Origin of the sequence: Pseudoalteromonas sp. 2CM32C (genome assembly GCF_023161925.1) — a bacterium.
Taxonomy (GTDB): domain Bacteria; phylum Pseudomonadota; class Gammaproteobacteria; order Enterobacterales; family Alteromonadaceae; genus Pseudoalteromonas; species Pseudoalteromonas marina.
Genome location: NZ_JALNTI010000011.1, coordinates 1 through 114,161, shown reverse-complemented (window position 1 = coordinate 114,161; position 114,161 = coordinate 1). Strand labels below are relative to the sequence as shown.

The window sequence follows — 114,161 nt, the reverse complement described above, 5'->3', positions numbered from 1 at the left end:
TCAACAAGTGATGTTATACGATAAAATAGTTGTAGTTCAAACCACAGGAAAAATGTTGTGAGACAAAAGAAGCGATTTATTGCTGGTGCATCGTGCCCTGACTGCAAAGCCATGGATACAATGATGCTTTACAGAGAACATGATGTTGAAAAAGTAGAGTGTGTTGAGTGTGGGCATAAAATGTCACAACCAGAGAACGCTGTTCAGGCATCTACTCGCCAATTTGAGCAAGTAATTGGTGTTTTTAAACCGGGCGACTAACCCGGTTTTTATTGCCTAAGTACACACCTTTTAGTAATGCGGAGGCGGTGGCTCTGGCATATTAGACATCATAGAAGGCGAGGTTTGCGCTTCTTTAATTTTTTCTGCCAGCAGTTCTGTTTGGCGTTTCATTTTAGCTAGCATTTGCTGGTGCACTTTGATCTCATCGTTTAAGATTTCAATCGTTTCATCTTGAAAAGCCACTTTGGCTTCAAGTTCCATTACGCGGTGTTCAATTGTGTTCATTAGTGTCTCGTATAATAAATCGCTCTGCGATACCGCTGGAGCTTTCGGTTAACAACGACTTATCGTTATCTATAAATGCCACATCAAGCACAACGGCCGATTTTGGTTTACTGCCTTCTCGCGGCGTAACTTGCCACGTTTGAATTTTTTCACCGCTTGATATTTGCCATAAATCAACTCGCTTATTTGGCGAACCCGTTGCCAGCAATGTGCCTTGCTCGTTAAAGCGCACGGCGGTAAAAATTTTCTGACGCGCAATATACGCCAGTTTACTCACAAGATCACCTGTAGTCAGTTTCCATACATGTGCTTGTGCCATACTGTCGGCGGTAAATGCAAAGCGACCTTGTGGATCAAGGGTTACTTGAGTAACACGAGTTGGGTGGCTAAAGCGATGAATAACTTGGCCTGTATTGGTATCCCAAAAATAGGCAACATAGTCGTTAGATCCGCTTAAGGCGTAGCGCCCATTAGGCGCCAAATCAACGGTGTTAACTTTATCTTGATGGCCTAAAAACTCAATGCGACGTCCGGTTTCAAGGTTTAAAAATACAACCACGCCATCGCTGCGGCCATATAATACACTACGACCTTGGTTACTAATGGCAATATCTCGAATCGTGGCTTTTTGTATTTTGTAATAGCCTTTGTTTTCGCCAGTGCTGATATCCCACACTGCGAAAGTTGTTTTTTCTGCGGTAACCGCCACGCTGTTATCAAAGGCAATGGCAAGGCTGTAAACTAAGTTGTCTTGAGATTGCTGCTGAAACCATTGGTATTTTAAAACGTGCTGTTGATTATCCCACAGCGCGACCCCATGGTTGATAGAAGAGATTAAACTGTACTTTCCATCGTGAGAGAGAGCTGACGAAAATGCACCTTGTGCGGTATGCTCAAAGCTTTCTACCGATTGATTTTTTTTATCGGTACAGGCAATGGCTAAAAAACAGCTAAAAACGATTAAAAAAGTACGAAATATCGACATCTTACAGGTATTTCCTCTTAACTCTTAGTGACTGAGAGGTTAGACTAGGTGCGTTAAATGCCTAGGTTGTTTGTCTAATCACTGGATATATATTTCTAAGTTTAGCTAACAATACAGACTTTAGTTATTAAACAAACAGCCTACCATGTAGGGCGTTAATCTTTAACTAGTAATATTACAATAAATGACAACTGCAAAGTATGTCGGAGATTTAAAATGAAAAAGACGATTAGATTGTCATTGATTGCAGCGTCGGTTTTAGCGCTTACAGCTTGTAATCAAGAAGCAAAAAAAGAGCAAGCTGAAGTAACATTAGACACTGTAGAGCAACAACAAGCATACGGTATTGGTGCTTCTGTAGGTAACTTTTTAAATAAAGACCTAGCAGACAAATCTGAAATTGGCATTGAGCTAGACCAAGCGCTATTAATTCGTGGTTTTGAAGATGCACTTGCTGGCAATGCAAAAATTGACGAAGAAAAAATTCGTGAAGTGTTAACCGCTTTAGATACCTCAGTACGCACTAAGCAAGAAGAAAAAGCGAAAGTTGAGTCTGAAAAAAGCAAAGCGGCAGGTGTTCAATACCTAGCTGATAACGCTAAAAAAGAAGGCGTAACAGTAACTGAGTCTGGTCTACAATACGAAGTATTAAGCGAAGGCGAAGGCGAAAAGCCAGCAGCAACAGACGTTGTTAAAGTACATTACAAAGGTACTTTATTAGACGGCACTGAGTTTGATAGCTCATACGCACGTAACGAACCAACTACATTCCCACTTAATCGCGTAATTGCTGGTTGGACGGAAGGTTTACAACTTATGCCTGTAGGGTCTAAGTACAAGTTTACTATTCCTTCAGAGCTTGCTTACGGCGATCGTGACCTTGGTAAAATTCCAGCTAATTCAACACTTGTTTTTGAAGTTGAATTACTAGAAATTCAAAATGCAGAAGCACCTGCAGAATAAGCCAAGCTTAAAACGTAAAAAGGGACCTTAGGGTCCCTTTTTTAATTCGTGTAACTTAATTAAATCTTAATTTAATCAGTATGATTAGAAAACAGGTTATCAATCAGTTCATCTTCAAGCTCAAAACGAAGCTCTAATGACTCACCAATAACTGAAAGGTCGTTATCAAACCCTTCTAATAAGTCTTCTTTATTTACTTCAGCGTACTTGTCATTGAAATCAAGTGCGACATCGGTGGTGCCTGAAATACGCGGATAAATTGAGTTTGCAAGCTTTTGGCTCTCTAAGCCCTTTTTTTCACAGGCTTTAGCAATATCATCGTACACTTCAAAATGCCCTGCAGAGAGGTAATCCATAAGCAGTTGGCAAAAAGACTGTATTTGTTCAGGCTCTGGTAGCGCGTGATCTTTTTTATCATAAGGCGCAAACCCTGCAATCTTGCAATACAGTACAATAAGTTCTTGGCGTTCATTAAGCCAGTTATCGATTACTGTATGGCTACCACCCCATTTCTGTTGAGCTTTTTCTACACGCGTCAGCATAACTGTTCTCCTAAGCTGGGTTGGTTTTTAGTTACATTCGTTTTTATGTACATCAAGATATATTTAATTTGCGTGTATATCAACAAGTAATGCAGATGTTGTAAAAGTGCAGAAGAATTATTTATTGAAAGGCTAAATATTTTATTGCAGACAAGAAAAAACCACCGGTTAAGGTGGTCTAATTTCTTCAAGTGGCTTGTTATAACAAGCTTTCTTATTTTTATTAAATGATTTTTATTGTTATTATTTAAAACTTTTTATTTTTATTGTTTTAATAATTTATTATTGTTTTTGTTAACGCGGGAAAGACAATACCAAGGTTTTTGTTATGTTGCAAACATATTAACAAAAAGTTTTAAATGTTAGTATTTTTTGCCTAATTTATAATCAAAACGGATTAAAACCGTCAATATTATTGATCTGCTTCTATGTAAGGGCGTTTTCGTCTTTAAGAAATAGAGAGGCGATGAATATGGTGGTACAATCTTGCACAATTTCTATAAGCATTAGGATCATTTACGCCATGAGCGAATTAAAAAACGACCGTTATTTACGTGCACTTGCAAAACAACCCGTTGATGTAACGCCTGTATGGATGATGCGTCAAGCTGGACGTTATTTACCAGAGTACCGTGCTACACGTGCGCAAGCGGGCGATTTTATGAGCCTGTGCCGTAATGCTGAGCTTGCTTGTGAGGTAACACTTCAGCCACTGCGTCGTTACCCATTAGACGCGGCCATTTTGTTCAGCGATATTTTAACGATTCCTGATGCAATGGGTTTAGGTTTGTACTTCGAAACAGGTGAAGGCCCTAAGTTTGAACGTCCTATATCGTCGCTTGCAGATGTTAAAAAAATACCTAAGCTCGATCCAACTGACGAGCTTGGTTATGTAATGAATGCAGTAAGTACTATCCGCCGTGAACTTAAAGGCGAAGTACCACTTATTGGCTTTTCTGGTTCACCATGGACACTTGCTACATACATGGTTGAAGGCGGTAGCAGCAAAGTATTTGGTAAAATTAAAAAAATGGCGTTTGCAGAGCCGCAAACACTTCATTTATTACTAGATAAACTTGCTGATTCAGTAATCGACTACTTAAACGCACAAGTAAAAGCCGGCGCGCAGTCGTTAATGGTATTTGATTCGTGGGGCGGTGTATTAAGCCCGCGCGACTACAACGAGTTTTCACTGCAATACATGCACAAAATTGTTGATGGCCTGATTCGTGAGTACGATGGTCGCAAAGTGCCTGTAACGTTATTTACTAAAAATGGTGGCCAGTGGATAGAAGCCATTGCAGCCACAGGTTGTGATGCAGTAGGCCTAGATTGGACCATTAATATTGGCGATGCTAAACGCCGCGTAGGCGATAAAGTGGCCTTGCAAGGTAACATGGACCCGTCAATGCTACATGGTACGCCAGATCGTATACGCCAAGAAGTAGGCACTATTTTAGAAGACTTTGGTACAGGCAATGGCCATGTGTTTAACTTAGGTCACGGCATCACGCCGGATGTTGACCCAGAAAATGCCGGTGTATTTATTAATGCCGTGCACGAGCTTAGCGGCCAGTACCACAAATAATTAATGTGTTTTATGCATTAATACTAAAAAGCCCGCTTAACAGCGGGCTTTTTGTTTATACGCTTTAAAGTGCTTACTTAAACAAGCGATTTAAACCATTTAATGCTGCAACCCGATAGGCTTCTGCCATGGTTGGGTAGTTAAATGTGGTATTAACGAAGTAGTCGATATTATTGCCACCATTTTTTTGCTCCATAATGGCTTGGCCAATGTGAACAATTTCAGAGGCACGTTCGCCAAAGCAATGTACCCCAAGTACTTCTTTGGTTTCGGTGTGGAACAATATTTTCAAACTACCTACTTCAGTACCTGCAATCTGCGCGCGTGCAAGGTGTTTAAACTGAGCACGGCCTACTTCGTAAGGTACTTTAGCAGCGGTTAGTTCTTGCTCTGTTTTCCCCACTGAGCTCATTTCTGGAATGGTATAAATACCCGCTGGGATATCAATAATTAACTTATCATCACAGTTACCACAGGCTATTGCATCAGCTGCAATACGGCCTTGGTCAAACGCAGCACTAGCTAGGCTTGGGTAGCCAATTACATCGCCTACCGCATAAACGTTTTCAACCTCAGTTTGGTAGGTTTCGTTTACTTTTATTTGCCCACGGCCGTCGGCTTTTAAGCCAATGGCTTCAAGGTTTAGTGTGTCAGTGTTACCTGTGCGGCCATTCGCAAATAAAATACAGTCAGCTTTCACACGCTTGCCCGATTTTAAATGCATAACAACGCAATCGTCGCGCGTTTCTACACGGTCAAACTCTTCGTTATGACGAATAACAATGCCGCTATTCCAAAAGTGGTAGCTAAGTGCATCAGATATTTCAGCATCCATAAAGGCAAGTAAACGGTCGCGAGTATTCACTAAATCAACTTTAGCGCCTAAACCTTTAAAAATAGAAGCATACTCACAGCCAATAACCCCTGCGCCGTATATAAGTACGCGCTGAGGGTCGTGCTCAAGGCCTAAAATAGTATCGCTCTCGTAAATACGAGAATGGCTAAAATCAACTTCAGGTGGGCGGTAAGGGCGAGAGCCCGTAGCAATAACAATTGTTTTTGCAGTAATACGCTCGGTTGAACCGTCAAGACGTTTTACTTCAACCGTGTGTTTATCAACAAAGCTCGCATCACCTTGAAACATATGAATACGATTACGATCGTAAAAGCTGCTACGTAAATTAGACTGCTTAGAAATAACCGAACTTGCGTGACGTAAAATATCAGGAAATGTTAAACGACTCGGGCGTTCACCAATATTAAACAACGGGTTGGCTTTGTATTCAATGTAGCGGCTAACCGAGTGACGCAATGCCTTAGAAGGGATTGTTCCCCAATGTACACAACCGCCGCCGACTGTTTCTTGGCGCTCTATAACCGCTACTTTTTTGTTGTTTTTCGAAAGGTTCATGGCGGTGCCTTCACCGCCAGGGCCCGTACCAATAATTATTGCGTCATATTGGAAACTTACGGGTGCTTTTTTCTGTTCTGGTTGTTTGGCCACAGCCACTCCTAAATTAATTAAAAGAGGCTTTTAATAACCTCGCATTAAGTGCTAGCCATGCCTGTTTTTGATTTTCCCAGGCGGCTTCCAGCTCGTGATATTGTGCCATTAAAGCTGAACGTTCACACTGCTTTGCCATATTATTTTTTTTAACTTCTAAAACTTGTTTTTGAAGTGAACAATAAGTCTGCAGTTTTTTCAGCAATAAATCGTATTCTTGTTGTAATAATGTAAGCCTATCTTGCGCTAAAGGCAATTTTGCAAGGCGTGTTTGCGTTTTGCTCATAAGCGTATCGGCTTTAGCTTTTTCTATGCGCTCAACAGGGGTACGCTTTAATTTACTGGCTAAACCAACAGCAGCTAAAGAGCGAATCATCCATTTAGTGGGGTCATAATGAAACCACTTAATCCCATTACGGTAATCACTTGCAAAAATATGATGAAAGTTATGGTAACCCTCGCCATAAGTAAATAACGCTAAAAAGCCATTATCGCGCGCGGTATTTTTTTCAGTGTATGGGCGCGAACCCCATATGTGAGCCACCGAGTTAATAAAAAAGGTAAAGTGTTGGCTTAATACTAAACGCAGTAAACCCGCTAAAATAAGCATACCCCACACGTCGCCCACCAATAAACCAAGTACCAATGGTAGGCCAACATTCATCGCAATAACTAGTTTTAGGTAGTGCTTGTGTTGCCACATAACGATTTTATTACGCTGTAAATCACGACAATTACTGTAATCACCGTAGCTATCGCCTTGGTAGTCACGTAACATCCAGCCAATGTGGCTGTACCAAAAGCCATTGGTTGCGGCGTAAGGGTCTTTTATTGGGTCGTCAACTTGGCCATGGTGTATACGGTGATCGCTACTCCAGTGCAGAGCGCTGTTTTGCAACGCAAACGCACCGCCAAGGGCAAAAATAAATTCAACAGCAGGATGAGCATTATACGTTTTATGTGCCCATAAACGGTGGTAACCGGCTGTGATAGATAGGCCCGCAAAAAACATACAGGCTACAAAAGCAATCCAATGTGCGCTGGTAAATCCGTAGCTAATGCCATACCAAGGAACAAGTGTGATAGCCGCTAAAAAGGTAAGGCTAAAAAATAGGACGTTTGTCCAAATAATCGGTGGTTTATTCATCATTCTCAATCTCAGCGTACAACTGTAAGCTAAAATAGTATTTCAAACTCTCGCCGTCAAGTATTAGACTGGGGAATTGAGCTATTATCACTAAATATTAATATAAAATTATTCAGGGAGTTGTTGATGTCGGGTGTTAGAGCGCAACAGAAACAAAAAACACGACAAGCCTTAATTCAGGCGGCATTTAATCAGCTAAGTGCAGAACACAGCTTTTCGAATTTAAGTTTACGCGAAGTAGCCCGCGAAGCCGGCATTGCGCCCACCTCGTTTTATCGCCATTTTAAAGACATGAACGAGCTAGGTTTAACCATGGTAGACGAAGCCGGTTTAACCCTTCGCCAGCTAATGCGCCAAGCCCGAAGACGCATAGCAAACGACGGTGGCAGTGTAATCAACACCTCGGTTGTTACGTTTATGGAATTTATAGACAGCTCAAGCAACCAATTTAGGTTATTACTGCGTGAGCGCTCTGGCACATCTAAGGCATTTAGAGCCGCAGTCGCACGCGAAATCAAACACTTTATTTTAGAGCTTGCCCACTATTTAGAAAGCGAAACCAAGTGCGACGCCATGCACGCCTACATTCAATCAGAAGCCATGGTAACACTGGTGTTTAATGCCGGCGCAGAGGCGCTAGATATAGAAGGCCAACAACTTGACGAACTTGTTGAGCGTGTTATTTGGCAGCTGCGTTACATAACGCGTGGTGCAACCCATTATGTAAGAGAAACAAATTAAGTAACTTAGCCTAAAAAATAGTAAAAAGTTAATATAAGCAGAGCAGCTTGTTGAGATTATAAATTTAAGCGTGACTTAGCTTTTTTTTGATTTTAAAATCCCTTTTTCAGTATTTTTTTGAATAATAAAATCTAAAATTGTATGGTGCGAAGTTGTTTTGTGAAATTTTTATGCTTGCTTCGATCTCTCTGTAATGTTAAAAATAGGCCTCACTGAACACACACACAAGAAACAAGATGCAAAATATTCGTTTAATTACACTAAAACTTAACCTCTTACTGCTATGGCAAGTAAGCGGGGATTAGTGTGTTTGCATTGAGTTGAACATTAAAAACCCCGCAATTGCGGGGTTTTTTTTATCTCGCGGCTGGGATAAATTGAAATTTGGGTAACATAGGAATGAGGGGCAGTTATGCAAGACAAAGATAAAGTATGGATTTTTGATACCACTTTACGTGATGGCGAGCAGGCACTTAAGGCAAGCCTTACTGAAGATGATAAAATTCAGTTAGCGCATACTATTAGCCGTTTGAATGTTGATGTGATGGAAGTGGGTTTTCCGGTATCCAGCCCTGCTGACTTTCGCTCGGTGCAACGAATTGCAACTGAAGTAAAAGGTCCAATTATTTGTGGGTTAGCACGTTCAGTAGCAAAAGATATTGAAGCCTGTGGTGAGGCACTTCGCACAGCACAGCAAAGCCGTATTCATACTTTTATTGCCACAAGCCCTTTGCACCTTGAACATAAATTACGTATGAGCCTAGATGACGCTACGGCCATGGCGGTTAAATCAATTAAATTAGCGCGCAACTACACAGACGATGTGGAGTTTTCGTGTGAAGATGCAGGGCGCACGCCGCACTGGGATTTATGTAAAATTGTTGAGCAGGCCATTAACGCAGGTGCCTCTACTATTAATTTACCCGACACCGTTGGCTTTGTAACGCCAGATGAATACGCCGCAATGATCCGCCATTTAATGAATAATGTGCCGAACATAGATAAAGCGCGTTTAAGCGTGCATTGTCATAATGATTTAGGTTTAGCTGTTGCTAACTCGGTCGCTGCGGTACAAGCCGGTGCTCGCCAAATTGAATGTACAATAAATGGTATTGGTGAGCGTGCGGGTAACTGCTCGCTTGAAGAAGTGGCGATGATCATGAAAATGCGCAAAGACCACTTAAAAGTTCACACCGATATTAAAAGCGAAGAAATTTATCGCGCATCTCGCCAAGTGGCAAAAATTTGTAATATGCCAGTGCAGCCAAATAAAGCCATTGTGGGCGAAAACGCCTTTGCACATAGCTCGGGCATTCACCAAGATGGCGTATTAAAAGCACAAAATACGTACGAAATAATGTCGCCAGAAAGCGTAGGCGTACCAAACAACCAATTAAATATGACTTCGCGTTCGGGCCGTCATGTTATTGAGCATCGCTTAGAAGAGTTAGGGTATCAAAAAGCGGACTACGATATGGACAGCCTATACGAAAGCTTTTTAGCGTTAGCTGATCAAAAAGGCACGGTGTACGACTACGACCTTGAAGCCATGATTTACCTAAATCAAATTAACGACAAAGATGAAAAATACCAGTTAGAGTTTGTTAACTCAGCGTCTAACTCGCAATCGGTAGCCAGCTCTACTATTGGTATGGTGATTGATGGCGAAGTTAAACAAGAAGCCGCAACAGGTAATGGCCCAGTAGAGGCGTCGTTTGCAGCTATTGAGCGCTTAACCGGTATGAGCGTTGAAATGATTGAATACAACTTAGAAGCGACAGGCCAAGGCGCAAGCTCGCTAGGCCAAGTAAACATTATTGCTAAATACGATGGTCGCCCTTATCACGGTGCGGGTATTGCTGCGGATGTGGTAGAAGCGTCGGTACGCGCCATGATCCGTGTTTACAACTTAATTTATCGTGCACAAAAAGTGTCTGATTTAAAACAACAAAGGAAAGCAGGATGAGTAAAACAAACTACAGCGTTGCCGTATTAGCAGGCGACGGTATTGGCCCAGAAGTAATGGCAGCAGCAGAGCAAGTACTTGATGCTGTGAGCAATAAGTTTGGTTTTACTCTAAACCGCGAGCATCATGCTATTGGTGGTGCAGCCATTGATGAATTTGGTGAAGCATTACCACCAAAAACACTGAGCGCATGCGAAAACGCTGATGCTATTTTATTTGGCTCAGTAGGTGGCCCTAAGTGGGAAAACCTTCCACCAAATGAGCAGCCTGAGCGTGCATCGCTTTTACCGCTTCGTAAGCACTTTGGTTTGTTTTGTAACTTACGCCCAGCACAGCTTTTACCGGCGCTTAGCGCAGCATCGCCATTACGTGCCGATATTAGCGAAAAAGGCTTTGATATTTTATGTGTACGCGAGCTTACCGGCGGCATTTACTTTGGTGAAAAAGGGCGAGGTGGCGAAGGCGAAGAGGAGTTTGCCTTTGATACGCAAAACTACTCGCGTAAAGAAATCGAACGCATTGCCCGCTTTGCTTTTGAAGCAGCAAAATTACGTAGTAACCATGTTACCTCGGTAGATAAAGCCAACGTACTTGCATCAAGCGTATTATGGCGCGAAGTAGTCACCGAAGTAAGTAAAGACTACCCAGAAGTCAGCCTAGATTATATATACGTAGATAACGCAGCTATGCAGTTAGTTAAACAGCCTAGCCAGTTTGACGTGCTACTTTGCGATAACTTGTTTGGTGATATTTTGTCAGATGAGTGTGCGATGATCACAGGCTCAATGGGCTTATTACCATCGGCAAGCTTAAATCAATCGGGCTTTGGTTTGTACGAACCTGCTGGTGGCTCCGCGCCAGATATTGCAGGTAAAGGCGTTGCAAACCCAATAGCACAAATTTTAAGTGCCGCACTGATGCTACGTTACTCATTAGGGCAAGACGAAGCAGCACGCACCATTGAAAAAGCCGTAGCCGAAGCCGTAGAAGCAGGCGTTGGCACGCCAGATATCTACCCACAAGGTGGATACAGCACAAGCGATGTGGCAGCTGCCATCGTTTCACGTATTTAATATATAAATCGCAGCACCGTTATGCTGCGACTTAACAAAGTAGGGAATTAGCAAGTGGCCCAAACGTTATACGACAAAATTTGGCAAGCACACACCGTTGCCAGCATAAACGAGCAAACTGATTTACTTTATATTGACCGCCATTTAGTACACGAGGTGACATCACCACAGGCTTTTGCAGGCTTACGTGAAAAAAACCGTAAGGTGCGTTGCCCAGAAAAAACCTTTGCAACGATGGATCATAATGTATCGACTAAAAGCCGATCACTTGATGCCGCAAGCGAAGTCTCTAAAAACCAGTTAATGGCGCTAGATGCGAACTGTAAAGAGTTTGGCATTGTACTTTACGATTTAAACTCAATTAACCAAGGTATTGTGCATGTAATGGGCCCAGAGCAAGGTATTACGCTGCCAGGCACTACCATTGTATGTGGTGATAGCCATACTTCTACGCATGGTGCGTTTGGCGCATTAGCACATGGTATTGGTACCTCTGAGGTTGAGCATGTATTAGCAACGCAAACGCTACAGCAAAAAAAGGCAAAATCGTTAAAAATTCAAATTAACGGTGTGCTTCGCCCAACGGTAACTTCTAAAGATTTAATTATGGCGGTTATAGGCAAGTTAGGTACCGCTGGTGGCACAGGTTATGTTGCTGAATTTTGCGGTGAAGGCATTGAAGCACTTTCAATGGAAGCCCGTATGACGCTATGTAACATGAGCATAGAAATGGGTGCTAAAGCGGGTTTAATAGCACCAGATAAAATTACGTATGATTACTTAAAAGGTCGTCCGTTTGCACCAAAAGGCGCTGACTTTGACGCAGCAGTTGAATATTGGGAAACATTAAAAACAGATGAAGGTGCACACTTTGATTTAGTTGTTGAGCTTGAAGCTGACGACATTCAGCCACAAATTACCTGGGGTACAAGCCCAGAGCAAGTAATTGGTGTTGATGAATGCATACCAGATCCAGACCAAGAGCCAGATTTAATTAAAGCCGACGCTATTCGCAGCGCACTTAGATACATGGATTTAAAAGCGGGCGATAAATTATCAAGCGCGAAAGTAGATACAGTCTTTATTGGCTCATGTACAAATAGCCGTATTGAAGATTTACGTGCCGCGGCAAAAATTGTTGAAGGCAAGCAAGTAGTAGCTGGCATAGAGGCATTAATTGTACCGGGCTCTGGTCTTGTTAAAAAGCAAGCCGAAGACGAAGGCTTAGCCGATATTTTTAAAGCGGCAGGTTTTGAGTGGCGCGAGCCGGGCTGTTCAATGTGTTTAGCAATGAACGACGACCGCTTAGAGGCGGGCAAACGCTGTGCATCTACGTCTAACCGTAACTTTGAAGGTCGCCAAGGTCGTGGCGGACGTACACATTTAGTAAGCCCTGCAATGGCGGCAGCCGCTGCAATACATGGTCACTTTGTTGATATAAGAGGAGAAGCCTAATGAGCGTATTTTTTAGTGGCTTAATGGCCCCACTTGATAAAAACAATGTAGATACAGACCAAATTATTCCTAAGCAGTTTTTAACATCAACTAGCCGTGATGGTTTTGATGCAGCACTGTTTTACGATTGGCGTTACCTAGAAAACGGCGAACCAAATCCTGATTTTATTTTAAACCGCCCATGCTACCAAGGTGCGCAAATATTATTAACGCGTGACAACTTTGGTTGTGGCTCATCACGTGAGCATGCACCGTGGGCGCTTAAGCAATATGGTTTTGAAGTAATTTTAGCGGAAAGCTTTGCCGATATTTTCTTTAATAACTGTGGCAACAACCAAATGCTAGCCATTGCGCTTCCGGCTGATACGCTTGAGCAATTGTTTGTACTTAGTGAGCAACACGACGATATAAACATTCAAATCGATCTTGAAAACCAAACACTATCAAGCGATAAGTTTGCGCCAATTAGTTTTGATATTCGTAAAGACGTAAAAGAGCGTTTATTAAGTGGCTTAGATTTTATAGGTGTGACCGAAACGCTAAATCCACAAATTGATGCGTTTGAAAAACAACTTGCTGCTGAGCGCCCTTGGCAGTAACAAAAAGCAATTAATTACATATGAAAACAAAGCGCGGCTGAGTATATAAGCCGCGCTTTTTTATGTTTAAGTTTTCTAATTATTAATGTCTAAAATCTGCCATTAGCGCGGGTATGCCTGGCAGCATACCAACAATAGCCATTACCGTAGTTAAAACTACAAACATAATGAGCGGGATAACCCAGCGGCTCATTTTAGTTAAGTTAGCACTGCGTTCTTTACAGCCAATTAAGCCTAAGTTATCAAGCAGCATAGTCAGTGACCAACCAAAAGCAGGGTTAACCAAGCTAGAGGCAAATACCACAATAGCGGCCGACTGCGTTGTTTTACCTTCGCGTGTCATTTCCATACCCGCCTCTAGCAGCGGAATAAATACACCTACAATAAGCGCAACGCAAAGCACGGGTTGCCAAATTGCTAAATCCATTGGGTAGCCCCATAAACCCGCAACAATACAAAATACGGCTGTTAAAATGGCGCCTGCCGGAATAGGGCGTTTAGCAATAGCGGCAGGGACAATGTAAGTCCCCCACGATGAGGTAAAGTTAGCACCACCGGCTAGCGAGCCAAAGGTTTGTCTAATCGATGCGCTTAGCATGGTGTCGTCTATGTTCATTTGTACTTTTTCAGTACGTTGCGGGTAACTAATTTTTTGAAATACTTGATGCCCTAAAAAATCCGGTGACCACATAGCCACAGCTAATACCGCAAACGGCAGCACAACCACAAAGCTTTCAAGCGTAGGTAAGCCCAGCATCCAACCTGTGTTTTCGCCCCACCAATAAGCTGGGTTCATATTTGGTAAGCCCGGTGCGGTATTAAATTCAAACGGCGCATCGAGTGCAAATGCAACCACACCGCCAATAAGGCAGCTAAGCGGCACAGCTAACCAGCGCTTTTTAAAGTGCTCAAGTAACGCATACAATAAAATGGTCGCCAAAATAACAATAAACGCAATGTGCGCCATATCAATGGCCTCAGCCCATGCAAACAGTTTTTTAACCTGCGAAATTGTGCCAATAAAGCCTAAATATATAAGTAAGCCCCCGCACACGCCTTTACTCGTTAAGCGTGCCAGCAAGCTCCCTCCTTTGGTTATGGCTAAAATAAAGCCAAAGGCACCAATCAGTAAGCCAAACGCCATAGGATGGCCGCCAGCGGCAACCACAATAGGAATAAGTGGAATAAGTGGGCCATGAGTACCCGCTAAGTTAGCGGTAGGTAAAATAAAGCCCGAAAACAAAATAATAAAAATAGAAACAATCAGTAATTCATAGCGTACGTTCTCTAAAACAAACGCATCACTTAAACCTAGTGGCGCTGCAAAAGTAGCGGCAATAGCCCCCACCATAACTACTTTACCAATGGTGCCCGCCATAGCTGGAATCGTGTCTTCAAATTCAAAGCGGTAGTCTCTAAATGGTAAATTAGGCCGCCAGCGCTTAGGCTGCATAATTTGCAGCTCGTGCTCTAAATATTCGTCACGGGTATTAAACTCTGAACTTGGTTTATACTTATTTTGATAGCTGTTGGCATCATCTACGTGCGATGCGCTTGTTTTTTCTGGCTCGTTACCCTTTGGGGTTACTGACATAGTCCCTCCTGTTACTCGTTGCTTATTTATTAATACGGCTTTTGTTAAAGCAAATGAATAGTAAAGGAGCAGGGTAGAACAGCTTTTACTCAGGAATGTATAGGCAAAAGGTCGTGTATGGCTTTATTTAACGCTAAACCTGCGAGTTGGTAGTTTTATTTATAAAATGAATTTAATTTTATTTGATTATAAATCAGATGCTTATGTGTTTTTTTACTTGTTATAAGTAGATAAAACATTATAAAAGCAGAGCTGTTATCCTTTAGTCTAAGTAGTGGTCTGTGTATTTTAATTGAACTGAAATAGTGCATCTGCTAGGTTCAATGGTTACTAAAATAATAAGAAATATAATGCAAATTCAATCCCCTAAATCAATTGGTATTTTACTCGGTACGCTTTACGGCATATTTATGCGGCTGTTTGTAGAGCTATTAGATACTTATAATTTAAGTAGCCTTGTGTCTATTTCCTTTATGTTTTTAGTGCCTGTTGCAATTGGCTATATTCGTATTCACTTTGAATTTAAAAGCTCAAAAACATTAACTAAAAGGCAAATGGTGACAATTGCTTGGCAGCCAATTTTTGTTTTTTTACTTGTAAGCGTTATTACACTGCTGGAAGGCAGTATTTGTGTGGCAATGGCTTTGCCTGCCTTTATGCTCTTTGCAAGTATGGGTGGTTTACTGGCAGGCTTTATTAAACAACGTCAGACAAAAAACGCTAACCGGCCTTTACTTTCAATAGCTTTACTTCCTGTATTGCTCTCACCTATTGAGGTAAATTATTTACACTTATCAAAAACGTACGAAGTCACCAACTCTATAGTTATTGAAGCGCCTATAAACCGTGTGTGGCAGCAGCTTGCAAATGTAAGCACCATAGAGCCACAAGAATTGCCATTTTCGCTTACCCAATTAATAGGTGTACCTAAACCTTTAGAGGCAAATATGAATGCTACGGGTGTTGGGGCTGTTAGAACGAGTAAATGGCAAAAAGGAGTTGCATTTAAAGAAGTGATTACGGATTGGCAGCCAAATAAACAGATGCTTTATAGATTTGAGATAGACCCTGATGCTATTCCCGATGATGCACTCGATAAACATGTAAAACTAGGCGGCGAATACTTTTCACCTCTTTACGGTGGGTATGCGTTAAGTGAAGATAAAAGCGGCAATACGATTTTAACTTTAAAAACGACTGTGCAAGATAATACAAATTTTGGTGTTTATTCGCGAATATGGGGTGAGGTGATTTTTCAAGACTTCCATTATTCACTTTTAACATTAATGAAAAATAGATCAGAAAAGCCACTTGTCGCAGCTATTTCCCATTTTTAGCTTAAACCGCTATGGTATTAAAAAACTATTATAAGAGTACTTTATGAAATTATTAACGGTAGCAACGTTATTACTTGCCTCATCAGCGGCTATCGCGCGCCCAGCGCCCTTGGTATCTATACCAACACATGATGCGTTTTTTAATAATATTGCCGCGCATTGTGGTAAAGCGTTTGAGGGCAAAGTCAGCGTAGATAACGCAAAAGGCCCAAGCTCATTTGATAATAAAAAACTAATCATGCATGTACGCAAATGTACTGATAGCGAGCTGCAAGTGCCATTTCATGTAGGTGATGATGCATCACGTACGTGGATCATTACTAAAACAGGTAGTGGTTTGAGTTTAAAGCACGATCATCGCCATGAAGATGGTAGCGATGATGTCTCAACTATGTATGGCGGTCATACACTTGATGCGGGTTTTGCACAAATGCAGTCGTTTCCAGCTGATCAATATTCTAAAGAATTATTTGTAGCACAAGGTATTGCACAGTCGGCAGGTAATACATGGCAAATGTATATTTATCCTGAGGTATTTACTTATAGGCTAATTCGCCAAGGACGTGAGTTTAAGGTGGATTTTGATTTAACTAAACCAATTACGCCACCCGCTGCACCATGGGGATACGAAGAGTAAGCGTATTATTCAGGCTCTTCGCATTGCAATAAAACCGTTAAAGGTGGTTGATAAGCGCGTGGTTTAGTAGGAAAACGTTCGTACTCTTGCACGCCTTCAAGCACTTTTAACATAAAAGTGTTACCACGGCATAACCTGTCTGCATGGCGCAGTAAAAACATACTTTGATTAGCAAAGTGTTTGTAATCGTCTGATTGTATTTCTATTTTATAATTGCTGTTGTCAATTTTGGTTTGATAATAATGAACTTTGTTATCAAAGTCGTATGATTTTTCTTTTTCGACGGTGTCGGCCAGTGCAGTGCCTGTATTCGAAAGGCCCACCAGTACGCAACTAATGATAAAGCGCGGTGAATATAACCCTTTCATAAAATGTATCCTTTAATTTGCGAACTTAATACCCATTAAATACTCATACAAGTTCGGTTTATGTACGTTAAGTCTAACACCCAAAAGAGATAATGTGATGTTCAAACAAATAAAACAGCTTTTTACAGCATTCGATGATCCAGCGCCAAGTATAGAGCCACACGATTTAAAAACGGCTGTAGCAGCGTTGTTAATTGAAGTAATGCGTGCAGATACCAAGCTTGACCATGATGAACAACACACCCTGACTGTAACCTTAAAAAAATACTTTAATTTAACTGATTCTGAAGTTGAAGAACTCACTACCAATGCAGCAAGTAGTTTAGATGGTGCAATTGATTACTTTCAGTTTTCAAAGCAGATTAATGAGCATTGCAGTGCGGCAGAGCGAATAGAGATAATAGAATTGCTGTGGCGTTTAGCCTACGCAGACGGTGAAATAGACCCACAAGAAGAGTATGTAATACGTAAAATAGCGGGTCTATTATATGTAACGCATGTTGATTTTATCGCCGCAAAAATAGCGGCGACAAAGCAAAAGTAAAGCGTATAAGGTTACTTTAATTTGCTTGCAACACTGACTAATTGATGAGCAAGCGAAGATACTTTATCGGCTACTTCTGGGTCGCTAATTTGGCCATTGTCATCAAAAACAGAAAACGCAGACGGTACAGCAAGTTGGTCGGCAAGCACTAACGAACCAATGCCGCTTAAAATATCACGTACGTGGTTTAAACCGCGTAAACCTCCTAATCCACCTGGTGAAGTAGCAAATAAGGCCACAACTTTATTACGAAACGCCGGTACTGCACCTTGCTCAGTGCGTGACGCCCAATCTATAGCGTTTTTCAATGGCGCAGTGATCGAGCCGTTATACTCTGGGCTTGCCAGTAAAATACCATCTGCAGAGCGAAGTTTGTCTTTTAAACGTTGTGCATCAGCGGGTGTGCCTTGTGCTTCAATATCTTCGTTAAATAGTGGAATATCTAACTCGTTTAACTGAATAACTTCTACTTCAGCACCTGTTTGCAGAGCAAAACGTGCTGCTTCATTAATAAGTTTTTGATTAAAGCTTTCTTTACGTAAGCTGCCCGCAAGCGCGATAATTTTTGGTGCTGACATGAGTTTGGCCTTTTTATGTTTTAAGTTACATACCTAATGTAGCAAACTTTTACTTGTAGAAAACCCAAATAAACGCAACACTTATGTGCATATATGCACACAAGTTAAAGGCAGAGCGCATGGCAATTAAATTTGATGACTGGCAAGACGTAAAAGTGGCCTTTGAAGTGGCGCGGCTTGGCACACTTACAGCTGCAGCAGAGGCACTTAATGTGCACCACAGCACTGTGTTAAGACGAATTAACAGCCTTGAAAAAAACCTAGATACCCGCTTGTTTCATCGCCATGCTCGTGGTTACAAGGTAACTGAAATTGGCGCTAAATTATTTACGACAGCGCAAACTATAGATACCTCGCTTGAACAGCTACATAACGATATTGCCGCTGCCGACAGTACTTTACGCGGAAGTTTATTACTTACTACGGTGAGTGGGTTTATTGATGTTATGGGTGATGTATGTGAGCAATTTCAGGCATTACACCCACAAGTGCAGCTTGAAGTTATTTTGGAGCAAAAACGCTTGCGGCTCGATCACGGGCAAGCACATATTGCGCTTCGTGCAGGCCCTAAACCTGATGAGGGTGACTACATTGCTCAGCACTTAGCAAAGCTTACATCGGGTTTATATGCTAACAAACGCTACATTACAAGGCATGGCATGCCTAAATCACTAGGTGATTTATTGCAGCATAATTTTGTATCAGGAGTGGCGGGATATAATGCACGCGTACCTTATTTTGCTTGGGCAGACGAAAACATTCCTGCATCGCAAATCAAATTACGTGTATCAGAAACTGCCGAGGCCACGCGCGCGATTATTAAAGGCTTAGGCATTGGTGGTTTACAACATGATGTAGCAGCGCAATATAGCGATTTGGTCCCTGTGCTACATAGTGAATTAAATTGGCCCACAGATGTGTGGTTAGTGACCCACCATTTAGTGCATCGCACCGCGAAAGTACAAGCTTTTGCAGGCTTATTAAAGGCGCATTTTAATAAACTTGCTAAGTAAAAAAATTGAAGGGCTCCCGATCGAGTTATTTTTTGGCAATTAGCATTTAAACAGTTTTACAATGAAAAGGCGTACAACAACAAGTTGTACGCCTTTTTAGTTTTTAAATTACTGTGCTTTACAACTTACGTTTTTAAGCTCAATAGTGAGATCTTTTTTAGGGTAATACAGCACGCATTGCTCGCCAATAATTTGCAAAACAAACTTTTCTGACTTGATATTATGCGCGCCCATAATGGGCATACCATTGGGATCTTTACTTGTACTATGGCTTAGTAAAAGCTCACTGCGTTTGGTAAAAACGGTGTCGGCCAGTGTAACAAGCGTACCGCCTTTAGCTTTTATTATCGCCTGTTGCAGCACAGTTATAACGCCTGGGTTAACCTCTGTTAATAGCGCAGGCTTTGCAACGGCATTACTCATACTATTACACCCTCCTATACTTATTAATACAGTGAGTACCGCCAGTAACTTTACCATTATTGCTCCTTAGACAACGTAGGCCATGTAAGGTCCATGTTACCGCGGGTAAGATCATTTGGTGCGTTTAAAGGCTGCAGTTTTTCGCTCGTAGCAGCAAAGTTTGGTACATCTACTTTACTATTAGCGACTGTTGTTGTAATTGGGCATGCGCCGTTATTATCTATATGAAAAAGTGCTGTAGATAGTAACCTTTCGTTGCTATCACCAAGTTGATTATCAAAGTCATCACTAACAACACACCCTTGTACATCGGCATTAAATTGTGGTGTTGGTGTTGGGGTAAAGCCTGCGGCATATTCGCCAAAGCCTTTACTGTTAACGCCACTAAATTGAATGGTGTAGTAGGTTGTTCCACAGTTGTGTGTAGGCGTAAATCCGTATGGTTTACCACAGGTTGTGTCGCCAATAAGTACCACCTCTGCATCTATTCCCTTTAAGCCATTAATAAATGCTTCAGAGGCTGAACAGGTACCTGATGTACTTAGTACATACACTTTAGATAAGTTCAAATCAGGTAATTTATCGCCAGTACTAAAAAACGTTGAGTAATCTATTTCTTCGTCAATAAACGGAAATGGAGAATCGACAGGCTGTTTATCATTTTGTTGTGTTTGATAGTAAAAGCGGTTTTGTACATTGGCACTTCCTGCCACCATATACGCTAGCTGCGCAGACAGCGCTAATAAACCACCGCCGTTGTATCTAAAATCAATAACGAGTTCGTCTACGTTATCGGTTCTAAATTTATTTACTGCATCAATTAGGCCCTCTTGGGCAATACCTATATGACTATTAAACTGCATATAACCAACGCGCGTGTTATTGCTTGTTACAATCGTTTTTACATTTTGAACAGGCGTTTGCTCAATGTTACCCGCTGTGACGTTAAATGTTTTTTCCGTGCCGTCGTTACTGCGAACAACAATTGTATGCGAATCACTGTTGGTTGGGCTAAATAAGCCTTCGTTTAAAGTATCAATCCCGGCTTGGGTATTGGTATTAATACTTACGCCATCCACTTCAAGTACGGTATCGCCTCGTTGAAAGCCAATTTGGCTTGCTGGTGAGTCATCTTCAAGGTAAGCAACACGTAAAATTCTATCGGCTGAATCACCAATAAATGCCCAGTTAATACCATAACCAGAGGTAACGCCCGATTGTGCTTCTTGGAAGTAATCTTCAGAGGGTTCTGAAAAATGAAAGTTATCTTTTTTAGCGCCTGAATCGGTTAGCTCTTCGGTTTTTAGTTGAGCAAAATAGTCAGCGACAGTATCAAACGATTCAGGGTCGTTATCGGCTATTTCGTCATACCACAGGTATGTTTCGTCGCTCCATGAGCGAAGCCATAGTTTTTCGTATAAGGCTGAGCCAGCTTGGTCAGGGTAAGGCTCATTATTATTAAACGGGTCGTTACCTGTACGCGGTGTTTCACAAAAGTTTTTAAGTTCGTCTGAAGGTTCAAATACACCGGCAGTCCATGTCGGTGTGCTACTTGTAGGTGGCGTGACAGGCGCTGGTGTAGTATTGCTACCTCCGCCTCCACCACAACCTGTTAAAGCAAAAACTGAGAGCGCGCTAATAATTGCAAGCGATAGAGTGTTGTTTTTAAACATATTCGGTACTTCCTGTAAATAAGTTGTTTAAAATACTACAACACCTGATTATTTATTCAACGTTTTGCTTTTTCTTTATGTAAATAATTGTGTCATTTTTTATTGGTAAAGCAGTATTTTAAGTTCGCTTATTAGCGGGAATATCATTACATTTTTTGTATAGTGCTTTTTAGTGCTAGGTCTTGCTTTTGCCACGCATTAAAAAGTTTTTGTTGTTGTTTTGAAATTTTTAAACCATAGGTTTTTTGCATGTAAGCATAGGCGTCGGCAATTTTTTTACGGGCATAAAATGGTGGCTCAACAACACGTTGCTTAAAGTTTACTTTTACATCGCATTGGCCGTATTGAGTCGCGGCTCCACCTAGCATGCCAAAACGATAATTAGAGCGGTCAGCATTTATTTCGCCAATTGCGGGGGCTAAGTTATTTATATCAGCTTCCATTTTTCGAAATTTTTCGCTGACTTTACGGCAGTTTTTCCGCCCACCATTTTGCCAACATTGTAGTTGATGCCCAAACTCCCATGCCGATACAATATGCTCCCATTCAATACGTAAAGCGCGCTGGTTTACTTTGCCTGAGCGGGTAAATGTATTACGAGGTACATAGCCACAACCCGTTGGATCTGGCACTAGTTTTTTACCTTGTTTTTTAATATCACAACCGCAATACAGGCTTTTTGCATTGTGCGGTAGCGTTTTTATTAAGTGCTTTTTAGCAGTAGAGAAGCGAGTAAAGTCTTTACTTGATACCGAAAAACAGACACAGCAAGCCAGTAAGGCCAAAATCAATCGGGTCATATCCATCACATACGTGAACTACAGGAGCCCCTAGTTTACTGGTTCAACAGGCAAACATAAACTTATTTAAATCTGCGTTTAATCCTTATGTTTTGCAATAGCAGTAAAAAGCCAGTTAAACAAAAAAGCACACTGGATGCAGCAAAGCTAATTAATAGAGGATTGTTAAAGTTTTCACGTTCATCGTAATCCATAATATGCAGCATCCAAAAAAAGTCGAAAATTCGCCACAGTGTGCTGCGCACAGTAATCACTTTGCCTGTATCTGATGACAAATAGAGGGTGGTATTAAATGTATCGTTAAATTGTACTTTCCATACATCTTTTTTATAACCGCTTTCTCTTGGCCCTAAACCTAACAAAGTTGTACTTACTGGTTGAGCATCAATAAGTAAATGCGCGTGTGCATTAGCAATTATTTGCTGTTTGTTGGGGGCTTTGAATGGTTGCCCAGTCATGCCATTAAAACTTTGAGGGTTGCCTTCACTGGTTACAGTTATAAGTGGGGTAGATAAAAAATGTGCAAAGGTTATTTTAGTCGGATTAGTTACTTGTGAAACAATATTATCAATTGATGCCACGTAATCGCTGCTTTTAAAGGGGTTAACTAGGGTGCGTGTTGCTAGGTGTTTACCATGTACTTTTTCAAGCGGGATGGCGCTCATAACCAAACCGCCAAGCAACCAAGCTAGTATTTGTATTCCTAATAAATAGCCCAACCATTTATGAAGTTTACGTGCTGGTTTAAAAATTTTTTTCATGTGTGTTTATCTTATTATTTTTACAAGACATTTTACGCGATGGTTGAGCAAGGTGAGTGCGACAAAATGTCGCACTAGTGCATTAAAATAGCGTTTCAGCACAATAGCGCCAATTGTAAGCAGCAATAGCACTCTAAAATAAGAGTATTACCATATAAAACGTCTATTTATAGGGTGTTGATTTGGTATAAAGGTAAAACTGCGTTAAAGTTTGCATGGTAACCATTAGAGGATAAATACGAGACAATGTCGGAAATTCAATTTTTAAATGTAGATCTAGAGCTTGAGTCAAAACAAGATATTAGTGTGCTGGTGGCCGACCTAAAAAAAGTCGCAACGATTTTACATTATGACAAAGACGAATACCGTCAATTAGCACGTATTGAGGTAGCTGGCGATGTAAAATCACCAGACAAAGCAATAAACCATATATGTGAGCTTATTGAGTCATGTTCACGCAATGCATTAAAGCAATGGTTAAGCTGCTCACGTAGAACGTTTGATATAGGGTTTGAGTCAGGCACGTCGCCAAAGTGTTTTAATCAAGCTTTACATGCAGATACACTACTGCGTATATCTGCTATTGGCGCGGGTATGGAAATAACAATTTACCCTCTCGAAAAATAACTTACGCCTTTCGCTCAACAACGGCTGCGGTCATTTTTGATACGCAGCACAGCTCGTTGCGGCTGTTTGTGATTTTTATTTCCCAAACAGAGCTTCGTTTTCCAATATGAAATGCGCGTGCTGTTGCCGTTAATGCACCATTGCGAGAAGCCTTTAAATAGCTTGCACTTATTTCTTGCCCAACACAGTAAAACTTTGTGAAATCAACCACAAAATTAGCAGCATAGCTCGCTACGGTTTCGGCGAGTACAACGTTTGCGCCGCCATGAACCATACCAATAGGGTTATGGTGTGCAGGGATTGCAGGCATAGTTGCTACTAAGTAATCGTCGCCTATCTCTGTTATTTCTATCCCCATGGTTTTCATTAGCGTCCCTTGGCCATTAATGCCTTCGTCCAATTGTTTACACAATGCTAATGTAATGGGTTGATGCCAAATACTCATATAGATTTCCTTAAATTTATTGTAGCAAGTTACTATTTTTATAGGCTATTTTAGAAAGCCTCTAAAATGTACACGTAAGGAAGTAATTTAGCTATTTGAACGGATAATTTAAATTTGCGATTTTTATTTAACTGTATATACTCACAGTTAAATGTACTGTATGGAAAACCAGTTGTATGCGCCCATTAACTAAACGCCAAGCTCAAATACTCGAATTAATTAAAGTGTTTATTAAAGACACTGGTATGCCGCCTACACGTGCCGAAATAGCACAAACGTTAGGGTTTAAAAGTGCAAATGCCGCTGAGGAACATTTAAAAGCCCTTGCCAAAAAAGGGGTGATTAAAATGAAACCTGGCGCAAGCCGTGGAATCCAACTTGTTGAAGAAGAGGAGCCAGAACAATTAGGTTTACCGCTTATTGGCCGAGTTGCGGCAGGTTCCCCTATTTTGGCGCAAGAACATGTTGAAAGCCACTGTAAAATTGACCCATTAATGTTTAAACCAGCTGCCGACTTTTTACTGCGCGTAAACGGTATGAGTATGAAAGATATAGGCATTATGGATGGCGATTTACTTGCTGTGCATAAAACACAAGTGGCTGAAAATGGTCAAGTTGTGGTTGCCCGTGTTGATGACGATGTAACCGTAAAACGCATTGAAAAGGCGGGTCGCCAGGTGTTGCTTCATGCTGAAAATGACGAGTTTGCACCAATTAAGGTCGATCTTGAAACTGAGTCGTTCAACATTGAAGGCTTGGCAGTGGGTGTAATTCGTAACGCGGACTGGATGTAGTTTTTCTTATTTTATAAAAAGCGCACTTTTTTGGTGCGCTTTTTTAATTTTTAAAATTTTGTTTGTTTTTTATTCACACTCTTTCATTTCATCCTTAGCCCTTACCACCTCTCGACTTGAGCTATTTCTCTCTACGTTCAACTAAATCAACTCTCTACTTTTTATATATTTATTGTTTGTTTTTAATACAAAAAACTTGCATGGTGGTTAAATATTAACTAATTGTTAATAAGCTGACGCTGGCAATACTCATCGCTTTTAAGTTTTGAGCACACACAATAAACTTTTGCTAGCGCAGTGAATGCCAATTTTTATAAATAAAACGGCATTAATAAAAAAATAAAAATAACGAATTGGCGTTTAAGCCGTATGCCTCTTCGCTTTGCACTAGCAACAGCATCAAAGGAGTCGTCACATGGGTAAACTTAGTTGTACCTTGTGGCTTATATTGTGTGTTTTTCCGCAGTTAGCCTTGGCAAATAGCCAATTTAATATGCGTAAGGGCGTTACAGATATAAGTGAAAATGTTTACGAATTACACATGACCATATTTTTTATATGTTGTGTGATTGGGATAATAGTGTTTGCCATTATGCTTTGGGCACTCATTCATCATCGCAAATCTAAAGGAGCGGTTCCCGCTCAATTCCACGAAAGCACCAAAGTAGAAATTCTTTGGACCGCCATTCCATTTGTTATTTTAATTGCAATGGCAGTGCCAGCTACAAAAACCTTAATCGCTATGGAAGATGCCAGTAAAGCCGACTTAACAATTAAAGTTACAGGTTCACAGTGGAAATGGCATTATGAATATATGGGAGAAGATGTAGAGTTTTACTCAATGCTTGCAACTCCTCAGGATGAAATAACTAATTTAGCTGATAAAAACCCAAATTATTTACTTGAGGTAGACAAACCCCTCGTACTGCCAATTAATCAAAAAATTCGTTTTTTAATGACCTCAGATGATGTTATCCACTCTTGGTGGGTACCAGACTTTGCCGTTAAAAAAGACGCCAACCCAGGCTTTATTAACGAAACATGGACCAACATAAACGAAGAAGGCATTTACCGGGGTCAGTGTGCCGAGCTGTGCGGTAAGGATCACGGGTTTATGCCCGTTGTGGTAGAGGCCAAATCTGAGGCTGACTTTAAAGTATGGTTGGCCGATGCTAAACAAGCTAAGCAACAAGCAGCTTTAGCTGATGCCGCTTTACTTGATCAAACATTACCTAAAGAAGAGCTAATGGAGCTGGGCGCTCAAGTATACATGGCAAGTTGTGCAGCATGTCATCAACCTACAGGGTTAGGGCTACCGGGCGTATTTCCGGCTCTAAAAGGCAGCCCAATTGTACTTGGCGATATCAAAGGTCATATAGACATACTTATCCATGGGAGCCCAGGTACGGCAATGCAATCATTTGCCAAGCAGTTATCTATAAAACAATTGGCTGCGGTTATTACTTACAAGCGAAATGCATGGGGTAACGATACCGGTGATGTTATTCAGCCTAGTGAGATTCAAGCAGCACTTGATGCCGACGTGGAGGCTAACTAATGAGTAGCATAGCAGAACAACCAAACGCCAATGAAGCGCATCATGCTCATCATCCAGCTAAAGGCTTTAAGCGCTGGCTTTATACAACAAATCATAAAGATATTGGCAGTTTATATTTAATATTTTCGTTGACCATGTTTTTAATTGGTGGCGCCATGGCTATGGTGATCAGGGCCGAATTATTTCAGCCAGGGTTGCAGTTGGTCGATCCCCACTTTTTTAATCAAATGACTACAGTTCACGGTTTAATAATGGTGTTTGGCGCCGTTATGCCTGCCTTTACGGGATTAGCCAATTGGATGATACCGTTAATGATAGGTGCGCCAGATATGGCATTACCTAGAATGAATAACTGGAGCTTTTGGATCTTACCTTTCGCATTTTTAATTTTGCTTGCTTCTTTATTTATGCCTGGAGGAGGTCCTGCTTTTGGCTGGACCTTCTATGCTCCGCTTTCAACCACATACAGTAACGACAATACTGCCTTGTTTGTATTTGCGGTGCACATAATGGGTATTAGCTCAATTATGGGTGCTATTAATGTGGTTGTGACTATAGTTAATTTGCGTGCACCTGGGATGACGTGGATGAAACTCCCCTTGTTTGTATGGACATGGCTAATAACGGCATTTTTACTCATTGCTGTTATGCCCGTTTTGGCAGGGGCGGTGACCATGGTTTTAACCGATAAATATTTTGCGACTAGCTTTTTTGATGCTGCCGGCGGTGGCGATCCGGTGATGTTCCAGCATATATTTTGGTTTTTTGGTCACCCCGAAGTTTACATCATGATTTTGCCAGCCTTTGGTATCATTTCAACCATAGTGCCCACTTTCTCGCGTAAAAAGCTATTTGGCTATGCATCTATGGTTTATGCCACGTCATCTATAGCATTGCTAAGCTTTATTGTGTGGGCGCATCACATGTTTACCACCGGTATGCCGGTAGCTGCAGAGCTATTTTTTATGTACTCCACAATGCTGATATCGGTACCTACCGGCGTAAAAGTATTTAATTGGGTAGCTACCATGTGGCGCGGTTCTATTAGCTTTGAAGTCCCTATGATGTTCAGTATTGCTTTTATAGTGCTGTTCACATTAGGTGGTTTTTCAGGGTTGATGCTTGCTATTACTCCCGCTGATTTTCAATACCACGACACTTATTTTGTAGTGGCTCATTTTCATTATGTGTTAGTGACAGGGGCGGTATTTTCAATCATGGCCGGTGCTTATTACTGGCTGCCAAAATGGACTGGCAATATGTTTAATATCACGCTGGCTAAGTGGCATTTTTGGTTGTCGTTAGTCAGTGTAAATGTGCTGTTTTTTCCAATGCATTTTGTGGGTTTGGCTGGTATGCCTCGTCGTATTCCTGATTATGCACTGCAATTTGCAGACTTCAACGCAATTATAAGTATTGGTGGTTTTGCATTTGGTTTATCTCAGCTGTTGTTTGTAGTGGTTGTTTTTAAATGTGCAAGAGGCGGCGAAAAAGTCCCTGCAAAAGTATGGGATGGCGCTGAAGGGTTAGAGTGGGAAGTTGAATCCCCTGCGCCTTACCATACCTTTTCAACACCACCGGAAATTAAATAATGACCCACGCACCGCTCCTTAAACGCTTGATTATTATCAGCATAGGTATGTTTGCGTTTGCGTTTGCCTTAGTGCCGTTATACGACGTGTTTTGTGACTTAACCGGGCTAAATGGTAAGCCATCGTTAGAGCAAGCGCAGCAAAGTAGCGTGATTGAGCAAACAAGGGACGTTAGCGTGAGTTTTACAACTCATGCACAAAGCGGAGCACCTTTTGAGGTGAAATCAAAAGAGTACAGTGTGGTTGTGAAACCCGGAGAAATGCGAGAAGTCGTTTTTAGCGCAAAAAATAGTAGTGAACTCGATAAAGTTATGCAGGCAGTACCGTCTGTTTCACCAGGCAAAGCGGCAAAATATTTACACAAAATGGCCTGCTTTTGCTTTGATCAACAACCCCTAAAAGCGGGGGAAGAGCTCGAATTTAAATTGCTTTTTTATGTTGATACAGCGCTTCCAAGTGATGTTGAAGAGCTAACTTTGTCTTACACCGTATTTGATATTAGTGAGCAACTAGTTGCCAGTAATAACTAGCAACAAACACTAGTGCGAAACTAGGAGCAAGTAAAATGAATCAAGAACATGAGCATTATTACGTACCAGAGCAAAGCCCGTGGCCCATTGTAGGGGCGGTTGCGTTGTTTTTTATCGCCGTAGGCGCAGGCTTAACAGTTATGGAAGTTGGCAAGGAAGGGGGGAGCGGTGTTTATTTACTTTATGCCGGTATAGCCGTTCTTTTATATATGTTATTTGGCTGGTTTAAAAATGTTATTCACGAGTCAGGCCAAGGGTTGTACTCAGCACAAATGGATCGTTCTTTTCGACAAGGCATGAGCTGGTTCATTTTTTCTGAGGTTATGTTTTTTATGGCCTTTTTTGGTGCGTTATTTTATGCACGTATGATTTCGGTGCCTTGGTTGGGGGGCTCGGGTAACAATGCTATGACTAATGAAGTGTTGTGGCCTACTTTTGAAGCTATGTGGCCTTTGGTTGTTACACCTTCCGGTGACACAACCCAAGCTATGGGGTGGCAAGGCCTACCATTGATCAATACGTTAATTTTAATCGCTTCATCGGTCACGTTACATTTTGCCCATGTTGCAATGGAAAACAACAAACGTAAACCACTGAAAGTATTTTTAGGACTTACGGTGTTATTGGGCGTGTGCTTTTTAGCATTGCAGGTAGAGGAATACGTTCATGCATATAATGACTTAAATCTAACATTAGATGCCGGTGTGTACGGTAATACATTCTTTTTGCTTACAGGCTTTCATGGCATGCATGTCACACTCGGAGCCATACTTTTATTTGTCATTTTAATACGAATATTAAAAGGTCATTTTACCAAAGAAAAGCACTTTGCGTTTCAAGCTGCTGCTTGGTATTGGCATTTTGTTGATGTGGTATGGCTGTGTTTATTTGTGTTTGTATATGTGCTGTAACGTTTATGGGCGAGCTATTTGCCTTTATATAACCGAGCTTAACTGCTGCGATTGCAACCACTAATACAACAACCGAAAACAACACTCGGCGCCCTAAAAAGTGAGACATAGGTCGCCCGTTTGTTTTCCCAGACACCATAATAAATAGCGCTCTAAATAAGTTAAAAAGTATAAACATTAACAACAGTACAATAATAATTTTAATAATCACTGAGTTGACCCTTTATGCAAGTAGTTTTAAGGCACAAACAAAAGCTTAGTTCAATAATCACAATTTGTATGGTTGTGGTTGTCGTACTGGTATGTGTGCGCCTAGGTTTTTGGCAATTAGAACGAGGTGAAAAAAAACAGCAACAGCTCACTGCCATCGCTCAAATACAAACTCATGGTGTTATGAGTTGGTCGCAGTTGCTTAATTTACCAAAGCAGTGGAATAAAACCGGTGTACTAGTCGAGCTTAAAGGGACACTTTTAAGCGAGCATTACTGGTTGTTAGATAATCAAGTATATAACGGACAAGTGGGTTACGACCTACTCGCCCTGTTAAAACCAAATAATGATATGCGTGCAGTATTGGTTAATTTAGGTTGGGTGAGAGCCCCGCTATCACGGGATATTTTACCCACAATAGTTATGCCTAAAGGTGAGTTTACGGTCAAAGCACAAATTAAAGAGAATAACCTCAGTAGTTTTACCCTAGAAGACAAAACCTCGAGTGGTGATCTGCCCAAACGCATTCAATCAATCGACTTAAGCTTTATACAATCACACACTAATTCCCCATTGGTTAACTTTATGGCTTACCGCCAAGGTGAGGGTGATGAAATTGCGATACCGCATTACGAAGCGGTTGTAATGAGCCCACAAAAACATAACGCCTATGCGGTGCAGTGGTTTTTAATCGCCTTTGCATGTGTTGTTGTAGCCATTTTTGCGAGTAAAAAAAGGAATAAAAATGAAAAATAAACCCCTTTTATTGTTTGTAACCTGTTGTGCTATCCCTTTGTTTTTAGCCTATAGCGCGCTGAAATTTGATTGGTTACCTAGTGCGGTTACAAATCACGGTGAATTTCTAAATGAAGAGATAAAACTAGAAAACTGGCAACAAAATAATCCTAAACAATGGACTATAGCACTTAATTATTCGAGTGAGTGCAGTGCGTCATGTAACGAGCAACTTGAGGCGCTTAATAATTTGTATATAGCGCTTGGTAAAAATCAAGGAAAGGTAGATATGGCTGTTATGGGGAGTCCTTCACAAGCAGACTTACCATGGAAAAAAATGGCTCAGCAAGCAAGCTTGACCCCCGCAAGTTTGTATTTAATTGATCATATGGGGCTTGTGGTACTTGAGTACCCATATAAAGCAAAGCCTCAAGAAAACCGCTTAGTTCAAAAAGGGCTATTGAAGGATTTAAAAAAACTACTTAATTATTCTCGTTCAAGCTAATCCGTTTAGTGTGAGGTAAAAGATGTACAAAAATTATAAGAATTGGGTTTTATTGACCGGACTTTTTGCTTTAGTTGTTGTTGCACTAGGTGCATACACTCGTTTGAGTGATGCAGGGCTGGGTTGCCCAGATTGGCCCGGATGTTATGGCTTTTTAACGGTTCCTAAACATGAAGCTGATATTGCTTTAGCAACACAAAGCTACCCTGATATGGTGTTTGAAAAAGCAAAAGCCTGGAAAGAAATGATTCATAGGTATTTTGCGGGCACCTTAGGATTGATGATTTTAGCGCTGTTTATTGTTGCTTTTTTAAAGCGTCAATTTCCAACTACACCATTAAAGCTCACATCTTTATTGCTATTACTTGTTGTGTTTCAAGCTGCCTTAGGTATGTGGACTGTCACTATGAATCTGCAACCACTTATAGTGATGGGGCATTTATTGGGTGGTTTTAGTATTTTATCGCTGATTACATTGCTGTATTTAAGGTTAACAGCAAAACCCATTATGGGCGGAGATGCGGGGGCTAAGCGGTATTATGGATTAAGTTTAATTGCGCTTATTGTACTGGTCTTGCAAATAGCGCTGGGTGGTTGGCTTGCGGCTAATTACGCAGCACCACACTGTAATGGTTTACCTTTATGTGATTACGCTCAGCCTTTTTCACTGAGGAGTGTTTTTCAGTTACCGCTTGAACACAGCAACTATGAGTTTGGTGTGCTTTCACAACAAGCAAGAATGTCTATTCACTTATTACACCGTATTTGGGCATTAGTAACCTGCATAGTATTGGCGATTATTATGTGGAAAATTTACAGTCACGCTTACTCTCAAAAAATTAAAAGCTGCGTAATAGCAGTATTGGTTACTTTATTTTGCCAAATTAGCTTAGGACTCATTTTGGTACATTGGCACTTTCCGTTGGGTGTAGCACTGGCGCATAACCTAATGGCTGCCATACTGTTATTAAGTATGGTTAGGTTGTGTTATTACCTAAAATCACGCACATAAAGGAGAAATATAATGGCACTAACAATAAACAAAAAAACAATACAGCCTGCACATACTCAATCACTTAGCTTGCGTGCTTACGATCTATTACAAGATTACTTAGCCATCAGTAAATTTAAAGTGGTGGCGATGTTGGTTTTAACGGCCTGGGTTGGATTAGCATTAGCTCCGGATGTTGGACGTGGGATAGGCGTTCAGATGATTAGTCTATTAGGAATAGGCCTGTTGTCTGCTGCCGCTGCCGTTATTAACCATGTAGTAGATAGCGAAATAGACTCTAAAATGGCAAGAACGCGTCATCGCCCTGTTGCTAAAGGGCGTTTAAGTAAAACACATGCATTAACGTTTGCGGCAAGTATTGGTATTGCTGGTTTCATCATGCTTATGGTGTGGGCTAATACGCTTACAGCAATATTAACGTTATTTGCATTAGTGGGTTATGCCTTCATTTATACGTCATTTTTAAAACGTGCAACACCTCAAAATATTGTAATAGGCGGACTTGCTGGAGCGATGCCGCCATTGCTTGGTTGGGTATCTGAAACAAACCAAATGGCAGCAGCGCCGTGGTTGCTTGTTATGATTATATTTACCTGGACTCCTCCTCATTTTTGGGCTTTAGCCATTGCTCGAAAAAGTGATTACGAGCGTGCAAAAATTCCAATGCTGCCGGTTACCCACGGTATCGACTTTTGTAAAACATGTGTAGTTGCATACTCAGTTTTATTGGCCTTAGTGTGTGTGATGCCATACTTAATTGGTATGTCAGGAGGTATTTATTTAGTGGGTGCTTGTGCGCTAAATAGTGTGTTTATGTACAAAGCCATTAAGTTAAAATTTGCAGCTAATAACGACAAGGCTATGGATTTATTTCGTTTTTCGATAGTGCATTTAATGGTACTCTTCGTGATCTTATTTATAGATAAATGGCTTCCTTTATGAAACGGTTATGGCTTTTAGTAATTGTTGTTTTAAGTTTATTTTTATCAGCGTGCTCAAGTGAAAACGATCCTCAAAATTTAAATGCACTTGTTTATGAAAACGCTAAATCACTTTCGGATTTTACGTTAAAAAATCAGCACGGCGAACCAGTGACAAAAGCGCAATTTAAAGGGCAATGGAATTTAGTGTTTTTAGGATACACAAGTTGTCCCGATATATGCCCGTTAACATTGGCTAAGTTAAACGCAGTTTATAAAGAGCTGGAAGCTGATTACCCATTACAAATATGGTTTGTGTCGGTCGATCCAAACAGAGATACAGCAGAAAAACGAAAACAATATATAGATTACTTTAACCCCAATTTTTTGGCTGTTTCAGGGGAGCATAAAGATCTTTTTCCAGTGGTGAGAGAGCTTGGCCTAATTTACGCAATTAGTGATACAACAAAAGCTGATTATGCGGTTGATCATAGCGCATCAGTTGCGTTGGTTGATGATACAGGAGCGCTAAGAGCTATTTTCAAACCTGAGTTTAAACAAGGCAGTGTGCCGCTTATAAATTCAACTCAATTAGCGCAAGAGTTTAAAGTTATTGCAAACTACTACTAAAAACTGACTTTTTAAATTTTCACGTATTTTAAGGGGGCTTTAGGCTCCCTTTTTTGTTTTTTCATTCCTGTTTATAAATTTATTAAATTTTTTTTTGACCCTTTTATGGCAATTTTAGTAACTAGAGCTAAGCTTTTGTTATGAATTGAAATGAAAGGGATTACACAATTTTAAATGTTAAAACTTCCAAGCGAACTTGTGATTACCCAAGTTGAAACGCTCCACCAAGACTTACTACAAGAACTCAATAGCAACGACGATATAAGTCTTGATATTAGCGATGTAGTGTCTGCAGATACTGCATCTATTCAGCTGTTATGTGCGCTTCAAAAACACTTACTTACCATCCAACACAAAATTATATGGGTCGGCAGTAGTGCAGCATTAGTACATACCATTAATCAGCTTGGCTTAAGTCATTATTTAACAATCGAAAGAAATAGTTAGAGGTTTATATGAAAAAAATCTTAGCAGTTGATGATTCAGCATCAATGCGTCAGATGGTGAGCTTTACCTTAAAAACCGCAGGCTTTGATGTAACAGAGGCCAAAGACGGCAGTGAGGCATTGGCTATTGCTAAGCAGCAAGGTTTTGATGCGGTTATTTCAGATGTAAACATGCCAATTATGGATGGTATTACATTAATTCGAGAGCTACGTACATTACCCGATTATAAATTTACGCCATTACTTATGCTAACAACCGAGTCGGGCTTAGAAAAAAAGGTAGAAGGTAAAGCGGCTGGTGCAACAGGCTGGATAGTAAAGCCATTTAATCCTGAGCAGTTACTAGCGGTGATTAAAAAGGTTATTCGTTAGTCAAGGAGCGCAAAGTGAGTATAGATTTAAGTCAATTTTTTGAAGTTTTCTTTGAAGAGAGTTTTGAAGGCCTCGATACCATGGAAGCTGAGCTTTTAAACTTAGTACCCGGTGAGGAAGACTTAGAAACTATTAACACTATTTTTAGAGCCGCTCATTCAATAAAAGGGGGGAGTGGGACATTTGGTTTTTCATCGGTGTCTGATTTTACTCATGTACTTGAAACCTTACTGGACCAAATTCGTCAAGGCGAGCGGACCCTGACAACCGAGCACGTTAATTTATTACTTAAAGCGGTTGATTGCCTTCGTTCGTTACTGGCTGGATTGCAGGCAGAGCAAGAGCCCGACTTAACTGAAACCGATACACTACGAGCACAATTTGAAGAAGTGCTAGGAATAAATAGCACAACGCAAGAGTCCAACATTCAAACTTCTGATAACCAGTCTGATAGCGATACATACCAAATAGACTTTAAGCCTCATCATCACTTATTTAAAACAGGTAATGAACCACTCATTATGATTAGTGAGCTTGAGCAGTTAGGCGAGTTAGATACCACCGTTTTTTATGATGAAGTCCCTGAAATAACCAATTTGAGTAGTGATGAGTGCTTTTTACATTGGCGTTTTTTCTTAAATACCAGCCAGGGTGAAAGCGCAATTAAAGAGGTGTTCGAATGGGTTGAAGATGACGCTGATATTACCATTGAATTGTGTGGCGGCCTGTTTACTGATGAGTTACCCACTCCTGAAAATGACAGCAGTACAGTAGCTCAAGAGCCATTAATCCAAGAACCAGTGCCGAAGCAGGCGGAACAAGCTAAGCCTATAAAGCCAACTTCTGCTAATACTAATAAAAAATCAACAACACCCGAGTCGACTTCTATTCGCGTTGGGATTGATAAAGTTGACTCATTAATAAACATGGTGGGTGAGCTTGTTATTACCCAAGCTATGCTTAATCAACTTAGCGAGCAAGACATTACGCCAGCAACAATTACAGCATTGCAAGAAGGTTTAGCGCAACTTGCGCACAACACTCGCGATTTACAAGAAAACGTAATGCGTATCCGCATGTTGCCAATTAATTTTGTATTTAGCCGTTTCCCACGTTTGGTGCGCGACATTGCGCAAAAGCTAAATAAACAGGTTGAATTAAAGCTGATAGGCGAGCAAACCGAATTAGACAAAACCGTGATGGAAAAAATTTCTGATCCTATGGTTCATTTGGTTAGAAACTCATTAGATCATGGCCTAGAAACGGTTGAGAAAAGACTGCAAGCCGGAAAAGATCCAGTAGGAACGGTCACTTTAAATGCATTTCACCAAGGCGGAAATATTGTTATTGAAATAATGGATGATGGGCAAGGGCTAAACACTAAAAAAATTCAAGAAAAAGCCATTGCTAATGGACTGATCTCTGCCGACAACCACCTTAGCAATGAGGAAATAAACGAGCTTATATTTATGCCTGGTTTTTCCACTATGGATGAAGTGAGTGACTTATCTGGCCGTGGTGTTGGTATGGATGTAGTTAAGCGTAATATTCAGTCATTAAATGGCTCTGTAGAGGTTACATCCGCGCCAGATGTAGGATCAACGTTTACAATTAGATTACCGCTTACACTGGCTATTTTAGATGGCCAATTAGTTAAAGTGGCCCAGCATACCTATATTATTCCGCTTATTTCTATTGTTGAATCGCTGCAAATTGATATTGCCAAAGTAAGCCGTGTAGGCAAAAACCTAGACGTACTTAGATTGCGTGATGAATACATTCCAATTTTAAGGCTCTACGATATTTTCAATCATGATAACGCCATTGAGTCTCTTGATAAAACCCTGCTTGTTGTTGTAGAAACCGACAACCAAAAAGTGGGGTTATTGGTAGATGACCTCCTATCGCAACAACAGGTTGTTATTAAAAGTTTAGAGGCAAATTACCAAAAAGTAGATGGTATATCCGGTGCGACTATTTTGGGCGATGGACGGGTTTCATTGATAGTTGATATAAGCGGGTTGATAAAGCTTTCAGGATTAAAAAAGCCGGGCAGCCAAGAGTTAAGTATTGAGTCGCAAGTTGCTTTGGAGGCGTTATGATTTCGGAGCTAAATCTGCAGCAGCAAAAGGGCGTGAAACAATTTTTAACATTCATTATGGCTGATGAAGAGTACGGCGTAGATATTTTAACTGTGCAAGAAATTCGTAGCTGGGAGGAAATAACCGTTTTACCCAACGCTCCCGAATTTGTAAAAGGCGTTATAAATTTGCGTGGCACCATAGTGCCGATTATTGATTTAAGGCTGCGATTTGGCTTGCCCAGTATAGAGTATGGGCCGCTTACAGTGGTAATTGTAGTAAAAATAGAGTTTGAGCACGACAGTAAAATTATTGGTATTACCGTTGATGCCGTTTCTGAGGTTTACAGTATTTCAGAGCAAGACGCCAAAGCGGTACCAAGTATTTCAGAGACAAATAACGACGATTATGTGGCAGGGTTAGTTAACGTGGGTGAAAAAATGGTGGCGTTAATCGACTTGCAAAAAACAATGAATATTTAGAGTCAGTATTTGCTAAATAAAGTAAAAATAACTTAAAGGTGGTGATGAGCATGGGATGGTTTAGTAATCCAAAACAGTCTGAATCAAATAATGATTTAATTGTAAGCGCATTAAATAAGTCATTAGCTGTGATTGAGTTTGAGCCAAGCGGTAAAATAATTACCGCTAATGCTAATTTTCTTCGCGTAATGGAATATCAACTAGAAGAGATTCAAGGCCAGCATCACTCTTTATTTGTTGATAACACTGAGGCCCAAGGGAGTGACTACACACATTTTTGGGTACGATTAAACAGCGGCGAGTTTATATCTCAAGAATTTAGGCGTTTTACCAAAAGTGGTAAGGAGGTTTGGATTCAGGCCACTTATAACCCAATTATAAACTCCCAGGGGCAAGTTATTAAGGTTGTAAAATTTGCGACGGATATAACACCACAAAAACTCGCTGCTGCAGAGGCAAGAGGGCAAATTAATGCAATTAGTAAGTCTCAAGCAGTAATCGAGTTTAATTTAGACGGCACTATTATTGATGCAAACGATAACTTTTTAAATACGTTGGGGTACCAGCTTAACGACATTATAGGGCAGCACCACCGATTATTTGTTACACCTGAACACGCAAATAGTGATGAATATAAAGCTTTTTGGGCTAAATTAGGGCGCGGTGAATTTGACTCGGGTGAATATTTAAGAATAGGAAAACAAGGTCAGGAAGTTTGGATTCAGGCCTCTTATAACCCAATCTATGATATGAATGGCAAGCCATTTAAAGTAATTAAATACGCATCAGATATAACAGCTCAAAAAGAGTTAGAAAAATCTTCTCGCAAAACTGCAGACTTAGCCAGCGCCTTAAAAGTATGCCAAGCAAATGTAATGATTGCAGACCAAGACCTCAATATTGTATTCGTAAACGAACGCGTGCAAGACATGTTAAAAGCGCGTGAAAAAGACCTACAAACCGTATTGCCACAATTTTCTGTTGATAATTTAATAGGTACTTGTGTTGATGATTTTCATAAGAAGCCGTCACACCAACGAGATTTATTAAAAAATTTAGATAAACCTTATAAAGCAGAGCTGCGTTTAGCGGGGCTTATTTTTACATTAATAGCGACGCCATGGTACAGCCAAGAAGGAAAGAAACTCGGTACCATTGTTGAGTGGGACGATATTACTGAAAAGGTTGCTAAAGCTGACGCAGAGCGTGCCATAGCACAAGAAAACCTTCGTGTGCGCCAAGCACTTGATACTGTCGCGACTAATACCATGATTGCAGATTCATCAAATGTCATTGTGTACATGAATAAAGCTGTTAGAAATATGATGCGTATTGCTGAAAATGACCTTCGAAAAGACTTACCTAATTTTGATAGCAAAAATCTACTTAATCAAAATATTGATGTATTTCATAAAAACCCAGCGCACCAACAAAACCTATTAGCAACGTTAAAAAATACTTATAGCACGCAAATAAAGGTTGGTGGACGCACATTTGGATTGGTTGCAAACCCAATAATAACCCCAGAGCAAGAGAGAATTGGCACCGTTGTAGAGTGGGAAGATAGAACCGCAGAAGTTGCAATAGAAAGAGAAATAGCGCAATTAGTGAGTGCTGCAGGAGAGGGAGACCTTGATACGCGTGTAATGGAAGAGGGTAAAGAGGGGTTCTTTTTACGCTTGGCACAAGGGTTAAACAGTTTAGTTAAAATTGTTGACGATGCGGTCGCAGATACTGGCAATATGCTAGATGCCTTGGCAACCGGTGACTTATCTAAGCGAATTGAAAAAGAATACAAAGGCTCGTTTGATAAATTAAAACGCGACGCAAACACCACGGCAGATAAATTAACGGAGGTTATTAATCGTATAAGTTCATCAGCAACCTTAGTGGCCAGTGGCGCAGAAGAAATTTCTCAGGGGAACGCAGATTTAAGTCAGCGCACGGAAGAGCAAGCATCATCATTGGAAGAAACCGCCTCAAGTATGGAAGAAATGACGAGTACAGTCCGTCAAAATGCAGACAATGCTAAAGTGGCAAATACACTCGCAGAAGAAACATGCGATAAAGCGATTCAAGGTGGTGAAGTGGTTAATCGTGCTGTGACGAGTATGTCGGCAATTAATGAATCGAGTAAAAAGATTGCTGACATCATTGGTGTGATTGACGAAATTGCATTTCAAACTAACTTGCTTGCACTTAATGCGGCCGTTGAAGCAGCTAGAGCGGGAGAGCAAGGGCGTGGCTTTGCGGTTGTTGCAGGCGAAGTACGTAATTTAGCTCAGCGCTCTGCGGGTGCAGCAAAAGAAATTAAAGAGCTGATAAGAGATAGTGTAGGTAAAGTAGCAGATGGCTCTCAGCTTGTTAATGAATCAGGTGCAACACTTAAAGAAATTGTGGTGTCGGTACAAAAAGTGACGCAAATGATTTCAGATATTACAGAGGCGTCTGAAGAGCAAAGTGCAGGTATAGAGCAAGTAAATAAAGCTATATCTCAAATGGATGAAATGACCCAGCAAAACGCAGCCTTAGTTGAAGAAGCGTCGGCTGCAGGTGAGTCAATGGCTGAACAAGCAAATGAAATGCGCAGACTTCTTAATTTCTTTTCACTGGGTCAGCAAGACATGGCAATTATGTCGCCCACGATGAATACCCCAAGTTTAGCTCACAAATCACAAAATAACGCAGTACAAAGCAAACCAAGAGGCGATAATTTTATTGACTCGGCAGACGAGTGGGAAGAATTTTAATTTTTTGATTACAGGCCTTATTGGAAAAGCGCTCAATAAGGCCACACTCACTACTATGTATGAGAGCTGCTAATGAAAGAGTTTCTGTGTACCGATCGCGACTTTAAAGACATTGCCAATTTAGTTTACAACGCTTGCGGTATTGTATTGGGCGATCATAAACGTGAAATGGTGTACTCACGTTTAGCAAGGCGGATAAGAGCGCTAAAATTAAACGACTTTAAAGCCTACTTAGCCTACTTAGATACGCATAAAGACCAAGAGTTTGATGCGTTTATAAATGCAATTACCACTAATTTAACGTCTTTTTTTCGTGAAGTTCATCATTTTGAATTTATTAAATCTGAGCTTATACCTAACTTAATAAAGGCGAACAAAGACACCAAGCGGGTCAGAATATGGTCTGCAGGCTGCTCAACAGGAGAAGAGCCCTACAGCTTAGCAATGACGCTAAATAATGCATTTCCAAGTAATTGGGATGTAAAGATTTTAGCCACCGATTTAGATTCTAACGTGTTAGAAAAAGCGCAAAAAGGTGTGTATACCGCGGCAAACGTAAATGGCTTAGATGCCACTCATCTAAAGCGTTGGTTTTTAAAAAGTAAAGATGGCGAACACTATAAAGTGAAAGACACGCTGCGTGAGCGTATTTCTTTTAAGCGCTTAAACCTATTGCAAGACTGGCCAATGAAAGGGCCGTTTGATCTTATTTTATGCCGCAACGTGGTTATTTATTTTGATAAAGAAACGAAAGATCATTTATTTAAACGCTATGCAAATATTCTAAGCGATCACGGTTACTTATTTTTAGGTCACTCAGAGAGTATGGGTAAAGAGCACTCAAATTATAAAAATTTAGGAAAAACTATGTATCAATTGAGAGCACATGCAGGCTGAATTTAGAAGTGTTTTACCCAGTTTTGAACACATTAAGCGTTACTGGGATTCAGGAAGAAATCATGTTGTTGCCAAAGTGCTTCCAGGAGAATTTTATGTATCTAAAAATAATGAATTGATTTCAACGGTACTTGGCTCATGTATTGCGGCCTGTGTTTACGATGAAGTGTTAGGTATTGGCGGGATGAATCATTTTATGCTGCCGATACAAAAAGGCGTAGAGCTTAAAAGTGCACACGGCTTAAACTGCCGTTATGGTAATTGGGCTATGGAATACCTAATTAATGAAGTATTAAAAAACGGTGCGTCTCGTCATAATTTAAAAATTAAGCTATTTGGTGGCGGAAAAATAATTAGTGCAATGACAGATATTGGGCTGGGTAATATTAGTTTTGCTACCGCCTATGTCAAAGAAGAAGCCTTAAATTTAGTGGCCCATGATATGGGCGGCCCGTGGCCTAGAAAAATATTTTTTCATCCACAAACGGGTAAAGTGTATATGAAAAAACTTAAAAAATTACATAATGATACCATTGAAAAGCGCGAAGTACGTTACTTGCAAAACCTTAAAAAGCAAGAAGTGGTATCGAATATAGAGTTGTTTTAGGAGTCGCTATGATAAATGTATTAATAATCGATGACTCCCCTTTAATTAGAGGGTTGCTTACAGAAATACTGCAACAAGCTAACGACATTAACGTAGTGGGCTGTGCTGAAGATCCATACCAAGCACGCGAAATGATTAAAAAACTTAATCCCGATGTACTTACCTTAGACGTAGAAATGCCAAAAATGGATGGGATTAGCTTTTTAAAAAACCTAATGCGCCTAAGGCCTATGCCCGTGGTTATGATTTCTACGCTTACGCAGAAGGGGTCGCCCATTACATTAGAGGCGTTAGAGCTAGGTGCTGTGGATTTTATTGCTAAGCCAACAAGTAACGTAAGAGCCCAGCTGAGTCATTATGCGTCACTGGTTCAACAAAAGGTAAGAATAGCCGCCGGTGCACGAATACGCAGCTTTAAAAAAGCGCCACCCGATACAAAACCTATAAGTTCAGAGACTGAATTTTTATTAAATAAAGTGATTGCAATTGGTGCATCTACCGGGGGGACCGAGGCAATAAAAGAAGTACTGATAAAAATGCCCGTTAATTGCCCTCCTATTGTAATTACTCAGCATATTCCTCCCGTGTTTAGTGCCTCGTTTGCTGAGCGTATGGATAGAACATGCTTAATTAGTGTGAAAGAGGCACAACATGGCGAAAAGCTAAGCCCAGGTTGGGCTTATATTGCCCCCGGCGGGCTTCATTTAAGCGTAAAAAAGCGAGGAATTGCTTTGTATTGCCAGCTCGACGATGGTGAGCCTGTAAATCGGCATAAACCAGCCGTTGACGTACTATTTGATTCGCTTGTAAATTGTGGATCAAAAAATATAGTGGCAGCAATACTCACAGGGATGGGCGCTGATGGGGCTAAAGGACTGTTAGCACTGAAGCAAAGCGGTGCATACACGTTAGCGCAAGATGAATACTCATCAGTTGTGTGGGGAATGCCTAAAGCCGCTATTGATTTAAATGCAGCCAATGAAGTGGCTGCACTTGATAAAATGGCTGAGCGATTATTAAGCCAAGCAGTTAAACCTAACTAAATAAATAGAAAGCTCAAAGTTATTGAATAACCCAAGGCTGAGAAAACCAATAATAGCTGTTCGGTTTTTTAATTGAAGGCGCTGTACAATTAAAGCGTGAACGGCCTTTGTTGAGTTTTTTAGGTGATGTTACCTCTACCGTATTATCAGTCACCCAGTTCAAGTTTGCTTTGCCAATCCCCGACACATAACAAGCCAGTTGAGACTTGTTAAAATCATCAACTTCAAACCCAATAGTTAACGCAGGTGGGTTTTGCGTTGTTACGCTATTTTCATAGCTTAATTGAGTAATATTAAATGCCTGAGAATTTAATTTGGTTGCCAGTGTTTTTATGTCGCTATAAACGCCAGATGCAGGAAAGCGAGGTAATCGACTAAAGTTAGCGTGTTTATTTAGAGCACCAGAATGCTGGCCAATGCCTATATAGCCAAGCTCTGTCACTAAAGCTTGTAACTCGTTATCAAACTCTCCGTAGGGGTAAGCTAAATATTTATAGTTGTGGCCTATCTCTTCTTTTATACGTTGTTGTGAATGAACAATATCTTGGGTGATACGTTTTTTCCATTGCGTGTTAGTTTCACCGTCAAGTTTTAGATGTAAATAGTCATGCTGTGCGGTGTGGTTACTTATAAGTGCGCCTTTTTTACTCAGTTCTTTAAGTTTATCCCAACCCATCACATAGCGTTTACCTTCGTCTATGAGCTTAGGGTTAACAAAAATTGTGTATGGATAGCCAAACTTTTCGAGTATTGGAGCAGCTTGATCATAATTATTGTTGTAACCATCATCAAACGTGATGGCGACGGTTTTATCAGGTAAGGTATGGCCTTGTTTTAAAGCATCAAGTAGTTCATTTAAGGCAATAACATTAAAATCATTATTTTTTAAATAGTTTAGATGCTCTGTAAACGTTTCTTCGCTCACACTAGTGACCGCCGGCAGGGTTTCACTTACATGGTGGTACTGTAAAATAACACCAGCATGAGCACGTAAAGATAACCCAATAAGAGTCAATAAAACTAAATGAAACAATTTCTTATACATAATAAAGCACACCATAAAAGCTTGCTGTTGTTAGCAGGACCAATGATATTATCAAATATCACCGTGCCACTGTTAGGAATAGTTGATACCGCGGTCATTGGCCATTTAGGCAGTGCTCATTATTTGGCTGGTATTGCGTTGGGCTCAGCTGTTATCTCCATTTTATTTTGGCTCGCGGGTTTTTTAAGAATGAGCACAACCGGCATGGTTGCACAAGCCTATGGCCAAAATGACTCAACCCAATTAGCTGCTTTACTCAAACGAAGCCTATTACTTGCTAGCATAGTAGCATTATTTCTTATTGCTATGTCTCCTTTAATAAAACACGCAATAGCATTTTTATCAGATGCTAATAATGCCGTGCTAAGCGAGGCCTATACTTATTTTAGTATTCGAATTTTTAGCGCGCCAGCGGCACTATGTAACTTGGTTTTATTGGGTTGGATGTTAGGCGTTCATTATGGACGAGGGCCATTTTACTTATTGTTGGTAACAAATAGTGTAAATATTGTGCTTGATATTTATTTTGTTGTTTTTTTAGATTGGGCTGTAGCAGGCGCGGCATGGGCATCGTTAATCGCTGATTATACTGCGCTGGTTTTCGCGCTGTTTTTAGTGACTAAACTCGCAAAAAAACAAGGTGTAGTGTTAAGTACTCCGCACTGGTTTAGCTTTAAAAAAATGGCAGGGTTATTGAGTTTAAATCGCGACATTTTCATTCGCTCTTTAATACTTCAGTTGTGTTTTAGCTTTATGACTTTTTATGGCGCGCGTATTGGCGAAACAACCCTTGCAGCGAACGCAGTATTACTAAACTTTTTAATGTTAGTCAGCTTTGCACTGGATGGCATAGCTTACGCAAGTGAGGCTAAAGTAGGCCAAGCTAAAGGTCAACAAAGTGTAAGTAAAATACAGCTGTGGGTAAAAATAAGTGTATTTTGGGGAATATTATTTGGCGTAATTTATAGCGTGTTTTTTGCTGTGTTTGGCGCTTATATAATTACGCTATTAACCAACGTACCTGAGGTTATTAATGAGGCTACGCAATATTTACCATGGGTAATTGCTTTGCCATTATTAGCAATGAGCTGCTTTTTATTTGATGGTGTATTTGTTGGTTTAACGCGCGCTAAAGATATGCGAAATAGTATGTTGCTATCGGCAGCTGTTGGGTTTTTTGGTGTATTTTGGGTATTTAATGATTGGCAAAATAATGGGCTATGGCTTGCGATGAGCTGCTTTATGCTAATGCGTGGAGTTACATTAATAATAAAATATCAAACGCTTAAAGCTAATAATCAGCTGCTAGATTAAGGCTTATTTCCACAGATCAGGATCGTGATGTTTGGGCCCTATTTCTTTTATTACTTGCGAAAAGCGATTGGCAAAAATGCCACTGTAGCCCCAAAAAGCAAAAAATAGCGCAGGTATTAAAATTAAAACGCCAATAATTTGCAAACTGTAATGACTATAGTAACCCGCAAAAATAAAAATCACGGCTAGCACAAACAGTGCTACGCCGCGAAAAAACCGCTTTAAACTCAGCTTAGGGTTGCTCCCTAAGCGGTATATAAGAGGCTTTAGCATTTACTTGGCTTAATAGTAAGAGTGCTCGCCAGCTTCGTGATCAGTAATATCTGCAACACCTGTGATCTCGTCAAACTTAGCTATCATTTCTTTTTCGATGCCTTCTTTTAACGTTACATCGATCATAGAACACCCATTACAACCGCCACCAAACTGAAGCACTGCAACGCCAGCAGCTGTAATCTCTACTAGGCTTACTTGGCCGCCATGGTTAGCTAGTTGTGGGTTTACTTCTGTTTCAAGCATGTGCTGAACACGTTCGTTTAATGATGCATCATCACCAATTTTACGTGCTTTTGCATTAGGTGCTTTAAGCGTTAGCTGAGTACCCATTTTGTCGGTAACAAAATCAATTTCAGCTTCTTCTAAAAAAGGAGCACTTTCAGCATCAACAACGGCATCAAAACCGTTAAAATTTAAGCGAATATCGTTGTCTTCAACGGCGTCTTCTGGACAATAAGAAACACCACACTCGGCTTGTGATGTACCAGGGTTTACAACAAAAACGCGAATATTGGTCTGTTGTGATTGATCTGCTAATAGTTTAGCAAAATGTGCTTGTGCTGTTTCGGAAATAGAAATCATAAAAACGGCTTTATACCTGACTAAATTACTCGGATACTGCATATCATACTCCGCTCATCGTGTTGCGGCTAGTGTTGAGCGTAAAAAGTTGGCATCTATTTTAAGCAATGCTAGCGTGCAATTAACAAACATTTTTAGAGTGATCTATATGCGTTTATTAATAACAATAATGGTGGTAATGCTGAGCTTTTCAAGTGTAGCAAAACCGCTTTCATACTATTTTGAAGACGATGTTGTATTCGACCCAGCCATTCCTACGCCCGAAGAAGTATTGGGTTATCAAGTAGGTGAGTGGCATGTAAGACACGACCAACTCGTGCGCTACATGGAAGTACTTGCTCAAAAGAGCGACAGAATAAACTTTGAGATAATTGGCCGCACACATGAGCAACGACCACTGGTAATGTTAACGGTTACAGCGCCAAATAAATTAACTCAAATAGAGCAAATACGCCAAGCGCACTTGGCTCGTTTGGGTAATAACAGCAAAAAAGCAAACGATGAACCTGCAGTCGTATGGATGGGCTACAGTGTGCACGGTAACGAATCATCGGGTAGCAATGCATCGCTTTTAACGGCTTATTACTTAGCTGCAGCACAAGGCGATGAAATAAATAACCTACTAAACAATACCGTTATTTTGCTCGATCCATCATTAAACCCCGACGGACTTGCACGTTTTGCTAATTGGGCAAACAGTAACCGCGGCATGAATTTATCGTCAGATCCTAAAACTCGAGAGCATACCGAAAACTGGCCAAGCAGCCGCACTAATCATTATTGGTTTGACTTAAACCGAGATTGGCTATTGCTACAGCACCCTGAGTCGCGTGCGCGTATTGCAAAATTTCATCAGTGGAAACCAAATGTACTTACCGACTTTCATGAAATGGGCCCAAACAGCAGCTACTTTTTTCAGCCGGGTATTCCAAGTAGAAAGCACCCAATTACGCCAATTGAAAACGTAACATTAACCAAAGCAATTGCTAATTATCATGCCAAAACATTGGATGAAAATAATGCACTGTATTTTACAGAAGAAAGCTTTGACGATTTTTACTACGGTAAAGGTTCAACTTACCCAGACGTGAACGGGGGTATAGGTATTTTGTTTGAGCAAGCAAGCTCTCGAGGCCATATACAAGAGACCATTAATGGCCCTTTAACGTTTCCATTTACTATAAAAAATCAGTTACTAACGAGCTTATCTACCTTTAAAGCGGCGGTTGAAAACCGTCAAGCATTGCTTGACTACCAAGCTAAATTTTATGATCAATCCGCAGAGCTTGCAGGTGACGAAAACTTTGCAGGTTATGTTGTTGAAGGTGCAAAAGACAGCACCCGAATTACTGACTTTTTAGCGCTATTAGAGCAACATAAAATAAAGGCATTTGAACTTACTAAACCACTAAAAGCAGGTGGCGTAAACTTTACCACCAACAGCTATTATGTGCCTTTAGCGCAGCCTCAATATCGTTTAGTTAAAGCGATATTTAGCGAGCAAAAAAACTTTGCAGACAATACATTTTACGATGTATCTGGTTGGACATTAGCGCATGCATTCAATCTACCCTTTGCAAAAGTAAAAAGTAACTGGGGGCTAGACGTTGCAGATACTCCTTGGAATAAAGCACCTAAAGCACCCCTAACAAGTTTAGAGTCAGCGTATGCATTTGGTTTTGCATGGGACGACTACTTAGCGCCTAAAATGCTAAATACATTATTAAAGCAAGGTATAAAAGCACGCGTGGCATTGAGCGCCTTAACGGCAAAATCGAGCGCGGGCGACATAAATTTTGAGCCAGGGAGTATTATTATTCCGGCTGGTTTACAAACACAGCAAAACTGGATTACTTTGTTAAACAGTGCGCAAAGTGAATTTGGTATTGCCATAAAACCTATTACAACGGGCTTAACCAGTAAAGGTGCTGATTTAGGTTCGCGCTCTATGGCAGTTGTTAAAGCCCCCAAGGTTTTACTGATTGGCGGCCAAGGCACTAGCCAGTACGAAGTAGGTGAAGTGTGGTATTACCTAGATAGGTTTGTAGGTGTTGCACCCACAATTGTTGAAATGACGCGTTTAAGTTCACTTGAGCTCAGTGATTATAGCCATATTGTGTTGGCCCACGGCAATTACAATAGCTTAACAGATGCAGAAAAAGTAGCGATTAAAAGCTGGGTAAGAAAAGGCGGTGTTATTTGGGGCCACAAAGGCGGCGCTAAATTTTTAGTCGACCAGCAACTACTCAAAGCAAATTATTTATCGCGACAGGATTTAGCTGGTGCTTTCAAAACTGAAGGCTTAAGCTATGGCGATAAAGATCATCTAGCGGGGCGTCAGCGTATTGCTGGGGCTATTTTTAACACTAGCGTGGATTTAACGCACCCATTAACCTTCTCACTCACGCGCGACACCTTACCGGTATTTAAAAACAGTACATGGTTACTTGAAGCGTCAGATACCCCTTTTGTAAATGTACTAACCTACACAAAACGCCCGTTGTTAGCTGGCTTTACTGACTCTGTAAATGTAGAACAAGTAGCTGAAGGCGCTGGTTTAATAGCACATTCGTACGGACGCGGCAGTGTTATTGCTATGACCGACAACCCCGTATTTAGAGGTTACTGGTATGGTACAAGTCGATTGCTTAGCAATGCACTGTTTTTAGGCCATACATTCCGCGCAAGTGGTCAGTAACATAAATTAACTAAATTGGCGTTAAACAGGTTGTGAATGCCCACACTTGTTTAGCGCCGGCTTTCTTTAAAGCCTGAGTTGCGGCATTTAATGTTGCGCCGGTTGTCATAATGTCATCAACAATAGCGACTGTTTTACCGCTCATATCTTCAGTACATATAAATGCATTGGTTAGATTTTTAATACGTTTTGCTTTAGTGAGCTGCGATTGCGCATGGGTTTTTTTATTACGGATAAGCGCATTATTTAAAACAACGCGAGAGCACAAACAAGGGTGCCATACTTGGCTTACTTGATTAAAACCTCGCTTTAAAAATCGGCTTTTATGCAAAGGTAAAATTATAAATAAATCAGGAGATTGCGTGCTGTATTTAAAAAACATATCGAGCTGCTTGTGTACAACCTGCTGAAGTGCTTTTTTGTAATGTATTTGGTTACTAAATTTAAGTTGGGTTAGCCACTGCTCAAATGGAGGGCGGTAAAAAGCGCAAGCAAATAACCTGTCAAATTCGCAGTTAGGAAACATATCAACAATATCGGGTCGGTGAAGTAAATTTGGGTGTTTTGTTACATCTAGTAATGCTAAATCTTCTAAGCAATATTCACATAAACCTAGGCTTGCACTTACAGGGCTTTTGCACTGTACGCAATACGACGGGAACAGCCAGTTAAACAGACCTTTCATGAGATAGTGCCTTCCATTGCAATCATCTTTTTAAACGTTATTATGAGCCTAAGTTTGGTTAAGAATAAGCAAATATGCAAAAAGAGTTAGTACTTTTACATGGTTGGGGAATGAATCAAGGCGTTTGGCAACTTATACAGCCAGAGCTTGAAAACTTATATACAGGACAAGTACGTAGCCTTGATTTACCTGGGTTTGGTAATAGCGCAACCACATTACCAACCCCGTATAATTTGCATGATGCCGCTATGCAATTAAGCCAACAGTTAAAACCTCATTCTATTTTAATGGGGTGGTCTTTAGGTGGTTTGTTTGCTCTATACATTGCAAAGCATTGGCCTGAAAAAGTATCGAAGGTTATTTTAGTCGCATCGACACCTTATTTTGCAGAGCAGGGTGAATGGCCGGGAATTAGTGAAAAAGTACTAACTCAGTTTAAAGACCAATTGGTTAATCACAGAGAAAAAACCATTGAGCGCTTTTTGGCTATTCAGGCTATGGGAAGTGAGTCAGCGAGAGATGACATAAAGCAGCTTAAACAATTGCTAAATCAATATTCAGCACCCAACAGTGAGGCGTTAGCGGCCGGTTTAGATATTTTACAAAATAATGATTTACGCGATTTATTTGCAACGTGTCCGGTAAAAATTATGGGTGTATTTGGTCGCTTAGATGCTTTAGTGCCGTATAAAGCAATAGCTAAAATGTCAGTACTAAATTCTGAGTTTGAATACCAAGTAATAGATAAAGCATCTCATGCTCCGTTTATTTCTCACAAAAATGAGTTTTTATCTATCGTTAAATCAATGCTTTAAAAATGCGACGATAATTGCGCCCCGTAAAGCTTTATTTTGCGCACAAACTGAGCGATAATTAAACAATATTTAAGTGGTGGAGGTTTACCATGTCAATCGGATCTGTATTTAATAATGGTGTTGAAGGGTTTAACCGTGCAAGCCAAGGTATTGAAAAGGCCAGCGCAGAAATCAACCGTGCCAGTATAGAACAGCAAGACGATGCGCAACTTGCACAACAGCGACAGTTAGTTGCAGCAACGCCGGACGAAGCAGTAACAGCGCCGGTTGCTCAGCCAGCGCGTATTGACGAATCACTTGTTAACCTAAAAGTTGAAGAATTTAACGCTAAAGCTAATGCGCAAACAATTCAAACAGCTGATGACGTACTGGGTACGTTAGTCGACATTAAAGTGTAATTTAATGAATATTGTCACGCCATTTCCATCAATTAATATAAACACAGCCAATGTTTATACGGAAACCGCTCGTCGTGATAATCAACTGCGGGAAGTCATTCCTGCTCCTTCTGCAAATAGCGCAAGTAATACCGAAACCAAAGCGCAAAGCGATGCTGAAAAAGCCAAATTACCAGGTAATAATGAGGGTGCAACGTATAGTGCATCGGGTAAGTTAGCTGACGAAAAAGTGGTTCAAGCGCGCGACGATGAAAACGCCGAGAACCCAGAGGAGTCTGAAGAGCAAAAAGCGCAGCAACAAGAGTCTGAGCAAGAACAGCAAGTTTTAGAGCAAGAGCAGCTGCAAATAAAAGAGCTAAAAGCGCGCGATACTGAAGTGCGTATTCACGAACAAGCGCATGCTTCTGTAGGCGGTAAATATGCGGGTTCGCCAAGTTACGAATATCAACGTGGCCCTGACGGCACTAACTATGCAGTGGGCGGCGAGGTACAAATTGACGTTGCTGAAATACCAGGTGATCCCCAAGCAACCATAGAAAAAATGCAAACGGTTAGAGCTGCAGCCCTAGCTCCAGCGGAGCCTTCGGGTGCTGATCGATCAATAGCGGCAGACGCGACTCAAAAGCTGGTAGCAGCTCAGGCTGAACTTGCAGCGCCTCAAAATGATGAAGACGACAGCGCTGAAAACAATAGTAAAGCGTCATTCACAAGTAGTGAAACTCAAGAAACTAAAACGGCAGAAAGTGAAGAGCAAACACGAGATGCAGACGTGGAAGCACGCGCAGGACGAATTGCTAATTTTTATCAAATGGCAACTTCGCCATCCACACAAAGTGGTTTTTCAGCAATCTCTTAGCAATAGCCTGAACACCGAATATTAAACTCTCCTCAATAAATTGCTTTTAATGCTTACTGATTTGAATAAAAAAACCGCTTTCGCGGTTTTTTTATTTTAAAGCGTAGAGCGCTTTCCGATTTTTACTTAAAAGCTAAACAAGCTATATGGCCTGCTATTTTTTTACTTTGGCATTCGCAAATGCATCGGCAAACGCATTACCCATAACCGCATTACCGCTATCGCGTTTAGGTTTAGCGGATTTTGGTTGCGCATTGTTAGTGCGCGGCTGTTGTTTTTGTGCAGCAGGGGCTGGCTTGTTGCTGGTGTCTATTTCGTCGTTTAAACGCATAGTAAAGCTAATACGTTTACGCGAGGCATCAACTTCCACTACTTTAACTTTTACAATGTCGCCCGCTTTAACTACTTCGCGAGGATCAGATATAAACTTATTCGTAATCGCCGAAATATGCACTAACCCATCTTGGTGAACACCTACATCTACAAACGCACCAAAGTTTGCAACATTCGATACAACACCTTCTAAAATCATACCTGGTTTTAGGTCACTTATTTTCTCTACACCCGCTTTAAACTCAGCCGTTTTAAACTCTGGACGGGGATCGCGACCCGGCTTATCAAGCTCAGCAATAATATCGGTAACCGTAGGTAAACCAAATTTTTCGTTGGTGTAGTCGTTAGCAACAAGCTTGTTTAAAAATTCGCTGTTACCTATTAACGTGGTTACTTCTGCGTTGTTCTTTTCGCAAATTTGCTTAACAACAGGGTAGGCTTCAGGGTGAACTGATGAGTTATCAAGTGGATCGCTGCCATTGTTAATTCGTAAGAAACCAGCAGCTTGTTCAAATGCTTTTGGCCCTAAACGTTCTACTTTTTTCAGTTCACTACGTTTTGCAAATGATCCATTGGAATCGCGGTAATTTACAATGTTTTGCGCTAAGGTTTTGTTTAATCCTGATACGCGTGTAAGTAAAGGAACCGACGCCATATTTAAATCAACACCTACCGAGTTTACACAGTCTTCAACAACGGCTGTAAGTGTTTGTCCGAGTTGGCTTTGTGACACATCGTGTTGATATTGCCCTACACCAATTGATTTAGGCTCTATTTTAACAAGTTCAGCAAGAGGATCCTGCAAGCGACGTGCAATCGATACCGCGCCACGTAATGACACATCTAAGTCAGGAAATTCGTTAGCTGCAAATTCAGATGCTGAGTAAACCGACGCGCCAGCTTCGCTCACCATAATTTTATTAAGTTTTAACTCGGTATTTGCTTTCATTAGCTCAGCAACCAATTTGTCTGACTCGCGCGACGCTGTACCGTTACCAATGGCAATAAGTTCTACTTTGTGTTGGCGGCAAAGTTGCTCTAGTGTACGCAGCGACTTATCCCAATGATTTTGCGGGGCATGAGGGAAAATAGTTTGCGTAGTTAGCAGTTTACCTGTGCTGTCTACAACAGCAATTTTGCAACCGGTACGTAAACCGGGATCAAGACCAAGTGTTGTGCGTGGACCTGCAGGTGCCGCCATTAGTAAGTCTTTTAAGTTTTTAGCAAATACATCAATAGCGCCTGCTTCTGCTTTTTCGCGCATGGCTGCAAAAAATTCGTTTTCTAGGTGTAAACCTAGCTTAATTTTCCAAGCCCATTGCACCACGCTTAAAAGCCAAGCACTCGCTGTTTGGTCGGTAATATTTAAGCGGTAGTGCTGTGCAATCATATTTGCACAAAGTTGAGCAGGGTTTTCTGAACTTGGCTCTGGGTTTACATTTAATTGAAGTATGCCTTCGTTGCGAGCTCGCAGCATAGCTAATGCACGATGAGAAGGAACTTTAGTAAGTAGCTCCTGATGATCGAAGTAATCGCGATATTTAGTGCCCGCTTGTTCTTGACCTTTAATTACCGTGCTTTGTATTGCACCGTTTTGGCTTATGTGACTTCTTAATTTAGCGAGTAATTTTGCATCTTCGGCAAAACGCTCCATTAAAATAAATTTAGCACCATCAAGCACGGCTTTCGTGTCATCAAAGCCTTTATCAGCATTAATGTACTGCTCAGCGTGTTGCTCAGGATTTAAACTCGCGTCGGTAAATAACGCATCGGCTAAGGGCTCTATGCCTGCTTCTATGGCTATTTGGCCTTTGGTGCGACGTTTTGCTTTATATGGAAGATATAAATCTTCGAGTTCTGTTTTACTTTGCGCGCTAGTGATGTCGGCTTTGAGCTCTGCGGTAAGCTTCTTTTGAGATTCGATAGTCGACAAAATAAAGCTACGACGCTCTTCAAGTTCTCGAAGGTAAGATAAACGCTGCTCTAGCAAGCGCAATTGAGTGTCATCTAAACCGCCGGTGACTTCTTTTCTGTAGCGGGCAATAAAGGGAACAGTTGCGCCTTCATCAAGTAATTTTGTTGCAGCAACAACTTGTTGTTGTTGTGCATTTAGCTCACTGGCTAAACGTGCAGAGATATCGCTCATGCAAAAACCTTTTTAAACAAAAAATAAGACCAGAAATAAATATCTGGGTCGGCTAATTGCTTGAATAATATCACATGAAGTTGTAATAAAAAGCTCTTAAAGCAAGCTATTTAACTTGCTTTAAGACGGTTGCTTTGGTTGAGATAGTTAAGCGATAAAACAACCTCTAATGAGGGTGGTCTACGCTTTCTAGTACGTCGCTAAACGAAGTGGCAATTGGGCTAATGTGCAGCGGAATATGTAATGTTTTAGCAATTTGGCGAGCTGAAATTAATCCACATATTTCGTTATTGGCTGTTGTTACTAATAAAAACATCGCCCCTTGATGCTCCATTGTTTGCAAAGCATCGCCCACACAGGCATAACTTAAGCTTTGCATGCTGACACCCATTAGCTGGTTTATTGGGGTCATTACATGGCGAAGGCTCACTTCATTTCGCGGTGTATTTAAACGTTGAGCAATAATAGTAATTTTAGCACTTTGTAAATCAGCACTAGAAACAATACCTATTAGCTTGTGGTCGTCATCCATCACTAATACAAAGTCAGACTGCTGGCTGCTCGTTTTTTTAAGGGCCTCAGCAATTGTTGTTTCGTGCTGTGCTCGAACAGGTGTTTTTTGCGTAAAGTTATTCACCATTTTTAAAGCGGGTGAGGCCAAATCGATTAACGGTTGATTGTCAGCAAATGGTTTTGCAATAACCCCATGAGAGATATTTTGGGTACGTAATTCTTTAAAGTTAGACATAATATCCACCTATTAGTTAAAAATTTAATTAAATTGAAAGTAATAAATTAAATTAAATAACAGGGGGGCCACGTTGGTACGCAGTGCTAAACGGTCTGCTAAAAGATGAACTCTTGTAAAAAGAGTGAGCGCCTTTAGGGAGAGGTTGAGCTGCCTTAAGGGAAGTGACATCAACAAATGAATCTTCGTCAAAGTCAGGAGTTGCCTGATCGGGAATATCTAAGGCAATTAAATTATTTAAAACGGTTGGGTGTTCAAGGTTGGTGTTTTGGTTGCTGGCATGCAAAGTCAAACTCACACTCATAAAAAGTGCAAACAATACGGCATTACTAAATATGCGCTGTACTACGTTTGACATAACCATTACAACCTTTGCTAATCCCACATTAAAATTATGTGCGAGCTATTTATATATAGCCTAATGCGATAATTTAAACAATCAAAAGTTAATATGATCTGAATCAAATACTACTTAGCCGTTTTTTGATACTCAATTGAGTTTATGTACCATTCTTTTTTTCCCTGCGGTGTCATTACTTCAAAATCGTCATCGACTTGTTTTTTAATAAGCGCCCGGGCCATTGGTGAGTCGATAGAAATATAGTCTTTTCGGTCGTAAATTTCGTCTGGGCCAACAATTCTGAACTTTTTTATGTCGCCTTGCTCATTTTCTATTTCGACCCACGCACCAAAAAATACTTTTCCGTCTTGTACAGGGGAGTAATCAATAATATTTAAATCGGGAATACGCTTTCGCAAATAGCGAACACGTCGGTCTATTTGGCGCAGCAGTCGCTTATTATATTGATAGTCGGCGTTTTCAGAACGATCGCCTAAGCTTGCTGCCCAGCTGACTATTTTTGTTACTTCAGGGCGTTTTACATTCCACAGGTGGTCGTGTTCTTGTTGCAGTTGCAAGTAGCCTTCACGGGTAATTAAATTTGTTTTCATCGACTTTTAATTATTAGCTCTAATGATGGGCACGGTAATAAACTTAGAAAAATTTGTCGAGCTTAAAGTGTTTAAAGCAGCCATTATTGTTGTTTGAAATGTTCAGTAACAATCTAAGGCCGTAATTAGTTTTTGATTATTTGGTTTTTCATTTATATTAATACTTAATTGGATATAAAAATAAGAAACAGGTAATGGGACACGAAACGACAAAAGTATTGGTTGTAGACGACGATATGCGCTTACGCAGCTTATTGGAGCGTTATTTAGTAGAGCAAGGTTTTATTGTAAGAACCGCCGCAAACTCAGAGCAAATGGACCGGCTTTTAGAGCGCGAAAACTTTCACTTAATGGTACTCGACTTAATGCTTCCCGGTGAAGATGGCTTATCTATTTGCCGTAGGTTACGCCAAAAAGAAAACGAAATCCCTATTGTTATGCTCACCGCTAAAGGCGACGAAGTCGATCGCATCATAGGTTTAGAGCTTGGCGCAGATGATTACATTCCAAAGCCATTTAATCCTCGTGAGTTACTTGCGCGCATTAAAGCCATATTACGCCGCCGCGCTAAAGAAGTGCCAGGTGCGCCCGCCGCAGAAGAAAACCTAATTGCCTTTGGTAAATTTACACTTAATTTAGCCACTCGTGAAATGAGCGAAGGCGATAAAACAATATCGCTAACCAGTGGCGAGTTTGCCGTACTTAAAGCGCTTGTGTCACACCCAAGAGAGCCGCTTAGCCGCGATAAACTCATGAACTTAGCGCGTGGTCGAGATTACAGTGCTCTAGAGCGCAGTATTGATGTGCAAGTGTCGCGCCTTCGCCGCATGATTGAAATTGATGCGGCTAACCCGCGTTATATTCAAACTGTGTGGGGCTTAGGGTACGTGTTTGTTCCTGACGGTGAAAAGTAGTTTTTATGGGATTTTTTCCACGTAGCGCGTTTGGGCAAACTGTATTTTTGGTGGCGGCGTTATTACTTATAAACCAAGTTGTGTCTTATGTAACAGTCAGTTTATATGTTGTAAAACCGACCATAGAGCAAGTGAACTTAATGCTTGCTAAGCAAGTTAAAACTGTTTTTATTGACTGGGAAGACGGTATAGAAATAAACGACGACTTATCAGAAAAGTTTTTTGAAATAACCGGTATTGATGTCATGACCCAGCGCGAAGCCATGCGCCAAGGGCTTGGTCAAACCCGTGAATACCCGATGCTTTCACGTAGTATGTCTGCGCAGTTAAATGGCTCGGCGCGGGTGCGTATTACGCAAACTGGCCCACTCGTTTATTGGATAGAGGCTCCGCAAGCGCCTGGCTACTGGGTTAAAATTCCGCTTTCAGGGTATCAAGAAAACAACCTCGAATTTTTAACGTTTTACTTATCAAGTATCGGCTTTTTAAGTGTTTTAGGTGGTTGGTTATTTGCGCGGCACTTAAACCGCCCGCTTAAAGCACTGCAACAAGCCGCTGTAAAAGTGGGTAAAGGCGATTTTAGCACCAAGCTAGAAGAGGAAGGCTCTACTGAAGTAATAGAAGTAACGCGTGCGTTTAACCAAATGTCGCGCGGTATAGCGGCCCTTGAAAACGACCGCCGCTTACTTATGGCAGGTGTGTCTCACGATTTACGCACACCACTTACTCGCATTCGTTTAGCAACCGAGATGATGAGCGACCAAGACGAGTATCTTCGCGAAGGGATTATTTACGATATTGAAGATATGAACGGTATTATCGATCAATTTATTGAATATTTACGTCACCACAAACGCGAAGAACTCAGTTGTGAAGATATAAACGCGTTAGTGGGTGAGGTCGTTAATTGCGAGTTAAAGCATCAGCGCTCTATTACCTTTAAAAGTAACCCAAGTATAGAGAGTATTCCGCTCAGCAGTGTGGCTATAAAGCGTGTTGTAACTAACATGATTGAAAATGCCATTCGTTATTCTGACGGCGATATAGAGGTACTTAGTTATTATAACTCCAATAAAAAATACGTGGTCATCGCTGTAAACGATAATGGCCCAGGTATTCCTGAAAGTGAATTAGAGTCGGTATTTGAACCGTTTAAGCAAGGTGATGCTGCACGAGGCAGTGAGGGCAGTGGCCTAGGCCTTGCTATTATTAAGCGCATTGTTGATATGCACGACGGCAAAGTAAAACTAGAAAACCGGCCTGAAGGCGGCTTAAGTGCACAAATTTACCTGCCTATAAAAATACAAAACTCTGCACAGTAACCTGTGCAGAGTTTGCTATTTGTAACGCTTAAATATCTGTAAAACTGATATAACCGTGAAGCCTAAAGTGCTTTAAAGCGGATGGCAGTGCCGCCGCTTGTTGCTAGTTTTAAAGTTAGCTTATCGTTTGCACTAACTACGCGCTTTTCGATATCTAAATCATACGGCCTGTTTTTCCATTCGGCGTTTTTGCCGTCTTGGTATATGTGCGCTTCAAACTTTTTACCCTTTTCTAAAAAGTCGAGTTTTACCTCAATGGTGCGGGCTTTTTCGTCAGTCACTGCACCTAAGTACCAATCGTTTCCTGAGTATTTATCGCGTTTTCGTTCTTTACGAGCGAATACAATAAAGTCGCCCACCTCGCCATCAAGCGCAATACTCTGCTGCCAATCGGTTGGTACATCTTGAATAAACTGAAAAGCATCAGGTTTAGCTAAGTAGTTTTTAGGTAGGTCGGCAGCCATTTGAATCGGGCTATACAGCACAACATAAAGTGCAAGTTGCTTGGCAAGCGTTGTTTGTGGGCGGTTTGTATCATCGCCTAAGCCATTAAAGCCCATATCAAATATACCGGGAGTAAAGTCCATTGGCCCTGCCAGCATACGGGTAAACGCAAGCATAGGGATATGCTCTGGCGGGTTAGGCGGTGTGCCCCATGCATTAAACTCTTGCCCACGTGCGCCTTCGCGCGCAATCCAGTTGGGGTAGGTACGGCGCAGGCCAGTGTCTTTTATAGGTTCGTGAGTGTTAATACTAATTTTATGTTTAGCAGCGAGCTTTACGTTATAAAGGTATTCGTTAACCATAAATTGGCCATCGTGCCACTCATGGCGGGCAATGCCGTTTTCATCTATGCGTTTTATGTTTCCGCCATCGGCCACATAGCCCGTTTTAACTTGGCTTACGTTTGACTTTTCGTAAAGGGCAAAGGCATCTTTCATTTGATTGCGATAGTTAGTTACGTTGCCTGAGGTTTCGTGGTGGCCAATTAACTGCACCCCTTTTTGCTTACCGTAGCGGGTAAGCTCCTCAATATCAAAGTCGTCGTAGGGTTGTGTAAAGCTAAACACATCGCCATTAAAAAACCAGTCGCCATCCCAGCCTATGTTCCATCCTTCTACTAGCACGCCGTCAAAGCCATATTCTGCGGCAAAGTCCATGTAGTATTTGGTTGTTTGAGTTGTAGCACCGTGTTTTTCACCACTTCCCCATGTTTGCGTATTTATGTGCATACCCCACCAAATACCGACGTATTTACCCGGTTTTACCCACGAAACATCACCTAATTTGTTTGGCTCATTAAGGTTTAAAATAATATCGGAGTTAATCAGGTCGACCGCTTTGCTGCCTATTTGAATAGTACGCCAAGGTGTATTAAATGCGCCTTGCTTTTTTACTGCAATGCCGTCAGACCACGGTGTTAAATCGGCTTGAAAAACACCTGGTCGACGCTGGTTAAGGGTCATACCTGCATAATCGACAAGGGCTGCTTCGTGAATGCTAACGTGTACGCCCTCTTTATTTTTAAATGTAAAAGGGGTGTGTACTAAGGGAGCGTCGTTAACTGGGGTGGTGTTATAAACATATTCGTAACGGTTCCAGCCTCGGGCTGGGATCCACCACGCTGTTGCACTTTGGCTGTCGGCAATGGCAAATTCGGTAAGTTCTTTTGTGATTTCTATATTTTCAAAACCGGGTTGTTTAGGTATTTCGTACCTAAACCCTATACCGTTGTTAAACGCTCTAAATTTAACGGTAAATACGCCGCCTTGTGGTTTTTTAAATGTAACAGCAACTTCGTTATGATTGTCGGTAACGGTTTGTCGCTCGCCCCAGGGTTGTTGCCACTGGGTGTTTTGTGTGTTTTGTTGTGTGTGGGTTATTTTAAAACCTTCGCTAAAGGGGGCTTGTTGTTTAAATTTAAAACCAAGCGCGGAGCTATTAATAACCGGTTTGTTTTTAAAGTCGATTGAATAGCTTGGGGTCGTTAATTCGTCAGAAATAGTTATTTTAATATTGCCGTTGGGCGATTGTAATGTGGCTGTTTGTGCAAAACAGCTGCCCGAAAAAGCGAAAAGCAAAAGTGCTGATGTTCTCATTTAAGAGATCCTTACTGTGTCAGTGTGACTTATCAGAATAAAGGCTGTTGTTAACAAATACGAATATCTACATACGTATTCATTTATCAATAAAATAGAAAGAAATAAGTCACCTAATAGGTCTATACTGTAAATAATTTGAAAAATAAGAATAGTAAGATGATGTTCAAATATTTAACGTTAATTATTGTCATGTTATTAACTTGGCAGGCAAAAGCGGTTTCTATCACTGTTAACAATAATAAAAACGAGCCTATGGCTAATGCCGTGGTGTGGCTGACTTCTGAGGTGCTTTCTAGTCAATCCAGCCAAGTAGATACGCTTTATTCTATGGTGCAAAAAGATAGGGAGTTTACGCCGCGCATTTTAGTTGTACCACAAAATGCAAAAGTGGAATTTCCAAACGCCGATTCAATTTTGCATCATGTGTATTCGTTTTCTGAGGCAAAAACGTTTGAATTAAAGTTATATAAGGAACAACCCAAGGCGCCATTAGTGTTTGATCAAACCGGTGTTGTTGAGTTGGGATGTAACATTCATGACTGGATGCTTGGTTATATTGTGGTTGTTGATAGCCCTATTTTTGATATTACCGATAACAGCGGACATGTAAATTTAACCGTAGAGCCAGGTGAGTACACACTTAATGTGTGGCATTCAGGGTTTGGCGATATAAGCCATGTTGAGTCTAAAAAAGTAACCATAGGGCAAGCTCCATTTATTTATAAAGTGAAGCAAGCCATAACCGAGCAGTTTGATTTTGCTACGGATGAATTTGATGATTATTAACCACATGCTCAAATATGCGGTTGTTAGTGGTGTGCTTTTATTTAGCGCGTCAATCAGTGCACAGGTTAAGGGGCTGCTACAAGTGCGTGCAGTTCAAGGTGATGCGCTAAAAAGTTTTCAAGACGGAGGCACCGGCTTATACCGACACGATGCTAAAAACGATGGCGTTTTATTATCGCAAGGTATTATTGACGTGCGCGCCGATTTAGCAACAAGTTGGTCTGCTCATGGGGTGTTAAACGTTAATCAGGACCCTGATGTAGGTTTAGGTTTAACACAAGCCTATTTTACATATAAACCATTAACTAGTAGCGCTTATAAGTGGCATGTACGAGTGGGTGGGTTTTATCCGCTAATGTCGTTAGAGAACCCAGATATTGGCTGGACATCTCCTTACAACTATACCAATTCAGCAATTAATAGTTGGATAGGTGAAGAGCTTAGAACCGTTGGCGCAGAGGTAACAATAAAACGCCCCGCTAAACGTTTTAACAGCCCGCATAGTTTTAGTTTAGTGGGTGCAACATTTAAAGGTAACGACCCTACAGGCACGTTACTATCTTGGCGTGGCTTTGCCATGCACGACAGGCAAACTACATTTAACGAAGGTATTAGGTTTGCACCCGTTGCAGCACTTAGCGAATATGCATTGCGTTGGCAGGCAAATCAGGTTTTACCATTTGAAGAAGTTGATGGACGCTTTGGTTATTACCTTGGTGTTCACTGGGATTATTTAAAACAATCACAATTTAGAGTTTATTATTACGACAATAATGGCGATCCAACTAAACTGAACATTAGCTCAGGGCAATATGCATGGAATACACGTTTTATCAGTGCTGCATGGTTATATAAATTTAATAATAAAACGCGTTTTATAACACAGGTACTAAGCGGTAAAACCGAAATGGGGCATAGCAAATTAATAGATAACGACTTTTACAGCCATTATTTAATGCTAAGCCATAAAGAAGGTAAGCATAGAATATCGTTGCGGTACGATTACTTTAAAGTAACCGATAACGACACGACGGTATTTGACCCAAATGCAAGCAATGGCGAAGGGGTAACAGCCTCTTGGCGTTACGCGTTTAGCAAACATGGTCAAATTGGTATTGAAGGCTCAGCACTAAAAAGTTTTGTAGACAATAGAGCTGCAATGGGGCTGCAGCAGCGAGCTTCGCAGCAGCAAGTAATGATTAACACGCAATGGAAGTTTTAGGTTTTATCAACCTACTGCAATTTTAGGTTTAATTTGTAAGAGGCGTTTAGGGCCTTGTAGGGTGATAAAATGAATTTGCATAGTATTCGCGTTAAAGTGTCGTTTCCTATTGTTGTATTAGGACTTGCCATACTCTCGTTAATTGTGGGGTATACCTACTTAATAACCTTACAAAAAAATGCACTTGATGTGCAGTCTGAAAAGTTTATTAAGGCGCTGTCTCTTGCTTTAAACGCAGACCGCGACCTATACCAAGCTAAAGTGGCCGAATTAAATTTAGTAACTCATTCAAAAAATACAGAAAAGTACCAGGCAGAGCACGAAGAAAATGCAATGCAAGTTACTGATAAAATTAATCAGTATTTATCTTTAATGAAAGATTACCCCAGTATAGCTAAAGAGCTAAATGGCTTTGAAAACGACTTTAATGCTTGGCTTGCAGCGTCAAAAAGCTACATGGATGATAAAAATAGCCAAGCTAAACAAACGAATTCAGAGCAAGCATTTGCCACTTTAAGGATTAGGCTTGATAAAGCCGGTGAGCTGGCTGAAAAAACCTCGGAGCAAGAAATCATCACGCTTTCATCCAATATCATTTCAACAAAAATGATGATGCTGACAGTGGTTACTATTATTTTAATTGCAGCGAGTTGGTTTAGTTACAGTGTACCTAAACAACTTACTCGCCAAATTAATTATGTAACTAAGCGTATTAGTGATATTGCCTCAGGAGATGGCGATTTAACTGGCCGAATACAAGTAACGTCTAAAGATGAGTTTTCTGACTTAGCCACCGAATTTAATACTTTTTTAGATAATTTACAGCAATTAATACGCGATATATTAGAGCAATCTAAAGAGTTAAATGGTTTAGGTGTTGAGCTTAGCAAAGTGGCTACCCAAAATAACAGTGTAAACCAAGCCTTGGGACAAGCGTCAGAGTCTATTGTAAGCGCAGTACATGAAATGAGCACTGCTAGCAAAGAGGTTGCAGGGGTTGCACAGCAGTCATCAAGCGAAGCCGATAATTCGTTAAAACTAGCGCAACAAGGGCTTAGTGCGGTGGCTAATTCTAGTTCGCGAATTACCTCTCTTTCTAGCAACATGGAGCAAGCTATGGCGCGCTCTACTGAGCTGCAACAAAGCTCTGATAACATCGCTAAAGTTTTAGAGGTGATTCGTGCCATAGCAGAACAAACAAACTTATTAGCACTTAATGCAGCTATAGAGGCGGCACGTGCTGGCGAATACGGGCGAGGCTTTGCGGTTGTGGCTGACGAAGTAAGGACGCTTGCTACGCGCACACAAGATAGTACCAATGATATTCAACAAATGATTGAGTTGTTTGCATCGAGTGTATCGCAGTCGATTAATGCCATAGGTGAGAGTAAGCAATTTGCAGATGATGCTGTGGAGTCGTTTTCGCAAACTAACGATATACTCAATGCCATGCAAAGTTCATCTACTAAAGTAAACGATATGGCTATGCAAACTGCGCAAGCTACCGAAGAGCAAACAACGGTTTCTGATGAAATAAGCCATAACTTATCATCACTTAACGATCAAACCTTAGAGGGTGGGTCGCTGGCGCACACAACGCAAGATGTATCAAATAAAATGGAGCAGTTAACAGACGAGCTTAATCGATTAGTTAACCGGTTTAAGGTTTAACGTAACAAAAAGGGAGCGTGTAGAGCTCCCTTTGTAGAATATTAACACTTATTATTTTTTATCAAATGCGCGTTTCATAAAGTTAGGTGTTGCTAAAGCCCCATGGTGAATACCACTGTTGTAGTATTCACTTTGCGTTGCAACGTGTGCTGCGCCGTCTTCTCTAAAACCATTAAATGCTTCAGACTTACGAGCAAGTGTTACCGACCATAAACCACTTGGGTAAATAGGCTGAGGGAATGGCAATGTTTGTAAATCGTTAAAACCAACGCTTAACATCGCTTCACGCATTTCAACCAGTAGTGGCATATGCATAAGTGGCGATTCGCTTTGTTGCACTAAAATACCGCCAGGGCGAAGTGCGTTTAAACAGCTAGTGTAAAATGCATGGTTAAATAGACCTTCACCTGGGCCTACTGGGTCAGTACCATCAACAATAACCACGTCGATAGACTCGCCAGCAGCTTCGCGCATGTACTTAATGCCATCGTCAAACATAACTGTAGCGCGTGCATCGTTATTAGATTCGCACAGCTCTGGGAAGTATTTTAACGACATTTGTGTGACTACTTCGTCTATGTCAATTTGCGTTACGCTTTCTACGCCAGGGTGTTTTAATACTTCACGTAACGTGCCGCAGTCGCCGCCGCCAATAATAACCACATTTTTAGGATTTGGGTGTGCTAAAAGTGCAGGATGGCTGATCATTTCATGATAAAAAAAGTTTTCGCGGGTTGATACCATGGTACAACCGTCGATGATCATTAAATTACCAAAGTCTGTGGTTTCGAACATTTCTACTTTTTGAAAAGGAGACTGTTTTTCATCTAACTTTTTGTTAATGCGTAATGAAAATGCGCTGCCGTCACGGTCGCTAATTTCAGTAAACCACTTACTTTGATCTAAGTTTGCCATAGTTGCTGATACACTTTTTAGGTTAAGGTAAAAAAAGGGCAATTCTGCCAGTGCTTGGCGGTTTGCTCAATGACATTTTAACTGATTTAGCGAATAAAGTTAGTGAGGAGTGAGTGAAAGTTCAATTTTTGTTAGCCTAGGAGATAGCGACGTATTAAAATGCGCCTTTATACCTAATTGACGAAAGAAGAGTTGCCATGACCTGGGGTTTAGAAACAGCACGTGCTACTTATAATGTTGCTCATTGGAGTGATGGCTATTTTGATATTAATGCACAAGGCGAATTGGTTGCCTACCCCGACGGCGATCAAAGTAAAGCCGCAATCTCTTTAACAGACTTAACAGAGCAATTTAAACAGCAAGGGCTAACATTGCCTGTTTTAGTGCGCTTTACCGACATTTTAAAAAATCGTGTCGATACGCTTACTAATGCTTTTACTAAAGCGCGCAGTAGCCGCGAATATAATGGCAAATACACCTGTGTTTATCCTATTAAAGTAAATCAGCAGCGCTCTGTGGTGAGTAAGTTATTGGCGCACCCAAGTGGTTTAGTTGGTCTTGAAGCGGGTTCAAAACCTGAGCTAATGGCTATTTTAGGTGTGGCAAAAGAGCCAATTACCATTGTATGTAACGGCTACAAAGACAGCGAATTTTTACGTTTAGCGTGCATTGGTCAGGCCATGGGGCACAGCGTAAAAATAGTGGTCGAAAAGCTATCAGAGCTAACCACCTTACTTGAAGAAATAGATAACTTAGGCATAGAGCCTGCAATTGGTATTCGCATACGCTTAAATTCGGTGGGTAAAGGTAAGTGGCAAAATACCGGTGGCGAAAAAGGTAAGTTTGGTTTAACTGCAGGGCAAGTATTAAGCGCAGTAGAAGTACTTAAAAAACACAATAAATTACACTTAATGCAAATGGTGCATTTTCATATTGGCTCTCAAATTGCCAATATTCGTGATATACACCGCGCACTTCGTGAGTGTGCGCGTCACTTTGCAGAGTTAACGCAACTAGGCGTACCACTGAATACGGTTGATGTAGGTGGCGGTTTAGGCGTTGATTATGAAGGGTCGGGCTCTCGCAGTGCGTGCTCAATGAACTACACAGTGGAAGAGTACGCCCGCAACGTAGTCAATGCGTTTGCGGAAGTGTGCGACCAACACGATTTAACCCATCCAGCGATTATTACCGAGTCAGGCCGCGCTTTAACAGCCCATCATGCGGTACTCATTACCGATGTGATTGACGTTGAAAAAGCACCTAATCATTTAAACCCTGAGCCACCGCTTGAAAACAGCGTGTTAGTGCTTGATGAAATGTGGCAATGTTTACAGCGTTTGAATCCGCGTATGGCGCTCGAAATTTATCACGATGCGATGCACTTATTTAGCGAAGCACACGATCAGTACGTACACGGTTTAGTAAGCATGCTAGAGTGGGCGAAAATAGAGCAGCTTTACTTTACTATTTTGCATCGCGTGCGTGCGTCGCTTAGCAATAACGCCCGCGCACACCGAGAAGTACTCGACGATTTAAATGAAAAGTTAGCCGATAAACTATTTGTTAATTTTTCACTGTTTCAGTCGTTACCAGATGTGTGGGGTATACAGCAGTTGTTTCCGGTTATGCCTATCGAAAACTTAACGCAACCGCTTACTCAGCGCGCCATTATTCAAGATATTACTTGTGACTCGGATGGGCAAATACGCGAATACGTTGAAGGTGCAGGTATTGAAACCAGCTTGCCAATTCCTGAATATAAGCATGGCGAACAATACCACCTTGCTATGTTTATGGTGGGCGCGTATCAAGAGATTTTAGGCGATTTACATAACCTATTTGGCGATACCGATTCAGTGCATGTTGAGCTAAACGACGACGGCTATGTATTAACCAATGCCATAAAAGGTGATAGCGTTAAGGATGTATTAAAGTTTGTTGATTACGATAGCGCTATTTTAGCCGAAAATTTTGCTTATCAAATTAATAAACTAGATGCCTCAGAGCAGTGTAAAGCGGGTTATTTAGCCGAGCTCAATGCGGGCCTTGAAGGTTATACCTATTTTGAAGATTAATTTTTAAGTATAAATGCGCAGTGTTTAATGCTGCGCACCGTTAAAGGAATAGAAGTAATGTCAGTTATTCGTAGTGTTTTTAGTCTTATTTTTTATGCATTAAACACACTTTTTTGGTTTATACCTATTTTTATTTGTGGCTTATTAAAGCTTATTCCTATTAAACCATTACAAAAGTTATTGAGCTGGATTGCCAAACAGTGCGCCACTATTTGGGTGTCGTTTAATACCTTAAACCAGCGGCTGTTTACACCAACAAAACTTAACGTGACGGGCTTGGATTCTCTTAAACTAAAAGATTGGTATTTGGTGATTGCCAATCATCAAAGCTGGGTTGATATTTTAGTATTGCAGCGCGTATTTAATCGCAAAATTCCGTTTTTAAATTTCTTTTTAAAGAAAGAGCTTATTTATGTGCCTATTTTGGGCTTATGTTGGTGGGCGCTCGACTTTCCATTTATGACGCGCACGAGCAAAAGTCAGCTTAAAAAGAACCCTAAATTACGTGGCAAAGACTTAGAAACAACACGTAAAGCCTGCGAAAAATTTAAAGAAATGCCTGTAACGGTAGTTAACTTTGTTGAAGGTACGCGCTTTACACAAAGTAAACATGCAAAACAGCAAAGCCCATTTCCGCATTTATTAAAACCAAAAGCCGGTGGCATTGCCTTTGTTATGCAAGCAATGGGTGAGCAAATTTCTCAAGTAGTGAATGTTACTTTGCATTACCCTGACGGTATTCCTACGTTTATGGACTTTGCTGGTGGGAAAGTAAAAAATATTAATATACACGTGGATGTCATGCCAGTAAGTGACGAGCTAATTGGTGATTACACGGGTGATTCTGAATTTAGAGTTCGTTTTCAAAGCGAGTTAAATCGTTTATGGGAAGAAAAAGAACAAACGTTGCAATCACTTGACGCCCCAACAAGTACAAAATAACACGGTGAGCTTACAGTTATGCTAAAAAAATGGTTACCAAATTGGCTAAATGGCCTAATTGTAGGCTGCGTATTATTTACTAACCTTATAATTTTTGGCGTGTTGGTATTACTTTTGGGATTAGTGAAACTATTACTGCCTATTCATGCTGTTAATCGTTTATTACATAGCGCTTATCGGGGATGGTGTAACGGTAATCGGTTAGGTTTATGGCTAGGTTGCCCAGACATTAAAATTGATGTGAAAGGTGATTTAAATTCAAAAAGTTGGTACTTACTAATTTGTAACCATATGAGCTGGTTAGATATTACGGTGCTCAGTTCGATGCATGCGTTACCCGCGCCTAAGTTTTTTTTAAAAGACGATTTAAAATATGTGCCATTTATTGGCACTGGTGCGTGGGCGATGGGAATGCCATTTATGAAACGTGTAAGCAAAGCGCAAATAGCTAAAAACCCAAAGCTTAAAGGGTTAGACATAGAGCGCACTAAAAACAGCTGTCGTAACTTTCGTAACCATCCAACAACTATTATCAACTTTGTTGAAGGAACGCGTTATACACCCGCTAAACATGCACAACAGCAAAGCCCGTTTAAGCATTTACTAAAACCAAAAGCAGGTGGAATTGCATTTGCACTTGAGGTACTTGGAACCCAGTTTGATGCTATGTTAAATACCAGTTTGGTCTATAGCGGTAAGTCAGATCATGTGTGCCGCAACTTATTAAAAGGTGAGCTAGACTCTATTCACGTATCAATTGATGTAATGGCTATTACCGATACTATGTTAGGTAGTTACCAAACAGATGAAGCGTTCAAAGCTAACTTTCAACAATATGTGAACGACTTATGGGTTGCAAAAGATAAGCAATTGGCAGGTATTTATGCTCAGCAAGCTATGCCAGATGTACAAATTAGTAAGGAAGCCAAAACACTATGACCAACACCCATATACAAGAGCTAATTGCTCCTTGGTTTGAAAACGTCCCCGACGCTGCTTTTTTTAGTGCACTAACGGCTACCGCCATTGGCATTTGTTCGTTACTTGTTGTGTATTTATTTACTCGTAGGCTTATGCTGCCAGGTATTCAAAAGGTGGTTACTAAGTTATCGCCTGAGCGTATTGGCGCGCTTTCTCCAATGTTAACTAAGCTTAATAAGCGTATTGCTGGGCTACTGTGTTGTGTATTATTTTTAGCCACATTCGATAGTGTATATCCAGTTGGTGAGTTAGCGGCTGAAATACTTAAAACCATAGGCCAAGCCTTATTAATTATTTACACCGGTTTTATTATTAGCAGTATTGTTAGTCTTGCTGCTGCTATTTATAACCAATTAGACTTTGCTCGAGAAGTCCCTATTCAGGGCCTTGTGCAAGTTGTAAAACTAATTACCTTTATTGTTTGTGGCATTTTAATTGTTAGTATTGTGCTTGAAAAATCACCGACGTATATTCTTTCGGGTTTTGGTGCGATTGCCGCCGTCACTTTATTAGTATTTAAAGATACGATTTTAGGGTTTGTTGCCAGTATACAAATTGCGGCTAACCGATTAGTTACTTATGGTGATTGGATACAAGTTGATAATTATGGCGCCGATGGTGAGGTAATAGACTTAGGCTTAAACACGGTAAAAGTACGTAACTGGGATAACACCATTACGACTATTCCTACGTACATGCTGGTGGCAGGCTCGTTTAAAAACTGGCGTGGTATGCAGGAGTCGGGTGGAAGGCGTATTAAGCGCTCACTCAATATTGATATGAACAGCATTTGCCTAGTAAACGACGAGTTTAGAGCGCAAATAGACGCGGCTATTCCGCTGCACGAGTATATTCGTGTATCGGCATTGCCAGAGCCTGTATCTAATTTAGGGCTGTTTCGTCGTTATGCCGAAGGGTATTTAAAGCAGCATAGTAAAATAAACTCTTCGCTTACTTTAATGGTGCGGGAGCTTCAACCTTTAAACCACGGTTTACCTATTGAGTTTTACTGCTTTAGTGAAGATAAGCGCTGGATCTCTTACGAACATTTGCAAGCCGAAATAATGGATCACTTACTTGCCGTGCTGCCTATTTTTGGATTGCGCGCCTATCAAAGTGTGAGTGGGCAGTTAAGCCCACCAACCAATGCAGGGCAAACTGAAAAGCCCAGTATTAAAGTGCCCAATAATGCTGTGCAAGACCCACACTAATAAATAATATTAATAGCCACCAAATAGGTGGCTTTTTAAATCGTAGCCATGCAAAAGCCACAACAACTAACCCAACATGCAACCAGCTGTGCACTGCCGATGTCCAAATAGGTGAGTATAAAGCTGCGGCCAAAAAGCCCACAACGGCGGCATTAAGTGCGGCAATTGAACTAGCAAAACGGGGTTTATTAGCCAAGTTAAGCCAGCTTTTTTGAAATGCTAACATCAATAAAAAGCCGGGTGCAAAAATTAATAACGTAGCAACCAGTGCGCCAAATAAAGGCTGCGCAGTATTAAGTTGTGCACCTAAATAAGTAGCAATAGTAAACATAGGGCCAGGGATTGCTTGAGCGCTGGCATAAGCACTTAAAAATTGGTCATCACTCAGCGCAGGTACACCAGCTTGCAGTACGGGTAATACAACGTGCCCACCACCAAACACCATAGCGCCTGCTTGGTAAAAAGGCGCAAATAATGCAAATTCTTTTCCAAGCGGGGCAAAGCTAATAGCCAGTAATAATGCAAATAAGCTCAGCGCAACCCAGTTAATATTACTTTTTGTGTCGGTATTCGTATTTTGATTTGCCTCGCCTAATTTTAATAAAGGCCATATAGCACCAATAGTTGCAGCAATAACTAAAACAGCAATTTGCGTGCTTAACACGGGCAGTAGAACAAGCGCTAAGGTGCTAAATAGCGCAAGTAACTTAAGCACCGCACTTGTGCAAAAGCTTTTAGCCATAGACAGTGTGGCATCAGCTACGATGACCACGGCAAATAGTTTCAAACCTGCAATAATCGCATAGTAAACGGCATCAAATTGGTGTGCACTAATGGCCAGTATCACCATAATTAAAAAAGATGGCAGCGTAAAACCAACAAATGCGGTAATACCACCTAATATCCCTGCGCGTTCAACGCCAATAGCAAAGCTCACTTGGCTCGAACCAGGTCCCGGCAACGCTTGGCTTAAACTAATTAATTGCGCGTAGCGTGTGTTGGTGATCCAATTTAGTGTATCTACAAAGTGGCGCTTGAAATAGCCTAAGTGTGCCGCTGGACCACCAAAGCTCATGCAGCCAAGTAAAAAAAACTGCCTAAAAATAGCAATTAGCATTGCGCTTTTATCCTTTTTTAAATTCATTAAATTGTCACAAAGGAATGTGACATATTTATTAAAACTCAATTTTTTAGGGTTAATAACAAAATTATAAGGTGATTGTTACGCACTTCATAGTTTGTTCATACAGGTAATTACATACTGTTGCTAAATTCTAAATGAATAGGACATCATCATGACATTATCAAAATCACTTTTAAGCGTTACAGTGGTAGCCGTATTACTTTCAGGTTGCGAAATGAATAACACCGGCAAAGGCGCAGCAATTGGTGCAGCTGCTGGTGGCGTGTTAGGTAAAGCAACGGGTAACCACAAAGACAAGCGTATATTTATTGGTGCTGCTATTGGCGCATTAGCAGGTGCTGCTGTAGGTGACTACATGGATAAGCAAGAAGAAGCGTTTCGTGATGAATTAGCCGGCTCGGGTGTTGAGGTGGTACGCGAAGGCGATAACTTGCGCTTGGTTATGCCCTCTAATATTACGTTTGCAACCGACCAATCATACATTTCAACAGGGTTTAACGATACCCTAAACGCCATTGCTACAGTTATGAACAAGTATGAGAAAACCTACCTAAGCGTAGAAGGGCATACAGATAGCACAGGGCAAGATAGCTACAACATGAACTTATCGCGCGAACGTGCTCAAAGTGTAAAAGCTTACTTAGCCAACCAAGACATTATGGCAGCGCGTATTAGCACTAGCGGCTTTGGTGAAACACGCCCAATTGCCACTAACGATACTGCAAATGGCCGTGCTCAAAACCGCCGTGTAGAAATTCAAATAGTGCCAAACACAGAGGGTTAATCCTTATTAAACTGTAATTCACACAGCTTTTGATACAACGGGTTACTTGCGACTAATTCTTGGTGAGTGCCCGTTGCAATAATTTCTCCATTTTCCATGACTACAATCATATCTGCGTGGATAACTGTTGCTAGCCTATGCGCAATTATAAGCGTGGTTCTATTTTGCATTAAGTGCTCAAGCGCGGCTTGAACATGGTGCTCGCTTTGCGCATCGAGTGCGCTGGTTGCTTCATCAAGAAGGAGTATTTCTGGGTCTTTTAAAATAGCCCTAGCAAGTACAATACGCTGCTTTTGCCCACCGGATAACCTAACGCCTTGCTCGCCTAAAAAGCTGTTGTAACCTTGTGGTAATTGTTTAATAAATTCATCGGCATGAGCATGTTTTGCAGCAGCGTATACTTGTTCATCAGTGGCGTTTGGATTGCCGTAACGAATGTTATGCATTACATCTGAGCTAAATAAAATAGGGTTTTGTGCCACCATGCCCATTTTATCGCGCAGAGTGTTTAAAGAGAGCGACTTAATATCAATATCGTGAAATTTTATTGCGCCACTAGCTGGGTCGTAAAAGCGCTGTAGTAGCTCAAATAAGGTTGTTTTACCTGCGCCAGATGGGCCAACAATAGCTACTGTTTGACCTTGCGAAATGCTTAAGCTTATTTTGTTAAGTGCACTGACATCCGGGCGAGACGGATAATTAAAGCTGATATTTTCAAGCGAGATTGCAGGTAAACTTGCGTTATTTTGTAGCTGAGCATCTTGTGGGTTTTCTGGATTTTCAATTTCACTTTTAACGGCCAGTAATTCAAGTAAACGGGCAGCTGCACCTGCCGCTCTTTGTAGTTCACCGTACACTTCAGCAACCGTTGCCACCGACATTGCTACCATAATGGCATAAAACACAAACGCACCCAGTTCACCCCCGGTCATAGTGCCTGCCAGTACATCACTGCCGCCAACCCAAAGCATTGCGCTAATGGCACTAAAGGTTAAAAATATTACAGCGGCAATTAAAAACGAGCGCTGTTTAATGCGGCTTTTGGCAACGTTAAAGGCTTTTTCGGTTTCAAGTGCAAAAGCATGTTGCTCTTGTGTTTCGTGGCTATAGCTTTGTACCACTTTAATATTTTGAATGATCTCGCCGGCATAGGTGCTTATATCGGCAATGGCGTCTTGACTCGAGCTTGCAAGTTTACGCACCTTTTTGCCAAATACCATCATCGGGACTAATACCAGTGGCACACACGCAACCACTACGAGCGTAAGCTTTAAGTTAGTAATTAATAACATTACCAAACCGCCAACCAGCATTAACGCGCTACGCAGCGCCATAGAAAACGAGGAGCCAATAATTGATTGCAGTAAAGTGGTGTCGGTTGTTAAACGCGACATAAGCTCGCCACTGCGGTTTTCTTCAAAGTAGCTTGGGTGCAAAGTAACAATGCGATTAAACACGGCTTTACGAATATCGTTACTCACTCGCTCGCCAATCCACGACATTAGATAAAAGCGGCTAAAGGTGCCTACAGCCAATAAGCTAATTAAACCAATAAGTACCAATACAGCTTGTTGAAGTTGCGCTTGAGAGCCTGCAATAAAACCATGATCTATAACAAACTTAACCCCTTGGCCTAACGATAAATTAACGCCAGCCGTTACTAATAAAGCGCCAAGGGCTGCTATAACCATCCATTTATAGGGTTTTATAAATGCAAAAATAGGCAATAAACTGCTAAAGGCAGCTTTTTCGGTTGCGGGGGTACTGTTTGGCATAGTGGATTCTTTTTATAAGTTGAGGTATAGATATGGCATCATTGGATTAAAAATCAATAGCTTTAAAAATCATCAATAAGGAATCGTTATGACAAGCAACATAGTAACAGGCCAATTTACGGTGGCATTAACCCCACTAGATGGCTATGCCAAAGGACAAAACGGCATTAATTTAGGGCGTATGTCGATTGATAAAACATTTACAGGCAAGCTTAATGCTTCTAGCCAAGGCGAAATGTTAAGCGCTATGACACCTGTGCAAGGCAGTGCTGGTTATGTAGCAATAGAGCAAGTAATAGGCGAACTTGAAGGCAAAAAAGGCAGCTTTGTATTACAGCATTTTGGCACTATGGATAAAGGCCAAGACAGCCTAATTTTAACTGTAATTTCCGACTCAGGCACTGATGAGCTAGAAGGATTAGCCGGTAGTATGAAAATACGCATTGAAAACGGTGTACATTACTACGATTTTCAATACACGTTATAAGATACACAGGGATTTAAATGCAAAAAGTAATCGAATTTAGGAAGACCCGCTTTATGGGTGGGGTAAATATAGCGGCGCTGAATGATCGCATACAGGAATTAAATCAAGATGGCTGGAAAGTAATTAGCGCAGTGCCAATAACCGGTTTTTATGGGCAAGTGCATGATTATACATTATTTATTGAAATTGACGAGCTGTAAATGACTCTTTCTATGTGGTTAGGCCTAGTTGCTATTTGTATGATGGGCGCAATGTCGCCGGGTCCAAGCCTTGCGGTTGTATTAAAGCATTCGCTCAACGGCAGTATGAAAAATGGCATGCTAGCGGCGCTAAGTCATGGTATTGGAGTGGGACTATATGCGGGAGCCTCATTACTTGGCTTGGGTGCGTTAATGCTACAGTTTCCTACTGTGTATCAGATGTTAGTGTATTTAGGCGCTGCCTATTTAGCTTACCTAGGAATTAAAATTTTATTGTCTAAACCCAACAATGATGAACTTAAAATACAAAATAGCGAAGTGAGTAGCATTAAAGCATTACAAGATGGGTTTGCCATTGCCTTTTTAAATCCCAAACTTGCTATTTTCTTTTTAGCCTTGTTTTCACAGTTTATTGATCCAGAAAATCTTACCCTAAGCATTGCAATGGTGATGTGTTTAACTGTATTTGTGATTGATACCGGTTGGTACTTACTTGTTGCCGCCCTAACAGAGTTTTCTAAAAACCGTTTTGGGTTTACTAAACACAATCCATGGTTAGACAAAGTACTGGGTTTTGTATTTGTTGCCTTAGCCATTAGGGTGGTAGTGAGTATTTAAGCTATTGCTAGCTAAATTGCTCAAAATAGCTGCAGCCTAAGCAGGCTATACTGCATACGTATTCATCACAAAATATTCACCTTTTGGTTACAATTTGTTGGTTGTGTTTTTACTGCACTGACACACCACACAAAACAATAACCAAAAGGCACACACATGCAAAAGTTTAAATTAAATGCGCTCATGCTGGCATTATTTGCCGCCAATAGTGCTATTGCAGCTACTGAAGAACCACCTGAAGAGACGAGTAAACCCGCTCAAGTTCAAACCGATGTAGAAGTGATTGAAGTGCGCGGCTTTAGTCGCAGCTTAATTCAATCGCTTAACCAAAAGCGATTTAGCGATACGGTGTCAGAACAAATTTCTGCTGATGACCTAGGCGCATTACCTGATATTTCAATGGCCGATGCACTGACTCGTTTACCGGGTATTTCAGCTGTGCGTACTGGTGGGCAGGCTGCACAAATTAATATACGCGGACTTTCGGGCGGCTTTGTTTTTTCAACACTTAACGGTCGTGAGCAGGTATCTACAAGTGGTAGCCGCAGTATTGAGTTTGACCAATACCCATCAGAATTAATTAGCTCTGCGGCGGTATATAAATCGCCAAAGGCATCGCTTATAGAAGGTGGTGTGGCAGGTACGGTAGAGCTTGAAACAGCCAGCCCACTCAATAATGATCAAAAGCATAAATTTGTAGCTAATGTGCGCGGTATGTATAACGACCGTGCATCTGAGGTATCGGATGCCACTGAGTTTGGTGACCGAATTAGCTTTTCGTATCAAGGCAAATACCTAGACGATACATTAGGTGTAGCACTTGGTTTTGCGCGTTTATTTCAGCCAAGTGTAGCAACACAGTTTATTGGCCTTGCATACAACGATAGAAAAGATGTTGATGGCGCACCAAACGACACAAATGGCCCCATAGATAGCCCAGAAAGTGAATACATTAGCGAGGGCTTTGAGCTACAGCATTTAGGCGGTGAAGAAACCCGTAATGGCTACTTAGCTGCCATAGAGTGGGCACCGGTAGATAATTTTAAATTAAAAGGTGATGCGTTTTTATCGCGCTTTGATAAAGAGTCATTTGCCCGTGGTTTTAGGGTTAAATTAGGCGGCCCATCTGCAGCATACGCAAATGCGCAACTTGATGGCAATGCTGTAATTGGTGCTGCGGTTAATCGCACTTCACAAAGTTATACCCGTGTTGAAATAGTGAATGACGACAACCAAGATTTTGACGAAGTAGACAGCTTTGGCGTTAATGCCGATTGGCAAGTAACCGATAGACTAAATGTTAATGCTGATGTAGCGCTTTCTCGCGCAAAAAGTAATTTTAGAAACGGTTTGTTGTGGAGCTTAGTAGCTGAAGATGCCAATGCAGAAACGCCAGTATTTGATAACAACGTTGCAATTAACTATCAGTTAAATGGGTTAAATTTACCTGACGTTGGGTTTAATCAGGCGGCCGCCTTTAGCGATATAGACCGAGTAATGGTCAGTAAATATGGTATTTACCCTGATCAAACAGAAGATGAAGTAACGGCATTTAGACTCGATTTTAAATACGAGTTAGAAAGCGATATTTTTAGCTCAGTAGAATTTGGTGCACGCTATTCAGATAGAGAATACAGCCGAAAGCGCTCGGTGTTTGAGTACGGTAACGACGGGGCATTTTCAACAACGCAGCCCCCTTTGCGTTTAACCGACGATATGGCATCAGTGGTTGATTGGCAGGGCGACTTTAGTTATTTCCCATCGTATTTAGCCATTGATTTAGATAAAGCACTTAATGCATGGTTTCCAGATGGCACGCCAGAACCCGTTCAAACATGGGGCAATGCCGATGGTGTAGACGATGCGCAAGGTTACACAACGAACTATTCGTGGTCAGTGTTACAAAGCGGCTCGGTGTTTGAAGATGTGCTAGCCGCGTACGTTATGGTAAACATTAACACGCAAATTGCCGGCCTTGACCTATCAGGTAATGTGGGGGTGCGCCGTATTGAAACCGACCAATCAGCAACCGTACTTGAAAACGTAGCAGGCGATGCGCGCTTAGGTGCGCAAAATATTGTTGATGAGAATGGCATTGTAAATGACTTATACGCTCCTAATGTATTAGGCACTAAATATACAGATTACCTGCCTTCGCTAAATTTAAACCTGCAACTTAACGACAATTCACTTGTACGTTTTGCTGCGGCTAAAGTTATGTCGCGTGCGCCAATTAACCGCTTAGCGGGCGATGCCAGCGCAAACGTAAGTGACGATGGTGTTATTAACGGTTCAAGTAATAACAACCCATTTTTAAAACCCTTTTATGCTGACCAGTACGACTTATCTTACGAATATTATTTTGAAGAAGGTAACGGTACTGTCGCTGCGGCGTTATTTTATAAAAATATAGACTCGTTTGTTGAAACGTTATCGATTGAGAACTTCGACTTTAAAGGAAATGGCTTTAATGTCCCTGACTTTATAGAAGATCCGGTCAGTGGTGAGCAAGTTGCTACAACAAACGGTATTTACACCACGGCTGTTAATAATGGCGAAGGTGGCTACATTAGAGGGCTAGAGCTTGCCTATACGCAAGTGTTTACCTTTTTACCAGAGCCATTTAATGGCTTAGGCGCTAATGCAAGTTACTCATACACCGAAAGTGAAATTGAATCGATCACCAGTTTAGGGGGCGATACTCTCGTTCAATCTTTACCTGGGTTATCTAATAATGTGCTTAATGCTACGTTATTTTATGCTTTAGACGATTTTGAAACCCGCCTTAATGTACGTTACCGCGATGAGTTTGTATCAGAGCAGGTTGCCATTAACGAACAAGTGGTCAATTTTGATGCTGAAACAGTCATCGATTTTCAAACGTCTTATCGCTTTAGCGATTCACTCACCATGCTTTTGCAAGTTAATAACTTAACCGATGAACCAACCCAAAGTTACTTTGGCTCAGAGCAGCGAACAGGGACTACTCAGTACTTTGGTCGTCAGTTTTATCTTGGTTTTACATACAGTCATTAATTAGCAAACGGAGCGTTTAAAAATGAAAATTATAACAATGTCTAAATATTTGCTAATAGCCTTAGGGTTAATGATATTAGCAGGATGTGGTGGGACAGATAAGGTTGAATCGGGGCAGCAGCTTTTAACCTGTAATGTGCCACAAGTACCAAACGAAGCAGGCTCGCAATGTGTGGACCCTGAGCCTATAACGTGTGCAGCGCCTACTGTACCGGATGATAAAAACGAAAGCTGTGTAGTGGGCGCCGACCCAACATTGCCTGATCCTATTGTATTTGCTGGTGAAGGTGAGGCAGTTTTATTTTATAACCGTTTAGCCGACGATAACTACGAAGGTTACCGATTACATTCGTGGAATAACGATGTGTGTGATGCTTACGCACCTCCGTTTGACACGAGCGATTGGGCTAACGGCCATGAATACGATGGGATTGACCCAAACTACGGTGCCTACTGGATAATTAATCTCAAAGAAGGATATAACGAGTGTGCTAACTTTATTGTGCACATTGGCACAGAAGGATCGGGTAAAGCGTTTGGTGATGTTGATTTAACCATGCCGCTTATGCAAGACGATGAAAAGTTTCAGCGTATGAACTTTACCATTCATGGTGAGCCTTCGGTGTTTGAATACCCTATTTTAAGCTTAGGCGAACGTCCGGTGGCGATAGATGGTGCATCAGCACATTGGATTGATTTAAATACAGTATTGTATAAGCCAAGTAATGAGCTTACACAAATCATTAAGTTACATTCTTCAGCAGCCGCTGACTTGGTGGTTGATTTAGACACTGGGCTAAATGGTGAAACCGTTGAGCTGACTGCAAGCGAGTTAAGTGATGAGCAAGCTGCAAAAGTACCACACTTAACGGATTGGACTGCTTATGAAGGTAGTTGGGATGCAGACGCTGCAAAGCAGCTTATAAAGCAACAGCTTGTTGTTGCAGGCTACGATAGTGAAGGCAAGCTACTAGAAGCAACCTTTGTACAAACCGCTAAAGCACTCGATGCCCTTTACACACAAGGCGAAGACGATGCTAACGAGGCATTACTTGGCGTAAATTATGGTAATAACACGATTGATGTAACTGTGTGGGCACCCACCGCGAATAACATGGTGCTAAACGTGTTTGATGATGCAAAAACACAAGTGCACTCTACGCCAATGACATTAAATACGCAGACCGGTATTTGGCAAGTAAGTTTAGATACGCAATATGACCGCCATTACTATCGCTTTAATTTTGATGTTTACCACCCACTGACTCAGCAAATAGAGTCGCTATGGAGTACAGACCCTTACTCACTCAATGTATCTGCCAATGGCTTATACAGCCAGCTGATTAATTTAGCCGATGAAGACACTAAACCAGAAGGCTGGGATGAGCGTATCGTGCCTACTATTACTAACCCAGAAGATGCGGTTATTTATGAAGGCCATGTACGTGATTTTAGTGTGCGTGATCAGTCAGTAAGCGAAGCAAACCGTGGTAAATACCTCGCATTCACTGAACTTGAAAGCGTGCCAATGCAGCACCTTAAGCAATTAGCAGATAAGGGCTTAACACACTTTCATTTACTGCCAGTGACTGATATTGGCACCATTGAAGAAGATGCTTCACAGCGTGTGGAAATTACAGACACCTTAGGTAAATTATGTGAGCGTATTAACGATGAAGCTGATGCATGTAAAATAGAAGATAAAAACAGCACTATTGTCGATATTATGCAAAGTTACCTACCTGGCTCAGACGATGCACAAGCATTAGCCAGTGCGATGCGTGATTTAGACGGCTTTAACTGGGGTTATGATCCTCATCATTTTATTGCGCCTGAAGGCTCGTATGCATCAAGCAGCGATGGCATTGCTCGTGTAGTTGAGACACGCGCTATGGTGCAATCACTGCAAGAAGTAGGACTTCGTGTTGTACTGGATGTGGTTTATAACCACACAACATCATCGGGTATTTGGGATAAGTCGGTATTTGATAAGCTAGTACCAGGTTACTACCACCGCTATAGCGAAGTAAGTGGTGAAATAGAGCGCTCAACCTGTTGTGAAAACACAGCGACAGAGCATGTAATGATGGATAAGTTTGTTACTGATTCAATGGTTATTTTGGCGCGTGAATTTGGCTACGACAGTTTTAGATTTGATGTAATGGGGCATATGCCTAAATCATCAATATTAGCTGCGCGTGAAGCCGTGCAAGCCGTTGACCCTGATAACTATTTTTACGGTGAGGGCTGGGATTTTGGTGAAGTAGCCAACAATCGTTTATTCACACAAGCTAAACAAGCTGATATGGCAGGCTCAGAGGTAGGCACATTTAACGACCGTATTCGCGAAGCCGTGCGTGGTGGTGCAATGTTTAGCAATAACCCAACAGATGGCAACCTAGCCGAACAAGACACGTTACGGTTATCGCTGGCGGGCAACTTACAAAATTACATTTTAAAAGACTTTAAAGGTAATTCATCTAAAGGGAATAGCTTTACTTGGAACACTCAACCAACGGCGTATGCACTTGACCCTGCCGACAGCATTCATTACGTATCAAAACACGATAACGAAACGCTGTGGGATCAGTTGCAATACAAACATGCATCAAGCATGAGTATTGAGCAACGTGTGCGCGCGCACAATGTGGCATTGTCGATTCCACTTATGAGCCAAGGCATCCCATTTATGCAATTGGGCGCTGATTTACTGCGTTCTAAGTCAATGGACCGTGATAGCTATAATGCCGGTGATTGGTTTAATGCTGTTGATTTAACCAAAGAGAATAATAACTGGAACATTGGTTTACCTAACGCAGAGAAGAACCAAGAAAAATGGTCTGAAATTATGCCTATCTCTGCTAATGCAGATGCACAGGCAATGCCGCAAGACATAGCTTATGCAGGTGATGTATTTCAAGAGTTCTTGGCTATCCGCAGCGCAAGCCCGTTATTTAGATTAACAACTGAACAAGATGTTATCGACCGTGTCGGATTTCACAATGTGGGTAAAAACCAGCAGCACGGCTTAATTGTAATGAGCATTGATGATGGTGAAGAACTCACAGACTTAGACCCAGCACTTGATGCGCTTGTCGTGGTGATTAACGCAACCGAGCAAACTCTTAGCCATACTATTGCCACTGCAGCGGGTTTTGAATTACATGACGTATTAAAAAACAGTGTTGATGCAAGCATGGCCAGCGCCAATTTTGCCGAAGGCGATAACGAAGGCACATTCACTGTACCGCCTTATACGTTAGCTGTTTTTGCTAAAAACCAAGGTGAGAGCCAAGGTACTGGTTTAAGTGCAAATGCAACCGTAGGCGCACCTGATGTAGTACCTTATGGCAGCAACGCTGTGTTTGTTCGTGGTACGTTAAACGACTGGGGCACACGTGATGCATTTGAATATATTGGCGAAGGTGAATACCGTATAGCAATTGCACTCAGTGCTGGCGATTACGAATTTAAAATTGCCTCAGAAGATTGGTCTACGGTTGATTTTGGTGCGCTTTCTGATGCCGATAAAGACGTTGTAGAAAACCAAAGTGAGCCACTAACGCGCTCAGGTGCCAACATGACCTTTAATGCAGTCATTGATGCAACTTATGTATTTTCGCTTGATGCTTCAAACCCTGAAAACCCAACGCTTACTTTATTCAACGAAGAGCCATTTGTAGGCACCGCTATTTATGTGCGCGGTACGCTTAATGATTGGGGAGTAACCGATGAGCTGAGCTATCAAGGAAAAGGCATTTACACCTTTACTAAAACACTGAGCGCTGCAAGCTATGAATTTAAAGTAGCGTCAGAAGATTGGAGCACGGTTGATTACGGCTCTGGCGAGGGGGATGCAAGTGTGATGATAGGCACAGCAGAGCAGTTATCGGTTGCAGGCGCAAATATGACCTTAGATATTGCCGAGCAAGGTGAATACCAGTTTGTATTTGATGCCAGTGATTTAAATAATGTAACGCTCAAAGTACTTAACGCTGAAATGTTTGCACAAACACCGGTGTTTATTCGCGGCAGCTTAAATGGATGGGGAACAGACAACCCACTGATGTACGAGGGTAATGCGGTTTACTCTACATCCATAGAGTTAGAAGCGGGCGACTATGAATTTAAAGTAGCGTCTGAAGATTGGAGTACCGTTGATTATGGCGGAGCAGGTGATGCACCTGTAGCCACCATTGGTGAGCTTACTTCACTCGAAGCTATAGGTGCCAATATAGCACTGAGTATTACCGAACAAGGTACTTACACCTTTAAGGTAATAGGTCCAGATAGAGAAAATGTGAGCATACTTATAAACAAACAGTAGCAGTTATATTTTCCCAGACCTAAGCCGAGCATAATCCTGCTCGGCTTTTTTAATGCCTAATTAAAAGTATATTAAAAACGGGTGTTAACCCATGGTATTTGCGTTCCAATGTGAAAATACACTTTATGTAAAGTGAAGCAAGTTCAGAACTGAGGTTGAAGATATTTTTTGTTTAAAGGGAGATTATAAAAGGAAGTGTGACAATTTATTTCAATGTAAGAAGTTAAATTGCATTAAAGTTACTGTTCACGTAACTTGAGTATCTAAAGGCGTAAAAACGACCTAGTACAGGGTATACGCTCTCATTAAATTAAGGATAAACTTATGAATAACCACGTTTTAAAAAGTGCATCTTTCGACCCTAAAGTGCAGCAATACTGGATGCTAATGGCCGCTTTTTTTAGTGTGTTAGCACTCGTTACCATTCCGTTATTACCTATTGTTTTGGCGATTGTGTGGCTGGTGGGAGGGCGAATATTGGCGGCTATGTCAGCACAATTGCTCACGCAAAAACTCGTTGTAAAACGCGGGATATTTTTTAAAGAAGAAAAATCAATACCACTTGAAAAAATAACCGATGTAGGCCTAAGTCAAGGCCCAATAATGCGCATGTTTGGGCTGTATCGTTTAAGTTTTGAAACAGCAGGGCAGTCTGGCCACGGTGCACTGGTGTCATTACTTGGTGTTGAAAATGCCAGTGAATTCAGAGAAGCCATACTTGAGCAAAAAGATAACTTAACCGCGAGCAAACCAGCAAAATCATCAAATGAAGAAAGCCCGCAAAGCCAACTAGAGTTAATACGTGCACTTACCTATAGCGTAAAAAACATAGAAAACATGCTTGTTACGCTAATTGATGAGAAAAAATAGCTTTTGCTATACAAAAAAGCACTTAATAAGGGCCTTAAAAAATATGCTGAGATATGGACTGTTTTTATGTTTGTTGATTAATGCGGCGGCTATTAAGGCCGGTGGTATGCCTCCTTATTTTAATGAGGATATAGACACAGAATATAGAGCATTTCTAAAGCATGCTGGAGATATATTACCTAAAAGTGATTTACCACTAGCGTATCTGCCGTTATTTTATCCTTTTAGTTTTCTTGATATTCACCCAACTAAGTTTAAAAGTGATAAAGATAAACAAGCGTTTGCAAACTTTAATTTAGGTGTTTTGGGGCGCAATTTCTTAAATATTAATAAGACACAACTCTCCAAATTACCTAATGTTACGATATGTAAAAAACAAGCATGTAAGGAAGAAAGGTTAGGCTTAATTGACGACTTTTTAAGAGTAACGATGAATGAGCTTGTTAAATTAAATCAGTCAAAAGATCTAAATCTTATTCAGCAAACCGACATGTTTGTTTATCGAATAAATAATACATTTTTCACGCCAGCTCAACTTGTTACTTATTATCCTTCTAAGTATGCGGGATTTGTTCCTTCAGCTAATTATAAAGTTTTTAAGTTAGGTGAAAATGAAGAGCTAATGAAGTTATCAGCAGAAACTCAGCAAGTTAGGGAGTTAATGGATGCTTATAATGTTGCTGCTATCACTAAAAATGATGACAAAAGTATGAGCATAATTTTTGGAGGAGTGAGTGATAACCATTGGGGTGTTGTTGTTAATTACAGTTCAAGAATACCAACTCAGGGTGAGTATAACCACATGGGCTTAGAGTATGACATTATTGAAAAAATAACAGAAACGCGCTTTTATTTTCAAACAAATTAAGCCCAACTTGAATCAGTAGACTCGACGATTTTTATCGTCGAGTCTACTAACTAAGGCCCTAATTATTTGGGTTTACCATAATTAAAAAGCTTCACACACTTGCGTTGCGTTACAAGTAATAACGGTGACGTTTTCATATCCTATACGTGTAATTGCTTCAGCACTTAATGTGGCGCGTGCGCCACTAGCGCAGTGCAGATAAATTGGGCGGGAAGCGTCTTTTTCTATTTCCATTAACTTCATTTCAAGTAAGCCACGCGGAATATTAATAGCGCCTACAGCAGGATTGGTAGCATGTTCTGCGGGTTCGCGCACATCAATAAGTAAGCCCTTGTTTTCGCTAATCTCTTGTTTTGCTTGCTCAGCGTCGATACGTCGTTGGTTAGGTGTAATAACTTTTAGTAAATCGGGGATAGAAGTAAGCATTATATTTATTCCTTAACGCCAAATTTGCGTAGTAGTGTAATCATAGGGCACCAGCTAGTGAAAGCCGATTGCATCAAGTTTAGGGCAATAAACACTGTAAAATATACCCACCTAGGATCGTGATAGGTTTGTAATAAAATTGAGATCACAATCATTATGCCAGCGATCAGACGAAGCGCATTATTGAGTTTCATTATAGTCGGTCACTTATCCAGTTAAATACCTAATTACTATAATCGTATTTTATATATTAGTAAATCCTAATATTAGACTTTTCTAATGTAACAATTTATACTGCGATCACATTAGATTATTAGAGCTTTATATGAATATTGATTTTACTGCTATGGCGGGGAACGTTGAGCAAGCTGAGCAGCTATTAAAAATTTTAGCTAATAAAAATCGTTTAATGATTTTATGTTCGTTGCAAGATACCGAAATGAGTGTGACACAGCTTAATGAAGCGGTGCCGTTAGCGCAGTCGGCACTTTCTCAGCATTTGGCTGCCCTTAGAAAAACGAATATTGTTGCGACTCGCCGTGAGGGGCAAACTATTTATTACCGTGTGATTGATCAAAATGCTATTCATCTTTTAGGCACATTGTATGGTTTGTTTTGTAAGGGGTAGTGGTAATGAACATGATTGATAACGCAGTAAAAAGCAGTTTAACGGGTCGTATTCCGGTTATTATTTTTGTGTTATCAATTTTGTTTGGTCTGTTTGCTTTAAAACAAACGCCTCGCGAGGAAGAGCCGCAAATAGTGGTGCCTATGCTTGATATATATGTATCGGCTCCGAATGTAGAAGCGCCCGAAGTGACACGGTTGGTGACTCAGCCTCTTGAAAAGTTACTTTCCCAGCTTGGCGGTGTTGAACATATTTATTCAACCACACAAACTGGCGCTAGCGTGGTGACACTTAGGTTTGAGGTGGGGCATGATCGCGAACAAGCTATTTTAGATACCTACGCCAAGCTTAATAGTTACCAGCATACAATGCCTTCTGTTATTAAAAATTGGCAAATTCGGCCCATTGAGGTCGATGATGTTCCCATTATTATGCTTGGGCTGTACAGCAAAGATCCACAACGCTATAGCGATTACGAATTAACACGATTTGCAAACGAAATTGCGAGTGCTTTACAACGTATTGAAAACACCAGCGAGGTAAAAGTGATTGCTGGGCGTAAACGCACGCTCACTATTAATTTAAACGCCAGCGCGTTGGCTGCTCACCAAACAACTATAAGCGATGTACTTTATGCATTAAGTGTATCTAATCAACTTACGCAATTAGGCAGTGTTGTAAATGGTCAGCAAAAAATAGCTTTGCAAGCGGGTGACGTCTTACGTAATAAGTCTGCAGTGGAGCAGCTTGTAGTGAATGTAGTAAACGGTAAGAGCGTTTACTTACTTGATATTGCAAGCGTGATTGACGGACCTGGCGAGAGCGAACATTACCAATGGCTTGCACAATCTTCTAATGCTCAACAGTTACCCATGGTCACATTAAGTGTGGCTAAGCAAACAGGCACGAATGCCGTGGCGGTGGCAAACGATGTTCATCAAATGATGGCCGAGTTATCACGCACGCTTTTACCGCCAGAAGTGAGCTACTCGGTATTAAGAGATTACGGGCAAACCGCCAATGAAAAAGTAAATAATTTAACATCAAGCTTAGTGTTTGCAGTATTTACGGTAGTAATATTTGTTGGGGTGTTTTTGGGCTGGCGCCCCGCCATTGTTGTTGGATTAGCGGTGCCTATTTGCTATGGCATTACACTAGCACTGGATTTTGCGTTTGGGTATACCATTAACCGAGTAACGTTATTTGCACTTATTTTATCGTTAGGTTTATTGGTAGATGACCCAATTACAGGCATTGATAATATAAGCCGCTTTTTAAATAAAAAAGGCAACAAAAAACAGCAAATAGTTGGCGCAATGAGCGAAATTCGCGGTGCGTTACTTATGTCAACTTTAACGATTATGGTGGCATTTATTCCGCTGGCATTTATTACCGGCATGATGGGGCCGTACATGGCACCTATGGCATTTAACGTTCCAATCAGCGTGATGGTATCCACCATTGTGGCGTTTTTTGTAACGCCATGGCTTGCGATGAAGTTACTCAAGCCCAATGCAGATACCCACACTGAAATTAAGCCCAAAATCAGTATTTATCAAACGCTATTAAGCCCGCTGCTTGTCTCAAAGCAGCGCGTAAAATGGGTATTATGGGGCACATTAATTTTGTTTATTATTAGCGCCATGCTACCAGTTATGCGTTTAGTGCCTTTAAAGCTATTACCGTTTGATAATAAAAACGAGCTACAAGTATTAATAGACATGCCAGAGGGCACAAATTTAGAAAGAACCGCGGCCTTTACCAAGCAAGTGCAAACACTCACTTGGCAATTAAACGAAGTAAGTGAAATAGCAGCCTACGTTGGTAAGCCTTCAAGTATGGATTTTAATGCCATGGTACGTGGCTATTATCGCCGTGAAGCGACACATTTAGCAGAGCTAAGAGTGTTATTGATTGATAAGTCTGAGCGCGAGCATCAATCACATGCTGTGGTTATGCGCTTACGTAAACAGCTCGCACCTTTAGCAAAACAAGGCATAGTAATAAAAGTTGTTGAAGTGCCTCCTGGTCCGCCCGTATTAAGTACTCTAGTTGCTGAGGTTTATCGGGATGATTTTGTTGATGAGCAAACTCATTACCAAGCAGCTAAACAATTAGCTGAACGTTTAAAGCAAGAGCCACACGTAGTCGAAGTGGATACCTCTATGGTTGCACCTTCACCTTTACAGCGTTTTGTAACCGATAAGAGCAAAGCGGCAATCAGTGCAGTTTCTACTCAAAATATTGCTCAATCGTTAAGTGTTGCAACACAAGGTGAAACCATGGGTGTACTTTACGTAAGTAACGAAACAGAGCCTGTTGATATTAAATTACAGTTACCATACAGCGAGCGTAATCAAATTTCGCAATTACTTGCACTGCAAGTCAGGGGTGATAGAGACTTAGCTAAAACCAGTAATGAATTTGGCTTACAAAGTGCACCTAGGCCATTAGTGTCGCTTTCAGAATTAGGTGAATTTACGCAACATCAGGTTGCTGACATTCGGGTTCGTAAAGATCAACGCGATGTAATTTATGTTATGGCTGAACTAAACGGTCGAACGCCAGCAGAGGTTATTGCAGACGTAAATGCTGACTTTAACGCCGAGCCTAACTATTTTGAAAAAACACCGTGGATAAACCGCCACTTTTTTAACAATGGCGGTACTGCACCATGGCAATTACCTAAAGGCACGCATGCCAACTTTAGTGGTGAGGGGGAGTGGCGTATTACCATAGATGTGTTTAGGGATATGGGAATTGCATTTGCCTTCGCACTTAGTGCCATATTTATTATTTTACGTGTACAAACACAATCTGCGAGCTTGTCGCTAATTATTATGTCGGCTATTCCGCTCACGGTGATAGGTATTATGCCAGGTTTTTGGTTATTAAATCAGTTTGGAGAACGTGCTATAGCTGGCGCTCCTGAGCCAGTATTATTTACCGCTACAGCAATGATTGGGATGATTGCCCTTGCTGGTATTGTGGTTCGTAATTCGCTTATTTTAGTTGAATTTATTAATCAAGCCCGATCTCAAGGTATGGCTATAAAAGACGCGCTGATTGCTGCTGGAACAGTGCGCATGCGCCCTGTATTACTAACCGCAGGCACGACCCTATTGGGTAACTTAGTAATCACACTTGACCCGGTATTCAGCGGGCTCGCGATTGCGATAATTTTTGGTATTGTGGCGTCTACTGTATTTTCGTTATTTGTAGTGCCACTTGTTTATTATTTAGTGTTTGCAAGTTCAGAGGGTGAAGCGCATGCAGGGTAAATCAAAACTAATCGGCGCTTTAATCGCTTTATTGGTAATTATTATGGCTGTGCTTTATATGGCTGGTAGTTTTTCTGACCAGCAAACTGCTGGTTTAAAAGAATCACAACAAAGTAATTATCAGGGTGAGCGCGTTACCATTTCGCTGCAAAGCATCACAGGTATTGAGCAGGTACCGGGTAGTGTAATTGCTAAACAAAATACGCAAATTTCATCAAATGTTATGGCGCAGGTTGAGCAGCTAAAAGTACGAGCGGGCGATAAGGTCACTAAAGGCGATTTACTTATTACCCTCAAGCAAGATGATTTTAAAGCGGCGTTAGCACAAAGCGACGCGAATTTTAACGCGGTGAAAGCATCGTTGACGCAAGCTCAAAAGCAATTAGTTAGAGTGAGTGATTTAAATGCTAAGGGGTTGGTGTCTGTTAGTGAATTAGATAATGCTAAAGCTAAATTTGATAATCTCACTGCTAATTTAGCCGCCGCTCAGCAGCAGCAAGCACAAGCAAAAGTGGCGCTAAATTATACTCAAATTATAGCGCCCATTTCAGGGGTTGTGGTTGAACGTTTAACCGAGCCCGGCGACACCGCCACACCGGGTAAGCCACTTATTACTGTGTATAACCCATTGCAATTACAGCTCGAATTTAATGTGCGTGAACAACAAGCTGTAAAATTAAAACTCGGAGATAGCTTAAATGTGGCCCTTCCATCTTTGGCAATAACAACACCTGCCGTAGTAAGCGAGATAGTCCCTGTTGCCGACAATAGCGCGCGTAGCTTGCTTATTCGCCTAGATACGAATGCACAGTTAGGGTTAATTCCTGGGCTTTACGCACAGTTGCAGTTACCTACAAAAAGCGCTCAAGGTATTTTAATTGAGCCAAGCTGGGTACATGAATTTGGGCAATTAAACATGGTGTATGTGCTAGAAAACGAAACGCCAGTTAAGCGTTTCGTAAGGTTAGGTACAATGGTTAATAACAAGCACCATGTAATTGCTGGCCTTAAAGAGGGTGATGTACTCGCTATTGATTATTCCCCCTTGCACGGTATTAAATAAAACTGGCTATTTCATCAATCGATTTTTTATCTAGGGCGTGCATTGGTACTGTTGCATGCTCATCCGGATAGCCTGCAATTAATAGCATATAAGGGCGCTCGTTATCTTTATCGCGGCCACAAATGTCTGTTAAAAAGCTCATAGGTTTTGGGGTGTGAGTAAGTGTTGCAAGGCCTGCTCGGTGCAGAGCTTGTATTAAAAACCCCGTTGCTAACCCAACAGACTCATGCACATAGTAATTTGTATTTTTATCGTCAGTACTCACGCCGCCCTTTTTTTGACTAAACACAGCAATAAGCCAAGGTGCATGCTCTAAGTAGGGTTTGTTCGCGTCAGTCCCTAATGGTTTTAATGCATCCAGCCACTCCTCGCCTGCTCGCCCTTCGTAAAAAGAGCGCTCTAGCTTTTCAGCCGCGTCGCGTATTTGTTTTTTTACATCGCTACTGTTAATAGCCACAAAATGCCAAGGCTGGTGGTTTGCACCACTAGGTGCTGTACCTGCTGCTTTTATACAGGTTTCGATAATCTCTTTTGGCACTGGGCGGTCACTAAAGCTGCGAATACTATGGCGGCGCTGGCTTGTTTGTAAAAATTCATTTGCACGGGCTAACATTTCATCGTGTGGGTATTCTATAAAATCAGTCAATGGCTGGCTTTTATGTTCTTGCATGGCTTTTCGCTTCTTGTAAGTCGTGTGTGCTTTTTATACCGAGAGGCTCACTTCTTAGCAAGTGTTATTAGAGTGTGTTGCTGTTTATTTATTGTTACAAAGTTGGCCACAGCGTAACTTATGTTCCCGTTTTTAATGTGGTATAAAACAGTATAAAAATAATACTTACAATTCAAGGAAGTAAAAAATGCTATCAATAACAGGGTTATCAAAAACCTACGACAACGGCGTGCACGCTCTGCAAGGTGTTGATTTATCAATAGGTAAAGGCATGTTTGGGCTACTTGGGCCAAATGGTGCCGGGAAGTCATCGCTAATGCGCACTATTGCAACGTTACAATCTGCCGACGCGGGGGCAATTACCTTTGATGGTATTGATGTATTTAAAGACCCACAAGCACTGCGCCAACGTTTAGGTTACCTTCCGCAAGATTTTGGTGTTTATCCGCGTGTTAGTGCTTACGACTTGCTGGACCATATGGCTGTTCTAAAGGGCATTCATAACAAAGGGGAGCGTAAAGAGTCGGTTGAAGGCCTACTAGCACATACTAATTTATATCAACATCGCTCAAAAGCGGTCAGTGGCTTTTCGGGCGGGATGCGCCAGCGTTTTGGTATTGCTCAAGCGTTATTGGGCGACCCTGATTTACTAATTGTTGATGAGCCAACCGCAGGGCTAGACCCTGAAGAGCGAAATCGCTTTCATAACTTGTTAGTAAGCTTAGGCGAGCAAAAAGTCGTTATATTATCAACCCACATAGTAGAAGATGTGGCTGAACTATGCCCTAATATGGCGGTACTGGCTGGTGGTAAAATTTTATTAGAGGGTAACCCGATTGCCCTCACCGACAAGCTGCAAGGCCAAATTTGGCGCAAAGCCATGAGCCAAGAAGAAGCGCAAGAGCTTGAGCCACAGCTACCTGTTATTTCTAAACGCTTATTTGCTGGGCAAACCATATTGCATGTATTAGCGGAACAAGCCCCTGAAGGTTTTCAATCAAGCCATGCAAACCTAGAAGACGTGTACTTTTCTACTTTGCTCAATCATCGTAATAGCCAAGTAGCATAAGGAGGCGTTATGTTTTTTAATATGCTCGCGTTTGAGCTGCGCTATTTTGTGCGCCAGCCTTCGTTTTATATCATTTCATTAATGTTCTTTTTTATGGCGTTTTTTATCAGCTCTTCTAGCAAATTTCCGCTAGGCGGCGCTAATGTACATATGAATTCGCCTTTTTCAATTATGATGTTGACCATTACATTTTGTGTATTTGCGATGTTTTTGGTAGTTAACTTTGTTGCCAGCTCCGCTATTAGAAATAGTGAAACTAAAATGGATGAACTGGTTTTTAGTAAGCCTGTTAATCCTATTCCTTATCAAACTGGGCGTTTTTTTGGTGCTTACTTAGTGGTGTTGGTTGTATTTTTAACCGTGCCGTTAGGCGTGCTTTTAGGGTCGCAATTTGGCTTATCAGTTGGGTGGCTCGATAGTGAGCTAGTAGGTCCAAATAAGTTTGTGTATTACGCCGCACCTTATTTTTATATTGCAGTACCTAGTTTACTGGTGCTTTCGGCTATTTTTAACAGCGTAGCTGTCTATTTTAAAACCATGATGTCGGTGTATGTAGCAGCCGTTGTTATTTTTATCGCTTATCAAATCGCCAGTGCTTATTTTGATGATTTAGCATTTAGAAATATAGTTGTTTACGCCGACCCATTTGGGCTAGGGTCTTTAATTGATTTGACGCGTTACTGGACCGTGAGTGATAAAAATACAGAAGTGCTCACTCTCAGCGGTGATTTGTTAGTTAACCGTATTTTGTGGATTGTACTGGGCTTAGCTATGTTTTTTAGCCTTGGAAAATTAAGTAACCGCATAGTAGCTAAAAAACAGAAAAAGCAATTTAAAGTCTCTGCATTTGTACAAAATAAACAAGCTGCACTGATTAATAATGCTAAAAATTACAAGTCTGCAGGAGCGAGTACGCAATCGCAGTTAATAATGCGCAGTATATTTGAACTTAAACAAGTTATATTTAGCGCGCCATTTATGATTTTAGCGGGTGTAAGTATTGTAACGCTTATGATTCCGCTGTTTGCTCCCATTGGTGCTTACGGTACAACTAACTGGCCAATTACCGCGAATATGGTCAATATTATTAGCGGTATTTCGGGTTTATTTTTGTTTGTTATTATCGCTTTTTATAGCGCTGAGCTTGTTTGGCGAGAACGTCAAAGTGGTATGGGCGATATTGTTGACAGCTTTCCAGTACACAGCAGCGTTTTTTGGGTATCAAAAATACTGGCGTTAATAACAGCTATTTCAGGCTTGTTTCTTGTTGGAATGATACTAACAATTACAGTGCAGCTATTTAAAGGGCAATTTAATTTAGAGTTAGGGCAGTATTTATTCAGGATTGTTTATTTATCGCTTTTACCGTTAATTATGCTTACGGTGCTTGCCTTCTTTTTACAAATTATTAGCCCAAATAAATACGTAGGAATGGGGTTATTTATTTTGTACTACATAGTGCAAATGGTAATGGATTCGTATGGATTTGAACACCATATGTATCATTTTTCGAAAAGCAGTAGCGTACCGTACTCTGATATAAACGGCTATGGACACTTTTTGCAAGCAGCGCATTGGTACACATTGTATTGGGGCGCGTTAAGTCTTGTTTTGGCTATTGTAGGATTTGCGTTATGGCATAGAGGACCTTCACAAACGCTGCGTACACGCCTGTCTATGCTTCGTTATAATATGTCGTTAAAAGGGCAAGTAATTGTTTGTGTTAGTGCACTGGTGTTTGTTGGTGCAGGTTATAACATTTATTACAATACGCGTGTTTTAAACGAATTTACCACAAGTGATGCGTTTCAAGACAAGCAAGTAAGCTATGAAAAACAGTTTGCACAATACAAAGATTTAGCCGTGCCTATGGTGACAGATGTAGACTTAACTGTTGATATTTATCCTAAAAAGCGTGCTTTGAGTGCAGTTGCAAAAATTAAGTTTACTAATACATCTAATGAGCCAATTTCGCGAGTGTTAATAAGTTCACCGCAACACGCCAAAAGCTGGGATGTAACGATGGCTGGCGGTAAAATTGTTGAAAAATTACCAGCGCTTTATTCTGCATGGTTTGAATTTGATCAGCCCCTTATGCCAGACGAGGTAAGAGAAGGGCAGCTGTCTGTCACTCGCGAGCATACAGGCTTTAACGATAGTGGCTCCGATACACAGTTAGTGGCTAATGGTACGTTTATTAATAATTGGGAGCTTTTTCCTAACTTTGGGTACAACCGTGGTTTACAGGTGGCTGATAAATTTAAGCGCCGTAAACATGACTTACCAGAGCTAGAACGAGCAAATAAACTTGAAGATAGCCAGTACTATACACAAAGTGATTTTGGTCAAGCTACTGGGTTTATTAACTTTAGGGCCAGGGTAACGACCGATGAATCGCAATTTGCGATTACACCTGGTTATTTACAAAGTGAAAGCGTAAAAGATGGGCGCCGAACCTTTGTTTATGAAATGGATGCACCTATTATAAATTTTTATGCGGTGCAGTCGGCTGAATTGGAAAGTAAAAAGGTTGAGCATAATGGTGTAAATATTGAGGTTTATTTCCATAAAAGTCATGCGTGGAATGTTGACCGCATGATTGAATCGGTTCAAGACTCGATAGATTATTTTACACAAGCATTTGGCCCCTATCAGCATAAGCAATTACGTATTATTGAATTTCCTCGCTATCGCTCATTTGCGCAAAGTTTTGCTAATACTGTTCCTTATTCAGAAAGCATTGGTTTTGTTACAGACTCAAGGGATGAAAGTAAAATTGACCTGCCTTATTACGTAACTGCACACGAAGTAGCGCATCAATGGTGGGGTCATCAAGTATCAGGCGCCAATGTAGAGGGGAGTGAAGTTATGTCTGAAACGCTTTCACAATACAGTGCTCTTATGGTGCTTGAAAAACGCTTTGGCCCAGAAAAGCTACGTAAGTTTTTAAAATACGAGCTAGATAGGTACTTAATGGGCCGCACTGGAGAAGCGTTTGAAGAGATGCCACTATATAAAACCCAGGCTCAGCAATACCTTCATTACAATAAAGGATCTGTTGTTATGATGGCGATTTATGATCGCCTAGGTGAAAAACGCCTAAACGCTGCACTTAAGGCATTTTTAAATGAGTTTAGATATCAGTCAACGCCATACCCAACAACACTTGATTTACTAAGTTATTTAAAACAAGATGCAACCCAAGCTGAGCAAAACTTTATTGACGATCAGTTTAAATATATCACTTTGTATGAGCTGGAAATGAAAGAGGTTTCGATTTCAGACGAAGCCGACAGTGATGGCTTTTACAGTGTTACGTTAAACGTTGAAGCTGTTAAGCAACGTGCTGATGGTCAAGGTGAAGAAACAGAGCAGCCACTCGATGAGTTAATTGATATTGTGTTGTTTAGTGACGATCCTGAAAATCTACTCGCCGAAGATTTTGTGATTTACTCACAAAAACATCAAATAGTAACGGGTACTAATATTATTGAGTTAAAGGTAAAAGAAAAACCTTTATTTGCAGGAGTCGATCCGTACGTAAAACTGGTTGATAAAGATAACGTAAATAACTTAGCTAAGTTTTAATAGCTGACAGCACATTTACTCAAAGGCCGCAATTTTGCGGCCTTTTTTTGTGTAAAAAACTGTTTGAAATCTGTAAGGCTGGCTACATTTTTCGCACAGCTTTTTACTCATTATTTTACTGGTTTACTGTAAAGTTTATTTACTGAAAGTGAGTACCAAGTAAGGACAAACATGAAATCATTAATAATGGGGTTTGTAGTATTAGGCTTAAGCGCCTGTTCTGCGGTTACCATACAGCCACACGCTATCGCAAAAATTACAAGTAAAGCGACCTACGAAGATAGCCGTCCATTTTATTTATGGGGGTTAGTAGGAGAGGAACGTGTGGATGTAAAACAGATTTGTACAGATACACAAGCGGCTCAAATGCAGTCGCAGCAAACATTTAGCGATGGTGCGTTGAGTTTAATTACGCTAGGTATTTATTCACCACATACCATAAAGGTATGGTGTGAAGAGCAAAATATGCAGGAGGCGTTATGAATTTTAAATTAATTTTAGGCAGTATTACATTTGCTATGTTAACTGGTTGCACAAATATTTACTTTGATAATGGTGTACCTGAAAAAGTTAATAACCAATTACATAACAGCTCTCAGTGGCATCATAATTTTGCTTTAGCTTTGTATGAAGGATCTGATGCGGTTGACTTAAGTGAGCATTGCCCACAAGGGCAATGGCAAACGGTGCACACGTATAAGTCATTTAGTAATGGAGTAGCGGAGGTTGTAGTTAATCAAATAGGCCCGGCTTGGTACCCTAAAACAGTTGAAGTGAGCTGCACTAAGGTACCTTTTAAAGCTGAGTAGAGATTGATGCTGATTATTCGTATCGTAATGCTTCAATAGGGTTTAGCCTTGCCGCTTTAATAGCAGGGGCTAAGCCAAATATAATACCGATAAGTGACGTAAAACCGAACGATAGCATCACAGCCCAACCAGGTATGTAAGCATCCGGCATACTGGGAACCATAAACGAAATCAATGCGGCAGCACCATAACCTATAGCTAAGCCAATTAGTCCGCCAAATAACGATAGCACTACGGCTTCCACCAAAAACTGTAGCATAATAAAGCCGGGTGTTGCGCCCAATGCTTTAAGAGTGCCTATTACTCGGGTACGTTCAGTCACCGATACCAGCATAATATTCATTACGCCAATCCCCCCTACAACAAGACTTATACCAACAATACCAGCAGTGATTGCCGTGGCGCTACCTGTAAACTTATCAACATTAGCACGGGCTTTTTCAGCGGTTTCAAATTCAAAGTCGTTTTCTTCACCGTCTTTTAATTTATGTAATTGGCGTAAAATACGCGTTATTTTAGCTAAAGTAAGCTCTTCATCGACCCCTTCTTTAAGTCTAAACATTATTTGCACGTTACTCGTGCTGCTAGCACCCTCTAACGCGCTCATGGTACTGATCGGAATATTTATATAATCATCTTGATCAAAGCCAAATAAGCTACCTTGTTTTTCGGCTACTCCAATGATCCTAAACCATTCGCCACCAAGTTTGATATATTCGCCTACGGGGTTATCGGGTAAATTTAACTTTTCAATAATAGAAGGACCAATGAACGCAACCCGACGGCGTTTTTCGTCATCTTCCGCGCGAATAAAGCGGCCTAATTCTGGAAACGTGCGGTATGCTTTTTGGTAATCTTGTTCGGTTCCCATCACGCGTGATGAATGGCTTTTATTCCCGTATTCGGCTCCACCAGAAAAACGCCACGTAAACATAAGTGCGGTCAGTGTTTCGGCTTCTTTTATACGTGCTTTTAGTGTTAGAAAATCGGAGTAAGTCAGCTTTGCGTTTTTGCCAACCATTTCTTGCTCGATGCTTGTAAATGGCTTGATTGATGTTACATCGGGTGCCATGTCAGCAAGTTGATCGTTAATTTGTTTAGTAAAGCCCTGCATTACTGCAACCACAGTTATAACTGCTGCAACACCAATAATAATACCTAAGCACGTTAACGCACTGCGCATTGCATTGGCCTTAATAGCCATTAATGCTGCTTTTGTTCCTTCCATAATGGCAATGGCAGATTTAAACATGTTGTTTTTCTCCTTCGCCTTTTTTTACATCACTCACTACTTTACCATCTACCAAGCGAATAACCCGTTGGCAATGGTCTGCAATTTCTTGCTCGTGGGTTACTAAAATAATAGTGTGCCCCTCATTATGCAGTTCATCAAACAAGGTCATTATTTCTGCAGTGGTCTTGCTATCAAGATTACCTGTGGGTTCATCCCCCAGTAAAATATGTGGTTTAGTTACTAATGCGCGAGCAATGGCTACACGTTGACGTTGCCCACCCGAAAGCTGACTTGATAGGTGATCAACCTTGTCGCCAAGACCAACGCGTTGCAATGCTTCAAGTGCTTTTTGTTTGCGTTGTTTTGCGGGTATAAAACGATAAACCAAGGGCTGCATTACATTTTCAAGTGCAGATGCGCGAGGCAGTAAGTTAAAGCTTTGGAAAATAAATCCGACGCTCTCATTGCGTTGATGGGCAAGCTCGGTTTCAGTCATACTTTTTACAAGCTTATCTTTTAAAAAGTAATCGCCACTAGTGGGTGTATCTAAGCAGCCAAGTAAGTTCATTAAAGTTGATTTACCTGACCCTGAAGGGCCAATAATGGCTACGTATTCATTTTCATTCATGACGATATTTACATCATCTAACGCTTTAAATACTTGCTCGCCCATTACATATTGTTTGTTAATGTGTTCTAACTTAATTACCGCAGACATTATAGTGTTTCCTCGTCTGCGTCATTTTTAAGTGAAACAACATCGCCTTCTTGCAGCTTGCTAATTGGTCGAGCGGGGCCAATAACCACATTATCGCCTTTGCTTAGCCCCTCTGTTATAGCTTGCTCAATGTCAGACGAAATCCCAACACTTACTATTACTTTACTGACGGTATTATCGTTATTTAAGCGCCATACAAAGGTTTTACCCTCTTCTTTTTGTATTGCTTCAATAGGGAGCTTTAAACCATTTTCGGCAATACTGGTGGCAATTTCTGCTCGGCAACTCATACCCGCATAAAGCTGGCGATCTGTTGGGTCTAATAATACTTTAACTCTAAAAGAAAGCCCTTGCGAACCTGGTTGGTTTTTAGCTGATGTACCAATATTAATCACTTTGCCGCTAAATGGTTTGTTAGGGTAGGCTGCGGCATAAATATCAGCTTGTTGATTTAGTTTTATGCTGGCTATATCTGTCTCATCAACTCTAAGCTCTGCTAAAATAGCGCTAGGGTCGGCAACAAGCATAAGGTCTGAACCAATAATATTAGTTGTGCCTGCAATAACTGTTTCACCTTCTTTAATATTAACCGATGCCAGTAAGCCACTCATTGGCGCTCTAAATACACTTTTACTTAGGCGATCTTGTGCAATTTGAAGTGACGCTTGCGCTTGGTTATATGACTCTTTGCGTGATTCGATATCTATTTTTGCAAGATCGCGAGCACTTTCGATATTTTCAAAGCTTTCTTGATTTCCTAATCCAACATCGTATAGCTCTTTTTGCCTTTTTAATTGGCGCTCTAAATTAGCAAGGCGAGTTTGGCTATGTTTTATTTCAATTTCGGTAGCGCGTAGAACGGCTTGGTTTCGGTTTACTTCTGATTCGAAGGCCGTTGTATCAAGGCGCATTAAAATATCCCCTTGCTTAACGCTTTGCCCTTCTTCTACAAATACCTTATCGACACGACCAGTTACCTCAGAGCGCAATTGCACTTGGGTATTAAAAACTAGATTGCCCGACGCCATGATTGAATCAGCAATATTCCCTTGCTCAACCTGCGCAATATTCACTTGGGCTTGCTTTTTATCACCGGTCACCTGCTTAGAGACGATTAGGCCTACAAAAGCGACTATAGCTATCGTTATTATTATTGCTTTTTTCATATATACATCTGTCCGTGAATAAGTAGCGCAGAGGTAAAATACCTCTGCTTATTAATTACATTGCGGCAATAATTGCCCAAATACCAAAAATAACGAGTGTTGGAAGCGCCGAGAAAAGTAACGCTTTATTTGTTGAAAAATTTGTCCAACATTTTAAGCCAACCATTCCTAGTCCAATCCCCCAAAGACTACTTAGCTTTAATGATTCTAGTAATGTATAGAATGCGCTACCAGGTTCTAACCCAACAACAAGCTGATTAATTGAATCAAAGTTAAATACTGCTGTTTGAGATATTTGATCGGTACTTGCACTAAGTACAAGCGCTACTGTACCTAAATTTAAAACAATATTTGGCATTATTGTCCAAATAGTAAAACCATACCAAGCACCATAGCTGTGCTCTGACTCTGGGTCTAATTTAGCAATGAGCATATAATACACAGCCATTATCGCGGCTATGATTGCAGTACCTAATACGATTGATATCATGCTAATCCATACTTGTATTCCGGCGTTTTGTTCAATGCTTTGGCGAATCATTTTTTGCTCGCCAATTGTTGCATCAACACTTGCAGCTGCAAATTGCTCGTTAATCAAAAACTGCATATCAACGGTAGAATAAAAAATATAAATACTCGCCATTGAAACTAAAGAGATTGCTATAAAAGCAAGCCATGACCAACCTTTGGCGTGCTCAACACCATTGAAAGCTTTGCTTGGGCTAATGTAAATATCGAGTAGGGCGCTAAATGCGTTAGGTGATTTCATTATTATTCCTTAATAACCTATATGTGATTTGGTAAACACTTGATACCAATGGATAGATTAATAATATAGGAAAAAGTATGTACTAATTTTATTCAATTGTAACCGATTGTTAACAAGGGTAGGCATTATAAAAGTAATTAATAAAAGACGTATTGTTAAGCTCTATAGTTGCCAGATGGTTTTAATATGATTGAGCCATAAGGAGTGGAGCTTAATAATCACGTTGTTATGGCTGTATCTAATGCAAATACAGCCATTTATTTAATTAGCTATCAGATAAACTCAGACCGCTAGGGTTATCTGTTGCGATATACAATGCTTTTAGTTTTTTATCACCACTTTCGGTTTCATTTTTACTTTCCTTAGTAATCAAAAGGCTAAGCTTTGAAAAGTCCAATTTAACCTAATATAGTAAGAACCTGCCTTCCAGTTATACAATTATGAATACTTAAACAAATTTGCTTAAGTATAAAAAAAGGGCCAAACGGCCCTTCAGTTGCAGCAAGTAACACATGTTTGTTTATAGGCTGAAGTCTACAGCGTAAGCAACATAAACTTTTACATCTGACTCATCCATATCAGTGTCTGATACGCCAAATGTGAATCCATCTTTTGATACAGACACACCGTAATCAATGATGTCTTCGTCACCAATAAAATCGCCAGAGTAATGACCTATGTGTAAAGCCATTTCTGTACCATTGCTGCCTACGGCAAAGCCGTAATCAGCTGTCAAATAAAGTGAGTCACCAAAGTCTGTACCGTCGCCACTTGCAGCAGATGTAGCAAGCACTGATGCACCAAAGGTAAAGCCTTCAACACTGATGCTACCGTAAATTTCTGAAAAATCAGCATCTGCGCTTGATGCCGCGTCTGGGTAAGCATAATAAATGTAACCTACATCGTAGCTAACACCTTCGCTAATATCGCCACCAAAGCCTGCGTAAAAATCTAGCTCGTAGGTCATTTCGTCAGCCCAAGATGCATTAGATACCCATGTACCAGCATAAAACCCAGATTCGTCAGCGTAATCAATACCACCAGAAATAGCAGCGTCGCCGCCAGTTTGTTCTTGTCCACGCCATAAGTAATTTGAGGTAGCTGCTACATTCGCAGATACTTCAGCATTTACTGCTGTTGATGTAAGTGACGTTGCAGCCATTAATGCCACGGCGCTAAAAGCGATTGTTTTTTTTAGTTTTAACATGTTCCATTTCCCGTTATATGATTTTTTGCATAGGAAGGCTTTTTATTATGAAGTACCGTAGCCTTTTGATTTATGCGTTTTTATTGTTTAACTGAGAATAGAATTGCACTGTGTGTGCCAGCTTGATTTATTTTGTTTAAGATTTAAGTTTTATTATTTATTAACAATGGCTTGCGTTTGGGGTGGGTGGTTTAGATTATGAGAAAGAAATATTCTATCGCACATCGCTGGTGCATAAAATAATCAAGCTGCACCATGAAAGTACAGCTTGTTTAGAATTATTTAGCCAAATATGGTGCGCATTAGACTAATTGTTTCGTTTACACTGCGACCTTTTTGAACTTCGCTGATTATTGAGTCGCGTTTGCTACGAATATGCTCAGGAATATCATCGGCAGCCAAAGCGCGGTCAACTAAAATTTCAGCAGACTCTTTACCTCTGCGTTGTGTTTTACCCGTTTTAGTGGTGCTACGCTTTGGTTTATTAAGTAATTTAATATAGTTAGAGCTATCTGGTGTTTTGTTATCCGCGTAGTAAAAAAAGCACGGAATAAGCGCTTTAATTGACACTAGTTGCTCTTCTAGCTCATTTGAAGCATTTGCCATTTTGTACCATGACATAGCTTGAATGCCTTTTACAATATCTTGCCAGTAACGCTCAAAATCACTATTTTTGAGTTTAGTAACCGCAAGCGCTGAGCATAACGCGTCTAAACGGCTATTTGTAATTGGCGTAAAAATATCAGGGCGACGCATTGCAAGTAGTCTTGTTGCCGGAGCAAGTGTTGGCTTTTCACTGCTATCAGTAAATATTTTGCTATAAGCAGCTACAAACTGTTGGTACTCGTAATGGGTAATGTCACCTTCAAGAGGAATATTAGCCAGTGCTTCATCAAACGCACCCGGTAAATCACCAATGAGTTGGTGGAAAACTTTAGCACTCTTAGTTGATGCAAACCACTCAACATCAAAATCGTAAGTGCTTGGATCAAGTGAAGCCATATGCTTGCCAGTAAAAGCAAGAAGGTCTTCAGGGATCATGTCTTTTAATGATTGCTCACGAATACTTTTTACGTAACTTGCTAAACGAAGTTGTTCATCAAGTGCAATAACATCTTTATGTTGCTCTATAAATACACTTACCACAGGCCAAGGGGCTACACGAAGCGTTTTAACTTGTAAAAAGCTGATAGCCGAAATAAGCTGATCATGCAGTTTTTTAAGAACAGGTAGCTGTTGCGGCTCAAGTAAATCGTAGTTAATACGGTCTCTGCTTGCGTTTAATAGCTCGTAACACCAAGGTAAAAAATCATCAGGATGGTTTTCTACTTTCACGGCCATAAGGTTAAGGCTTAATTCTGAAGATTGTTTCAGAATGTTCTGATAGATTTGATTTTCTTGCTCGCCTAGTGTCATTTTTGACGGTGAAATTAGCAGTTTTTTCATGCCTTGTAGATACTCCGGATTAACGATTTTGGGCTGCTTCATATAAGTGTTCAGGGCTTAAAGCAACAGGTAGGGTAATTCCCTTTATCATAGCAGAAGTAGCTTAATCTAGCTACTTAGTTAAATTTCTATAGCAAAAAAAGGTGTTTCATTGTAGCTTATTTGATCAATCACATTGGAGTGGTTAATTTAAATTTTAAATAGGATTTCTAGAATGAAAATAAGGACAACTCTTTTAACTTTTCTACTAGCAACCAGTTCGGCTCATGCTGGATTTAGCTTGAACAGTTTAATGGATGATGATGGTTTGCCAGTTTTAACTTCAGCTAAAAAAACAGGTATTGGTTTTGCTAGTGTATCCGTACCTTATGTGAATACGGTTAATTACTTTGGTTTTATTGATGATAAATCAAAACCTGATGCTGTTGTTAAAGGTAAGGATGCATACTACTTATATATATGGATACCGGCAGCTATCGATGAGTTAGGAGTTAGGATGATTTCACCTGTTGGAAATTTAGCTGAACCAGAAAAAGAAGACTTCGTACAAGCTAATTACGGCCAAAAAGTAAAATCTGATAAGGAAACTTGGTTTGATACTTGGATTCGTGTTGAGCGCATGGATATTGTATCACCAGATAATATTAAAATGGCAAGTAAAGTAATTAACATACTCGAAAAAGATGATGATAGTGATGATACTTACGACGAGCAAAGACACGCTAAATACAATTCACTTGTTAGAATAGAAACTGACCTTAGCAGACCTGATAAAGCTCTAGTTCGAGGCCTATATCGTGTGGTTTTTACTACTTATAAAAAAGGAAAGGTAGAAGGCTCATTTATAGCAACATTAGGAAGTAACGTACCTGGTATAAAAATAGCTTCTACTTTGAAAGAATTAAATGAATTAGTAAATGAATAGAGTATTAAATTAAAATTACTAATAGAAACAACTCATTGGTACGAATAAGTCAATGAGTTATCTTGATTTAATCAGTCTCTTCTAATATGAAGAGGCTCTCAACGGGCATGTTAAAGTTAGCTGCAATTTTAAGCGCTATAATGACCGACGGCGTAAATCGATTTGTTTCTACAGTGCTTATTGTTTTACGCGATACGCTTATAGCATCGGCAAGTTCTTGCTGCGAAAGCCCTGCCTCTTTACGAAATTTTGCTATGTTATTTTGCACTTTGACTCCTAATCACGGCTCTGCCAAAGTAATGAAGCACCATATACCAAAAGCATGATACTGAGATAAAGTATTGCCATAGTTGCATGCGAAACCTCGCTAGGTATTTCATCGCTTTTATAAAAAACGGCGATAAGGCAAAATCCAAATGCAAAACTTGTATGTTTATAGGCATTAATGTCAATGTTGTTTAGAAACTCATCTTTATATGCATATTTAAAATACATTTTTAATGGGAAGTCTGCTTTAGTTATATAAATAGCTATTATAATTATATAAAAGAAAACGCTCATTCCAACAGTTAAAAGCCCTTCAATATGTTGGTCTTGTTTTATCAGTGAGTAAACACTGAGAAGTAAACAAACTACGCCAGCGCTTATACTAATCCATATATCATGACTCATGAATTGTTCTTCTGTTTTTATATTTTGCTGTTTCATAGTATTCATCCTGTAATAGTATTTGATTTCTTGTAACCTCTGGGTATCAATGTAACCTTGGGGTATCAATGAATCAATTATTTTTTGTAACCTAAAGGTATCAAAATGTTTCAGGAACGATTCATATGAAATAAGTAAACTGCTTTTATGATCTTTTTTTATCTACAGCAATGCTTTTAGGCTTAACACTCGCTATGATAAAAACATAATTTGACCGCTTAAAGGACGAACATGAAAACCTTACTCAAAATTTTTGGTGTAATACTCTCACTCTGTATTGCTTTAATTGTGGCAGCGCCTTTTTTAATTCCTACCGATACCATTTTTAATAAAGTATCAGAGGAAGTTCAAAAAACGACGGGAAGAACGCTAACAATTAATGGTGACAAAACGCTTAGTGTGTTTCCTGCACTAAAGTTAGAGTTGAATGATGTCCACTTTGCTAATATGCAAACAGGTTCGCGAGCTGATATGGCAAGTATGCAGCAGCTGGCAGTACATATACCTTGGTTCTCGTTATTTGGCGGTGAGTTTAAGCTTGATAAGTTTGTTATTAACGAACCAGATATTTTATTAGAGACAGATAAAAATGGTAAAGCTAACTGGCAGTTGTTTGATGCTGTAGCAGAGCAACCTACAGAGCAAACTGAGCCTGGTGAGGCAATTAAGCTACCTGCTAGCTTTGATATTGAGCTGGGTGAGGTCGCTATTTATGGCGGTACATTTACATATCTAGATGGTCAAACGGGCGCCAAGCAGCAAATTAGCGATTTGGAGCTGGCTATTTTACTTCCTTCATTACGTAAAACCCTTGAAGTTAAAGGGGGAATTACCTATATGCAGGAGCGATTTGAACTAGATGTAAAACTTGATACGCCTGCAAAGGCAATTGAAGGGGCGACGTTTGAGGTTACTCAAAGCGTAGACTCTCGCTTGGTCGATCTTACTTTTAACGGCAGTATTGCTCGCCAAGGTAAAGATATAAAAGGCGAGTTAGCGCTAAGTGGCGACTCTGTTAAAGAGCTAGCGACTTGGCAAGGGGTAGACTTAAACGCTAAAGAAAATGCATTTAATGCGTTTAGTGTAAACGGTAAAATGCATCTCATAGATGATACGTTTAACTTAGAAGAGCTGATTGCTACCCTAGATGAATTAGAGATTAAAGGGAAAAGTGAAGTAAACTTAAGCAATAAACTAGCGGTTAATGCTGATATAGACCTAGGTATGCTTGATTTGAATCCCTACTTACCAGAGGCTGTCGCTAAACAGCAAGCGCCGCAAAATGAAGAACCTAAAGCCGCGCAGCCGATTGTTTGGGACGATACTAAAATTGATTTAAGCGCATTAAATGCACTTAATGCTAATGTAGTTATTCGCTCAAGCGGTTTAAAAGCTAACGATATTGAGCTAGGTGCTAATCAATTTACAGTCGATTTAAACAACAGCGTTGCTAAATTAAGCTTAGATAGCTTTAAAGCATATGAGGGCACTGGTAAAGGGGGTATCAACATAAATGCGCAGCAAACGCCGTATAAAATAAACACAAATTTTGATTTAGCCGACATAGACGCACAACCGTTACTCACTGATGCAGCTGGCTTTGATAAGCTCATGGGTAAAGGGTCATTAAATTGGAATTTGACCACAACTGGGCAAAGTCAAAAAACCTTTATTAATGCATTAAATGGTAAGGTTGGCTTTGAATTTGCCGATGGTGCTGTTAAAGGCGCAAACGTGGCTGAAATGGTTCGCAAAGGCAAAGAGCTTATTACGGGTAACCTTGGAGCTGTAAGTGAAGGGCTAGATACGGGCTTTGAAGAATCAGAGCAAACAGATTTTTCTGCGCTCACCGGTAGCTTTAACTTTACTAAAGGTGTTGGGCGCAATACTGACCTTTCACTAATTAGCCCTCTGATTCGTATTTCCGGTGAAGGAGATGTGGATTTACCTCTTACTAAAGTTGATTATCGTTTGGTAACAGGGATTGTAGATTCAATAGAAGGTCAAGGCACTACCGATGACAGTACAGGCTTTAAAATACCGTTACGCATAAAAGGACCATTTCACGATGTGGGAATTAAACTTGATGTAAGTAATGCCTTAAAAGATGAAGCAAAAAAGAAACTCGATGACGCAAAAGAAAAAGCGAAAGAGAAAGCCAAAGATAAAGTAAAAGATAAATTAAAGGGGCTATTTGGCTAAATAACCACTAGTAAAATAAACAAGGCACTTTTTAAGTGCCTTGTTTATTTTATAACCATTGAAAAAATAGTCACATAGCTTTACCAACGTTAATAAAATCCCCTCAGTCCTTAAATTAATTAAAAAATAACCTATCGCTACATGCTCAATGCTGGTACAATTGCCCGCCCTTAAGAGACAACTCGTTTGTTTTTGAGTGGGATTTAATCGAAATGTCTTGATTTTAAACAATTTTAAGACACGTTGTAATTACTACACCGGAGGTCATTAACATGATCCAAATGCAAACTCAGCTGGAAGTTGCTGATAACAGCGGCGCTCGCAAAGTGCAGTGTATAAAAGTCCTTGGTGGTTCACACCGTCGCTACGCAGCGATTGGCGACATCATTAAAGTTTCTGTAAAAGAAGCTATTCCTCGCGGTAAAGTGAAGAAAGGTGATGTTAAAAACGCGGTAGTTGTGCGTACCAGAAAAGGTGTTCGCCGTCCAGATGGTTCTCTGATCCGTTTCGACAGCAACGCGGCTGTTATCTTAAATGATAACTTGCAGCCAATTGGTACACGTATTTTCGGCCCTGTGACTCGCGAACTTCGTAATGACAAGTTCATGAAAATCGTTTCACTAGCCCCAGAAGTACTGTAAGGAGCCAATCATGGCAGCAAAAATCCGTCGTGGTGACGAAGTAATCGTACTAGCAGGTAAAGACAAAGGTAAGCGCGGTAAAGTGCTTTCAGTTGTTACTGAATCTGGTCGAATCTTTGTCGAAGGCATAAACTTGATCAAGAAACACCAAAAGCCGGTTCCACAATTGAACCAAGCTGGCGGCATTGTTGAGAAAGAAGCGTCTATGGACGCATCAAACGTTGCGATCTTCAACTCGGAAACGAGTAAAGCAGATCGTGTAGGTTTCAAGATTGAAGATGGTAAGAAATTACGTATCTTTAAATCTACTGGTAAAACTATCTAATAGTTGGAGTAGAATGATGGCGAAACTGCATGAAGTATATAAAGACAAAGTAGTTGCTGAGCTTCAAGAGAAGTTTGGTTTCAGCTCTGTCATGCAAGTCCCTCAGATCGAAAAGATCACATTAAATATGGGCGTGGGCGAAGCCCTAGCTGACAAGAAAATTTTAGATCACGCTGTAGCTGATTTAACTGCAATCTCTGGTCAGAAACCTTTAATCACTAAAGCACGTAAATCTGTTGCTGGCTTTAAAGTGCGTGAAGGCTACCCAATTGGTTGTAAAGTAACCCTACGCGGCGAGCGTATGTGGGACTTTTTTGAGCGTTTGGTATCAATCGCTATCCCACGTATTCGTGACTTCCGTGGCGTAAGTGCTAAGTCTTTTGATGGACGTGGTAACTACAGCATGGGCGTACGTGAACAAATCATCTTCCCAGAAATCGATTACGATAAAGTAGACCGTGTACGCGGTATGGATATCACTATCACTACTTCTGCGAAATCTGATGAGGAAGGCCGTGCGTTGTTAGAAGCGTTTAACTTCCCATTTAAGAAATAAGGGTAGGGTTATGGCAAAGAATTCTATGAAAGCGCGCGAAGCAAAGCGCACAAAACTAGTTGCTCAGTATGCTGAAAAGCGTGCTGCACTAAAAGCTATCATCAGTGATGTTAATACATCTGAAGATGATCGTTGGGACGCGGTACTTAAGCTACAAGCTTTACCTCGTGATTCTAGCCCTGCACGTCAACGTAATCGTTGTAACATTACGGGCCGCCCACATGGTTTCCTTCGCAAATTCGGCATGAGCCGTATTAAAGTTCGCGAAGCAGCTATGCGCGGTGAAATTCCTGGCCTTAAAAAGGCTAGCTGGTAATAGAATCATGGGAGTAAGACTATGAGCTTGCAAGATCCTATCGCGGATTTGTTCACACGTATCCGTAACGGTCAATCAGCGAAGAAAGTATCTGTAACGATGCCAACTTCAAAGCTGAAAGTAGCATTAGCTAAAGTACTAAAAGACGAAGGTTACATCGTAGACTACGCAGTTAACGGTGAAGTTAAACCTGAGCTTTCTATCGAGTTGAAGTACTTCGAAGGCAAAGCTGTAATTGAAAATATCCAGCGTGTAAGTCGCCCTGGTTTACGTATCTACAAGAAACGTGACGAATTACCGAAGGTAATGGGTGGTCTTGGTATCGCTATCGTATCAACTTCTAAAGGCCTAATGACAGACCGCGCAGCACGTAGTGCTGGTGTTGGTGGTGAAATCATTGGCTTTGTAGCTTAATCGGAGGGGAACTATGTCTCGCATAGCAAAGGCACCAATTAATGTTCCTGCCGGTGTAGAAGTTACATTGAAAGGCCAGGAAATCACAGTTAAAGGCAAAAACGGTGAACTTACTCGTACTATCAACGACGCAGTTGAAGTACAAGTTAACGACAACGTTATTACAACTTTACCTCGTGAAGGCGTAGCAAATGCATGGGCACAAGCAGGTACTGCTCGCGCTCTAATCAACAACATGGTTGTTGGTACGCATGAAGGTTACGAGAAGAAACTTCAGTTAGTAGGCGTTGGTTACCGTGCTGCAGCTAAGGGTAAAGTTTTAGACTTAACACTTGGTTTCTCACACCCAGTTAATTTCGCAGTTCCTGAAGGAATTACGATTGAAACTCCAAGCCAAACAGAAGTTCTAGTTAAGGGCGTAGATAAGCAGTTAGTTGGTCAAACAGCTGCTAACATTCGTGCATACCGTAAACCTGAGCCTTATAAAGGTAAAGGTGTTCGCTATTCAGATGAGAATGTACGCCGTAAAGAGGCTAAGAAGAAGTAAGGTAAGACGATGGATAAAAAAACAGCTCGTCTACGTCGTGCTAAACGCACTCGTAGAAATTATATTGAACAAGGCACAACGCGTCTTGTTATCCACCGCACGCCACGTCACATTTACGCTCAAGTAATTAATGCTGAGGGTAATGTACTGGCTGCTGCTTCTACTGTTGAGAAGGCTATTAGCGAAACAGTTAAAGGCACCGGTAACGTTGAAGCTGCGCAAGCAGTTGGCAAAGCGGTTGCTGAACGTGCGGCTGACAAAGGCATCGAAAAGATTGCTTTTGATCGCAGTGGCTTTAAATATCACGGCCGTGTGAAGGCGCTAGCTGATGCTGCGCGTGAAGCCGGTTTGCAATTCTAGGAGTAGACAATGGCTAACGTAGAAGCAAAGCAACAACAGCCTGATCTAGCTGAAAAGCTAATCGCGGTAAACCGTGTGTCTAAAGTAGTTAAAGGTGGTCGTATCTTTAGCTTTACTGCACTAACTGTAGTTGGTGACGGCGCAGGTAAAGTAGGTTTTGGTTATGGTAAAGCACGTGAAGTTCCAGCTGCTATTCAAAAAGCAATGGAAAAAGCACGTCGCAACATGATCAATGTAGACCTAAATGGCAATACATTACAGCATCCTGTTAAGGGACGTCATGCTGGCTCACTAGTGTTCATGAAACCAGCCTCTGAAGGTACTGGTATCATCGCAGGTGGTGCTATGCGTGCAGTACTAGAAGTGACTGGTGTTCAGAACGTACTATCTAAATGTTACGGTTCTACTAACCCAATCAACGTAGTACGTGCAACGATTTCGGCTCTTGAGAATATGAATTCTCCACAGTCTATCGCTGCAAAACGTGGCCTTCGCGTAGAAGAAATACTGGGGTAACCATGGCTAATCAAACTGTAAAAGTAACACAAGTAAAAAGCTCTATCGGTCGTTTACCGAAGCATAAAGCTACATTACGCGGTCTTGGTTTACGTCGTATCAATCACACTGTTGAGTTAGAAGACACAGCATGTGTACGTGGTATGATAAACAAGGTTTCTTACATGGTTAAGGTAGAGGGTTAATTTCATGCATTTGAATACACTTTCACCTGCTGCAGGTTCAAAAACTGCCCCTAAACGTGTTGGTCGTGGTATCGGTTCTGGTCTTGGTAAGACTGGTGGCCGTGGTCACAAAGGTCAAAAGTCACGTTCTGGCGGTAAAGTACGCGTTGGTTTTGAAGGCGGTCAAATGCCTATGCAACGTCGTCTACCTAAATTTGGTTTCACTTCACGCAAATCGTTAGTATCTGCAGAAGTTAACCTTTTTGAAATCGCTAAAGTTGAAGGCGATGTGGTAGACCTAAGCGCGTTACAAGCAGCTGGTCTAGTTAAAAAGAACGTTCTTTTCGTTAAAGTTGTTAAATCTGGTGAAGTTTCACGCGCTGTTACACTTAAAGGTCTTAAAGCCTCTAAGGGTGCACGCGAAGCTATTGAAGCTGCCGGAGGCAAGGTAGAAGACTAAGGAAGTACAAATGGCTAAACCAGGTCAAGATACACAAAGTGCACAAGGTGGGCTTTCGGAATTGAAGCGTCGATTACTCTTCGTATTGGGCGCTATCATAATTTACCGTCTAGGTTCATTTGTGCCGATCCCTGGGATTGACGCCGCTGTACTTGCCGATTTCTTCGAGCAACAAAAGGGCACCATTGTTGAAATGTTCAACATGTTCAGTGGTGGTGCACTTGAGCGAGCTTCAGTGTTAGCGCTGGGTATTATGCCGTACATCTCGGCTTCGATTATTACGCAACTATTAACGCATATGTATCCTCCGTTTATAGAGCTTAAGAAAGAAGGTGAGCAAGGGCGTAAAAAAATTAGCCAGTACACACGCTACGGCACGCTTGTGCTAGCTACTATCCAATCTATCGGTATTGCTACTAGCTTACCGGGCATGATGAACGGGTTAGTTGTTAATCCGGGTATGGGTTTCTATTTCACCGCTGTGGTGAGCTTAGTAACTGGTACTATGTTCCTTATGTGGTTGGGTGAACAAATAACAGAACGTGGTATCGGTAACGGTATTTCAGTTCTAATATTTGTTGGTATTGTAGCTAACTTGCCGTCTGCTATTGGTTCGACAGTCGAAATGGCGCGCCAAGGTGATTTGAATGTTTTTGTACTACTTATGGTTGCGGTTATAGTATTCGCTGTTACTTATCTTGTAGTGTTTTTCGAACGTGGACAACGTCGTATTGTTGTTAACTACGCTAAACGCCAACAAGGTCGTCAAGTATTTGCTGCTCAAAGCACGCATTTACCACTAAAAGTAAACATGGCGGGTGTTATTCCACCAATCTTTGCTAGTAGTATAATTCTGTTCCCTGGTACAATTGCTAGCTGGTTCGGCCAAGGTGAAGGTCCTGTCGCTGATGCATTACAAGCTGTTGCTACAACGTTGACTCCAGGTCAACCTTTGTACTCACTTGTATTAGCTGCGGCAATTATCTTCTTCTGCTTTTTCTATACAGCGTTGGTGTTTAACCCTCGTGAAACTGCAGATAACCTTAAGAAATCTGGCGCATTTATCCCAGGTATTCGTCCAGGTGAGCAGACATCTAAATACATTGATAAAGTGATGACACGCCTGACATTGGCAGGTGCTTTGTATATAACCTTTATCTGTCTGGTGCCCGAATTCATGACTATGGCATGGCAAACGCCATTCTATTTCGGCGGTACATCAATTTTGATTATCGTTGTTGTAATCATGGACTTTATGGCACAAGTACAGACTCACCTGATGTCTCATCAGTATGATTCTGTGCTGAAAAAAGCGAACCTTAAAGGCTACGGTCGATAAGGTCAGTTTACGGAGTTGAGCAATGAAAGTACGTGCTTCCGTTAAGAAAATATGCCGTAACTGTAAAGTTATTAAACGTGCTGGTGTAGTACGCGTAATTTGCAGTGAGCCTAAGCATAAGCAAAGGCAAGGCTAAGTAAACAGTCGTGCAGGCTGAGATTTCTCGGCCTGTGTTTTTAGTAGTGATTTGGTCTTCGTTTGAGTATCCTTACGGGCTTTTCAAACTTTTGATTACCAAATTCGAATATAGGAGATGTGTTAGTGGCCCGTATTGCTGGCATTAACGTCCCTGATCATAAACATGCAGTTATTGGTTTAACAGCTATTTATGGCATAGGTAAGACTCGCTCTAAGGCTATCTTAGCAGCGACTGGTATCGCCGAGACCACAAAAATCGGTGAACTTTCTGACGAAACACTTGACGTACTGCGTGATGCAGTTGGCAAGTACACTGTTGAAGGTGATCTTCGTCGTGAAGTTACATTAAATATCAAGCGCCTTATGGACCTTGGTTGTTACCGTGGCCTACGTCACCGTCGCTCTTTACCACTACGTGGTCAAAGAACTAAGACTAACGCGCGTACCCGTAAGGGTCCTCGTAAGCCTATTAAGCGATAAGGGGATAGTATTATGGCTAAGACACCAATTCGTCGTAAAAAGGTTAAAAAACAAGTTGCTGATGGTATGGCTCATGTTCATGCTTCTTTCAACAACACTATTGTAACGATTACCGACCGTCAAGGTAATGCACTATCATGGGCTACTGCCGGTGGTTCAGGTTTCCGTGGTTCACGTAAATCTACACCATTTGCTGCTCAGGTTGCTGCAGAGCGTGCAGGTACTGCTGCTCAAGAATACGGTTTAAAAAATCTAGAAGTTTTCATCAAAGGTCCAGGTCCAGGTCGTGAATCTGCTGTACGTGCTTTGAATGCTGCTGGTTACCGTATTACAAACATTACTGACGTGACGCCAATACCACATAATGGTTGTCGTCCACCGAAGAAACGTCGCGTTTAACAATAGGTTAGGAGAAATAACATGGCAAGATATTTGGGCCCTAAGCTCAAGCTGAGTCGTCGTGAAGGTACTGACCTGTTCCTTAAGAGCGGCGTAAGAGCTATCGACTCTAAGTGTAAACTTGAGACTGCACCTGGTCAGCACGGCGCTCGTAAAGGTCGTCTATCTGATTACGGTTTACAATTACGTGAAAAGCAAAAAGTACGTCGTATCTACGGTGTATTAGAAAAGCAATTCCGTAACTACTATAAAGAAGCTGCTCGCCTTAAAGGTAATACAGGTGAAAACTTGTTACAGCTTTTAGAGCAACGTTTAGACAATGTTGTATATCGCATGGGTTTTGCTAGCACACGCGCTGAAGCACGTCAGTTAGTAAGCCATAAAGCGATTCTAGTTAATGGTCGTGTTGTGAACATTCCTTCATACGTAATTACTCCAGAAGATACTGTAGTAATCCGTGAGAAGTCTAAGACACAAGCACGTATCATCGCTGCTCTAGAGTTGGCTGAGCAACGTGAAAAGCCGACTTGGGTTGAAGTTGACGGTAAGAAATTGGAAGGCAGCTTTAAGCGTCTACCTGAGCGTTCAGACCTGTCTGCGGACATTAATGAACAACTAATCGTCGAACTTTACTCTAAGTAAAGTTAAGAGTTAAGAGAGGATAAAATGCAGGGTTCTGTTACAGAATTTCTAAAACCAAGGTTAGTCGACATCGACGCTATCAACCCAACGCGTTCTAAAATAGTTTTAGAGCCATTAGAGCGTGGCTTTGGTCACACTCTGGGTAATGCTTTACGCCGTATATTACTTTCATCTATGCCTGGATGTGCAGTAACTGAAGTAGAAATCGACGGTGTATTACATGAGTACAGCGCGAAAGAAGGCGTTCAAGAAGACATCATTGAAATACTATTAAACCTTAAAGGTTTAGCAGTAACGTTAGAAGGCAAAGATGAAGTTTTTCTGACCCTGACTAAATCTGGTGTAGGCCCTGTTACTGCGGCTGATATTCAGCACGATGGCGATGTAACAATTGCTAATCCAGATCACGTTATCTGTAATTTAACTACAGGTAACAGCGAGATCAGCATGCGTATTCGTGTTGAGCGCGGTCGTGGTTATGTGCCGGCATCTAGTCGTTTATCCTCTGATGACGATGAGCGTCCAATTGGTAGATTGTTGCTTGATGCATCATTCAGCCCAGTTGAACGTATTGCGTACTCGGTTGAATCAGCTCGAGTTGAGCAACGTACAGATTTAGACAAATTAATCATTGATATGGAAACAAACGGTACATTAGATCCTGAAGAAGCGATCCGCCGTGCGTCTACTATCTTAGCTGAGCAATTAGATGCATTCGTAGATTTACGCGATGTAACTGAGCCAGAAGAGAAAGAAGAGAAACCAGAATTCGATCCTATTCTGCTTCGTCCAGTCGATGATCTTGAACTAACAGTACGCTCAGCAAATTGTTTGAAAGCCGAGCAAATTCAATATATCGGTGATTTAGTTCAGCGCACTGAGGTTGAGCTTCTTAAAACGCCTAATCTAGGTAAGAAGTCTCTAACTGAAATTAAAGACGTGCTAGCTTCACGTGGTCTTTCTCTAGGTATGCGCCTAGAAAACTGGCCACCTGCAAGTTTAGCTGAATAATCTAAATCACTATATTAGTTTAGTTAGAAGGATAGGGTCATGCGCCATCGTAAGAGTGGTCGTCAATTAAACCGTAACAGTAGCCATCGTAAAGCGATGTTCAGCAATATGGCAGGTTCTTTGGTGAAACATGAAATCATCAAAACTACTTTGCCAAAAGCGAAAGAGTTACGTCGTGTAATTGAACCTTTAATCACACTGGCTAAGACTGACAGTGTAGCAAACCGCCGTTTAGCGTTTGCTCGCACACGCGACAATGAAGTTGTTGGTAAATTATTCAGTGAAATCGGTCCACGTAACGCGGATCGCCCAGGTGGTTACACTCGTATTCTTAAGTGTGGCTTCCGTTCTGGTGATAATGCACCAATGGCTTATATTGAACTAGTTGGTCGCCCAGCGACTAGCGAAGAAGTTCAAGAAGACGCACAGTCTGCAGAGTAAGTCTTAAAGAAACCTAAAAGCCGAGCTTATGCTCGGCTTTTTAATGCCTGAAAATTATAAATAAAATTTCTGCATTACTATATTTATCTATTACCTATTACCTATTACCTATTTACCACTAATCTCTAGTCATCTACAACACGGCTCTATTTCATTAATGATTTAGCTGAGTGAGTAGAATTACAATAAAAACGGTAACGTTACACCAAGAAAAAATCATAAGCTAAAAAGGTTGTCACCATAATTACCTTTCAAATAAGTACTTGGAAGATATTTATCATCATACACTTAGTAAAATGGCGTTATTAGATAAATAAAGCTTACTATTAGTTGTGTTTTTGAGCGTTTAGCTCAAATACTCATCGAACAGCATGTTTTTTCAAGTTTTCTTCAAAAAAGGGTTGATCTGTTTTCGGATCTCCCTATAATGCGACCCCACTGAGACGGCAGAGCAGGCA

General features: G+C 40.9%; 116 protein-coding genes. 79 read left to right on the top strand and 37 right to left on the bottom strand.

The genetic code is table 11. The features are described 5' to 3' along the window. Positions 1 to 57 precede the first annotated feature (57 nt). On the top strand, positions 58 to 261 hold the full coding sequence (locus MTF67_RS16585; protein ID WP_010557786.1) for a YheV family putative zinc ribbon protein: 204 nt from the start codon (positions 58 to 60) through the stop codon (positions 259 to 261). A gap of 30 nt (positions 262 to 291) precedes the next feature. On the opposite strand, the gene MTF67_RS16580 is transcribed toward MTF67_RS16585, so the two are convergent. Together MTF67_RS16580 and MTF67_RS16575 are read right to left on the bottom strand one after the other, a co-directional pair. Beyond that, entirely contained in the window at positions 292 to 507 is a 216-nt protein-coding gene (locus MTF67_RS16580; RefSeq protein WP_006793743.1) for a SlyX family protein, read from the bottom strand. Beyond that, positions 494 to 1,492, bottom strand: a complete 999-nt coding sequence (locus tag MTF67_RS16575) for a hypothetical protein (RefSeq protein WP_008126758.1) — start codon at positions 1,490 to 1,492, stop codon at positions 494 to 496. The genes MTF67_RS16580 and MTF67_RS16575 overlap by 14 nt, the downstream gene beginning before the upstream one ends. Before the next feature lie 216 nt (positions 1,493 to 1,708). Between MTF67_RS16575 and fkpA the strand changes: the two genes are divergently transcribed. Then, on the top strand, positions 1,709 to 2,455 hold the full coding sequence (gene fkpA, locus MTF67_RS16570; protein ID WP_008126756.1) for an FKBP-type peptidyl-prolyl cis-trans isomerase: 747 nt from the start codon (positions 1,709 to 1,711) through the stop codon (positions 2,453 to 2,455). Positions 2,456 to 2,526: 71 nt separating this feature from the next. Here fkpA and MTF67_RS16565 read toward each other — a convergent pair whose 3' ends face one another. Next, on the bottom strand, positions 2,527 to 2,997 hold the full coding sequence (locus MTF67_RS16565) for an Rsd/AlgQ family anti-sigma factor (protein ID WP_006793746.1): 471 nt from the start codon (positions 2,995 to 2,997) through the stop codon (positions 2,527 to 2,529). Positions 2,998 to 3,520: 523 nt separating this feature from the next. On the opposite strand from MTF67_RS16565, the gene hemE reads away from it, so the two are divergent. After that, the gene (gene hemE, locus MTF67_RS16560) at positions 3,521 to 4,585 is read left to right on the top strand and encodes a uroporphyrinogen decarboxylase (RefSeq protein ID WP_008126752.1); all 1,065 of its coding nucleotides are present in this window, start codon (positions 3,521 to 3,523) and stop codon (positions 4,583 to 4,585) included. A gap of 73 nt (positions 4,586 to 4,658) precedes the next feature. Here hemE and sthA read toward each other — a convergent pair whose 3' ends face one another. Both sthA and MTF67_RS16550 read right to left on the bottom strand, forming a co-directional pair. After that, positions 4,659 to 6,089 carry a Si-specific NAD(P)(+) transhydrogenase gene (sthA, locus tag MTF67_RS16555; protein WP_010557785.1) on the bottom strand — a complete coding sequence of 477 codons (1,431 nt, stop codon included), beginning with the start codon at positions 6,087 to 6,089 and terminating at the stop codon, positions 4,659 to 4,661. Positions 6,090 to 6,102: 13 nt separating this feature from the next. Beyond that, positions 6,103 to 7,236: a fatty acid desaturase gene (locus MTF67_RS16550; protein ID WP_006793749.1), complete on the bottom strand. Its 1,134-nt coding sequence runs from the start codon at positions 7,234 to 7,236 to the stop codon at positions 6,103 to 6,105. 126 nt (positions 7,237 to 7,362) lie between these two features. Between MTF67_RS16550 and fabR the strand changes: the two genes are divergently transcribed. The 5 genes from fabR (at position 7,363) to leuD (ending at position 13,070) form a co-directional block, all read left to right on the top strand. Then, positions 7,363 to 7,977: an HTH-type transcriptional repressor FabR gene (gene fabR, locus MTF67_RS16545; RefSeq protein ID WP_248520140.1), complete on the top strand. Its 615-nt coding sequence runs from the start codon at positions 7,363 to 7,365 to the stop codon at positions 7,975 to 7,977. A gap of 412 nt (positions 7,978 to 8,389) precedes the next feature. After that, positions 8,390 to 9,943, top strand: a complete 1,554-nt coding sequence (gene leuA / locus MTF67_RS16540) for a 2-isopropylmalate synthase (RefSeq protein ID WP_010557777.1) — start codon at positions 8,390 to 8,392, stop codon at positions 9,941 to 9,943. Then, positions 9,940 to 11,016, top strand: a complete 1,077-nt coding sequence (gene leuB / locus MTF67_RS16535) for a 3-isopropylmalate dehydrogenase (protein WP_006793757.1) — start codon at positions 9,940 to 9,942, stop codon at positions 11,014 to 11,016. Before leuA ends, leuB begins: the two co-directional genes overlap by 4 nt. A gap of 54 nt (positions 11,017 to 11,070) precedes the next feature. Further along, positions 11,071 to 12,471, top strand: a complete 1,401-nt coding sequence (gene leuC / locus MTF67_RS16530) for a 3-isopropylmalate dehydratase large subunit (protein ID WP_248520138.1) — start codon at positions 11,071 to 11,073, stop codon at positions 12,469 to 12,471. After that, complete coding sequence (leuD, locus tag MTF67_RS16525; protein ID WP_039038352.1) at positions 12,471 to 13,070, top strand: 3-isopropylmalate dehydratase small subunit; 600 nt, start codon at positions 12,471 to 12,473, stop codon at positions 13,068 to 13,070. Before leuC ends, leuD begins: the two co-directional genes overlap by 1 nt. 82 nt (positions 13,071 to 13,152) lie before the next feature. Here leuD and MTF67_RS16520 read toward each other — a convergent pair whose 3' ends face one another. Beyond that, positions 13,153 to 14,664: a DUF3360 family protein gene (locus MTF67_RS16520; protein WP_248520137.1), complete on the bottom strand. Its 1,512-nt coding sequence runs from the start codon at positions 14,662 to 14,664 to the stop codon at positions 13,153 to 13,155. A gap of 350 nt (positions 14,665 to 15,014) precedes the next feature. Here MTF67_RS16520 and MTF67_RS16515 point away from each other — a divergent pair, with 350 nt between their 5' ends. Together MTF67_RS16515 and MTF67_RS16510 are read left to right on the top strand one after the other, a co-directional pair. Then, positions 15,015 to 16,001 (top strand): hypothetical protein, encoded by a 987-nt coding sequence (locus tag MTF67_RS16515; protein ID WP_058547970.1) that lies wholly within the window; start codon positions 15,015 to 15,017, stop codon positions 15,999 to 16,001. Positions 16,002 to 16,044: 43 nt separating this feature from the next. Then, on the top strand, positions 16,045 to 16,638 hold the full coding sequence (locus MTF67_RS16510; protein WP_248520136.1) for a hypothetical protein: 594 nt from the start codon (positions 16,045 to 16,047) through the stop codon (positions 16,636 to 16,638). Between the two features lie 5 nt (positions 16,639 to 16,643). Here MTF67_RS16510 and MTF67_RS16505 read toward each other — a convergent pair whose 3' ends face one another. Further along, positions 16,644 to 17,006, bottom strand: coding sequence for a hypothetical protein (locus MTF67_RS16505; protein ID WP_008129050.1), 363 nt, complete (start codon positions 17,004 to 17,006; stop codon positions 16,644 to 16,646). 97 nt (positions 17,007 to 17,103) lie between these two features. On the opposite strand from MTF67_RS16505, the gene MTF67_RS16500 reads away from it, so the two are divergent. Continuing rightward, positions 17,104 to 17,550 (top strand): TerB family tellurite resistance protein, encoded by a 447-nt coding sequence (locus MTF67_RS16500; protein WP_008129052.1) that lies wholly within the window; start codon positions 17,104 to 17,106, stop codon positions 17,548 to 17,550. An 11-nt stretch (positions 17,551 to 17,561) separates the two neighbouring features. Here MTF67_RS16500 and MTF67_RS16495 read toward each other — a convergent pair whose 3' ends face one another. Beyond that, complete coding sequence (locus tag MTF67_RS16495) at positions 17,562 to 18,128, bottom strand: NAD(P)H-dependent oxidoreductase (RefSeq protein WP_006793765.1); 567 nt, start codon at positions 18,126 to 18,128, stop codon at positions 17,562 to 17,564. 119 nt (positions 18,129 to 18,247) lie between these two features. Here MTF67_RS16495 and MTF67_RS16490 point away from each other — a divergent pair, with 119 nt between their 5' ends. Further along, positions 18,248 to 19,141 carry a LysR family transcriptional regulator gene (locus MTF67_RS16490; protein ID WP_248520135.1) on the top strand — a complete coding sequence of 298 codons (894 nt, stop codon included), beginning with the start codon at positions 18,248 to 18,250 and terminating at the stop codon, positions 19,139 to 19,141. A 108-nt stretch (positions 19,142 to 19,249) separates the two neighbouring features. On the opposite strand, the gene MTF67_RS16485 is transcribed toward MTF67_RS16490, so the two are convergent. From MTF67_RS16485 to MTF67_RS16470, 4 genes are all read right to left on the bottom strand, one after another. Next, positions 19,250 to 19,621, bottom strand: a complete 372-nt coding sequence (locus MTF67_RS16485) for a hypothetical protein (RefSeq protein WP_248520134.1) — start codon at positions 19,619 to 19,621, stop codon at positions 19,250 to 19,252. Continuing rightward, positions 19,621 to 21,237: a S41 family peptidase gene (locus tag MTF67_RS16480; RefSeq protein WP_248520133.1), complete on the bottom strand. Its 1,617-nt coding sequence runs from the start codon at positions 21,235 to 21,237 to the stop codon at positions 19,621 to 19,623. The genes MTF67_RS16485 and MTF67_RS16480 overlap by 1 nt, the downstream gene beginning before the upstream one ends. Before the next feature lie 146 nt (positions 21,238 to 21,383). Next, positions 21,384 to 22,043, bottom strand: coding sequence for an endonuclease (locus tag MTF67_RS16475; RefSeq protein WP_006793769.1), 660 nt, complete (start codon positions 22,041 to 22,043; stop codon positions 21,384 to 21,386). Between the two features lie 56 nt (positions 22,044 to 22,099). Next, a complete protein-coding gene (locus MTF67_RS16470) occupies positions 22,100 to 22,798 on the bottom strand; it encodes a hypothetical protein (protein WP_248520132.1) in 699 nt (232 codons plus the stop codon). A gap of 246 nt (positions 22,799 to 23,044) precedes the next feature. On the opposite strand from MTF67_RS16470, the gene MTF67_RS16465 reads away from it, so the two are divergent. Next, positions 23,045 to 23,425: a hypothetical protein gene (locus MTF67_RS16465; protein WP_006793771.1), complete on the top strand. Its 381-nt coding sequence runs from the start codon at positions 23,045 to 23,047 to the stop codon at positions 23,423 to 23,425. A gap of 1 nt (position 23,426) precedes the next feature. On the opposite strand, the gene MTF67_RS16460 is transcribed toward MTF67_RS16465, so the two are convergent. Further along, positions 23,427 to 23,870 (bottom strand): hotdog fold thioesterase, encoded by a 444-nt coding sequence (locus MTF67_RS16460; RefSeq protein WP_248520131.1) that lies wholly within the window; start codon positions 23,868 to 23,870, stop codon positions 23,427 to 23,429. Positions 23,871 to 24,046: 176 nt separating this feature from the next. Here MTF67_RS16460 and lexA point away from each other — a divergent pair, with 176 nt between their 5' ends. The 5 genes from lexA to MTF67_RS16435 all read left to right on the top strand — a co-directional run bounded on the left by lexA (position 24,047) and on the right by MTF67_RS16435 (position 29,255). Beyond that, positions 24,047 to 24,664: a transcriptional repressor LexA gene (gene lexA, locus MTF67_RS16455; RefSeq protein ID WP_006793773.1), complete on the top strand. Its 618-nt coding sequence runs from the start codon at positions 24,047 to 24,049 to the stop codon at positions 24,662 to 24,664. 415 nt (positions 24,665 to 25,079) lie between these two features. Then, complete coding sequence (coxB, locus tag MTF67_RS16450; RefSeq protein WP_006793774.1) at positions 25,080 to 26,222, top strand: cytochrome c oxidase subunit II; 1,143 nt, start codon at positions 25,080 to 25,082, stop codon at positions 26,220 to 26,222. Further along, on the top strand, positions 26,222 to 27,814 hold the full coding sequence (gene ctaD, locus MTF67_RS16445) for a cytochrome c oxidase subunit I (RefSeq protein ID WP_006793775.1): 1,593 nt from the start codon (positions 26,222 to 26,224) through the stop codon (positions 27,812 to 27,814). Before coxB ends, ctaD begins: the two co-directional genes overlap by 1 nt. Then, positions 27,814 to 28,344, top strand: coding sequence for a cytochrome c oxidase assembly protein (locus MTF67_RS16440; protein ID WP_010557765.1), 531 nt, complete (start codon positions 27,814 to 27,816; stop codon positions 28,342 to 28,344). The genes ctaD and MTF67_RS16440 overlap by 1 nt, the downstream gene beginning before the upstream one ends. 35 nt (positions 28,345 to 28,379) lie before the next feature. Beyond that, a complete protein-coding gene (locus MTF67_RS16435) occupies positions 28,380 to 29,255 on the top strand; it encodes a cytochrome c oxidase subunit 3 (RefSeq protein ID WP_248520126.1) in 876 nt (291 codons plus the stop codon). Here MTF67_RS16435 and MTF67_RS18545 read toward each other — a convergent pair. Continuing rightward, a complete protein-coding gene (locus MTF67_RS18545; RefSeq protein WP_074210162.1) occupies positions 29,155 to 29,466 on the bottom strand; it encodes a DUF2909 domain-containing protein in 312 nt (103 codons plus the stop codon). The two genes, MTF67_RS16435 and MTF67_RS18545, sit on opposite strands and share 101 nt — an antisense overlap. A 14-nt stretch (positions 29,467 to 29,480) precedes the next feature. Between MTF67_RS18545 and MTF67_RS16425 the strand changes: the two genes are divergently transcribed. The 13 genes from MTF67_RS16425 to MTF67_RS16365 all read left to right on the top strand — a co-directional run bounded on the left by MTF67_RS16425 (position 29,481) and on the right by MTF67_RS16365 (position 41,945). Next, a complete protein-coding gene (locus MTF67_RS16425; protein ID WP_248520123.1) occupies positions 29,481 to 30,221 on the top strand; it encodes an SURF1 family protein in 741 nt (246 codons plus the stop codon). Further along, the gene (locus tag MTF67_RS16420) at positions 30,211 to 30,705 is read left to right on the top strand and encodes a hypothetical protein (RefSeq protein ID WP_006793780.1); all 495 of its coding nucleotides are present in this window, start codon (positions 30,211 to 30,213) and stop codon (positions 30,703 to 30,705) included. The genes MTF67_RS16425 and MTF67_RS16420 overlap by 11 nt, the downstream gene beginning before the upstream one ends. Positions 30,706 to 30,727: 22 nt before the next feature. Further along, positions 30,728 to 31,717 (top strand): COX15/CtaA family protein, encoded by a 990-nt coding sequence (locus MTF67_RS16415; RefSeq protein ID WP_006793781.1) that lies wholly within the window; start codon positions 30,728 to 30,730, stop codon positions 31,715 to 31,717. Positions 31,718 to 31,729: 12 nt separating this feature from the next. Then, positions 31,730 to 32,659, top strand: a complete 930-nt coding sequence (gene cyoE, locus MTF67_RS16410; RefSeq protein ID WP_006793782.1) for a heme o synthase — start codon at positions 31,730 to 31,732, stop codon at positions 32,657 to 32,659. Further along, the gene (locus MTF67_RS16405) at positions 32,656 to 33,267 is read left to right on the top strand and encodes an SCO family protein (protein ID WP_243532348.1); all 612 of its coding nucleotides are present in this window, start codon (positions 32,656 to 32,658) and stop codon (positions 33,265 to 33,267) included. The genes cyoE and MTF67_RS16405 overlap by 4 nt, the downstream gene beginning before the upstream one ends. A gap of 174 nt (positions 33,268 to 33,441) precedes the next feature. Further along, entirely contained in the window at positions 33,442 to 33,714 is a 273-nt protein-coding gene (locus MTF67_RS16400; RefSeq protein WP_248520121.1) for an STAS domain-containing protein, read from the top strand. A gap of 8 nt (positions 33,715 to 33,722) precedes the next feature. Further along, positions 33,723 to 34,085, top strand: a complete 363-nt coding sequence (locus tag MTF67_RS16395) for a response regulator (RefSeq protein ID WP_006793785.1) — start codon at positions 33,723 to 33,725, stop codon at positions 34,083 to 34,085. Between the two features lie 14 nt (positions 34,086 to 34,099). Beyond that, a complete protein-coding gene (locus MTF67_RS16390) occupies positions 34,100 to 36,187 on the top strand; it encodes a chemotaxis protein CheA (protein WP_248520120.1) in 2,088 nt (695 codons plus the stop codon). Further along, positions 36,184 to 36,648 carry a chemotaxis protein CheW gene (locus MTF67_RS16385; protein ID WP_006793787.1) on the top strand — a complete coding sequence of 155 codons (465 nt, stop codon included), beginning with the start codon at positions 36,184 to 36,186 and terminating at the stop codon, positions 36,646 to 36,648. Before MTF67_RS16390 ends, MTF67_RS16385 begins: the two co-directional genes overlap by 4 nt. A 50-nt stretch (positions 36,649 to 36,698) precedes the next feature. Beyond that, on the top strand, positions 36,699 to 39,398 hold the full coding sequence (locus MTF67_RS16380; protein WP_248520118.1) for a methyl-accepting chemotaxis protein: 2,700 nt from the start codon (positions 36,699 to 36,701) through the stop codon (positions 39,396 to 39,398). A 72-nt stretch (positions 39,399 to 39,470) separates the two neighbouring features. Further along, positions 39,471 to 40,295, top strand: a complete 825-nt coding sequence (locus MTF67_RS16375; protein WP_006793789.1) for a protein-glutamate O-methyltransferase CheR — start codon at positions 39,471 to 39,473, stop codon at positions 40,293 to 40,295. After that, a complete protein-coding gene (gene cheD / locus MTF67_RS16370) occupies positions 40,285 to 40,902 on the top strand; it encodes a chemoreceptor glutamine deamidase CheD (protein WP_006793790.1) in 618 nt (205 codons plus the stop codon). Before MTF67_RS16375 ends, cheD begins: the two co-directional genes overlap by 11 nt. A gap of 8 nt (positions 40,903 to 40,910) precedes the next feature. Next, positions 40,911 to 41,945 (top strand): chemotaxis response regulator protein-glutamate methylesterase, encoded by a 1,035-nt coding sequence (locus MTF67_RS16365; protein WP_248520116.1) that lies wholly within the window; start codon positions 40,911 to 40,913, stop codon positions 41,943 to 41,945. 19 nt (positions 41,946 to 41,964) lie between these two features. Here MTF67_RS16365 and MTF67_RS16360 read toward each other — a convergent pair whose 3' ends face one another. Beyond that, entirely contained in the window at positions 41,965 to 42,990 is a 1,026-nt protein-coding gene (locus MTF67_RS16360; protein ID WP_248520115.1) for a polysaccharide deacetylase family protein, read from the bottom strand. 42 nt (positions 42,991 to 43,032) lie between these two features. Here MTF67_RS16360 and MTF67_RS16355 point away from each other — a divergent pair, with 42 nt between their 5' ends. Then, positions 43,033 to 44,304, top strand: coding sequence for an MATE family efflux transporter (locus tag MTF67_RS16355; protein WP_248520113.1), 1,272 nt, complete (start codon positions 43,033 to 43,035; stop codon positions 44,302 to 44,304). 3 nt (positions 44,305 to 44,307) lie between these two features. Here the strand turns inward: MTF67_RS16355 and MTF67_RS16350 are convergent, their stop codons facing one another. After that, positions 44,308 to 44,577, bottom strand: coding sequence for a hypothetical protein (locus MTF67_RS16350; RefSeq protein ID WP_006793794.1), 270 nt, complete (start codon positions 44,575 to 44,577; stop codon positions 44,308 to 44,310). Positions 44,578 to 44,586: 9 nt separating this feature from the next. Then, complete coding sequence (gene nfuA / locus MTF67_RS16345) at positions 44,587 to 45,162, bottom strand: Fe-S biogenesis protein NfuA (RefSeq protein WP_006793795.1); 576 nt, start codon at positions 45,160 to 45,162, stop codon at positions 44,587 to 44,589. 148 nt (positions 45,163 to 45,310) lie between these two features. Between nfuA and MTF67_RS16340 the strand changes: the two genes are divergently transcribed. Next, positions 45,311 to 47,860, top strand: coding sequence for a M14 metallopeptidase family protein (locus MTF67_RS16340; protein WP_248520111.1), 2,550 nt, complete (start codon positions 45,311 to 45,313; stop codon positions 47,858 to 47,860). A gap of 10 nt (positions 47,861 to 47,870) precedes the next feature. On the opposite strand, the gene MTF67_RS16335 is transcribed toward MTF67_RS16340, so the two are convergent. Continuing rightward, complete coding sequence (locus tag MTF67_RS16335) at positions 47,871 to 48,545, bottom strand: ComF family protein (RefSeq protein ID WP_248520109.1); 675 nt, start codon at positions 48,543 to 48,545, stop codon at positions 47,871 to 47,873. A 74-nt stretch (positions 48,546 to 48,619) separates the two neighbouring features. Here MTF67_RS16335 and bioH point away from each other — a divergent pair, with 74 nt between their 5' ends. From bioH to MTF67_RS16320, 3 genes are all read left to right on the top strand, one after another. Further along, positions 48,620 to 49,360, top strand: a complete 741-nt coding sequence (gene bioH, locus MTF67_RS16330; RefSeq protein WP_248520108.1) for a pimeloyl-ACP methyl ester esterase BioH — start codon at positions 48,620 to 48,622, stop codon at positions 49,358 to 49,360. Between the two features lie 89 nt (positions 49,361 to 49,449). Next, a complete protein-coding gene (locus tag MTF67_RS16325; protein WP_006793799.1) occupies positions 49,450 to 49,758 on the top strand; it encodes a hypothetical protein in 309 nt (102 codons plus the stop codon). A gap of 4 nt (positions 49,759 to 49,762) precedes the next feature. Next, a complete protein-coding gene (locus MTF67_RS16320) occupies positions 49,763 to 50,614 on the top strand; it encodes a putative metalloprotease CJM1_0395 family protein (protein ID WP_248520106.1) in 852 nt (283 codons plus the stop codon). 154 nt (positions 50,615 to 50,768) lie between these two features. Here the strand turns inward: MTF67_RS16320 and MTF67_RS16315 are convergent, their stop codons facing one another. The 4 genes from MTF67_RS16315 to greB all read right to left on the bottom strand — a co-directional run bounded on the left by MTF67_RS16315 (position 50,769) and on the right by greB (position 54,792). After that, entirely contained in the window at positions 50,769 to 53,093 is a 2,325-nt protein-coding gene (locus MTF67_RS16315) for a Tex family protein (protein ID WP_248520105.1), read from the bottom strand. Positions 53,094 to 53,259: 166 nt separating this feature from the next. Further along, positions 53,260 to 53,841, bottom strand: a complete 582-nt coding sequence (locus MTF67_RS16310; RefSeq protein WP_248520103.1) for a CBS domain-containing protein — start codon at positions 53,839 to 53,841, stop codon at positions 53,260 to 53,262. Between the two features lie 52 nt (positions 53,842 to 53,893). Beyond that, positions 53,894 to 54,199: a hypothetical protein gene (locus MTF67_RS16305; protein ID WP_010557746.1), complete on the bottom strand. Its 306-nt coding sequence runs from the start codon at positions 54,197 to 54,199 to the stop codon at positions 53,894 to 53,896. A 110-nt stretch (positions 54,200 to 54,309) separates the two neighbouring features. Further along, positions 54,310 to 54,792 (bottom strand): transcription elongation factor GreB, encoded by a 483-nt coding sequence (greB, locus tag MTF67_RS16300; RefSeq protein WP_006793804.1) that lies wholly within the window; start codon positions 54,790 to 54,792, stop codon positions 54,310 to 54,312. A gap of 194 nt (positions 54,793 to 54,986) precedes the next feature. Between greB and ompR the strand changes: the two genes are divergently transcribed. Beyond that, positions 54,987 to 55,706 (top strand): two-component system response regulator OmpR, encoded by a 720-nt coding sequence (gene ompR, locus MTF67_RS16295; RefSeq protein WP_006793806.1) that lies wholly within the window; start codon positions 54,987 to 54,989, stop codon positions 55,704 to 55,706. 5 nt (positions 55,707 to 55,711) lie between these two features. Beyond that, the gene (gene envZ / locus MTF67_RS16290) at positions 55,712 to 57,028 is read left to right on the top strand and encodes a two-component system sensor histidine kinase EnvZ (protein WP_006793807.1); all 1,317 of its coding nucleotides are present in this window, start codon (positions 55,712 to 55,714) and stop codon (positions 57,026 to 57,028) included. Between the two features lie 62 nt (positions 57,029 to 57,090). Here envZ and MTF67_RS16285 read toward each other — a convergent pair whose 3' ends face one another. Then, the gene (locus MTF67_RS16285; RefSeq protein WP_248520101.1) at positions 57,091 to 59,127 is read right to left on the bottom strand and encodes a glycoside hydrolase family 97 protein; all 2,037 of its coding nucleotides are present in this window, start codon (positions 59,125 to 59,127) and stop codon (positions 57,091 to 57,093) included. A gap of 162 nt (positions 59,128 to 59,289) precedes the next feature. Between MTF67_RS16285 and MTF67_RS16280 the strand changes: the two genes are divergently transcribed. From MTF67_RS16280 to MTF67_RS16270, 3 genes are all read left to right on the top strand, one after another. After that, a complete protein-coding gene (locus tag MTF67_RS16280; RefSeq protein ID WP_248520147.1) occupies positions 59,290 to 59,916 on the top strand; it encodes a methylamine utilization protein in 627 nt (208 codons plus the stop codon). Beyond that, a complete protein-coding gene (locus MTF67_RS16275) occupies positions 59,906 to 61,138 on the top strand; it encodes a hypothetical protein (RefSeq protein ID WP_248520099.1) in 1,233 nt (410 codons plus the stop codon). The genes MTF67_RS16280 and MTF67_RS16275 overlap by 11 nt, the downstream gene beginning before the upstream one ends. A gap of 69 nt (positions 61,139 to 61,207) precedes the next feature. After that, entirely contained in the window at positions 61,208 to 62,809 is a 1,602-nt protein-coding gene (locus tag MTF67_RS16270) for a methyl-accepting chemotaxis protein (protein ID WP_248520097.1), read from the top strand. A 51-nt stretch (positions 62,810 to 62,860) separates the two neighbouring features. Here the strand turns inward: MTF67_RS16270 and speE are convergent, their stop codons facing one another. Further along, entirely contained in the window at positions 62,861 to 63,724 is an 864-nt protein-coding gene (gene speE / locus MTF67_RS16265; RefSeq protein ID WP_010557736.1) for a polyamine aminopropyltransferase, read from the bottom strand. Positions 63,725 to 63,921: 197 nt separating this feature from the next. On the opposite strand from speE, the gene speA reads away from it, so the two are divergent. Genes speA through MTF67_RS16245 form a run of 4 tightly spaced genes read left to right on the top strand, consistent with a single transcriptional unit; the run spans position 63,922 to position 68,936 of the window. Continuing rightward, positions 63,922 to 65,802 carry a biosynthetic arginine decarboxylase gene (gene speA / locus MTF67_RS16260; protein ID WP_010557735.1) on the top strand — a complete coding sequence of 627 codons (1,881 nt, stop codon included), beginning with the start codon at positions 63,922 to 63,924 and terminating at the stop codon, positions 65,800 to 65,802. A gap of 57 nt (positions 65,803 to 65,859) precedes the next feature. Then, a complete protein-coding gene (locus MTF67_RS16255) occupies positions 65,860 to 66,744 on the top strand; it encodes an acyltransferase (protein WP_039038376.1) in 885 nt (294 codons plus the stop codon). A gap of 18 nt (positions 66,745 to 66,762) precedes the next feature. Continuing rightward, a complete protein-coding gene (locus tag MTF67_RS16250; protein ID WP_248520096.1) occupies positions 66,763 to 67,683 on the top strand; it encodes an acetyltransferase in 921 nt (306 codons plus the stop codon). Next, complete coding sequence (locus MTF67_RS16245; protein ID WP_248520095.1) at positions 67,680 to 68,936, top strand: mechanosensitive ion channel family protein; 1,257 nt, start codon at positions 67,680 to 67,682, stop codon at positions 68,934 to 68,936. The genes MTF67_RS16250 and MTF67_RS16245 overlap by 4 nt, the downstream gene beginning before the upstream one ends. Here MTF67_RS16245 and chrA read toward each other — a convergent pair. Then, positions 68,899 to 70,053, bottom strand: a complete 1,155-nt coding sequence (chrA, locus tag MTF67_RS16240) for a chromate efflux transporter (RefSeq protein ID WP_248520145.1) — start codon at positions 70,051 to 70,053, stop codon at positions 68,899 to 68,901. The genes MTF67_RS16245 and chrA overlap by 38 nt on opposite strands. A 178-nt stretch (positions 70,054 to 70,231) precedes the next feature. Here chrA and MTF67_RS16235 point away from each other — a divergent pair, with 178 nt between their 5' ends. Further along, positions 70,232 to 70,864, top strand: a complete 633-nt coding sequence (locus MTF67_RS16235) for an OmpA family protein (RefSeq protein WP_248520094.1) — start codon at positions 70,232 to 70,234, stop codon at positions 70,862 to 70,864. Here MTF67_RS16235 and MTF67_RS16230 read toward each other — a convergent pair. After that, entirely contained in the window at positions 70,861 to 72,639 is a 1,779-nt protein-coding gene (locus tag MTF67_RS16230) for an ABC transporter transmembrane domain-containing protein (RefSeq protein WP_006794215.1), read from the bottom strand. The two genes, MTF67_RS16235 and MTF67_RS16230, sit on opposite strands and share 4 nt — an antisense overlap. 88 nt (positions 72,640 to 72,727) lie before the next feature. On the opposite strand from MTF67_RS16230, the gene MTF67_RS16225 reads away from it, so the two are divergent. The 7 genes from MTF67_RS16225 to MTF67_RS16195 all read left to right on the top strand — a co-directional run bounded on the left by MTF67_RS16225 (position 72,728) and on the right by MTF67_RS16195 (position 83,045). Then, positions 72,728 to 73,126: a DUF3224 domain-containing protein gene (locus MTF67_RS16225; protein WP_008129860.1), complete on the top strand. Its 399-nt coding sequence runs from the start codon at positions 72,728 to 72,730 to the stop codon at positions 73,124 to 73,126. Between the two features lie 17 nt (positions 73,127 to 73,143). Then, a complete protein-coding gene (locus tag MTF67_RS16220) occupies positions 73,144 to 73,326 on the top strand; it encodes a hypothetical protein (protein ID WP_248520093.1) in 183 nt (60 codons plus the stop codon). Next, entirely contained in the window at positions 73,327 to 73,944 is a 618-nt protein-coding gene (locus tag MTF67_RS16215; protein WP_248520092.1) for a LysE family translocator, read from the top strand. A gap of 156 nt (positions 73,945 to 74,100) precedes the next feature. Continuing rightward, entirely contained in the window at positions 74,101 to 76,980 is a 2,880-nt protein-coding gene (locus MTF67_RS16210) for a TonB-dependent receptor (RefSeq protein WP_248520091.1), read from the top strand. Positions 76,981 to 77,002: 22 nt separating this feature from the next. Continuing rightward, the gene (locus MTF67_RS16205) at positions 77,003 to 81,307 is read left to right on the top strand and encodes an alpha-1,6-glucosidase domain-containing protein (RefSeq protein WP_248520090.1); all 4,305 of its coding nucleotides are present in this window, start codon (positions 77,003 to 77,005) and stop codon (positions 81,305 to 81,307) included. Between the two features lie 324 nt (positions 81,308 to 81,631). Then, on the top strand, positions 81,632 to 82,177 hold the full coding sequence (locus MTF67_RS16200; RefSeq protein ID WP_248520089.1) for a PH domain-containing protein: 546 nt from the start codon (positions 81,632 to 81,634) through the stop codon (positions 82,175 to 82,177). Next, on the top strand, positions 82,164 to 83,045 hold the full coding sequence (locus MTF67_RS16195; RefSeq protein ID WP_248520088.1) for a hypothetical protein: 882 nt from the start codon (positions 82,164 to 82,166) through the stop codon (positions 83,043 to 83,045). Before MTF67_RS16200 ends, MTF67_RS16195 begins: the two co-directional genes overlap by 14 nt. A gap of 81 nt (positions 83,046 to 83,126) precedes the next feature. Here the strand turns inward: MTF67_RS16195 and MTF67_RS16190 are convergent, their stop codons facing one another. Together MTF67_RS16190 and MTF67_RS16185 are read right to left on the bottom strand one after the other, a co-directional pair. Next, complete coding sequence (locus MTF67_RS16190; protein WP_039038386.1) at positions 83,127 to 83,471, bottom strand: rhodanese-like domain-containing protein; 345 nt, start codon at positions 83,469 to 83,471, stop codon at positions 83,127 to 83,129. A 5-nt stretch (positions 83,472 to 83,476) separates the two neighbouring features. Beyond that, a complete protein-coding gene (locus MTF67_RS16185) occupies positions 83,477 to 83,665 on the bottom strand; it encodes a DUF2892 domain-containing protein (protein ID WP_006794224.1) in 189 nt (62 codons plus the stop codon). Positions 83,666 to 83,796: 131 nt separating this feature from the next. Here MTF67_RS16185 and MTF67_RS16180 point away from each other — a divergent pair, with 131 nt between their 5' ends. The 3 genes from MTF67_RS16180 to MTF67_RS16170 are packed head-to-tail and all read left to right on the top strand — an operon-like array spanning position 83,797 to position 88,443. Continuing rightward, positions 83,797 to 84,099, top strand: a complete 303-nt coding sequence (locus tag MTF67_RS16180) for a metalloregulator ArsR/SmtB family transcription factor (protein ID WP_006794225.1) — start codon at positions 83,797 to 83,799, stop codon at positions 84,097 to 84,099. Between the two features lie 5 nt (positions 84,100 to 84,104). After that, positions 84,105 to 87,380 (top strand): efflux RND transporter permease subunit, encoded by a 3,276-nt coding sequence (locus tag MTF67_RS16175; protein ID WP_248520087.1) that lies wholly within the window; start codon positions 84,105 to 84,107, stop codon positions 87,378 to 87,380. Further along, positions 87,370 to 88,443, top strand: coding sequence for an efflux RND transporter periplasmic adaptor subunit (locus MTF67_RS16170; protein WP_248520086.1), 1,074 nt, complete (start codon positions 87,370 to 87,372; stop codon positions 88,441 to 88,443). The genes MTF67_RS16175 and MTF67_RS16170 overlap by 11 nt, the downstream gene beginning before the upstream one ends. On the opposite strand, the gene MTF67_RS16165 is transcribed toward MTF67_RS16170, so the two are convergent. Next, on the bottom strand, positions 88,436 to 89,113 hold the full coding sequence (locus MTF67_RS16165; RefSeq protein WP_248520085.1) for a nitroreductase family protein: 678 nt from the start codon (positions 89,111 to 89,113) through the stop codon (positions 88,436 to 88,438). The genes MTF67_RS16170 and MTF67_RS16165 overlap by 8 nt on opposite strands. Positions 89,114 to 89,300: 187 nt before the next feature. Here MTF67_RS16165 and MTF67_RS16160 point away from each other — a divergent pair, with 187 nt between their 5' ends. The 4 genes from MTF67_RS16160 (at position 89,301) to MTF67_RS16145 (ending at position 94,579) form a co-directional block, all read left to right on the top strand. Continuing rightward, entirely contained in the window at positions 89,301 to 90,182 is an 882-nt protein-coding gene (locus MTF67_RS16160) for an ABC transporter ATP-binding protein (protein ID WP_008130025.1), read from the top strand. A gap of 9 nt (positions 90,183 to 90,191) precedes the next feature. Further along, on the top strand, positions 90,192 to 93,770 hold the full coding sequence (locus MTF67_RS16155) for a M1 family aminopeptidase (protein ID WP_248520084.1): 3,579 nt from the start codon (positions 90,192 to 90,194) through the stop codon (positions 93,768 to 93,770). A 171-nt stretch (positions 93,771 to 93,941) separates the two neighbouring features. Then, positions 93,942 to 94,253: a Bor family protein gene (locus MTF67_RS16150; RefSeq protein WP_248520083.1), complete on the top strand. Its 312-nt coding sequence runs from the start codon at positions 93,942 to 93,944 to the stop codon at positions 94,251 to 94,253. Then, complete coding sequence (locus MTF67_RS16145) at positions 94,250 to 94,579, top strand: hypothetical protein (protein WP_248520082.1); 330 nt, start codon at positions 94,250 to 94,252, stop codon at positions 94,577 to 94,579. The genes MTF67_RS16150 and MTF67_RS16145 overlap by 4 nt, the downstream gene beginning before the upstream one ends. A gap of 13 nt (positions 94,580 to 94,592) precedes the next feature. Here MTF67_RS16145 and MTF67_RS16140 read toward each other — a convergent pair whose 3' ends face one another. From MTF67_RS16140 to MTF67_RS16115, 6 genes are all read right to left on the bottom strand, one after another. Next, a complete protein-coding gene (locus MTF67_RS16140) occupies positions 94,593 to 95,831 on the bottom strand; it encodes an ABC transporter permease (RefSeq protein WP_006794233.1) in 1,239 nt (412 codons plus the stop codon). Beyond that, complete coding sequence (locus MTF67_RS16135) at positions 95,824 to 96,531, bottom strand: ABC transporter ATP-binding protein (protein WP_006794234.1); 708 nt, start codon at positions 96,529 to 96,531, stop codon at positions 95,824 to 95,826. Before MTF67_RS16135 ends, MTF67_RS16140 begins: the two co-directional genes overlap by 8 nt. Then, the gene (locus tag MTF67_RS16130) at positions 96,531 to 97,697 is read right to left on the bottom strand and encodes an efflux RND transporter periplasmic adaptor subunit (RefSeq protein ID WP_248520081.1); all 1,167 of its coding nucleotides are present in this window, start codon (positions 97,695 to 97,697) and stop codon (positions 96,531 to 96,533) included. The genes MTF67_RS16135 and MTF67_RS16130 overlap by 1 nt, the downstream gene beginning before the upstream one ends. 55 nt (positions 97,698 to 97,752) lie before the next feature. Next, complete coding sequence (locus tag MTF67_RS16125; protein ID WP_248520080.1) at positions 97,753 to 98,466, bottom strand: YIP1 family protein; 714 nt, start codon at positions 98,464 to 98,466, stop codon at positions 97,753 to 97,755. A 520-nt stretch (positions 98,467 to 98,986) separates the two neighbouring features. Beyond that, on the bottom strand, positions 98,987 to 99,673 hold the full coding sequence (locus MTF67_RS16120; RefSeq protein WP_006794238.1) for a TorF family putative porin: 687 nt from the start codon (positions 99,671 to 99,673) through the stop codon (positions 98,987 to 98,989). Positions 99,674 to 99,955: 282 nt separating this feature from the next. Then, positions 99,956 to 101,119 carry a hypothetical protein gene (locus MTF67_RS16115; RefSeq protein ID WP_010557712.1) on the bottom strand — a complete coding sequence of 388 codons (1,164 nt, stop codon included), beginning with the start codon at positions 101,117 to 101,119 and terminating at the stop codon, positions 99,956 to 99,958. A 214-nt stretch (positions 101,120 to 101,333) separates the two neighbouring features. Here MTF67_RS16115 and MTF67_RS16110 point away from each other — a divergent pair, with 214 nt between their 5' ends. Next, positions 101,334 to 102,044, top strand: a complete 711-nt coding sequence (locus tag MTF67_RS16110) for a LipL32 family surface lipoprotein (protein ID WP_248520079.1) — start codon at positions 101,334 to 101,336, stop codon at positions 102,042 to 102,044. Positions 102,045 to 102,111: 67 nt separating this feature from the next. Here the strand turns inward: MTF67_RS16110 and MTF67_RS16105 are convergent, their stop codons facing one another. Then, complete coding sequence (locus tag MTF67_RS16105) at positions 102,112 to 102,312, bottom strand: helix-turn-helix transcriptional regulator (protein WP_248520078.1); 201 nt, start codon at positions 102,310 to 102,312, stop codon at positions 102,112 to 102,114. An 8-nt stretch (positions 102,313 to 102,320) separates the two neighbouring features. Further along, positions 102,321 to 102,752 carry a hypothetical protein gene (locus tag MTF67_RS16100; protein ID WP_006794241.1) on the bottom strand — a complete coding sequence of 144 codons (432 nt, stop codon included), beginning with the start codon at positions 102,750 to 102,752 and terminating at the stop codon, positions 102,321 to 102,323. 231 nt (positions 102,753 to 102,983) lie between these two features. On the opposite strand from MTF67_RS16100, the gene MTF67_RS16095 reads away from it, so the two are divergent. The 18 genes from MTF67_RS16095 (at position 102,984) to rplQ (ending at position 113,703) form a co-directional block, all read left to right on the top strand. Then, entirely contained in the window at positions 102,984 to 104,954 is a 1,971-nt protein-coding gene (locus MTF67_RS16095) for an AsmA family protein (RefSeq protein WP_248520077.1), read from the top strand. 272 nt (positions 104,955 to 105,226) lie between these two features. Further along, a complete protein-coding gene (gene rplN / locus MTF67_RS16090; protein WP_002959498.1) occupies positions 105,227 to 105,595 on the top strand; it encodes a 50S ribosomal protein L14 in 369 nt (122 codons plus the stop codon). 10 nt (positions 105,596 to 105,605) lie between these two features. Then, on the top strand, positions 105,606 to 105,920 hold the full coding sequence (gene rplX / locus MTF67_RS16085) for a 50S ribosomal protein L24 (RefSeq protein ID WP_006794243.1): 315 nt from the start codon (positions 105,606 to 105,608) through the stop codon (positions 105,918 to 105,920). Positions 105,921 to 105,936: 16 nt separating this feature from the next. Beyond that, positions 105,937 to 106,476 (top strand): 50S ribosomal protein L5, encoded by a 540-nt coding sequence (gene rplE, locus MTF67_RS16080; protein ID WP_006794244.1) that lies wholly within the window; start codon positions 105,937 to 105,939, stop codon positions 106,474 to 106,476. A 10-nt stretch (positions 106,477 to 106,486) separates the two neighbouring features. Next, positions 106,487 to 106,792 (top strand): 30S ribosomal protein S14, encoded by a 306-nt coding sequence (rpsN, locus tag MTF67_RS16075; protein WP_006794245.1) that lies wholly within the window; start codon positions 106,487 to 106,489, stop codon positions 106,790 to 106,792. Between the two features lie 21 nt (positions 106,793 to 106,813). Then, positions 106,814 to 107,206, top strand: coding sequence for a 30S ribosomal protein S8 (gene rpsH, locus MTF67_RS16070; protein WP_006794246.1), 393 nt, complete (start codon positions 106,814 to 106,816; stop codon positions 107,204 to 107,206). Between the two features lie 13 nt (positions 107,207 to 107,219). Continuing rightward, complete coding sequence (gene rplF, locus MTF67_RS16065; RefSeq protein ID WP_006794247.1) at positions 107,220 to 107,753, top strand: 50S ribosomal protein L6; 534 nt, start codon at positions 107,220 to 107,222, stop codon at positions 107,751 to 107,753. A gap of 9 nt (positions 107,754 to 107,762) precedes the next feature. Continuing rightward, positions 107,763 to 108,113, top strand: a complete 351-nt coding sequence (rplR, locus tag MTF67_RS16060; protein WP_006794248.1) for a 50S ribosomal protein L18 — start codon at positions 107,763 to 107,765, stop codon at positions 108,111 to 108,113. A 9-nt stretch (positions 108,114 to 108,122) separates the two neighbouring features. Then, positions 108,123 to 108,629 (top strand): 30S ribosomal protein S5, encoded by a 507-nt coding sequence (rpsE, locus tag MTF67_RS16055; protein WP_006794249.1) that lies wholly within the window; start codon positions 108,123 to 108,125, stop codon positions 108,627 to 108,629. 2 nt (positions 108,630 to 108,631) lie between these two features. Beyond that, positions 108,632 to 108,814 carry a 50S ribosomal protein L30 gene (gene rpmD / locus MTF67_RS16050; protein WP_002959482.1) on the top strand — a complete coding sequence of 61 codons (183 nt, stop codon included), beginning with the start codon at positions 108,632 to 108,634 and terminating at the stop codon, positions 108,812 to 108,814. A 4-nt stretch (positions 108,815 to 108,818) separates the two neighbouring features. Further along, positions 108,819 to 109,253 (top strand): 50S ribosomal protein L15, encoded by a 435-nt coding sequence (gene rplO, locus MTF67_RS16045; RefSeq protein WP_006794250.1) that lies wholly within the window; start codon positions 108,819 to 108,821, stop codon positions 109,251 to 109,253. Positions 109,254 to 109,263: 10 nt separating this feature from the next. Further along, on the top strand, positions 109,264 to 110,592 hold the full coding sequence (secY, locus tag MTF67_RS16040) for a preprotein translocase subunit SecY (protein WP_006794251.1): 1,329 nt from the start codon (positions 109,264 to 109,266) through the stop codon (positions 110,590 to 110,592). 22 nt (positions 110,593 to 110,614) lie between these two features. Further along, a complete protein-coding gene (gene rpmJ, locus MTF67_RS16035; RefSeq protein WP_002959476.1) occupies positions 110,615 to 110,728 on the top strand; it encodes a 50S ribosomal protein L36 in 114 nt (37 codons plus the stop codon). A 125-nt stretch (positions 110,729 to 110,853) separates the two neighbouring features. After that, positions 110,854 to 111,210 carry a 30S ribosomal protein S13 gene (gene rpsM, locus MTF67_RS16030; protein ID WP_006794252.1) on the top strand — a complete coding sequence of 119 codons (357 nt, stop codon included), beginning with the start codon at positions 110,854 to 110,856 and terminating at the stop codon, positions 111,208 to 111,210. A gap of 12 nt (positions 111,211 to 111,222) precedes the next feature. Continuing rightward, on the top strand, positions 111,223 to 111,609 hold the full coding sequence (rpsK, locus tag MTF67_RS16025) for a 30S ribosomal protein S11 (protein ID WP_002959471.1): 387 nt from the start codon (positions 111,223 to 111,225) through the stop codon (positions 111,607 to 111,609). A gap of 21 nt (positions 111,610 to 111,630) precedes the next feature. After that, a complete protein-coding gene (gene rpsD, locus MTF67_RS16020) occupies positions 111,631 to 112,251 on the top strand; it encodes a 30S ribosomal protein S4 (RefSeq protein WP_002959461.1) in 621 nt (206 codons plus the stop codon). 24 nt (positions 112,252 to 112,275) lie between these two features. Beyond that, positions 112,276 to 113,262 (top strand): DNA-directed RNA polymerase subunit alpha, encoded by a 987-nt coding sequence (gene rpoA / locus MTF67_RS16015; protein ID WP_008127834.1) that lies wholly within the window; start codon positions 112,276 to 112,278, stop codon positions 113,260 to 113,262. Between the two features lie 39 nt (positions 113,263 to 113,301). After that, positions 113,302 to 113,703, top strand: coding sequence for a 50S ribosomal protein L17 (rplQ, locus tag MTF67_RS16010; protein ID WP_248520076.1), 402 nt, complete (start codon positions 113,302 to 113,304; stop codon positions 113,701 to 113,703). The last annotated feature ends 458 nt before the right edge of the window (positions 113,704 to 114,161 follow it).

What these genes read in the sequence shown, in the direction of transcription:
- rplF (WP_006794247.1), top strand. Translation starts at nt 107,220, where the DNA reads ATGTCTCGCATAGCAAAGGCACCAATTAATGTTCCTGCCGGTGTAGAA.
- MTF67_RS16170 (WP_248520086.1), top strand. Translation starts at nt 87,370, where the DNA reads ATGCAGGGTAAATCAAAACTAATCGGCGCTTTAATCGCTTTATTGGTA.
- MTF67_RS16275 (WP_248520099.1), top strand. Translation starts at nt 59,906, where the DNA reads ATGATTATTAACCACATGCTCAAATATGCGGTTGTTAGTGGTGTGCTT.
- MTF67_RS16475 (WP_006793769.1), bottom strand. Translation starts at nt 22,043, where the DNA reads ATGGATATGACCCGATTGATTTTGGCCTTACTGGCTTGCTGTGTCTGT.
- MTF67_RS16270 (WP_248520097.1), top strand. Translation starts at nt 61,208, where the DNA reads ATGAATTTGCATAGTATTCGCGTTAAAGTGTCGTTTCCTATTGTTGTA.
- MTF67_RS16255 (WP_039038376.1), top strand. Translation starts at nt 65,860, where the DNA reads ATGTCAGTTATTCGTAGTGTTTTTAGTCTTATTTTTTATGCATTAAAC.
- MTF67_RS16100 (WP_006794241.1), bottom strand. Translation starts at nt 102,752, where the DNA reads ATGAAACAGCAAAATATAAAAACAGAAGAACAATTCATGAGTCATGAT.
- MTF67_RS16490 (WP_248520135.1), top strand. Translation starts at nt 18,248, where the DNA reads ATGGCAATTAAATTTGATGACTGGCAAGACGTAAAAGTGGCCTTTGAA.
- rpsN (WP_006794245.1), top strand. Translation starts at nt 106,487, where the DNA reads ATGGCAAAGAATTCTATGAAAGCGCGCGAAGCAAAGCGCACAAAACTA.
- fabR (WP_248520140.1), top strand. Translation starts at nt 7,363, where the DNA reads ATGTCGGGTGTTAGAGCGCAACAGAAACAAAAAACACGACAAGCCTTA.
- MTF67_RS16310 (WP_248520103.1), bottom strand. Translation starts at nt 53,841, where the DNA reads ATGTCTAACTTTAAAGAATTACGTACCCAAAATATCTCTCATGGGGTT.
- bioH (WP_248520108.1), top strand. Translation starts at nt 48,620, where the DNA reads ATGCAAAAAGAGTTAGTACTTTTACATGGTTGGGGAATGAATCAAGGC.
- MTF67_RS16575 (WP_008126758.1), bottom strand. Translation starts at nt 1,492, where the DNA reads ATGTCGATATTTCGTACTTTTTTAATCGTTTTTAGCTGTTTTTTAGCC.
- MTF67_RS16485 (WP_248520134.1), bottom strand. Translation starts at nt 19,621, where the DNA reads ATGGTAAAGTTACTGGCGGTACTCACTGTATTAATAAGTATAGGAGGG.
- MTF67_RS16120 (WP_006794238.1), bottom strand. Translation starts at nt 99,673, where the DNA reads ATGTTAAAACTAAAAAAAACAATCGCTTTTAGCGCCGTGGCATTAATG.
- MTF67_RS16320 (WP_248520106.1), top strand. Translation starts at nt 49,763, where the DNA reads ATGAATATTGTCACGCCATTTCCATCAATTAATATAAACACAGCCAAT.
- MTF67_RS16420 (WP_006793780.1), top strand. Translation starts at nt 30,211, where the DNA reads ATGAAAAATAAACCCCTTTTATTGTTTGTAACCTGTTGTGCTATCCCT.
- MTF67_RS16135 (WP_006794234.1), bottom strand. Translation starts at nt 96,531, where the DNA reads ATGTCTGCGGTAATTAAGTTAGAACACATTAACAAACAATATGTAATG.
- MTF67_RS16235 (WP_248520094.1), top strand. Translation starts at nt 70,232, where the DNA reads ATGACATTATCAAAATCACTTTTAAGCGTTACAGTGGTAGCCGTATTA.
- MTF67_RS16360 (WP_248520115.1), bottom strand. Translation starts at nt 42,990, where the DNA reads ATGTATAAGAAATTGTTTCATTTAGTTTTATTGACTCTTATTGGGTTA.
- MTF67_RS16500 (WP_008129052.1), top strand. Translation starts at nt 17,104, where the DNA reads ATGTTCAAACAAATAAAACAGCTTTTTACAGCATTCGATGATCCAGCG.
- envZ (WP_006793807.1), top strand. Translation starts at nt 55,712, where the DNA reads ATGGGATTTTTTCCACGTAGCGCGTTTGGGCAAACTGTATTTTTGGTG.
- MTF67_RS16325 (WP_006793799.1), top strand. Translation starts at nt 49,450, where the DNA reads ATGTCAATCGGATCTGTATTTAATAATGGTGTTGAAGGGTTTAACCGT.
- MTF67_RS16495 (WP_006793765.1), bottom strand. Translation starts at nt 18,128, where the DNA reads ATGTCAGCACCAAAAATTATCGCGCTTGCGGGCAGCTTACGTAAAGAA.
- MTF67_RS16180 (WP_006794225.1), top strand. Translation starts at nt 83,797, where the DNA reads ATGAATATTGATTTTACTGCTATGGCGGGGAACGTTGAGCAAGCTGAG.
- MTF67_RS16175 (WP_248520087.1), top strand. Translation starts at nt 84,105, where the DNA reads ATGAACATGATTGATAACGCAGTAAAAAGCAGTTTAACGGGTCGTATT.
- MTF67_RS16150 (WP_248520083.1), top strand. Translation starts at nt 93,942, where the DNA reads ATGAAATCATTAATAATGGGGTTTGTAGTATTAGGCTTAAGCGCCTGT.
- leuA (WP_010557777.1), top strand. Translation starts at nt 8,390, where the DNA reads ATGCAAGACAAAGATAAAGTATGGATTTTTGATACCACTTTACGTGAT.
- cyoE (WP_006793782.1), top strand. Translation starts at nt 31,730, where the DNA reads ATGGCACTAACAATAAACAAAAAAACAATACAGCCTGCACATACTCAA.
- MTF67_RS16165 (WP_248520085.1), bottom strand. Translation starts at nt 89,113, where the DNA reads ATGCAAGAACATAAAAGCCAGCCATTGACTGATTTTATAGAATACCCA.
- MTF67_RS16470 (WP_248520132.1), bottom strand. Translation starts at nt 22,798, where the DNA reads ATGAAAAAAATTTTTAAACCAGCACGTAAACTTCATAAATGGTTGGGC.
- MTF67_RS16185 (WP_006794224.1), bottom strand. Translation starts at nt 83,665, where the DNA reads ATGAAACTCAATAATGCGCTTCGTCTGATCGCTGGCATAATGATTGTG.
- MTF67_RS16280 (WP_248520147.1), top strand. Translation starts at nt 59,290, where the DNA reads ATGTTCAAATATTTAACGTTAATTATTGTCATGTTATTAACTTGGCAG.
- rplE (WP_006794244.1), top strand. Translation starts at nt 105,937, where the DNA reads ATGGCGAAACTGCATGAAGTATATAAAGACAAAGTAGTTGCTGAGCTT.
- rpsE (WP_006794249.1), top strand. Translation starts at nt 108,123, where the DNA reads ATGGCTAACGTAGAAGCAAAGCAACAACAGCCTGATCTAGCTGAAAAG.
- MTF67_RS16110 (WP_248520079.1), top strand. Translation starts at nt 101,334, where the DNA reads ATGAAAATAAGGACAACTCTTTTAACTTTTCTACTAGCAACCAGTTCG.
- MTF67_RS16115 (WP_010557712.1), bottom strand. Translation starts at nt 101,119, where the DNA reads ATGAAAAAACTGCTAATTTCACCGTCAAAAATGACACTAGGCGAGCAA.
- MTF67_RS16515 (WP_058547970.1), top strand. Translation starts at nt 15,015, where the DNA reads ATGCAAATTCAATCCCCTAAATCAATTGGTATTTTACTCGGTACGCTT.
- rpsD (WP_002959461.1), top strand. Translation starts at nt 111,631, where the DNA reads ATGGCAAGATATTTGGGCCCTAAGCTCAAGCTGAGTCGTCGTGAAGGT.
- MTF67_RS16095 (WP_248520077.1), top strand. Translation starts at nt 102,984, where the DNA reads ATGAAAACCTTACTCAAAATTTTTGGTGTAATACTCTCACTCTGTATT.
- rpmJ (WP_002959476.1), top strand. Translation starts at nt 110,615, where the DNA reads ATGAAAGTACGTGCTTCCGTTAAGAAAATATGCCGTAACTGTAAAGTT.
- leuB (WP_006793757.1), top strand. Translation starts at nt 9,940, where the DNA reads ATGAGTAAAACAAACTACAGCGTTGCCGTATTAGCAGGCGACGGTATT.
- MTF67_RS16155 (WP_248520084.1), top strand. Translation starts at nt 90,192, where the DNA reads ATGTTTTTTAATATGCTCGCGTTTGAGCTGCGCTATTTTGTGCGCCAG.
- MTF67_RS16245 (WP_248520095.1), top strand. Translation starts at nt 67,680, where the DNA reads ATGACCAACACCCATATACAAGAGCTAATTGCTCCTTGGTTTGAAAAC.
- secY (WP_006794251.1), top strand. Translation starts at nt 109,264, where the DNA reads ATGGCTAAACCAGGTCAAGATACACAAAGTGCACAAGGTGGGCTTTCG.
- MTF67_RS16355 (WP_248520113.1), top strand. Translation starts at nt 43,033, where the DNA reads ATGATATTATCAAATATCACCGTGCCACTGTTAGGAATAGTTGATACC.
- rpmD (WP_002959482.1), top strand. Translation starts at nt 108,632, where the DNA reads ATGGCTAATCAAACTGTAAAAGTAACACAAGTAAAAAGCTCTATCGGT.
- leuD (WP_039038352.1), top strand. Translation starts at nt 12,471, where the DNA reads ATGAGCGTATTTTTTAGTGGCTTAATGGCCCCACTTGATAAAAACAAT.
- MTF67_RS16200 (WP_248520089.1), top strand. Translation starts at nt 81,632, where the DNA reads ATGAATAACCACGTTTTAAAAAGTGCATCTTTCGACCCTAAAGTGCAG.
- ompR (WP_006793806.1), top strand. Translation starts at nt 54,987, where the DNA reads ATGGGACACGAAACGACAAAAGTATTGGTTGTAGACGACGATATGCGC.
- MTF67_RS16220 (WP_248520093.1), top strand. Translation starts at nt 73,144, where the DNA reads ATGCAAAAAGTAATCGAATTTAGGAAGACCCGCTTTATGGGTGGGGTA.
- rplR (WP_006794248.1), top strand. Translation starts at nt 107,763, where the DNA reads ATGGATAAAAAAACAGCTCGTCTACGTCGTGCTAAACGCACTCGTAGA.
- rpsK (WP_002959471.1), top strand. Translation starts at nt 111,223, where the DNA reads ATGGCTAAGACACCAATTCGTCGTAAAAAGGTTAAAAAACAAGTTGCT.
- rplQ (WP_248520076.1), top strand. Translation starts at nt 113,302, where the DNA reads ATGCGCCATCGTAAGAGTGGTCGTCAATTAAACCGTAACAGTAGCCAT.
- MTF67_RS16335 (WP_248520109.1), bottom strand. Translation starts at nt 48,545, where the DNA reads ATGAAAGGTCTGTTTAACTGGCTGTTCCCGTCGTATTGCGTACAGTGC.
- MTF67_RS16215 (WP_248520092.1), top strand. Translation starts at nt 73,327, where the DNA reads ATGACTCTTTCTATGTGGTTAGGCCTAGTTGCTATTTGTATGATGGGC.
- MTF67_RS16195 (WP_248520088.1), top strand. Translation starts at nt 82,164, where the DNA reads ATGAGAAAAAATAGCTTTTGCTATACAAAAAAGCACTTAATAAGGGCC.
- MTF67_RS16190 (WP_039038386.1), bottom strand. Translation starts at nt 83,471, where the DNA reads ATGCTTACTTCTATCCCCGATTTACTAAAAGTTATTACACCTAACCAA.
- MTF67_RS16395 (WP_006793785.1), top strand. Translation starts at nt 33,723, where the DNA reads ATGAAAAAAATCTTAGCAGTTGATGATTCAGCATCAATGCGTCAGATG.
- MTF67_RS16250 (WP_248520096.1), top strand. Translation starts at nt 66,763, where the DNA reads ATGCTAAAAAAATGGTTACCAAATTGGCTAAATGGCCTAATTGTAGGC.
- MTF67_RS16125 (WP_248520080.1), bottom strand. Translation starts at nt 98,466, where the DNA reads ATGAAATCACCTAACGCATTTAGCGCCCTACTCGATATTTACATTAGC.
- MTF67_RS16460 (WP_248520131.1), bottom strand. Translation starts at nt 23,870, where the DNA reads ATGAGTATTTGGCATCAACCCATTACATTAGCATTGTGTAAACAATTG.
- chrA (WP_248520145.1), bottom strand. Translation starts at nt 70,053, where the DNA reads ATGCTAATTGCTATTTTTAGGCAGTTTTTTTTACTTGGCTGCATGAGC.
- MTF67_RS16480 (WP_248520133.1), bottom strand. Translation starts at nt 21,237, where the DNA reads ATGTTTAAAAACAACACTCTATCGCTTGCAATTATTAGCGCGCTCTCA.
- MTF67_RS16405 (WP_243532348.1), top strand. Translation starts at nt 32,656, where the DNA reads ATGAAACGGTTATGGCTTTTAGTAATTGTTGTTTTAAGTTTATTTTTA.
- cheD (WP_006793790.1), top strand. Translation starts at nt 40,285, where the DNA reads ATGCAGGCTGAATTTAGAAGTGTTTTACCCAGTTTTGAACACATTAAG.
- MTF67_RS16385 (WP_006793787.1), top strand. Translation starts at nt 36,184, where the DNA reads ATGATTTCGGAGCTAAATCTGCAGCAGCAAAAGGGCGTGAAACAATTT.
- greB (WP_006793804.1), bottom strand. Translation starts at nt 54,792, where the DNA reads ATGAAAACAAATTTAATTACCCGTGAAGGCTACTTGCAACTGCAACAA.
- rplX (WP_006794243.1), top strand. Translation starts at nt 105,606, where the DNA reads ATGGCAGCAAAAATCCGTCGTGGTGACGAAGTAATCGTACTAGCAGGT.
- MTF67_RS16230 (WP_006794215.1), bottom strand. Translation starts at nt 72,639, where the DNA reads ATGCCAAACAGTACCCCCGCAACCGAAAAAGCTGCCTTTAGCAGTTTA.
- MTF67_RS16510 (WP_248520136.1), top strand. Translation starts at nt 16,045, where the DNA reads ATGAAATTATTAACGGTAGCAACGTTATTACTTGCCTCATCAGCGGCT.
- speE (WP_010557736.1), bottom strand. Translation starts at nt 63,724, where the DNA reads ATGGCAAACTTAGATCAAAGTAAGTGGTTTACTGAAATTAGCGACCGT.
- lexA (WP_006793773.1), top strand. Translation starts at nt 24,047, where the DNA reads ATGCGCCCATTAACTAAACGCCAAGCTCAAATACTCGAATTAATTAAA.
- MTF67_RS16550 (WP_006793749.1), bottom strand. Translation starts at nt 7,236, where the DNA reads ATGAATAAACCACCGATTATTTGGACAAACGTCCTATTTTTTAGCCTT.
- speA (WP_010557735.1), top strand. Translation starts at nt 63,922, where the DNA reads ATGACCTGGGGTTTAGAAACAGCACGTGCTACTTATAATGTTGCTCAT.
- MTF67_RS16465 (WP_006793771.1), top strand. Translation starts at nt 23,045, where the DNA reads ATGTCGGAAATTCAATTTTTAAATGTAGATCTAGAGCTTGAGTCAAAA.
- MTF67_RS16505 (WP_008129050.1), bottom strand. Translation starts at nt 17,006, where the DNA reads ATGAAAGGGTTATATTCACCGCGCTTTATCATTAGTTGCGTACTGGTG.
- MTF67_RS16130 (WP_248520081.1), bottom strand. Translation starts at nt 97,697, where the DNA reads ATGAAAAAAGCAATAATAATAACGATAGCTATAGTCGCTTTTGTAGGC.
- MTF67_RS16380 (WP_248520118.1), top strand. Translation starts at nt 36,699, where the DNA reads ATGGGATGGTTTAGTAATCCAAAACAGTCTGAATCAAATAATGATTTA.
- coxB (WP_006793774.1), top strand. Translation starts at nt 25,080, where the DNA reads ATGGGTAAACTTAGTTGTACCTTGTGGCTTATATTGTGTGTTTTTCCG.
- MTF67_RS16440 (WP_010557765.1), top strand. Translation starts at nt 27,814, where the DNA reads ATGACCCACGCACCGCTCCTTAAACGCTTGATTATTATCAGCATAGGT.
- hemE (WP_008126752.1), top strand. Translation starts at nt 3,521, where the DNA reads ATGAGCGAATTAAAAAACGACCGTTATTTACGTGCACTTGCAAAACAA.
- MTF67_RS16425 (WP_248520123.1), top strand. Translation starts at nt 29,481, where the DNA reads ATGCAAGTAGTTTTAAGGCACAAACAAAAGCTTAGTTCAATAATCACA.
- MTF67_RS16205 (WP_248520090.1), top strand. Translation starts at nt 77,003, where the DNA reads ATGAAAATTATAACAATGTCTAAATATTTGCTAATAGCCTTAGGGTTA.
- rpsH (WP_006794246.1), top strand. Translation starts at nt 106,814, where the DNA reads ATGAGCTTGCAAGATCCTATCGCGGATTTGTTCACACGTATCCGTAAC.
- MTF67_RS16160 (WP_008130025.1), top strand. Translation starts at nt 89,301, where the DNA reads ATGCTATCAATAACAGGGTTATCAAAAACCTACGACAACGGCGTGCAC.
- rplN (WP_002959498.1), top strand. Translation starts at nt 105,227, where the DNA reads ATGATCCAAATGCAAACTCAGCTGGAAGTTGCTGATAACAGCGGCGCT.
- rpoA (WP_008127834.1), top strand. Translation starts at nt 112,276, where the DNA reads ATGCAGGGTTCTGTTACAGAATTTCTAAAACCAAGGTTAGTCGACATC.
- MTF67_RS16435 (WP_248520126.1), top strand. Translation starts at nt 28,380, where the DNA reads ATGAATCAAGAACATGAGCATTATTACGTACCAGAGCAAAGCCCGTGG.
- fkpA (WP_008126756.1), top strand. Translation starts at nt 1,709, where the DNA reads ATGAAAAAGACGATTAGATTGTCATTGATTGCAGCGTCGGTTTTAGCG.
- ctaD (WP_006793775.1), top strand. Translation starts at nt 26,222, where the DNA reads ATGAGTAGCATAGCAGAACAACCAAACGCCAATGAAGCGCATCATGCT.
- MTF67_RS16375 (WP_006793789.1), top strand. Translation starts at nt 39,471, where the DNA reads ATGAAAGAGTTTCTGTGTACCGATCGCGACTTTAAAGACATTGCCAAT.
- MTF67_RS16285 (WP_248520101.1), bottom strand. Translation starts at nt 59,127, where the DNA reads ATGAGAACATCAGCACTTTTGCTTTTCGCTTTTTCGGGCAGCTGTTTT.
- rplO (WP_006794250.1), top strand. Translation starts at nt 108,819, where the DNA reads ATGCATTTGAATACACTTTCACCTGCTGCAGGTTCAAAAACTGCCCCT.
- MTF67_RS16315 (WP_248520105.1), bottom strand. Translation starts at nt 53,093, where the DNA reads ATGAGCGATATCTCTGCACGTTTAGCCAGTGAGCTAAATGCACAACAA.
- MTF67_RS16340 (WP_248520111.1), top strand. Translation starts at nt 45,311, where the DNA reads ATGCGTTTATTAATAACAATAATGGTGGTAATGCTGAGCTTTTCAAGT.
- nfuA (WP_006793795.1), bottom strand. Translation starts at nt 45,162, where the DNA reads ATGATTTCTATTTCCGAAACAGCACAAGCACATTTTGCTAAACTATTA.
- MTF67_RS16400 (WP_248520121.1), top strand. Translation starts at nt 33,442, where the DNA reads ATGTTAAAACTTCCAAGCGAACTTGTGATTACCCAAGTTGAAACGCTC.
- MTF67_RS16225 (WP_008129860.1), top strand. Translation starts at nt 72,728, where the DNA reads ATGACAAGCAACATAGTAACAGGCCAATTTACGGTGGCATTAACCCCA.
- MTF67_RS16415 (WP_006793781.1), top strand. Translation starts at nt 30,728, where the DNA reads ATGTACAAAAATTATAAGAATTGGGTTTTATTGACCGGACTTTTTGCT.
- MTF67_RS16565 (WP_006793746.1), bottom strand. Translation starts at nt 2,997, where the DNA reads ATGCTGACGCGTGTAGAAAAAGCTCAACAGAAATGGGGTGGTAGCCAT.
- MTF67_RS16145 (WP_248520082.1), top strand. Translation starts at nt 94,250, where the DNA reads ATGAATTTTAAATTAATTTTAGGCAGTATTACATTTGCTATGTTAACT.
- MTF67_RS16210 (WP_248520091.1), top strand. Translation starts at nt 74,101, where the DNA reads ATGCAAAAGTTTAAATTAAATGCGCTCATGCTGGCATTATTTGCCGCC.
- MTF67_RS16580 (WP_006793743.1), bottom strand. Translation starts at nt 507, where the DNA reads ATGAACACAATTGAACACCGCGTAATGGAACTTGAAGCCAAAGTGGCT.
- MTF67_RS16365 (WP_248520116.1), top strand. Translation starts at nt 40,911, where the DNA reads ATGATAAATGTATTAATAATCGATGACTCCCCTTTAATTAGAGGGTTG.
- MTF67_RS16305 (WP_010557746.1), bottom strand. Translation starts at nt 54,199, where the DNA reads ATGTCAAACGTAGTACAGCGCATATTTAGTAATGCCGTATTGTTTGCA.
- MTF67_RS16350 (WP_006793794.1), bottom strand. Translation starts at nt 44,577, where the DNA reads ATGCTAAAGCCTCTTATATACCGCTTAGGGAGCAACCCTAAGCTGAGT.
- MTF67_RS16140 (WP_006794233.1), bottom strand. Translation starts at nt 95,831, where the DNA reads ATGTTTAAATCTGCCATTGCCATTATGGAAGGAACAAAAGCAGCATTA.
- MTF67_RS16520 (WP_248520137.1), bottom strand. Translation starts at nt 14,664, where the DNA reads ATGTCAGTAACCCCAAAGGGTAACGAGCCAGAAAAAACAAGCGCATCG.